This window comes from Achromobacter seleniivolatilans, from assembly GCF_030864005.1.
GTDB lineage: Bacteria > Pseudomonadota > Gammaproteobacteria > Burkholderiales > Burkholderiaceae_B > Achromobacter > Achromobacter seleniivolatilans.
Genome location: NZ_CP132976.1, coordinates 4,690,793 through 4,805,169, shown reverse-complemented (window position 1 = coordinate 4,805,169; position 114,377 = coordinate 4,690,793). Strand labels below are relative to the sequence as shown.

103 protein-coding genes, 3 pseudogenes and 1 riboswitch (3 of these 107 only partly in view) are annotated in these 114,377 nt (G+C 61.9%); of the genes and pseudogenes, 55 read left to right on the top strand and 51 right to left on the bottom strand.

All coding sequences use genetic code 11. The features are described from left to right. Window positions 1-2: a 2-nt sliver of an NAD(P)/FAD-dependent oxidoreductase gene (locus RAS12_RS21620; RefSeq protein ID WP_306940032.1), read on the top strand. 1,171 nt of this gene lie to the left of the window's left edge; a 2-nt sliver of its 1,173-nt coding sequence is all that appears in the window; its start codon lies beyond the left edge, outside the window; its stop codon straddles the left edge of the window (only 2 of its three bases are visible, at window positions 1-2). Beyond that, window positions 1-1,069, top strand: partial view of an ABC transporter substrate-binding protein gene (locus tag RAS12_RS21615; protein WP_306940031.1) — the 3' portion only. Its footprint begins 2 nt before the window's first position; only the last 1,069 of its 1,071 coding nucleotides appear in the window; only part of the start codon is in view: it crosses the left edge, with 1 base visible at window position 1; its stop codon occupies window positions 1,067-1,069. The genes RAS12_RS21620 and RAS12_RS21615 overlap by 4 nt, the downstream gene beginning before the upstream one ends. Window positions 1,070-1,162: 93 nt before the next feature. Then, on the top strand, window positions 1,163-2,098 hold the full coding sequence (locus RAS12_RS21610) for a 2-hydroxyacid dehydrogenase (protein WP_306940030.1): 936 nt from the start codon (window positions 1,163-1,165) through the stop codon (window positions 2,096-2,098). 580 nt (window positions 2,099-2,678) lie between these two features. Continuing rightward, window positions 2,679-3,512 (top strand): AraC family transcriptional regulator, encoded by an 834-nt coding sequence (locus RAS12_RS21605; protein ID WP_306940029.1) that lies wholly within the window; start codon window positions 2,679-2,681, stop codon window positions 3,510-3,512. 6 nt (window positions 3,513-3,518) lie between these two features. On the opposite strand, the gene RAS12_RS21600 is transcribed toward RAS12_RS21605, so the two are convergent. Then, the gene (locus RAS12_RS21600) at window positions 3,519-4,415 is read right to left on the bottom strand and encodes a LysR family transcriptional regulator (protein WP_306940027.1); all 897 of its coding nucleotides are present in this window, start codon (window positions 4,413-4,415) and stop codon (window positions 3,519-3,521) included. Between the two features lie 159 nt (window positions 4,416-4,574). Here RAS12_RS21600 and RAS12_RS21595 point away from each other — a divergent pair, with 159 nt between their 5' ends. The 3 genes from RAS12_RS21595 to RAS12_RS21585 all read left to right on the top strand — a co-directional run bounded on the left by RAS12_RS21595 (window position 4,575) and on the right by RAS12_RS21585 (window position 9,483). Further along, the gene (locus tag RAS12_RS21595; RefSeq protein WP_306940025.1) at window positions 4,575-5,555 is read left to right on the top strand and encodes a Bug family tripartite tricarboxylate transporter substrate binding protein; all 981 of its coding nucleotides are present in this window, start codon (window positions 4,575-4,577) and stop codon (window positions 5,553-5,555) included. A gap of 141 nt (window positions 5,556-5,696) precedes the next feature. Beyond that, window positions 5,697-7,760, top strand: coding sequence for a hydantoinase/oxoprolinase family protein (locus RAS12_RS21590; RefSeq protein WP_306940024.1), 2,064 nt, complete (start codon window positions 5,697-5,699; stop codon window positions 7,758-7,760). Then, entirely contained in the window at window positions 7,747-9,483 is a 1,737-nt protein-coding gene (locus RAS12_RS21585; RefSeq protein ID WP_306940023.1) for a hydantoinase B/oxoprolinase family protein, read from the top strand. Before RAS12_RS21590 ends, RAS12_RS21585 begins: the two co-directional genes overlap by 14 nt. Here RAS12_RS21585 and RAS12_RS21580 read toward each other — a convergent pair. Then, window positions 9,470-10,273 (bottom strand): GntR family transcriptional regulator, encoded by an 804-nt coding sequence (locus tag RAS12_RS21580; RefSeq protein ID WP_306940021.1) that lies wholly within the window; start codon window positions 10,271-10,273, stop codon window positions 9,470-9,472. The two genes, RAS12_RS21585 and RAS12_RS21580, sit on opposite strands and share 14 nt — an antisense overlap. A 230-nt stretch (window positions 10,274-10,503) precedes the next feature. Between RAS12_RS21580 and RAS12_RS21575 the strand changes: the two genes are divergently transcribed. The 9 genes from RAS12_RS21575 to RAS12_RS21535 all read left to right on the top strand — a co-directional run bounded on the left by RAS12_RS21575 (window position 10,504) and on the right by RAS12_RS21535 (window position 18,756). Continuing rightward, the gene (locus RAS12_RS21575; protein ID WP_306940019.1) at window positions 10,504-11,535 is read left to right on the top strand and encodes an ABC transporter substrate-binding protein; all 1,032 of its coding nucleotides are present in this window, start codon (window positions 10,504-10,506) and stop codon (window positions 11,533-11,535) included. Window positions 11,536-11,596: 61 nt separating this feature from the next. After that, window positions 11,597-12,652 carry an ABC transporter ATP-binding protein gene (locus RAS12_RS21570; protein WP_306940018.1) on the top strand — a complete coding sequence of 352 codons (1,056 nt, stop codon included), beginning with the start codon at window positions 11,597-11,599 and terminating at the stop codon, window positions 12,650-12,652. Next, the gene (locus RAS12_RS21565) at window positions 12,649-13,515 is read left to right on the top strand and encodes an ABC transporter permease (RefSeq protein ID WP_306940015.1); all 867 of its coding nucleotides are present in this window, start codon (window positions 12,649-12,651) and stop codon (window positions 13,513-13,515) included. Before RAS12_RS21570 ends, RAS12_RS21565 begins: the two co-directional genes overlap by 4 nt. A gap of 1 nt (window position 13,516) precedes the next feature. Continuing rightward, a complete protein-coding gene (locus RAS12_RS21560) occupies window positions 13,517-14,317 on the top strand; it encodes an ABC transporter permease (RefSeq protein WP_306940013.1) in 801 nt (266 codons plus the stop codon). Further along, entirely contained in the window at window positions 14,317-15,474 is a 1,158-nt protein-coding gene (locus RAS12_RS21555) for an NAD(P)/FAD-dependent oxidoreductase (RefSeq protein ID WP_306940011.1), read from the top strand. Before RAS12_RS21560 ends, RAS12_RS21555 begins: the two co-directional genes overlap by 1 nt. Beyond that, complete coding sequence (locus RAS12_RS21550) at window positions 15,458-15,766, top strand: (2Fe-2S)-binding protein (protein ID WP_306940009.1); 309 nt, start codon at window positions 15,458-15,460, stop codon at window positions 15,764-15,766. The genes RAS12_RS21555 and RAS12_RS21550 overlap by 17 nt, the downstream gene beginning before the upstream one ends. Further along, window positions 15,763-17,205: an FAD/NAD(P)-dependent oxidoreductase gene (locus tag RAS12_RS21545; protein ID WP_306940007.1), complete on the top strand. Its 1,443-nt coding sequence runs from the start codon at window positions 15,763-15,765 to the stop codon at window positions 17,203-17,205. The genes RAS12_RS21550 and RAS12_RS21545 overlap by 4 nt, the downstream gene beginning before the upstream one ends. 4 nt (window positions 17,206-17,209) lie before the next feature. Beyond that, window positions 17,210-18,373, top strand: a complete 1,164-nt coding sequence (locus RAS12_RS21540; protein WP_306940006.1) for an NAD(P)/FAD-dependent oxidoreductase — start codon at window positions 17,210-17,212, stop codon at window positions 18,371-18,373. Next, entirely contained in the window at window positions 18,370-18,756 is a 387-nt protein-coding gene (locus RAS12_RS21535) for a RidA family protein (protein ID WP_306940003.1), read from the top strand. Before RAS12_RS21540 ends, RAS12_RS21535 begins: the two co-directional genes overlap by 4 nt. On the opposite strand, the gene RAS12_RS21530 is transcribed toward RAS12_RS21535, so the two are convergent. From RAS12_RS21530 to RAS12_RS21510, 5 genes are read right to left on the bottom strand one after another with little or no spacing between them, the layout of a single operon-like run. Continuing rightward, complete coding sequence (locus RAS12_RS21530) at window positions 18,731-20,011, bottom strand: amidohydrolase family protein (RefSeq protein WP_306940001.1); 1,281 nt, start codon at window positions 20,009-20,011, stop codon at window positions 18,731-18,733. The genes RAS12_RS21535 and RAS12_RS21530 overlap by 26 nt on opposite strands. A gap of 21 nt (window positions 20,012-20,032) precedes the next feature. Further along, entirely contained in the window at window positions 20,033-20,983 is a 951-nt protein-coding gene (locus RAS12_RS21525) for an ABC transporter permease (RefSeq protein WP_306940000.1), read from the bottom strand. A gap of 10 nt (window positions 20,984-20,993) precedes the next feature. Then, a complete protein-coding gene (locus RAS12_RS21520) occupies window positions 20,994-22,067 on the bottom strand; it encodes an ABC transporter permease (RefSeq protein ID WP_306939999.1) in 1,074 nt (357 codons plus the stop codon). A 49-nt stretch (window positions 22,068-22,116) separates the two neighbouring features. Then, window positions 22,117-23,646 carry an ABC transporter ATP-binding protein gene (locus RAS12_RS21515; RefSeq protein WP_306939998.1) on the bottom strand — a complete coding sequence of 510 codons (1,530 nt, stop codon included), beginning with the start codon at window positions 23,644-23,646 and terminating at the stop codon, window positions 22,117-22,119. After that, window positions 23,643-24,677 carry a BMP family protein gene (locus RAS12_RS21510; RefSeq protein ID WP_306939997.1) on the bottom strand — a complete coding sequence of 345 codons (1,035 nt, stop codon included), beginning with the start codon at window positions 24,675-24,677 and terminating at the stop codon, window positions 23,643-23,645. The genes RAS12_RS21515 and RAS12_RS21510 overlap by 4 nt, the downstream gene beginning before the upstream one ends. 490 nt (window positions 24,678-25,167) lie before the next feature. Between RAS12_RS21510 and RAS12_RS21505 the strand changes: the two genes are divergently transcribed. The 9 genes from RAS12_RS21505 (at window position 25,168) to RAS12_RS21465 (ending at window position 34,852) form a co-directional block, all read left to right on the top strand. Then, window positions 25,168-26,097, top strand: a complete 930-nt coding sequence (locus RAS12_RS21505; protein ID WP_306939995.1) for a DedA family protein/thiosulfate sulfurtransferase GlpE — start codon at window positions 25,168-25,170, stop codon at window positions 26,095-26,097. 104 nt (window positions 26,098-26,201) lie between these two features. Beyond that, window positions 26,202-28,844, top strand: a complete 2,643-nt coding sequence (locus RAS12_RS21500) for a type VI secretion system Vgr family protein (RefSeq protein ID WP_306939993.1) — start codon at window positions 26,202-26,204, stop codon at window positions 28,842-28,844. Then, window positions 28,844-29,707: a VRR-NUC domain-containing protein gene (locus tag RAS12_RS21495; RefSeq protein WP_306939991.1), complete on the top strand. Its 864-nt coding sequence runs from the start codon at window positions 28,844-28,846 to the stop codon at window positions 29,705-29,707. Before RAS12_RS21500 ends, RAS12_RS21495 begins: the two co-directional genes overlap by 1 nt. After that, window positions 29,704-31,272, top strand: coding sequence for a type VI immunity family protein (locus tag RAS12_RS21490; RefSeq protein WP_306939989.1), 1,569 nt, complete (start codon window positions 29,704-29,706; stop codon window positions 31,270-31,272). The genes RAS12_RS21495 and RAS12_RS21490 overlap by 4 nt, the downstream gene beginning before the upstream one ends. 127 nt (window positions 31,273-31,399) lie before the next feature. Next, window positions 31,400-32,326 (top strand): 2-dehydropantoate 2-reductase, encoded by a 927-nt coding sequence (gene panE, locus RAS12_RS21485; RefSeq protein WP_306939987.1) that lies wholly within the window; start codon window positions 31,400-31,402, stop codon window positions 32,324-32,326. 223 nt (window positions 32,327-32,549) lie between these two features. Further along, on the top strand, window positions 32,550-33,161 hold the full coding sequence (locus tag RAS12_RS21480; protein ID WP_306939986.1) for an NAD(P)-dependent oxidoreductase: 612 nt from the start codon (window positions 32,550-32,552) through the stop codon (window positions 33,159-33,161). Between the two features lie 138 nt (window positions 33,162-33,299). Continuing rightward, window positions 33,300-33,758 carry a nuclear transport factor 2 family protein gene (locus RAS12_RS21475; protein WP_306939984.1) on the top strand — a complete coding sequence of 153 codons (459 nt, stop codon included), beginning with the start codon at window positions 33,300-33,302 and terminating at the stop codon, window positions 33,756-33,758. A gap of 9 nt (window positions 33,759-33,767) precedes the next feature. Continuing rightward, a complete protein-coding gene (locus RAS12_RS21470; RefSeq protein ID WP_306939982.1) occupies window positions 33,768-34,337 on the top strand; it encodes a flavin reductase family protein in 570 nt (189 codons plus the stop codon). Window positions 34,338-34,342: 5 nt separating this feature from the next. Beyond that, window positions 34,343-34,852: a nucleoside 2-deoxyribosyltransferase gene (locus RAS12_RS21465; RefSeq protein WP_306939980.1), complete on the top strand. Its 510-nt coding sequence runs from the start codon at window positions 34,343-34,345 to the stop codon at window positions 34,850-34,852. Window positions 34,853-34,884: 32 nt separating this feature from the next. Here the strand turns inward: RAS12_RS21465 and RAS12_RS21460 are convergent, their stop codons facing one another. From RAS12_RS21460 to RAS12_RS21450, 3 genes and pseudogenes are all read right to left on the bottom strand, one after another. Next, window positions 34,885-35,541, bottom strand: a complete 657-nt coding sequence (locus tag RAS12_RS21460) for a TetR/AcrR family transcriptional regulator (RefSeq protein ID WP_306939977.1) — start codon at window positions 35,539-35,541, stop codon at window positions 34,885-34,887. 221 nt (window positions 35,542-35,762) lie between these two features. Beyond that, a complete protein-coding gene (gene ribB / locus RAS12_RS21455) occupies window positions 35,763-36,476 on the bottom strand; it encodes a 3,4-dihydroxy-2-butanone-4-phosphate synthase (RefSeq protein ID WP_306939975.1) in 714 nt (237 codons plus the stop codon). Between the two features lie 112 nt (window positions 36,477-36,588). Further along, window positions 36,589-36,743, bottom strand: a riboswitch (FMN riboswitch). A 476-nt stretch (window positions 36,744-37,219) separates the two neighbouring features. Further along, window positions 37,220-37,720, bottom strand: a pseudogene (locus RAS12_RS21450) (SET domain-containing protein); the annotation flags it as partial. Between the two features lie 117 nt (window positions 37,721-37,837). Between RAS12_RS21450 and RAS12_RS21445 the strand changes: the two are divergent. Then, the gene (locus tag RAS12_RS21445; RefSeq protein ID WP_306939972.1) at window positions 37,838-38,758 is read left to right on the top strand and encodes a bestrophin family protein; all 921 of its coding nucleotides are present in this window, start codon (window positions 37,838-37,840) and stop codon (window positions 38,756-38,758) included. A 7-nt stretch (window positions 38,759-38,765) separates the two neighbouring features. Here the strand turns inward: RAS12_RS21445 and RAS12_RS21440 are convergent, their stop codons facing one another. Further along, window positions 38,766-39,236: an Lrp/AsnC family transcriptional regulator gene (locus RAS12_RS21440; RefSeq protein ID WP_306939971.1), complete on the bottom strand. Its 471-nt coding sequence runs from the start codon at window positions 39,234-39,236 to the stop codon at window positions 38,766-38,768. Window positions 39,237-39,329: 93 nt separating this feature from the next. Here RAS12_RS21440 and ilvB point away from each other — a divergent pair, with 93 nt between their 5' ends. Then, window positions 39,330-41,156, top strand: coding sequence for a biosynthetic-type acetolactate synthase large subunit (ilvB, locus tag RAS12_RS21435; RefSeq protein WP_306951553.1), 1,827 nt, complete (start codon window positions 39,330-39,332; stop codon window positions 41,154-41,156). A gap of 18 nt (window positions 41,157-41,174) precedes the next feature. Here the strand turns inward: ilvB and RAS12_RS21430 are convergent, their stop codons facing one another. The 5 genes from RAS12_RS21430 to RAS12_RS21410 all read right to left on the bottom strand — a co-directional run bounded on the left by RAS12_RS21430 (window position 41,175) and on the right by RAS12_RS21410 (window position 47,536). Further along, the gene (locus RAS12_RS21430; protein WP_306939969.1) at window positions 41,175-41,954 is read right to left on the bottom strand and encodes an SDR family oxidoreductase; all 780 of its coding nucleotides are present in this window, start codon (window positions 41,952-41,954) and stop codon (window positions 41,175-41,177) included. 25 nt (window positions 41,955-41,979) lie between these two features. Then, a complete protein-coding gene (locus RAS12_RS21425; protein WP_306939967.1) occupies window positions 41,980-42,834 on the bottom strand; it encodes an ABC transporter permease in 855 nt (284 codons plus the stop codon). A gap of 13 nt (window positions 42,835-42,847) precedes the next feature. Beyond that, a complete protein-coding gene (locus RAS12_RS21420) occupies window positions 42,848-43,618 on the bottom strand; it encodes an ABC transporter ATP-binding protein (RefSeq protein WP_306939966.1) in 771 nt (256 codons plus the stop codon). Next, window positions 43,618-44,676, bottom strand: coding sequence for an ABC transporter substrate-binding protein (locus tag RAS12_RS21415; RefSeq protein WP_306939964.1), 1,059 nt, complete (start codon window positions 44,674-44,676; stop codon window positions 43,618-43,620). The genes RAS12_RS21420 and RAS12_RS21415 overlap by 1 nt, the downstream gene beginning before the upstream one ends. A gap of 220 nt (window positions 44,677-44,896) precedes the next feature. Further along, window positions 44,897-47,536: a DNA topoisomerase III gene (locus RAS12_RS21410; protein ID WP_306939963.1), complete on the bottom strand. Its 2,640-nt coding sequence runs from the start codon at window positions 47,534-47,536 to the stop codon at window positions 44,897-44,899. 62 nt (window positions 47,537-47,598) lie between these two features. Between RAS12_RS21410 and RAS12_RS21405 the strand changes: the two genes are divergently transcribed. After that, window positions 47,599-50,235, top strand: a complete 2,637-nt coding sequence (locus RAS12_RS21405; protein WP_306939961.1) for a GDYXXLXY domain-containing protein — start codon at window positions 47,599-47,601, stop codon at window positions 50,233-50,235. Between the two features lie 12 nt (window positions 50,236-50,247). Here RAS12_RS21405 and gluQRS read toward each other — a convergent pair whose 3' ends face one another. From gluQRS to RAS12_RS21385, 4 genes are all read right to left on the bottom strand, one after another. Further along, window positions 50,248-51,126, bottom strand: a complete 879-nt coding sequence (gene gluQRS / locus RAS12_RS21400; RefSeq protein WP_306939959.1) for a tRNA glutamyl-Q(34) synthetase GluQRS — start codon at window positions 51,124-51,126, stop codon at window positions 50,248-50,250. A 74-nt stretch (window positions 51,127-51,200) separates the two neighbouring features. Further along, on the bottom strand, window positions 51,201-51,659 hold the full coding sequence (locus tag RAS12_RS21395) for a Smg family protein (RefSeq protein ID WP_306951551.1): 459 nt from the start codon (window positions 51,657-51,659) through the stop codon (window positions 51,201-51,203). 239 nt (window positions 51,660-51,898) lie between these two features. Beyond that, window positions 51,899-53,923 (bottom strand): TRAP transporter permease, encoded by a 2,025-nt coding sequence (locus RAS12_RS21390; RefSeq protein ID WP_306939957.1) that lies wholly within the window; start codon window positions 53,921-53,923, stop codon window positions 51,899-51,901. A 121-nt stretch (window positions 53,924-54,044) separates the two neighbouring features. Next, complete coding sequence (locus RAS12_RS21385) at window positions 54,045-55,004, bottom strand: TAXI family TRAP transporter solute-binding subunit (protein ID WP_306939954.1); 960 nt, start codon at window positions 55,002-55,004, stop codon at window positions 54,045-54,047. Between the two features lie 323 nt (window positions 55,005-55,327). Between RAS12_RS21385 and RAS12_RS21380 the strand changes: the two genes are divergently transcribed. Further along, window positions 55,328-56,467 (top strand): DSD1 family PLP-dependent enzyme, encoded by a 1,140-nt coding sequence (locus RAS12_RS21380; protein ID WP_306939952.1) that lies wholly within the window; start codon window positions 55,328-55,330, stop codon window positions 56,465-56,467. A 30-nt stretch (window positions 56,468-56,497) separates the two neighbouring features. On the opposite strand, the gene RAS12_RS21375 is transcribed toward RAS12_RS21380, so the two are convergent. From RAS12_RS21375 to RAS12_RS21355, 5 genes are all read right to left on the bottom strand, one after another. Continuing rightward, window positions 56,498-57,235, bottom strand: a complete 738-nt coding sequence (locus RAS12_RS21375; protein WP_306939950.1) for an amino acid ABC transporter ATP-binding protein — start codon at window positions 57,233-57,235, stop codon at window positions 56,498-56,500. After that, the gene (locus RAS12_RS21370; protein ID WP_306939948.1) at window positions 57,216-57,872 is read right to left on the bottom strand and encodes an amino acid ABC transporter permease; all 657 of its coding nucleotides are present in this window, start codon (window positions 57,870-57,872) and stop codon (window positions 57,216-57,218) included. Before RAS12_RS21370 ends, RAS12_RS21375 begins: the two co-directional genes overlap by 20 nt. Continuing rightward, window positions 57,869-58,537, bottom strand: coding sequence for an amino acid ABC transporter permease (locus RAS12_RS21365; protein ID WP_306939946.1), 669 nt, complete (start codon window positions 58,535-58,537; stop codon window positions 57,869-57,871). Before RAS12_RS21365 ends, RAS12_RS21370 begins: the two co-directional genes overlap by 4 nt. 18 nt (window positions 58,538-58,555) lie before the next feature. After that, window positions 58,556-59,338, bottom strand: coding sequence for a transporter substrate-binding domain-containing protein (locus RAS12_RS21360; RefSeq protein WP_306939945.1), 783 nt, complete (start codon window positions 59,336-59,338; stop codon window positions 58,556-58,558). A gap of 273 nt (window positions 59,339-59,611) precedes the next feature. After that, a complete protein-coding gene (locus RAS12_RS21355) occupies window positions 59,612-60,577 on the bottom strand; it encodes a Bug family tripartite tricarboxylate transporter substrate binding protein (RefSeq protein WP_306939943.1) in 966 nt (321 codons plus the stop codon). Between the two features lie 217 nt (window positions 60,578-60,794). Between RAS12_RS21355 and RAS12_RS21350 the strand changes: the two genes are divergently transcribed. Continuing rightward, window positions 60,795-61,988 carry an acetylornithine transaminase gene (locus RAS12_RS21350; RefSeq protein ID WP_306939941.1) on the top strand — a complete coding sequence of 398 codons (1,194 nt, stop codon included), beginning with the start codon at window positions 60,795-60,797 and terminating at the stop codon, window positions 61,986-61,988. Window positions 61,989-62,063: 75 nt separating this feature from the next. Here RAS12_RS21350 and RAS12_RS21345 read toward each other — a convergent pair whose 3' ends face one another. Continuing rightward, on the bottom strand, window positions 62,064-63,434 hold the full coding sequence (locus tag RAS12_RS21345) for a Fic family protein (protein WP_306939939.1): 1,371 nt from the start codon (window positions 63,432-63,434) through the stop codon (window positions 62,064-62,066). A 380-nt stretch (window positions 63,435-63,814) separates the two neighbouring features. Between RAS12_RS21345 and RAS12_RS21340 the strand changes: the two genes are divergently transcribed. After that, window positions 63,815-64,750: a Bug family tripartite tricarboxylate transporter substrate binding protein gene (locus tag RAS12_RS21340; RefSeq protein WP_228468369.1), complete on the top strand. Its 936-nt coding sequence runs from the start codon at window positions 63,815-63,817 to the stop codon at window positions 64,748-64,750. Between the two features lie 22 nt (window positions 64,751-64,772). Then, entirely contained in the window at window positions 64,773-65,963 is a 1,191-nt protein-coding gene (locus RAS12_RS21335) for a M24 family metallopeptidase (RefSeq protein WP_188589706.1), read from the top strand. Here RAS12_RS21335 and RAS12_RS21330 read toward each other — a convergent pair. Then, entirely contained in the window at window positions 65,956-66,921 is a 966-nt protein-coding gene (locus tag RAS12_RS21330; RefSeq protein WP_088446514.1) for a LysR substrate-binding domain-containing protein, read from the bottom strand. The two genes, RAS12_RS21335 and RAS12_RS21330, sit on opposite strands and share 8 nt — an antisense overlap. A 44-nt stretch (window positions 66,922-66,965) precedes the next feature. Between RAS12_RS21330 and RAS12_RS21325 the strand changes: the two genes are divergently transcribed. The 3 genes and pseudogenes from RAS12_RS21325 to argD form a co-directional block, all read left to right on the top strand. Further along, on the top strand, window positions 66,966-67,535 hold the full coding sequence (locus tag RAS12_RS21325) for a GAF domain-containing protein (protein WP_306939932.1): 570 nt from the start codon (window positions 66,966-66,968) through the stop codon (window positions 67,533-67,535). A 12-nt stretch (window positions 67,536-67,547) separates the two neighbouring features. Then, window positions 67,548-68,516 carry a Bug family tripartite tricarboxylate transporter substrate binding protein gene (locus RAS12_RS21320; RefSeq protein WP_306939931.1) on the top strand — a complete coding sequence of 323 codons (969 nt, stop codon included), beginning with the start codon at window positions 67,548-67,550 and terminating at the stop codon, window positions 68,514-68,516. A 139-nt stretch (window positions 68,517-68,655) separates the two neighbouring features. Next, window positions 68,656-68,778: pseudogene (gene argD, locus RAS12_RS21315) on the top strand (acetylornithine transaminase); the annotation flags it as partial. A gap of 358 nt (window positions 68,779-69,136) precedes the next feature. On the opposite strand, the gene RAS12_RS21310 reads toward argD, so the two are convergent. The 4 genes from RAS12_RS21310 to RAS12_RS21295 form a co-directional block, all read right to left on the bottom strand. After that, entirely contained in the window at window positions 69,137-69,805 is a 669-nt protein-coding gene (locus RAS12_RS21310; RefSeq protein WP_306939929.1) for a hypothetical protein, read from the bottom strand. Continuing rightward, entirely contained in the window at window positions 69,802-72,954 is a 3,153-nt protein-coding gene (locus tag RAS12_RS21305; protein ID WP_306939928.1) for an HsdM family class I SAM-dependent methyltransferase, read from the bottom strand. The genes RAS12_RS21310 and RAS12_RS21305 overlap by 4 nt, the downstream gene beginning before the upstream one ends. After that, window positions 72,951-73,241 (bottom strand): XRE family transcriptional regulator, encoded by a 291-nt coding sequence (locus RAS12_RS21300; protein WP_306939927.1) that lies wholly within the window; start codon window positions 73,239-73,241, stop codon window positions 72,951-72,953. Before RAS12_RS21300 ends, RAS12_RS21305 begins: the two co-directional genes overlap by 4 nt. A 538-nt stretch (window positions 73,242-73,779) precedes the next feature. Continuing rightward, on the bottom strand, window positions 73,780-74,124 hold the full coding sequence (locus RAS12_RS21295) for a hypothetical protein (RefSeq protein ID WP_306939926.1): 345 nt from the start codon (window positions 74,122-74,124) through the stop codon (window positions 73,780-73,782). A gap of 289 nt (window positions 74,125-74,413) precedes the next feature. On the opposite strand from RAS12_RS21295, the gene RAS12_RS21290 reads away from it, so the two are divergent. From RAS12_RS21290 to RAS12_RS21260, 7 genes and pseudogenes are all read left to right on the top strand, one after another. Continuing rightward, window positions 74,414-75,748 carry an FRG domain-containing protein gene (locus RAS12_RS21290; RefSeq protein WP_306939925.1) on the top strand — a complete coding sequence of 445 codons (1,335 nt, stop codon included), beginning with the start codon at window positions 74,414-74,416 and terminating at the stop codon, window positions 75,746-75,748. 602 nt (window positions 75,749-76,350) lie between these two features. Further along, window positions 76,351-77,289: a DUF2971 domain-containing protein gene (locus RAS12_RS21285; RefSeq protein ID WP_306939924.1), complete on the top strand. Its 939-nt coding sequence runs from the start codon at window positions 76,351-76,353 to the stop codon at window positions 77,287-77,289. A gap of 424 nt (window positions 77,290-77,713) precedes the next feature. Beyond that, the gene (locus RAS12_RS21280) at window positions 77,714-78,046 is read left to right on the top strand and encodes a hypothetical protein (RefSeq protein ID WP_306939923.1); all 333 of its coding nucleotides are present in this window, start codon (window positions 77,714-77,716) and stop codon (window positions 78,044-78,046) included. A 116-nt stretch (window positions 78,047-78,162) separates the two neighbouring features. Further along, on the top strand, window positions 78,163-78,690 hold the full coding sequence (locus RAS12_RS21275; protein WP_125282855.1) for a sigma-70 family RNA polymerase sigma factor: 528 nt from the start codon (window positions 78,163-78,165) through the stop codon (window positions 78,688-78,690). Continuing rightward, complete coding sequence (locus RAS12_RS21270) at window positions 78,680-79,765, top strand: FecR domain-containing protein (protein WP_306939920.1); 1,086 nt, start codon at window positions 78,680-78,682, stop codon at window positions 79,763-79,765. The genes RAS12_RS21275 and RAS12_RS21270 overlap by 11 nt, the downstream gene beginning before the upstream one ends. Before the next feature lie 103 nt (window positions 79,766-79,868). Then, complete coding sequence (locus tag RAS12_RS21265; RefSeq protein ID WP_306939919.1) at window positions 79,869-82,349, top strand: TonB-dependent siderophore receptor; 2,481 nt, start codon at window positions 79,869-79,871, stop codon at window positions 82,347-82,349. A 63-nt stretch (window positions 82,350-82,412) separates the two neighbouring features. Then, window positions 82,413-82,791: pseudogene (locus RAS12_RS21260) on the top strand (YkvA family protein). A 17-nt stretch (window positions 82,792-82,808) separates the two neighbouring features. Here RAS12_RS21260 and RAS12_RS21255 read toward each other — a convergent pair. Further along, window positions 82,809-82,982 carry a hypothetical protein gene (locus RAS12_RS21255; RefSeq protein WP_306939918.1) on the bottom strand — a complete coding sequence of 58 codons (174 nt, stop codon included), beginning with the start codon at window positions 82,980-82,982 and terminating at the stop codon, window positions 82,809-82,811. A gap of 462 nt (window positions 82,983-83,444) precedes the next feature. Between RAS12_RS21255 and RAS12_RS21250 the strand changes: the two genes are divergently transcribed. The 3 genes from RAS12_RS21250 to RAS12_RS21240 all read left to right on the top strand — a co-directional run bounded on the left by RAS12_RS21250 (window position 83,445) and on the right by RAS12_RS21240 (window position 85,234). Then, a complete protein-coding gene (locus RAS12_RS21250; protein WP_306939917.1) occupies window positions 83,445-84,518 on the top strand; it encodes a hypothetical protein in 1,074 nt (357 codons plus the stop codon). Window positions 84,519-84,536: 18 nt separating this feature from the next. Beyond that, window positions 84,537-84,857 carry a hypothetical protein gene (locus tag RAS12_RS21245; protein WP_306939915.1) on the top strand — a complete coding sequence of 107 codons (321 nt, stop codon included), beginning with the start codon at window positions 84,537-84,539 and terminating at the stop codon, window positions 84,855-84,857. Window positions 84,858-84,988: 131 nt separating this feature from the next. Continuing rightward, window positions 84,989-85,234, top strand: coding sequence for a hypothetical protein (locus tag RAS12_RS21240; RefSeq protein WP_306939913.1), 246 nt, complete (start codon window positions 84,989-84,991; stop codon window positions 85,232-85,234). 83 nt (window positions 85,235-85,317) lie between these two features. Here the strand turns inward: RAS12_RS21240 and RAS12_RS21235 are convergent, their stop codons facing one another. Then, a complete protein-coding gene (locus tag RAS12_RS21235) occupies window positions 85,318-85,650 on the bottom strand; it encodes a type VI secretion system amidase immunity protein Tai4 (RefSeq protein WP_306939911.1) in 333 nt (110 codons plus the stop codon). A gap of 56 nt (window positions 85,651-85,706) precedes the next feature. Here RAS12_RS21235 and RAS12_RS21230 point away from each other — a divergent pair, with 56 nt between their 5' ends. The 3 genes from RAS12_RS21230 (at window position 85,707) to RAS12_RS21220 (ending at window position 88,109) form a co-directional block, all read left to right on the top strand. Beyond that, window positions 85,707-86,183: a hypothetical protein gene (locus RAS12_RS21230; RefSeq protein WP_306939909.1), complete on the top strand. Its 477-nt coding sequence runs from the start codon at window positions 85,707-85,709 to the stop codon at window positions 86,181-86,183. A gap of 185 nt (window positions 86,184-86,368) precedes the next feature. Further along, window positions 86,369-86,767 (top strand): cupin domain-containing protein, encoded by a 399-nt coding sequence (locus tag RAS12_RS21225; RefSeq protein WP_306939907.1) that lies wholly within the window; start codon window positions 86,369-86,371, stop codon window positions 86,765-86,767. A gap of 256 nt (window positions 86,768-87,023) precedes the next feature. Next, window positions 87,024-88,109, top strand: a complete 1,086-nt coding sequence (locus tag RAS12_RS21220) for a zinc ribbon domain-containing protein (protein WP_306939905.1) — start codon at window positions 87,024-87,026, stop codon at window positions 88,107-88,109. A 47-nt stretch (window positions 88,110-88,156) separates the two neighbouring features. On the opposite strand, the gene RAS12_RS21215 is transcribed toward RAS12_RS21220, so the two are convergent. The 7 genes from RAS12_RS21215 to RAS12_RS21185 form a co-directional block, all read right to left on the bottom strand. Continuing rightward, window positions 88,157-88,669 carry a hypothetical protein gene (locus RAS12_RS21215; RefSeq protein WP_306939903.1) on the bottom strand — a complete coding sequence of 171 codons (513 nt, stop codon included), beginning with the start codon at window positions 88,667-88,669 and terminating at the stop codon, window positions 88,157-88,159. Window positions 88,670-88,795: 126 nt separating this feature from the next. Continuing rightward, window positions 88,796-90,031 (bottom strand): MFS transporter, encoded by a 1,236-nt coding sequence (locus RAS12_RS21210; RefSeq protein ID WP_306939901.1) that lies wholly within the window; start codon window positions 90,029-90,031, stop codon window positions 88,796-88,798. A 131-nt stretch (window positions 90,032-90,162) separates the two neighbouring features. Continuing rightward, the gene (locus tag RAS12_RS21205; protein WP_306939899.1) at window positions 90,163-92,190 is read right to left on the bottom strand and encodes an acetyl-CoA carboxylase biotin carboxylase subunit; all 2,028 of its coding nucleotides are present in this window, start codon (window positions 92,188-92,190) and stop codon (window positions 90,163-90,165) included. Between the two features lie 62 nt (window positions 92,191-92,252). After that, a complete protein-coding gene (locus RAS12_RS21200) occupies window positions 92,253-93,860 on the bottom strand; it encodes a carboxyl transferase domain-containing protein (protein WP_306939898.1) in 1,608 nt (535 codons plus the stop codon). A 230-nt stretch (window positions 93,861-94,090) separates the two neighbouring features. After that, the gene (locus tag RAS12_RS21195) at window positions 94,091-95,272 is read right to left on the bottom strand and encodes an acetyl-CoA C-acetyltransferase (RefSeq protein WP_306939897.1); all 1,182 of its coding nucleotides are present in this window, start codon (window positions 95,270-95,272) and stop codon (window positions 94,091-94,093) included. Window positions 95,273-95,307: 35 nt separating this feature from the next. Further along, complete coding sequence (gene aceK / locus RAS12_RS21190) at window positions 95,308-97,173, bottom strand: bifunctional isocitrate dehydrogenase kinase/phosphatase (RefSeq protein ID WP_306939896.1); 1,866 nt, start codon at window positions 97,171-97,173, stop codon at window positions 95,308-95,310. A 24-nt stretch (window positions 97,174-97,197) separates the two neighbouring features. Further along, the gene (locus RAS12_RS21185; RefSeq protein WP_306939894.1) at window positions 97,198-98,376 is read right to left on the bottom strand and encodes an isovaleryl-CoA dehydrogenase; all 1,179 of its coding nucleotides are present in this window, start codon (window positions 98,374-98,376) and stop codon (window positions 97,198-97,200) included. A 246-nt stretch (window positions 98,377-98,622) separates the two neighbouring features. Between RAS12_RS21185 and RAS12_RS21180 the strand changes: the two genes are divergently transcribed. Together RAS12_RS21180 and RAS12_RS21175 are read left to right on the top strand one after the other, a co-directional pair. Then, window positions 98,623-99,801, top strand: a complete 1,179-nt coding sequence (locus tag RAS12_RS21180) for a M20 aminoacylase family protein (protein ID WP_306939892.1) — start codon at window positions 98,623-98,625, stop codon at window positions 99,799-99,801. A gap of 75 nt (window positions 99,802-99,876) precedes the next feature. Then, window positions 99,877-100,848: a Bug family tripartite tricarboxylate transporter substrate binding protein gene (locus RAS12_RS21175; protein WP_306939890.1), complete on the top strand. Its 972-nt coding sequence runs from the start codon at window positions 99,877-99,879 to the stop codon at window positions 100,846-100,848. Window positions 100,849-100,961: 113 nt separating this feature from the next. Here the strand turns inward: RAS12_RS21175 and RAS12_RS21170 are convergent, their stop codons facing one another. Continuing rightward, window positions 100,962-101,294 carry a YnfA family protein gene (locus tag RAS12_RS21170; RefSeq protein WP_306939889.1) on the bottom strand — a complete coding sequence of 111 codons (333 nt, stop codon included), beginning with the start codon at window positions 101,292-101,294 and terminating at the stop codon, window positions 100,962-100,964. Window positions 101,295-101,304: 10 nt separating this feature from the next. Next, complete coding sequence (locus RAS12_RS21165; protein ID WP_088589798.1) at window positions 101,305-101,685, bottom strand: MerR family transcriptional regulator; 381 nt, start codon at window positions 101,683-101,685, stop codon at window positions 101,305-101,307. A 73-nt stretch (window positions 101,686-101,758) separates the two neighbouring features. On the opposite strand from RAS12_RS21165, the gene RAS12_RS21160 reads away from it, so the two are divergent. Beyond that, window positions 101,759-102,826 carry an MBL fold metallo-hydrolase gene (locus tag RAS12_RS21160; RefSeq protein ID WP_306939883.1) on the top strand — a complete coding sequence of 356 codons (1,068 nt, stop codon included), beginning with the start codon at window positions 101,759-101,761 and terminating at the stop codon, window positions 102,824-102,826. Window positions 102,827-102,831: 5 nt separating this feature from the next. Here RAS12_RS21160 and RAS12_RS21155 read toward each other — a convergent pair whose 3' ends face one another. Beyond that, window positions 102,832-103,458 carry a LysE family translocator gene (locus RAS12_RS21155; protein WP_306939881.1) on the bottom strand — a complete coding sequence of 209 codons (627 nt, stop codon included), beginning with the start codon at window positions 103,456-103,458 and terminating at the stop codon, window positions 102,832-102,834. Window positions 103,459-103,576: 118 nt separating this feature from the next. Here RAS12_RS21155 and RAS12_RS21150 point away from each other — a divergent pair, with 118 nt between their 5' ends. Together RAS12_RS21150 and metC are read left to right on the top strand one after the other, a co-directional pair. Next, entirely contained in the window at window positions 103,577-104,311 is a 735-nt protein-coding gene (locus tag RAS12_RS21150) for a nitroreductase (protein ID WP_306939879.1), read from the top strand. Window positions 104,312-104,394: 83 nt separating this feature from the next. Continuing rightward, the gene (gene metC / locus RAS12_RS21145) at window positions 104,395-105,588 is read left to right on the top strand and encodes a cystathionine beta-lyase (protein WP_306939878.1); all 1,194 of its coding nucleotides are present in this window, start codon (window positions 104,395-104,397) and stop codon (window positions 105,586-105,588) included. 25 nt (window positions 105,589-105,613) lie between these two features. Here metC and RAS12_RS21140 read toward each other — a convergent pair whose 3' ends face one another. The 5 genes from RAS12_RS21140 to argS form a co-directional block, all read right to left on the bottom strand. Further along, a complete protein-coding gene (locus tag RAS12_RS21140; RefSeq protein ID WP_306939877.1) occupies window positions 105,614-106,579 on the bottom strand; it encodes an alpha/beta hydrolase in 966 nt (321 codons plus the stop codon). Then, entirely contained in the window at window positions 106,558-107,787 is a 1,230-nt protein-coding gene (locus tag RAS12_RS21135; RefSeq protein WP_306939875.1) for an ABC transporter substrate-binding protein, read from the bottom strand. Before RAS12_RS21135 ends, RAS12_RS21140 begins: the two co-directional genes overlap by 22 nt. Before the next feature lie 154 nt (window positions 107,788-107,941). Continuing rightward, window positions 107,942-108,574, bottom strand: coding sequence for a thiol:disulfide interchange protein DsbA/DsbL (locus RAS12_RS21130; protein ID WP_306939874.1), 633 nt, complete (start codon window positions 108,572-108,574; stop codon window positions 107,942-107,944). An 80-nt stretch (window positions 108,575-108,654) separates the two neighbouring features. Continuing rightward, the gene (locus RAS12_RS21125; RefSeq protein WP_306939873.1) at window positions 108,655-109,404 is read right to left on the bottom strand and encodes an SPOR domain-containing protein; all 750 of its coding nucleotides are present in this window, start codon (window positions 109,402-109,404) and stop codon (window positions 108,655-108,657) included. Between the two features lie 9 nt (window positions 109,405-109,413). Beyond that, window positions 109,414-111,111: an arginine--tRNA ligase gene (argS, locus tag RAS12_RS21120; protein ID WP_306939870.1), complete on the bottom strand. Its 1,698-nt coding sequence runs from the start codon at window positions 111,109-111,111 to the stop codon at window positions 109,414-109,416. A 415-nt stretch (window positions 111,112-111,526) separates the two neighbouring features. On the opposite strand from argS, the gene RAS12_RS21115 reads away from it, so the two are divergent. Both RAS12_RS21115 and RAS12_RS21110 read left to right on the top strand, forming a co-directional pair. Then, window positions 111,527-111,868: a DUF1840 domain-containing protein gene (locus RAS12_RS21115; RefSeq protein ID WP_306939868.1), complete on the top strand. Its 342-nt coding sequence runs from the start codon at window positions 111,527-111,529 to the stop codon at window positions 111,866-111,868. A gap of 78 nt (window positions 111,869-111,946) precedes the next feature. After that, window positions 111,947-112,264, top strand: a complete 318-nt coding sequence (locus tag RAS12_RS21110; protein ID WP_306939867.1) for a hypothetical protein — start codon at window positions 111,947-111,949, stop codon at window positions 112,262-112,264. On the opposite strand, the gene RAS12_RS21105 is transcribed toward RAS12_RS21110, so the two are convergent. The 3 genes in view from RAS12_RS21105 to RAS12_RS21095 are tightly spaced (at most 13 nt apart) and all read right to left on the bottom strand, a layout consistent with a single transcriptional unit that may run on beyond the window. Next, window positions 112,265-113,065: a carbohydrate ABC transporter permease gene (locus RAS12_RS21105; protein ID WP_306939866.1), complete on the bottom strand. Its 801-nt coding sequence runs from the start codon at window positions 113,063-113,065 to the stop codon at window positions 112,265-112,267. Next, on the bottom strand, window positions 113,062-113,937 hold the full coding sequence (locus RAS12_RS21100) for a carbohydrate ABC transporter permease (protein ID WP_306939865.1): 876 nt from the start codon (window positions 113,935-113,937) through the stop codon (window positions 113,062-113,064). Before RAS12_RS21100 ends, RAS12_RS21105 begins: the two co-directional genes overlap by 4 nt. 13 nt (window positions 113,938-113,950) lie before the next feature. Beyond that, window positions 113,951-114,377 carry the 3' end of an ABC transporter substrate-binding protein gene (locus tag RAS12_RS21095; RefSeq protein WP_306939863.1) on the bottom strand. The gene runs 869 nt beyond the window's last position, so 427 of the gene's 1,296 nt are visible here — the last part of the coding sequence; the start codon falls outside the window, past its right edge; it ends in the stop codon at window positions 113,951-113,953.

Below are 114,377 nucleotides of genomic sequence, written 5' to 3'. Positions count from 1 at the left end.
GATGGATAAGAAACAGGGCGCGACGCGCCTGACCAAGGGGAAGTGGCTGTTGGGCGCGGCGATGATGACGTTGCTGTCGGCTGGCGCCATGGCGCAGCAAAAGACGCTGTATGTGGGCATGAATGGCGGCGACATGGAGCGCGCATTCACGCAATACGTCTTTCCCGATTTTGAAAAAGCCAACAATGTGAAGATCGTCGTGGTGCCTGGCACCTCGACCGACGTGCTGGCTAAAGCGCAAGCCTATAAAGACAATCCGCAGATGCACGTCATGTTCCTGGATGACGGCATCATGGCGCGCGCGATTTCCATGGGCCTGTGCCAGCAGCTCAACGACGATCCCGTGTTGAAAGAGCTGTATCCGACCGCCGTGATGAAGGACCGCATGGCCGCCGGTATCGATATCGGCATGACGGGCCTGGGCTACAACACGAAGATGTTCGCTGACAAGGGCTGGGCGCCGCCCACGTCCTGGATGGATCTGGCCGACCCGAAGTACAAGGGCAAGGTCGTATTCCAATCGGCATCCGGCAGCACCTTCGGCCTGCATGGTTTCCTGATGTTCAACCGCATCCAGGGCGGCGACGACCAGAACTACGAACCGGGCTTCAAGAAGTGGCCGACAACCATCGGCCCCAATGTGCTGGAGTACATCCCCAACTCGGCCAAGCTGGCCGAGATGATCCAATCCAACGAAGCCGCCATCTTCCCGCTGACCCCCACCGCCATCGCCCGCCTGAAAAAACGCGACATTCCCGTGGAATACGCGCAACCCAAGGAAGGCTCGGTCATTCTGATGGTGGGCGAATGCGTGATCGCCAAGAACAGCGAACCGGAGTTGTCCCAAAAACTGGCGTTGTATCTGTTGTCGGCAGGCGCGCAAGCGAAAGCGCTGGAAATGGGCGGCCATTTCCCGTCCAATAAGAACGTCCAGGCGCCGGCGGATAACGCGGAAGCGCTCAAGCGTTTCCAAGGCTATATGGCCAACGCCAAGATCCTGGACTGGGATCAGATCAACACGGGCCGGCCGGCATTCAATGCCCGCTGGAACCGTACGGTCGAACGTTGACAGCTCGCGCCAGGCGCGCCTGTGGATAAACCACCGGCGCGCCTGGCGCGGCATAGCCCGGGACGCCACGCCCGAAAACAGGAAAGAACCAGCATGCGGCTCATCATCAATTCCGGCGGCGCTCAGGCAATCGACGAATGGCGCGCCAAGTTCCAGGTCTTTGCGCCTGAACTGGACGTGGTGGGCTGGCACGAAGACGCCGACCCCGCCAGCGTCGACTATGCGCTCGTCTGGGCCCCCGACGCAGGCCGCCTGGCTACCTTCCCAAATCTGAAACTCATCATCAGCGCCGGCGCCGGCGTCGACCACATCCTGGCCGACCCGCAACTGCCTCGCCACCTGTCCATCGCGCGCATGGTCACTACGCGCACGCAGACCGAAATGGCTGAGTTCGTGCTGACCTCCGCACTGATGCTCACCCGCGATATCAAACGCGTTGTGGATAACCAGGCGCGCCGTCACTGGGAGATTTTCGACTCCTTGCGCGTTGCCGCCGACATGCGCGTCGGCATCATGGGCTTGGGCCACTTGGGCGTTGCCTCCGCTCAACTGCTGTCCCGCGTAGGCTTCCCCGTCAGCGGCTGGTCGCGCGGCGCCAGCAAACTGGAAGGCCTGCCGTCCTATGCCGGCCAAGCCCAGTTCGCAGAGTTTCTGGCGGCAACCGACATCCTCGTCTGCCTCTTGCCCGCCACCGACGCCACCCGAGGCATCCTCAACGCCGCCACGCTGTCCCAACTACCTCGCGGCGCCTCCCTGATCAACGCCGGCCGCGGCTCGCACATGGTCACGCAAGACATCATCGACGCGTTAGACAGCGGCCACCTGCAACAAGCCGTGCTGGATGTCTTCGAACAAGAACCCCTCCCCCCCGATTCACCGCTGTGGTCACACCCCGCCATCACCATCACGCCCCACTGCGCCGCCATCCCCGACCGCACAGAACGCGCCCGTCACACCGCACTACTGATCGCGGCGAATGAACGCGGCGAAGCCTTACCCAACATCTACGATCCGCTGCGCGGATACTAAGCCCCCAACGGCAAACAAAGACGGCAGCCCCTCCAACGCCAGACACCGCGTAAGCGCCAAAAGGCCGCAGCAGCCTTCAAACGCCAGACACCGCGTAAGCCCCAAAAGGCCGCAGCAGCCTCCAAACGCCAGACACTGCGTAAGCCCCAAAAGGCGGCAGCAGCCTCCAAACGCCAGACACTGCGTAAGCCCCAAAAGGCCGCCCGCGCGGCCGGCCTGGGGCGGGCCCCGCAAGATCTTCCATCCTTATGCCGCCGTTGAAAAAAACCTAAAGAACACAACACGAGCCAGCATCCGGGAAGTTAAATCCACTAGAGCCTGGCGCGGCGGTGGCCTGGGGTGCGCGGGGAGTCGATAAGCCCGAGGGAATCTGAAGGCAGTCGCCGAAGGCGACAACGAAGATGACGAAGGGGCAGTCCGGAGCGAAGGCTCCGGACCGCAATCGTCGACCCGCGCGCCCCAGGCCGCCGCCGTGACGGGCGCCTAAAGAACCAACACCCGTCCAATAGCCCACGTAGGTCAGAAAAACCGCAAAATCTGCAAACACCCAGCCGCTACATTGCTCATCCAAGGAGCAACCATGAAGCCCGAAACCCGATCCCTCTACGCCCACCGTCTAGACCCCGTCCTGCGCTGGCTAGCGTCTCACCCAGACGCCAACCCAGACCTCCACCAGCTAGCCGACCTGGCCTGCCTGTCCCCCTACCATTTCCACCGCGTCTACCGCGCCATGATGGGAGAAACAGTCAACGCCACCGTCCAACGCATCCGCATGCACCGTGCGGCGGTGGCCCTGGCGGGCACGCAGGCGCCGCTTAGAGACGTTGCGCAACGCGCCGGATACGAATCCGACGCCGCGTTCAATCGGGCATTTGGCGCCGTGTTCGGCATCTCGCCAGGACGGTATCGTGCCGCCCGCTCCCTACCCCCAGACCCCCAGGAGCTCGCCATGTATCCCATCGCAATCGAACACTTCCCCGGCGCCACGCTGGCCGTCCTGCCCCACCAAGGCAGCTATCAGGAAATTGGACCCGTCTTCACCCGCGTCTTCATGCTCGCCGCCAGCCAGGGCATCGCCACGCCCGAGACCACGGGTTTTGGTGTCTACCTCGACGACCCGGAGCAGGTGCCTGAACGCGACTTGCGATCCATGGCGGGCATGTCGGTAGCGCCCGATGCGGTGCTGACAGGCGAACTGCAACGCTTTGACATCCCCGAGGGCCGTTGCGCCATCCTGACCTACACCGGTCCCTACAACGAAATGGGCAAAGCCTATAACTGGATGTTCTCCGAATGGCTGCCCGAAAGCGGCAACGTCCCGGCCGACTTCCCCATGTTCGAGCAATACCTGAACGACCCTCGCACCACCCCGCCCGCAGAATTGCAGACCCGCATCTGCATGCCGTTGAAGTAAGTCCGGCTACCCGAGCACGCCGGCCAGATACTGCCGCAGCCAGGCGTGCGCGGGATCATCCTGATAGCGTTCGTGCCAGTACAGCGACACGGCAATCGGCGGCAGCGTCAACGGCACTTTCTGCGTCACGATCCGCGCGCTGCCCGACATGGCTTTTGCAATGCTGACCGGCATCGTTGCAATCAGGTCAGAGCCTTCAACAATGAACGGGCACACCAGATAGCTGGACAAGGTCGCCACGATCTTGCGGCTGCGGTTGTGCCCCATCAAGATTCGGTCAATGGCCGTGCTGAAGTAGCGCGTGTGCGCGGCCAGATCCAGATGGCCATAGCTTAGATAGGCATCCAGGTTCCAGCGTTTGCGCAAACAGGGGTGGCCCTCGCGCACAATGCACACGGCAGGCTCTTGGTACAAAAATCGCGTGCGAAGATCTGGGGCCGGATCGGGAAAATATCCCGCGATCAATTCCACGTGATTCGTGTCCAGCATGCTCAAGCCATGCTGCGGCCGCGCCGGCACGATCTGCAACTGAAAATGCGGCGCGTCCACCGCCAGCCGCGGAATCAACTTGGGCAGCAAAGTGAACTGCACATAGTCTGTCGCGTAGAACGACAGCGTGCGCGCGGAATGCGCGGGGTCGAAGGCCTCCCGGGCGCGGGTAGCGCGTTGCCAGCTTTCCAAGAGCGGCTTGAAATTCTGATGCAACTCCAGCGCCCGCAGCGTCGGTTGCCAGGTCCCGCCCTCGCGTACCAGCAGCGGGTCTCCAAACAGCTGCCGCAGCCGGTTCATCGCCGCGCTCATGGCTGGCTGGCTGATGTTCAGTTGTTCAGCCGCGCGCGATACGTTGCGGCAGGCCATCAGCGCATCAAAATGCAAAAGCAAATTCAGGTCGGGATTTTTCACCGCCGCGCACCTATAAATGGCATTTATACAAATATAAACCTGTAGGACTGCTGTCATTCAATCAGCAGGCCTAGCATGGCCTTGTTGTTGCAGCGAACCAAGGCCGGACACGCATGATCCGGCCACAAGGAAGTTCTATCAACAAGGGGAAACCAAGCCATGACCAAAGGGCTTACACGCAGTTGCTGTCGCATTGCCGCCGGTACCGCGCTGCTTGCGGTTGCCGCATCCGCCAGCGCCGCCTGGCCGGAGAAAGTGATTCGAATTGTGGTCCCGTTCGCCGCAGGCGGGTCAACCGACCTGATTGCGCGCAAAGTCGCTGAAGGACTGGGCCAGCGCCTGTCCGCCAACGTCATTGTGGAAAACCGGCCCGGCGCGGGCGGCACCGTGGGCACGGAATATGTGGCCCGCCAGCCGGCGGATGGCTACACCATTTTGATGGGATCGGTCAGCACGCATGGCAGCGCGCCGTGCGTGTATTCCAAGCTGCCCTACGACGCCATCAAGGACTTCACGCCGCTCACGGTCGTGGCCACGATTCCGAATGTGATGTCGGTGAACCAGTCGGTGCCCGCCAACACCTTGCCGGAATTCGTGGCGCTGTTGAAGAAGGAACCCGAGAAGTACTCCTTCGCATCCAACGGCCAGGGCACGTCCAACCATCTGGCGGCGGAGTTGTTCAAGAGCACTGCGGGCGTCTCGATGGTGCATGTGCCCTATCGCGGTTCTGGTCCGGCATTGATCGATCTGGTGGGCGGCCAGATCAACATGATGATGGACGTGGTGATGACGTCATACCCGTACATCAAGGACGGCAAGATCAAGGCCCTGGCGGTCACGTCGCCGCAGCGTTCAGCCATGTTGCCCAACGTGCCGACGGTGGCGGAATCCGGTTATCCCGGATACGAGGCCATGGTCTGGTTCGGCATGCTGGCGCCCGCTGGTTTGCCCGAACCGTTGCGGAAAACACTGACCGACAACTTGGTGGAAACGCTGCACGCACCCGCCATGAAGACCTATCTGGAACAGCAAGGCGCAGAAGTGTCTGATGTGGCTGGCCCGGCTTTCGGCACGATGATCAAAGACGAAATCAGCAAATGGTGCCAGGTGGTCAAGAAGGCCGACATACACCTGGATTGACCCTCCCGCCGCTCGCCCGCTGCCGATAGCCATTCGTTGCAGCATCTGACTCGCCGGCACGTGCGGCGGCTGGGATAACTGTTGCCGCAAGGATCTCTTCGCGGCAGCGAGAAGACCCCCTTTTTTCAGGGAAAGAACGATATGTATCGCATAGGGATAGACGTCGGAGGCACGTTTACCGATTTCACGATGATCGACGAGGACGCGGGTGTCGTGCACTTTCATAAGGTGCCCTCGACACCGCATGATCCTTCCGAGGCCATCGCTACCGGTATCGGGCAGATGCTGGCCGATCATGGCGTTTCGCCATCGCAGGTGTCGCACGTGGGGCATGGCACAACGGTGGCCACCAATCTGATCATTGAACGCAAGGGTGCGCGTGTCGGCCTGATCACCACGCGCGGTTTTCGCGATGTGCTGGAGATCGGCCGCCAGACGCGGCCGCATCTGTACGATTACAGCGTCGCCAAACCCGTTGTTGCGGTACCGCGCGAGTTCCGTGCAGAAGTCGATGAGCGCGTGAATGCCAATGGCGAGGTATTGACCCGGTTGGACGAGGATCAGGTGCGATCCGCTGCGCGCCACTTCGCGCAAAGCGGTATAGAAGCCGTGACTATCTGCTTCTTGCACGCCTACCGCAACCCGGCGCACGAACGCCGTGCGGCGCAGATCGTGGCCGAAGAAATGCCCGATGTCTATATCAGCCAGTCGTCGGATGTGCTGCCCGAGTTCCGCGAGTACGAACGCCTGTCCACCACCGTGCTCAATGCGGCTGTAGGGCCGAAGATGGCGCGGTATCTTGAGCGATTTTTGCAGCGGGTGCGAGAGCTGGATATCGCTCACGAACCGCACACAATCCATTCCAACGGCGGCCTGATGTCGATCGCCACCGTTCGCCAGTATCCGGTGCGTACGTGCTTGTCCGGACCCGCCGCAGGCGTGGTCGGCGCGGCAGCCGTGGGGCGCGCCATTGGCAGCCTGAATCTGGTGACGTTCGACGTGGGCGGCACCAGTACGGATGTGTCCTTGGTGTGCGATGGGCGTCCCTTGTTTACGTCGCATCGTCATGTGGCGGGTTATCCCGTCAAGACACCGATGGTGGATATACATGTGATTGGCGCGGGCGGCGGCAGCATTGCGTGGCTGGATGATGCCGGTGCGCTGAAGGTCGGCCCGCACAGCGCCGGCGCGGTGCCTGGCCCGGTGGGGTATGGACGTGGCGGACAGGAACCCACGATCACCGACGCGGAGATCGCCTTGCAGCGTTTGAATCCGGTTGCTTTGCTGAACGGCCGCATGCCGGTTCACGCGGATGCGGCGCGCCAGGTTATTGAACAACGCGTGGCGCAACCTTTGGGTCTCGGCCTGGAAGCGGCAGCCGAAGGCATTCTGCGCATAGCGGCAGCCAACATGAGCCGCGCGATCCGCGCAGTGTCCACCGAACGCGGGTATGACCTGTCAGACTTTGCGCTGTACGCCTACGGCGGCGCAGGGCCCTTGCACGCGGTGGAAGTGGCTGAAGAGTGCGGCATCCCCGTCGTGATCATTCCGCAAGAGCCGGGAACCATGTGCGCGCGTGGCATTTTGTTGAGCGACATCTCGTTCGACTTTGTGCGCAGCGAGATCTCGCTGGCTGGTGACGATACGTGGCCCGCGATCTCCGCCATTTTCGACGGCCTGCGTAAACAGGCGGACGACTGGCTTATTGAAGAGCGCGTGGACCCGGCGCTGCGGCTGACGCATAGCGCCATTGACGCACGCTACGAAGGCCAGAACTTCGAGGTGCAGGTCAGCCTGGACGATACCGGCGCCGGTGGTTACACGGAATTTGCGCGCCGATTTGCCGAGGCGCACGAGCGCGAGTACGGCTACACCGTGGATGATCGCAAGGTGCAGATCATCAATTGCCGTATGCAGGCGGTGGGCCAAGTGGTGAAGGCGCCGCTTGCGCCGCGCCATATCGGCGGCGAGCTGGCCGATGCGCAGCTCGGCCAACGCAAGGCTTACTTCGGCCCTGTGCATGGCTGGCTGGAAACACCGGTATACGACCGCGATCGTGTGCCGACCGGCGCACGTTTTACGGGCCCGGCATTGCTTGAGGAAATGAGCTCGACCACCGTGGTGGGCGTGGGCCAGGACGCAAGCGTGGACGACTACGGCAACCTCATCATCCGTTTGCATGGAGGCTCGAATGACCAAGCCTGACAACATCACAGCCAACACGTCCGACATGGCGCCAGTGCTGGCCGACCCGATCGGTATGGAAGTATTCTGCAATCGCCTCTTGTCCATTACCGAGGACATGAACAACACGCTGGTGCGCGCGTCGTTCTCCACCAATATCAAAGAGCGTAAAGACTGCTCGGTCGCCCTGTTCGACGCGGCAGGCCGGCTGGTTGCGCAAGGCACGCAGATTCCGCTGCACCTGGGGTCACTGGATGGTGCGATGGGCGCTATTTTGCGCACCTTTCCGGTCGCTGGCATCCGCGAAGGCGACGTATTCATCTGCAATGATCCCTATCTGGCGGACGGCAGTCATTTGCCCGACATCAACATCGTCACGCCGGTGTTTTGGGAAGGCGTGCTGCGATTTTTTGCCGCCAATATTGCGCACCATTCCGATGTGGGCGGCGCGGTGCCGGGGTCCATCGCAGGCGGCTTGAAGTCCATCTTCGAAGAGGGCATACGCATTCCCGCCTGCCGCATTGCGCGCAATGGCGAAACTGACGAAGACATGCTGCGCCTGATCTGCGCCAACACCCGCGACCCCGAAGAGCGCGTGCTGGACTTGCGCGTGCAGATGGCAACCAACCGCCGCGGCGCGGCCGCAGTTCAGGGCCTGATCCGGCAGATGGGATTGGATGCGGTGTTGCGTTCAGTAGACGATGTGATTGCCTACACGCGCCGCCGTCTGCTCAACCGTATCGCCGAATTGCAGCAAGGCAGCTATACCTTTCGCAGCGATCTGGACGATGACGGCATGGGCGGCGACCCGGTGCCGATTCAGGTCACTTTGACCGTCCGGCACGACAACCTGCACTTTGACTTTGAAGGGTCAGGCAAGCAGGCGCGGGGCGCGATGAACCTGCCGTTCAATGCCTTGCGAGCCTGCGTGTATTACGCCGTCAAAGCGCTGCTGGACCCGGACTTGGCGCCGAACGCCGGCCTGTTCGATCCCATTACGTTGTCCGCGCCGGTGGGAACCATCACCAACCCGGAACACCCGGCGGCGGTGGGCGCGCGTTCCATCACCGCGCAGAAAGTGGCCGGCGCAATCTTCGGTGCCTTCCGGGGTTTGTTGCCGCCGGAAAAGACCATGGCGTCCAGCAATGACTGCTGCCCGGCTATTGTCTTTTCGGGCCGCTGGCGCGAGCGCGCCGGGCACTTTGTGTATTTGGAAACGCTGGGCGGAGGCGCGGGTGCGCGCTTTGACAACGATGGCATGGACGCGGTGCATGTGCACATGACCAATACGTCCAATCTGCCCGTGGAGGCGCTGGAGAACGAGTATCCGCTGTTGATGGATGAGTACGCCATGATTCAGGACTCGGGCGGCGTGGGCCGCACCCGGGGCGGCATGGCGATCGCCAAGCAGATACGCGCGGTGGGACCAGGCATCGTTTTCTCGGCGCGTTCGGATAGCCACACGGTGGGAGTGGCGGCCGGGGTCGATGGCGGCGGAGACGGACGCCGCGCACGTTTGATCCGCAACTTTGGCACGCCCGAAGAAGAGGAGTTGTTCTCGAAGACCGCGAACATCGCGCTGGCGCCGGGCGACAGCGTGCGTATCGAAACGCCGGGCGGTGGCGGCTATGGGGCGCCTGCCCTACGGTCGCGGGCGCGTATCGAACGCGATCTTGCCGATGGCAAGATCAGCGCCGAGGCGGCGCGTGCCGCTTATGGTGAGCCGCCCGTCACCCCACGTTAAGCGTCATCGAGTACTTCATTTTGTCGTGCGGGAAGGTGGTGATGGTGGCCAGCAGCAGCAAGCCGCCCTCGCCGTAATAACGGCGGGTGATGACAAAACCCGCCGTCTTGGGTTCAACCTGGAGTTGGCGGGCAATCGCCGCGTTGATGGGCGTGGCCGAGAACTCCTGGTTGACCTCGGTGATGCGGTCGCCGAAGTGATCTTCGATCAGGCGCAGCAAGGATATCCGTGACTTCACGTCCACGCGCACATCCGAGTGCTCGGGATCGGCGTAGATCAGCGTGCAAGCAGCTGCCGTGTCCTGGTCATCCAGCGTTTTGATGGAGTTGATATGAAGCCAGGATTTGTCTGTGGCGCAGCCCAGGCTCTCGGCCAAGCGCTTGGGTAATTTGATGGTGCGCACGTCCTGCACCAATAGAGCCGCGTTGCGCGCGTACTGAAGCAGGTCTGGAAATTGCGAGATACGTTGCGTAAAACGGGTGCTGGCGCGCGCGGTTTCAACGCGTGTGCCCACGCCAGGCCTGCGCGACACCATGCCGGCCACCGTCAGCATGCGGATGGCTTCGCGGATGGTGTGGCGGCTGGCGCCGAACTGGTCGCACAGTTCATGTTCGGTGGGCAACAGCGTCATGACGGGATACCGGCCCGAGCTGATGTCCTGTGAAAGCGTCTGATAGATGCTCTTGTAGCGCGGGCCGCCCGCGTCGGCGCCTGGCGCTTGTGCGAGGGGCCTGCCGCGTGCTTCCCGGGCTGCGCCGGGTCCGGCCGCGCGCTCGGACGATCGGGTCATGGGTGGCTCCTTATTGGGTTCTATCGGGGTTTGTACGGACAATAACCGATTGACAACAGTATCTCGTCCGATCCATTATTTGTCCGGACATTCATGTACGGACAAAGTGTACGACGGGGTGGTGTTCCAAAGCACCGGAAACCGCGAAATTTTTGCATCGCGCAGTGCCCTCCCGGTCCAGGCAGCATCAGGCAGTTCTTGCAGTTCTCTTCCAATAATCGGGGGTTTTCATGGGCAAGGTACTCGCAGTGCTCGCGGCGGCAACGGTGGCCGCCGGGCTGAGCGCCAACGCGGACGCGCAGCAGAAGTTGGTGGTGGCCGGTTACGGCGGATCGTTTGAAGACATCATGCGCAAGGACATCTTTCCGCCCTTCGCCAAGCAGCACGGCGTGGAACTGGACTATGTGGCTGGCAACTCCACCAACACGGTGGCGCGTCTGCAAGCGCAAAAAAGCAATCAGCAGGTCGACGTCGCGATCATTGACGACGGTCCGATGTATCAGGCGATAGCCTTGGGCTTTTGCGAGCCCATCAAAGGCTTGTCCGCCGACGACATCTACACCACGGCCCGCTACAAAGACGACAAGGCCGTCGCCATCGGTATCGTGGCAACCGGCATCATGTACAACAAAAAGGTTTTCGACGAAAAGAAGTGGGCCGCGCCCACGTCTTGGAAAGACCTGAAAGATCCCAAGTACAAGAAGCAACTGGTCGTGCCCCCGCTGAATAACACCTACGGTCTGCACGCGCTGGTGGAGTACGCCCGTGAGGGCGGCGGCAATGAAAAGAAGATTGACGCCGGCTTTACGACCTTCAAGAACGAAGTGGGTCCGAATGTGCTGGTCTACGAGCCGTCGCCCGGCAAGATGACTGAGCTGTTCTCCAGCGGTCAGGCGGTGATCTCCGTCTGGGGCAGCGGCCGCGCCAAGGCATTCGCCGACACCGGCTTCCCCGTGGGCTTTGTGTATCCGCAGGAAGGCGCCTACGCACTGCTGTCGTCCGTGTGTCCCATCGCCAAAGCCAATCCCAACCCTGCCGCGCAAGCCTTTGTGCAGTATCTGGTCACGCCAGAGGTGCAAGAGAAGCTGGCGTCCGCCTACGGTTACGGTCCGGTCAATAAGAAGGCCAAGGTGGCTGATGACCCGCGCGTGCCGTTGCCGATTGGCAAGCGCGCGTCCGACCTGATCGTGATTGATTGGGACACGGTCAACCAGAATCGCGACGACTGGAACAAGCGCTGGACGCGGGAAATCGAGCGCTGACGCGCGAGCGGGCTGCGGGTAGAAAAACGGGCGGCGCCTGGCGCCGCCAGCGGGAGCATTCATGACCTATTTAGTGTTGAACCGTCTAAGCAAGCGCTACGGTGAAACGACTGCCGTTGAAGACTTGAGCCTGTCCGTGAATCGGGGCGAGTTCATTTCTCTCTTGGGCCCTTCCGGTTGCGGCAAGACGACCACCCTGCAGATGATCGCGGGGTTTGTCGAACCCACGGGCGGCAGCATCGTGCTTGACGGCCGTGACGTCAGCAAGATGCCGGCAAATAAGCGGGGGCTGGGTCTGGTGTTTCAGAACTACGCGTTGTTCCCGCACATGACTGCTGCCGAGAACGTGTCCTTCGGCCTGGAAATGCAGCGCGTGAAGAAAGACGAGCGCGAAGCGCGCGTGGCCGATGCGCTCAAGCTTGTGGGCCTGTCGCATCTGGCCGATCGTCATCCTGCCCGCATGTCGGGCGGACAGCAGCAGCGCGTGGCCTTGGCGCGCGCACTCGTCATCCGGCCCAGCGTGCTGCTGCTGGACGAGCCCTTGTCCAATCTGGATGCCAAGCTGCGCGAGGAAATGCAGCTGGAACTGCGCAGCATCCAGCGCACGGTTGGCACCACCACGATTCTGGTCACGCACGATCAGTCCGAAGCGCTGGCCTTGTCTGACCGCATTGTGGTGATGAACCAGGGCCGCGTGGAGCAGGTTGCCGATCCATTCAACGCGTACGAAGGGCCAGCCAACCAGTTTGTGGGCGGCTTTCTGGGCAAGGCCAATGTGTTTACGCCGCAGTCCGAGCCGTATGGCAACGAAACCCGCGCGCGCATCGGCGAAGCCCACATTTCGATGGATGGCGCACCGGTGCCGCAAGGCGCGGTGATCGTGCGCCCGGAAAAGATTCTGTTTTCCGAACCCGCCGCCTGTGCGTTGCCAGGCCGCATGAAGACGCGGGTGTTCCAAGGCAATCACTGGTTGTGCCAGGTGGAAACCTCGGTGGGCGAGGTCATGGTGATTCGCCAGAATGACGGCATTCCCGTGCCCGCTGAAGGCGAGACCGTGCATTTGCGCTGGCGCGCCCAGGACATGTGTTCCGTCTTGTCGCCGGGCAGGCCAGCATGAGCGCCCGCGCCAACCCCTGGATGCTGAGCGCGCCAGCGTTGGTGGTGTACGCCACCTTCCTGGTGGTGCCAATGGCGCTGGTGTTCTTGATCAGCTTTTTCGACTTCCAGTTCTACGGCGGCATGCAGGCCACGTTTACATGGAAGAACTACATCGAGATCCTGACCGACGGCTACTACTACGAGATCTATGCGCGCACGTTTGGCGTAGCGGCGGCGGTGACGCTGGCTTGCCTGGTATTGGGCACGGCCGAGGCATACGTGCTGTCGCGTATGGCCAATCCGTGGAAGGGCTTGTTTTTGATGGTGGTGCTGGGCCCGCTGCTGATTTCCGTTGTGGTGCGCACCTTGGGCTGGGCGCTGCTGTTCGGTTCGACCGGGCTGATCAACAAAGCGCTGATGGGAATCGGCCTGATATCCACACCGGTAGACCTGATGTACAGCAACCTGGGCGTAGCCATTGCGCTTACGCACGTGCTGGTGCCGTTCATGGTGATTTCGGTGTGGGCATCGTTGCAGCGGATCAATCCATCCACCGAAGCGGCGGCGCTGTCGCTGGGCGCATCGCAATTTACCGTGATCCGCCGGGTGATCGTGCCGCAGGTGATGCCAGGCATTTTGTCGGGCGCGATCATGGTGTTTGCCATGGCCGCCAGTTCTTTTGCCACGCCGGCCATTATTGGCGGACGCCGTCTGAAGAACGTGGCTACCGCCGCCTATGACGAATTCTTGAACACGCTGAATTGGCCGTTGGGCGCGGCGTTGGCTGTGGTGCTGCTGGTGGCGACGGTTGTTGTGCTGCTGTCGGCCAACCGGATCATCGAGCGTAAGTACGGCGCTGTTTTCAATCAGGCCGGAGGCTGACATGCAATTCAAAAACGGTCCCATCGGCATACTGTTTCACACGCTATTTATTCTGTTCATTCTGGCGCCCATCGTCATGGTGTGCGCGGTGGCATTCACGTCCGAAGGCTTTATTTCGCTGCCTACCAATGGCTTGTCCCTGCGATGGTTCCGGGCCATTTTGGACAACCCGAGATTTGTCGAAGCGTTTTGGTTCAGCCTGGGGCTGGGTACCTTGTCGGCCAGCTTGGCGATTGTGCTGGCCGTGCCTAGCGCGCTGGCGCTGGCCCGCAATCGCTTCCGAGGGCGTGAGGCGCTGGTGGCGTTCTTTCTATCGCCGCTGATGATTCCGCATGTGGTGCTGGGCCTGGCCTTCCTGAAGTTTTTTACTACGGTGAATCTGGCTGGCACGTATGTGGGGCTTGTGGTGGCGCACGTGATCCTGGTCATGCCCTATGCACTGCGCCTGGTGCTGGCGTCAGCCACAGGCATCGATCCCGCGCTGGAACGGGCTGCGCAGTCGCTCGGCGCTTCCAACTGGACGGCGTTTCGCCGCGTGGTGTTGCCCTTGCTGCTGCCGGGGGTGGTCAGTGGATGGGTGATTGCGTTCATCACCAGTTTCGATGAACTGACCATGTCGATCTTCATCGCGTCGCCTTCCACGACGACGTTGCCCGTGCGCATCTTTCTGCACATCGAAGACACCATCGACCCGCTCGTGACCGCTGTGTCGGCCGTGCTGATCTACGTGACGATCATCGCCATATTCATCCTTGACCGTGTGGTCGGTCTGGAAAAGTTGTTTGTAGGAAAGGGACGCTAATGACGGACGAGAAAGAACAGGCGACGCGCGCGCCCGTGCATCGCGGCATCTATGACGCTGCGGTAATCGGCGGCGGGCTGGTCGGATCTGCCATTGCCTATGGCCTGCGGCGCGAGCTGGACCACGTGGCCGTGCTGGACGAAGGCGACGTGGCGTATCGCGCGTCACGCGGCAACTTCGGACTGGTGTGGGTGCAGAGCAAGGGAATGGGTTTGCCGCGCTACGGTGTGTGGACCATGACGTCGGCCGCAGGCTGGCCGACACTGGCTGCGCAGCTGCTGGAAGAGACGGGCGTGGACGTGCATCTGGAACAACGCGGTGGCCTGCATGTGCTGTTGAGCGACGAAGAAATGCAGGCCCGCGCCACGTTCATGAAGACCTTGCTGGCCCAGCCCGGCATGGCGCAATACGACTGGAAAATGCTGGACCGCGCCGAGGTCGCGGATCTGGTGCCGGGCATTGGTCCCGAGGTGCGCGGCGCAACGTGGACGCCGGTAGATGGCATTGCCAATCCGCTGAAACTGCTGCGCGCGCTGCACATGAGTTTTGCACAGCGGGTTGTGGATTACTTGCCGCGCCGTCCCGCGCAAAGTATCCGTCAGCGTGATGGCGTGTTCGAGATCGCTACCCCTGCGGGCACGGTGCGCGCACACAAGGTGGTGCTGGCATCGGGCCTGTCGAACAAAGATCTGGGCACGCAGGTGGGCCTGGACGTGCCGGTGCGGCCGCAACGCGGCCAGATCGTGGTGCTGGAACGCACGCGCCGCATGCTGGAAACGCCGCTGTCCACCTTGCGCCAGACCGATGAAGGCACGTGGCTGATCGGTGACTCGCAAGAAGAAGCGGGATATGTGGACAGCCATGTGGGCCTGCCGATTCTGGGCACCCTGGCGGACCGCGCCGTGCGCACCTTGCCTGCGTTGCGGGACGTGCGCGTCGTGCGCAGCTGGGCAGCGCTGCGTGTCATGTCCAAAGACGGTTTTCCGATTTATCAGCAATCCGAAACGTGCCCGGGTGCTTTTGTTGCCACCTGTCATAGCGGCGTGACGTTGGCCGCCGCACATGCGCTCAATCTGGCGCCCATGATTGTTGCAGGCCAGCTGGCCGACGACATGGCGCCTTTCTCGACCCGGAGGTTCCATGTTCAAGCGGCTTGACGAAGCGCAACGGCAGACGCAAAGCGCGCCCGTGCGCGTAACGGTCAACGGGGCTGAATTGCAGTGCCGGCAAGGCGACAGCGTGGCGGCGGCGCTATTTGCCGGCGGCGTGCAGGCCTGTCGCGACACGGCAGTCAATGAGGTGCCGCGCGGGCCCTATTGCATGATGGGTGTCTGCTACGACTGCCTGGTCACCATTGATGGCCAGGCAAACCAGCAGGGCTGCATGACGGCCGTGCGCGAAGGCATGAAGATCGAGCGCCAGCTGGGCGCACGCAAGGTGCAGGCATGATCGATACAACGCAATGCGATTTGCTCGTGGTGGGCGCAGGTCCGGCGGGATTGGCGGCGGCAACGCTGGCCGCAAAACTGGGCGTCGATACGGTTCTGCTGGATGAGCAGGCTGCGCCGGGCGGCCAGATCTATCGCGCCATTACGACAACGCCGGTCACGGACCGCGGCATTCTTGGCGAAGACTATTGGCACGGCGCGTCTTTGGTGGAGCCATTCCAGCAGTCAGGCGCGCGTTATGTGCCCGGCGCGACGGTCTGGGCCGTTGCCGAGCACACCGCGCCTTATCCGGAACAGGGCTTTGAGGTCGCGTACTCGGTGGCGGGCGAAGCGCGCATCGTGCATGCGCGCCGGCTGCTGCTGGCAACCGGTGCGCAGGAACGTCCCTTCCCGATTCCGGGCTGGACCTTGCCTGGGGTCATCACCGCCGGGGCCGCGCAGATTCTGTTGAAGTCCGCAGGCGTGGTGCCCGCTGATCGCACGGTGCTGGCTGGCAGCGGTCCGCTGTTGTATCTGGTGGCCTGGCAATACCTGAACGCGGGCGTCAAGATCGACGCCCTGCTGGAGACCACGCCGCCCGGCCGTCTGAGCCAGGCGCTGCCGAAGATCTGGGGGTTTTTGAGATCACCCTATCTGGGCAAGGGGCTGAAACTGCTGCGTGCGGTGAAGGCGGCAATACCCATTGTGAAAGGGGTGACCGCGCTTGAGGCGCTGGGCGATGGAAAGCTGCAAAGCTTGCGCTACACCGCAGGTGGTGAGACCAAGACCTTACAGGCTGATCAGTTGATGCTGCATCAAGGCGTGGTGCCCAATGTGAACCTGTCGCGCGCCGTGGGCGTGGAGCATCGCTGGAACGATGCGCTGGACTGTTGGGAACCGCAGGTCGATGAATGGGGCCTGACGTCGGTCGAGGGCATAGGCATGGCCGGAGACGGCGCGGGTATTGCTGGCGCGCTGGCGGCGGAGAATCGCGGCCGCCTGGCGGCCTTGCAGGCGGCGCATCTGCTTGGGCGCATCGATGCCGTTAAACGCGATACCGAGGCCGTGGCGCCCCGCGACGCACTGGCCCGCGCCGTACGCGGCCGTGAGTTCTTCGACGCGCTGTACAAGGCGCCAGAGGCCTTCAGGCGCCCGACGGGTGACACCATTGTGTGCCGCTGCGAAGAAGTGACCGCGGCCCAGGTGCGGGATACGGTCAAACTGGGGTGCAGCGGCCCGAACCAGATGAAAGCGTTTCTGCGTTGCGGCATGGGGCCGTGCCAGGGGCGTTTCTGCGGGTTGACGGTGGCGGAGATCATCGCGGAAGAGCGCGGCGTGCCGACGCAGGAAGTCGGCTACTACCGGCTGCGCTTTCCGACCAAGCCGCTGACGTTGGGGGAGCTGGCGTCGCTGCCGCAAACCGACGATTCCCGCCAAGCCGTTGTGCGTCTGAAAAAATAGCGCCATGACCGAAGCATCGCGGTCAGCGGAAGTCATCATCGTCGGCGGCGGGCTGCACGGCAGTTCCGCGGCCTTGCATCTGGCTCGCGCCGGCGTGCGGGCGCTGGTGATCGAAAAGAACTACGTGGGCCGGCATGCGTCCGGCGTCAATGCAGGCGGTGTGCGTACGCTGGCGCGGCACTTGGCCGAGGTGCCGCTGGCGCTCGCCTCGCGTGAACTCTGGTATCGCATCGCCGAGCTGGTCGATGATGATTGCGGCTTTGAGCAGCACGGTCAGGTGCGCGTGGCGGAGAACGAGACCGATGTGGCCGCCTTGCGCACGCGCTTGCAAACCATGACCGATCATGGCTACACGCACGAGCAGTGGATAAGCCGTGAAGACCTGCTGGACATGATTCCCGCACTCGCGCCCACTGTTCAGGGCGGTTTGATTGCACGTGAGGATGCGGCCGCTGATCCCTATCGCACCACACTGGCCTTCCGCATGAAAGCCGCCAGTCTGGGAGCGCGATTTCTAGAGGGCGTGCGGGTGGGCAACGTGACGCATCATGATGGCCAATGGCGAGTGGAGACCGATGCTGGCGTCTACACCGCGCCCAAGATATTGAACTGCGCAGGCGCCTGGGCCGACCGTATCGCGGCGCAGTGGGGCGAACCGGTGCCCTTGACGGCCATCAGCCCCATGATGCTCGTGACCCTGCGCATGGATCATTTCCTGGACGCCGTGGTGTTGGGAACGGGCCGCGCCCTGTCGTTCAAGCAGCGCACGAACGGCACGGTGCTGATCGGCGGCGGACGGCGCGCCTGGGTGGATCGCGATGCGGAATGGACCGAGCTGGATTTCCGTTCACTGGCCGATGGCGCGCGCACAGTCTGTGACCTGTTTCCGCACATGCGCGGAGCAATCGTGAATCGCGGCTGGGCGGGCATTGAAGCCGCCATGCCGGACGAGATACCCGTCATCGGCCGCAGCAGCCGGCACGAGACCGCCTTTCATGCCTTCGGCTTTTCAGCGCATGGTTTTGAACTGGGGCCGATCGTCGGCCGCATCATGGCGGACCTGATTACCACCGGCGCGACCGATATGCCGATCGCGCCCTTTCGGATTGAACGTTTTTCGGATGCCGGACCGGCGTCCAGCCCAACCACAAAGGAGCAAGAACAATGACCGATATCGTGCGCAAAGACACCAACGCGCGCCTGAGCCGCATCGTGATCCATGGCGACACCGTGTATGTGGCGGGCGTGACCTCGGCGGCGGCTGGCGGCATCACCGCGCAGACGCGCGACGCCTTGACGAAGATTGACGGCTATCTGGCTGCGGCGGGCACGGATAAGTCGCGCCTGTTGTCCGTGCAGATCTGGCTGGCGGACATCGACCGCGATTTTGCCGGCATGAACGCCGTGTGGGCCGAGTGGGCGTTGCCCGATGCGATGCCCACCCGCGCTACCTGCGAGGCCAAGCTGGCCGCGCCGGAGCTGCTGGTGGAGATCATTGTGACGGCCGCCAAGCGGCCGGGGTATGTCAGCGGGCCGGTGTCTGAAAGCTGACCTGGCCAGGACGGCCCGGCAGGTTCAAGGTGGCGGTAGCGGGCGGCGTGGTGGCGACCACGTTGCCGGCGCGCAGCACCATCAGGCGGGTGGCGCGCAGACGCAGCGCTTCGACCGGATCACGGGCTTGCAGCAGCACCATGTCGGCGCGCTTGCCAACCGCAAGACCCGTTTCGTCCAGACCCAGGATCTTCGCGGGCGTGACCGTCACGGCTTCAAAACAGGCGCGCATGGCTTCCTGCCCCGTCATCTGGCCCACATGCAGGCCCATGTGCGCCACTTCCAGCATGTCGCCGGAACCCAGGCTGTACCAGGGGTCCATCACGCAGTCATGGCCGAAGGCCACCGGCACGCCGGCCGCCAGCAATTCAGGCACGCGCGTCATGCCGCGGCGCTTCGGATAGGTGTCGTGGCGGCCTTGCAGCGTGATGTTGATCAGCGGATTGGCAATTGCCGACACGCCGGCTTCGCGGATCAGCGGGATCAGCTTGGACACGTAGTAATTGTCCATCGAGTGCATGGACGTCAGGTGCGAACCCGTGACGCGCCCTTGCAGACCCAGGCGTTGCGTGTGATAGGCCAACGTCTCGATATGGCGCGACATCGGGTCATCGCTTTCATCGCAGTGCATGTCCACGCGCAAGCCGCGTTCGGCGGCCAGCTCACACAGAATGCGCACGGATTCGGCGCCGTCCTGCATGGTGCGTTCAAAGTGCGGAATGCCGCCCACCACGTCCACGCCCATATCAAGCGCGCGCTTCAGATTGTCCAGCGCGCCCGGCGCACGCAGCACGCCATCCTGGGGGAACGCCACCAGTTGCAGGTCCAGATACGGTTTGACCTTTTCACGCACATGCAGCAGCGCTTCGGTGGCGAGCAGGCGCGGATCACAGACGTCCACGTGTGAGCGGATCGCAAGCAGACCGCGCGCCACCGCCCAGTCGCAATAGGCCAATGCGCGTTCGACCAGGGCTTCCTGAGTCAACAGCGGCTTGAGTTCGCCCCACAGCGCAATCCCTTCCAGCAAGGTGCCGGATTGGTTCACGCGCGGCAGGCCAAAAGACAGGGTCGAGTCCATGTGGAAGTGCGCATCCACAAAGGGCGAGGTCACGAGCTGTCCGGCGGCGTCCACCGTCTGGCCAGCTTCGGCTTTCAGCGCGGGCTCCATCGCGGTGATGCGGCCTTGGGCCACACCGATGTCGATGTTCTTGCGGCCGTCGGGCAGCGTGCAATTCTTGATGATCAGATCGAGCATGTTCTTAAGCAGCCTTGAAGTTCAACGTTCGCCCTTGCGGTAGGGCTTCATCAGGGCCTGCGGGTAGGCGGCGCGGCGCGCCATCACTACCAGGGCCAGGATGGACAGGATGTAGGGCAGCATCAGGTAAACCTGATATGGCAATTCAGGCAGGCCGGGCAAGGCGACACCGCCTTGCTGCATACGTAGTTGTAGCGCATCGAAGAAGGCGAAGATCAACGCGCCCAGCAACGCCTTGCCGGGCCGCCACGACGCGAACACGACCAGCGCCACGCAGACCCAGCCGCGGCCGTTCACCATATTGAAGAAGAAGGCGTTGAACGCGGCCAGCGTCAGGAAGCTGCCGGCCACGCCCATCAGCGCGGAACCGGCCACGATGGCGCCCATGCGCAGCCACGTGACCGATAATCCCTGCCCTTCCGCTGCGGCTGGGTTTTCGCCCACCATGCGGATGGCCAGACCTACCGGCGTGCGGTTCAGCACCCAGGCCAGAATCGGTACGGCGGCCAGCGCGATCAGCGTCATCGGTGTCTGTCCGGCCAGTACCGGACCGATGATCGGAATACCGTCCAGGAATTTCATCTCGGCAAACGGGGTGATGGTGGGCGGCGTGTTTACGCTGGGAAATGTGACGCGATAGGCGAAGTAAGAGAGGCTGGTCGCAAGCAGGGTTACGCCCAGGCCCGAGACGTGTTGCGACAGGCCCAGCGGCACCGTCAGCACGGCATGCAGCAGACCGAACACGGCGCCGGCCAGCGCTGCGGCCAGCACGCCGACATACAACGGCGCGCCCAGGTAAACGACCAGCCAGCCGGTGAAGGCGCCGGCGGCCATGATGCCTTCGATACCCAGGTTCAGCACACCGGCGCGTTCGCACAGCAGCACGCCTAGCGTGCCCAGAATCAACGGCGTGGCCAGGCGCAGCACAGCCACCCAGAAGGCCGAGGAACTCAGTAGATCCATCCATTCCATGGCGTGCTCCTCAGGCCCGGTTGCGGCGCAGGCGATACTGCGCAAATAGCGTCGCGACCAGCATGGCAAGCAACGAGGTGGCGACAATGACGTCGGCAATGTAGTTAGGCACTGCGATAGCGCGGCTCATGCTGTCCGCGCCGACCAGCATGCCCGCCACGAAGATACTGGCCACGACCACGCCCAGCGGATGCAGGCCGGCCAGCATCGCGACGACGACACCTGTGTAGCCATAGCCGGGTGACATATCCAGTGTGACGTAGCCGGTGCGGCCCGCCACTTCAATAGCGCCAGCCAATCCTGCCAGCGCGCCGGACAGCATGGCAGTGCCCAGCATGACGCGGTTCACCGGCAATCCCAGAAAGCGCGAGGCGTGCGCATTGGCGCCCACGGCGCGCATCTGGAAGCCGAAGACGGTGTAGCGGTTCAAGAGCCACAGGCCCAGCGCCAGGCCGCCCGCCCACAGCAGCCCGGTGTGGGCGCGTGTGCGTTCAATCAGTTTGCCCAGTTCCAGGTCGCCGTTGAGCGCCACCGACTGCGGCCAGCCCATGGCCATCGGGTCTTTCATCGGGCCGTCCAGCATCATGGACACGAATAGCAGCACGATGAAGTTGCCGAGTAAGGTGGTCACGACTTCATCCACGCCCAGACGCGTTTTCAGCAGCGCAGGGATCAGCAACAGCAAGGCGCCCGCCAATGCGGCGGCCAGCATCATGCCGGCGAACAGCACCGGCAAAGGCAGATCGAACCCCGTGCCGTCGTGCAGGCCGCCCACGGCGACGGCGGCAAGCGCGCCCAGGTACAGCTGCCCTTCGGCGCCGATGTTGTAGAAGCGCGCGCGGAACGCCACGGCACAGGCCAGGCCCGTGAGCATCAGCGGCGTGGCGCGGGTCAGTGTTTCGGATAAGGCAAAGCGTGAACCAAAGGCGCCTTCAAATAGCAGCGCGTAAGTGCGGCCCACGGGCGCCCCGGCCCAGGCCACCAGCAAGGTGCACACGGCCAGCGTAAAGAGGATGGCCGCGATCGGGGCCAAGGCCAGTGCCATGCGGCTGGGCTCGGTGCGGCGTTCCAGGATCAGTTTCATGCGAAAGGGTGCTCAATAAATAGGGAAGCGGCGCTCGGCGGCGCGGCCGTCAGGCGCGCGTTCCCGTCATGGCCAGGCCGACCGTGGCGGGCGTCCATTCGGCGACCGGTTTGACCGCGACAAGCTTGCCGCCGCACAACACGGCGATGCGGTCGGCCAGTGCAAAGATCTCTTCCAGGTCTTCAGATACCAGCAGCACACCCGCGCCGCGTGCGCGGGCCGCCAGCAGTTGCTCGCGCACGTAGGCTACGGCGCCAATGTCCAGGCCCCATGTGGGCTGGTCGGCCACGATGAAACGCGGTTCCCGCGCCAAGGTGCGGCCCAGGATCAGCTTCTGCATATTGCCGCCGGACAGGCTGCGCGTGCGTACGTCGAGCGACGCGGCGCGCACGTCGAACTGCTTGGCGAGCGCTGCCGCATAGGCCTTGCCTGCGCGAGCCCGGATCAGGCCGTAGCGGGCGAAGCGTTTGTCCTTCAGGTCTTCGACGATGGCGTTTTCCCACAAGGGGCTGTCGCCAATCACGCCTTCGTGGTGGCGGTCTTCCGGGATGCGGCCAACGTGGGCCGCCGTCCAGCCGGCCGGCGTGGTGGGCGCGGCAGCATGTTCGGCGCCCAGGCGGATCGTGCCGTCGGATGGCTGGCGCAGGCCCGTCAATACCGACACGAGCGCTTGCTGGCCATTACCGGCGACGCCGGCGATGGCGACGATTTCATGTTTGTGGACCACCAGATCCAGACTGTCCAGGCGCGGCGCGCCATCGCGGTGGTCGCGCACGGTCACTTGCGACAGCGTCACGACCGGGGCGGCCTGTTCGGCTGCCGTCACGGCTTCGGCGCGCGGCATGACGACTTTGCGGCCCACCATCAGTTCGGCCAGTTCGGCAGGGCTGGTGCCAGCGGTGTCGCGCTCGGCCACCAATTTGCCCTGGCGCAGCACCGCGACGCGGCGCGATACCGCCATCACTTCGTCCAGCTTGTGCGAAATGAAAATGACGGCCAGGCCTTCATCGACAAAGCCGCGCAGCGTGGCGAACAGGTCTTGCACTTCTTGCGGCGTGAGCACCGCAGTGGGCTCGTCCAGGATCAGGACGCGGGCGCCGCGGTACAGCGCCTTCAGAATTTCGACGCGTTGCTTTTCACCGACCGAAAGTGTGCCGACGCGCGCGTCCGGGTCCACGCCCAGACCGAAGCGCTGGCCCAGTTCCACCAGCCGCCGGCGTGCCTTGCCGCGGCCGGACGCCAGCTTCCAGAGCGGTTCAGTGCCGACCATGATGTTGTCCAGCACGGTCAGGTTGTCGGCCAGCGTGAAGTGCTGGTGCACCATGCCAACGCCCGCCGCCAGCGCCGCATCGGGCCGGCCTGCGGGCAGAGGTTTGCCGAAGACTTCGATACTGCCGGCGTCGGCCACATAGTGGCCGAACAGAATCGACACGAGCGTCGATTTGCCGGCGCCGTTCTCGCCCAGCAAGGCCAACACTTCGCCCTGACCGAGCGTAAGCGAGACATCGTCGTTGGCCGTCAGGCTGCCGAAGCGTTTAGTGATCCCCGTCAGTTGCAGGGCGAGAGGCGCTTGATTCATCGTGCCGAGGACTTGGGTTCTTTGTCGTTGACCTTTACGGTGAAGCTGCCATCCAGAATGGCCTTTTGCTTGGCTTCAACCTTGGCGGTCAGTTCTGCGGGAATCTTCTTTTCGAAGGTGCCCAGCGGGGCGAGTGACGAGCCCTTGAACTTCATCAGCGAGTACTGGCCGAAGTCGTCTGCCTTGAAGGTGCCGGCCTTGACTTGCTTGAGCGCTTCGTCAATGGTGGGTTCCATGCTCCACAGGGCCGATGCCACAACGGTTTCCGGGTACTGCGGCTGCGTGTCGATCACGTTGCCAATGGCCAGCTTGCCGCGTTCCTTCGCCGCATCGGATACGCCGAAACGCTCGGCGTACAGCACGTCAGCGCCCTTGTCGATCATGGCGAACGCGGCTTCCTTGGCCTTCGGGGGATCAAACCAGGAGCCGATGAAGGTCACGGTGAACTCTGCCTTGGGATTGATTTCCTTGGCGCCTTCAATGAAGGCTTGCATCAGACGATTCACTTCCGGAATGGGGTAGCCGCCAACCAGACCGATCTTGCCCGTCTTGCTCATGCCGCCGGCGATCATGCCCGTCAGGTAGGCGGGTTCCTGGATGTAGTTGTCGAACACCGAGAAGTTGGGTTGCTGGGGCTTGCCCGACGAACCCATCAGGAAGGCGGTCTGCGGATAGTCCTTGGCCACCTTGCGGGCGGCGGCTTCCACGGCGAAGGCTTCGCCCACGACCAGCTTGTTGCCCTGTTCGGCGTACTGGCGCATGACGCGTTCGTAGTCGGCGTTGGTGACGTTTTCCGAGAACGTGTATTCGATCTCGCCGCGATCACGGGCGGCGGTCAGCGCCTTGTGGATGCGCGACACCCATTGCTGCTCGACCGGTACCGTATAAATGGCGGCAACCTTGGTTTTGGCGGGGGCCTGGGCTTGCACGGCGCCCGAGAACAGCAGCGCGCCAGCAGCGGCTGCCGCTGCCAGCTTGAGCAGACCGCGGCGGGCAATGCCGCCAGCGGACGGGGTGGACAAGGATTTCATGCGGGTGACTCCTTCGCAGGGATGGAAACGTAACGGAGATGGCGGCGGTGCAACGGCTGGCCGGATATTGCCGGGCAGCGGGCGCGGCCGCGCGTGGGATGGCGGCCTGGCGTTCCATGGTCGCGATCGCCGGCAGGCATGCCGGATCGAGCGGACAGAAACGTAGGCGTGGGATCGGTCATCGGATGGGGAGCGCCGGGAGGCGCGTCCCACCCACATGGTCGGGTTCGCAGCCAGTCCTGGCGAAGCAAGTTGTATGCCATGGGGCCTTCCCGCGACAAGTCGGGGAAACCTGATGGACGGGCAGGATTATAGGCACCCTGGCGGGGAATCGTGGCACCAAACTGGTGCGCGCCGTCCCAAGGGATGGACAGTGCGGGTGTAAAACGGTCTGTTGCAGTGCAAGGCGCGCCTGGAAACTGCCCGCAGGCAGGCTGCAAGCCTAAAATCAGCGCTTAGGCCGCACGCGGTGCGGCAAGCTGGAAATTTCATGCAAGACATTCAATTGCTGCTCGAACAGTACGGCGGGTGGCTGGTGTTCGCCAACGTGCTGGTTGAACAGGCGGGGCTGCCCGTGCCGGCCTACCCCATGCTGATCGCGGCAGGTGCGCTGGGCGGCGCGGCGGGTTGGATCGGGCCTTGGCTGGCCGCCACGGTCGCATGCCTATTGGCCGACACGCTTTGGTATGCCGCAGGCCGGCGCTATGGGTCGCGCCTGTTGGGCGTTGTCTGCAAGCTGTCTTTATCGCAGGATTCCTGCATTCGTCAGACCCAGCGCCTTTACCTGCGCATCGGCGTGCGGGCGCTGCTGGTGTGCAAATTCCTGCCCGGCGCGGGCGCGCTGTCCACCGTGATGGCAGGCCTGACGGGCACGGCCTACCGGCGTTTCCTGCTGTATGACCTGGCGGGCGCCATGATCTGGGCAGGCTCCGGTTTGCTGCTGGGCGGCCTGTTCCACAGCGTGATCAACGACGTGCTGGAAGTGCTGGGCACATACGGCGCGATGGGCCTGGGCGTGTTGGCGGCGATTCTGGCGATCTACATCCTGACGCGCTTTCTGCGCCGCCGGATTCTGCTGCGCAGCCTGCGGGTCATTCCCAGGTTATCCGTGAACGAACTGATGCAATGGCGTCAGGACGGGCGCAATGCGCTGGTCTTCGATGTGCGGCCTGAAGCGCAGCGCGACGCCCAACGCATTCCGGGCGCTATCGCGGTGGATTTGAAGGGCGCCCTTCCCGCGCTGGACAGCCAGGCGCTGGACTCCGACATCGTGGTCTATTGCGCCTGCCCCAACGAGGTGTCGGCCGCCTTGCTCGCCTCGCGGCTGCGGGCGGCAGGTTATCCCAAGACCTGGGCGCTGCGCGGCGGTTACGAGGCATGGGCAGACCTGGAGCATCGGAACGCCAGTGCATCTTCTTGATGCTGCTTGGTTCGGACACGGCAAAATCGGAAACATCCTATAGACGGACCAACCCTCCGTTGCGCAAGATCTCAGCTCCCGTTTGATCTTCCAAGGGGGGAGCCGTGCCGCAGCGCCAGAGCGACCTGCGTTTCACCTTCGAGCCCATTTGCGGCGCAGCGTTTGATGTCATTGAATTCACGCTGGAAGAAGCGCTTTCCGAGTCCTACAGGCTGTGCGTGGAGCTCTCCAGCTTCGACCCCGCCGTAGATTTTGGCGCGCTGCTGGACCAGCCCGCGTTGTTCACCGTGTGGCGCGGGTCGCAGGCGGTACGGTATGTGCACGGCATCGTCTCTGCATTCGAACAGGCCGACACCGGTTTTCGCCGCACACGCTACCGGGTGGTGGTTGAGCCATCCCTAGCCCGCGCTGCGTTGTGTTCGGACTGGCGCATCTTTCAGCACCTGTCCGTGCCAGAGATCATGGCAGACGTGGTCAAGCGTCAAGGCATCACCGACTACGAACAAGTCACCACCCGCGAACATCTGACCCGGGAATACTGCGTTCAGGCTGGCGACACCGACTTACAGTTCCTGGACCGCCTGGCGGCTGAAGAAGGCTATTTTTACCGGTACGAGCACTCGGCAAAAAGCCACCGCCTGATTCACGGTGATCGCATTTACGTCCATGGCGAGATCAGCGGCGGGCCGGTAGTCTACAACCCGATGCCTGGCGGCGATCAGCCCGAACCTGCCTTGTATCGCTTCACTTACGCCGAACGCGTACGCACGGCTATACAAACGCAGCGCGACTACACCTACACCCATCCACAGTACGCGCAGGAACACTCTCCCATCGCAGGCGGCCTGGATCACCAGGATTCCCGCTACGAACGCTACGACTATCCGGGCCGCTACAAGCGCGACGAAGCCGGTAAACCCTACACGCAAAGCCGCTTGCTGGGCCACCGCCGCGATGCGCGTGTCGCATCAGTGGAAGGCGACGATGCGCGCTTGGTCCCGGGCGTGGCTTTCGACTTGACCGGTCACCTCAGAGAAGAGTGGAACCAAGGCTGGCGGCCCGTTCGAATGCGGCACCACGGCGTGCAGCACACCAGCCAGGAAGAAGATGGCGCGGGCGCCGGTCTTGGCACCCATTACCGCTACACCGCGGAAATCGTTCCTGACAAAGTGGATTGGAAACCCGAGCCCTGCCCCAAACCGCGAATCGACGGACCGCAGGTAGCCACCGTCGTGGGTCCGCCCGATGAGGAGATTTTTTGTGATTCGTGGGGTCGCGTCAAAGTGCAGTTTCCGTGGGACCGTCTTGGCCGGCAAGATGAGCACAGCTCGTGCTGGATACGCGTCTCCCAGAACTGGGCCGGCGCGCTGTGGGGGCACATGGCTGTGCCGCGTATCGGTCAGGAAGTCATCGTCAGTTTTCTGGATGGCGATTGCGATCAGCCCGTGATTACCGGACGGACTTACCGCGCCACCAACTTGCCACCCTATGCTCTGCCTCGTCACAACATTCTGAACACGATCAAAAGCAAAGAGCACAAAGGCAATCGCGCCAACGAACTTCGGCTCGACGATACGTCGGAGCAGATCAGCGCGGCATTGATGAGCGAGCATGGCGCCACGGAACTGCATTTGGGATATCTCACCCATCCGCGGCCCGGGGGCGGCGCGCCGCGAGGCGAAGGGTTTGAGTTGCGCACGGATGAACACGGCGTCTTGCGAGCGGCCAAGGGTTTGCTGCTGACGACCGAGGCGCAGTTGCGGGCCAAGGGCGGGCAGCTGGACCGATCAGAAATCACCGGCGTGCTGGAAGCCGCGTTGGCATTGGCCCGAAATCTTGGCGAATACGCGGCGGTGCACGAAGGCGTGGCACATGACGCCCAACCCCAGCACGCATTGACCGAGGCTGTTCGCGACCTGGGTCATGGTGCAAATGATCAGCCGGACGGTCGGGGCCAAGGTGACCGGGCGGCCATGGCGTTCAGCGCACCCGCAGGCATTGCGGTGGGAACGCCCGCCAGTCTTGCGCTAGCGGCAGGCGAACACATCGACAGCATCGCTACGCAGCACCAGCAGATCAGCGCCGGGGAAAAAATCGTCGTCAACGCGGGTGGTGATCTGGGGCTGTTCAGTCAGGGCGGCGACGTGCGCCACATCGCGCATCAAGGAGAGATGCTGCTACAGGCGCAGCACAACCACATCAGGATTCAAGCGGATCAAAGCGCTGAAATCACATCCAGCAAACAACACGTGCTGATCGGCGCTGATAAACACATCACGCTGCTTTGTGGCGGGGCATACATCAAGATGGCTGGCGGCAATATCGAACTTGGGATGCCGGGCACCTTCACGGTCAAAGCCTCCACCCATGAATTCTCTGGCCCGGCTGGCCGAGGCGCCACCTTGCCGGTCTTCAAATCTCCCGACGCGGTCACGGGCGACTACGCCGGAAAATTCCGGCTGCGAAAAACGGACGAGCGGGATTTTGAAGGCTACCGCTATCGCATCATGGCAGGCGGAACGCTGCTGGTAGAAGGCTTGACCGACCAAGCCGGCGAAACGGAATTCATCGAAACGTCGAATGCGCGCAGCGTGCAGACGTACAAGACCATCATGCGCGAAGACCAGCGGATTACCGGGAGTCCTGATGCCCTGGTCGGCGAGTTGGACTCTACCAATCCCCAATTTCCAGAGCCCGGTCCGCATGACGAAGAGTTCCTGGATCAACACATGGAAGGAGGCGGCTGATGGCAGCTCCAGTTATCGCAGCAGGAGGAGCAGCAGCAGTACGAGCGATGCTTGTCTGGGGAAATCGCGCCTTTCGAGCCCACCGCGCCAATGAGGCCGCGCAATTGGCGGTCGAAAGTGCCGAGGTGCTGGCCGAGATCAGTAAACGGAAGAAGGAGGTGGAAACGGTCTTGAAAGACGTCATCAAAGGCCTGAAGGAAGAGATCGATATCAAGAGTTCGACGTTTGTCCGCACCGGCGGCAATGCAACGGTATCCCGAGGCCGCAATGAAAACGTGACGTACAAGCACTACATCGAGCGCAAGATTCCATTTCGTCCCGTGATCAGCACCGTGTGCCAATGGGCGCTCAAGTCACCCATCAAGGTGCCCAGACGGATCCGCAAGAAGATCCCCGGCGAGGTCATCGAAACCACGATTGATGTCTTGCTGAAGCAGACGACGGCATCGTTGGTTTTTGAGGCGGTGGACGATTTGCTGGAGTGGCAAAGCCCTTTGAAGGCGGAGCCGAATTACAACGGTACGACGTACGCGGCCATGTTGGGAGAGCCCTCTACTCGGCCGCAACGGATCAGCGATTACTTCCCGTTCTGGCCTCGGCCCAAGGGGAGCTTGGCCCCTGATCTGGTGATTGTGGAGTATCGCCAGAAGCCGTTCGATGTGAGCAACGTGTTTGCCGCAGTGGAGATCAAGTTTCCAAATGATTGGGTGAAGAAAAAGCAGATGACTGACTACCTCCGGTTGATGAACAAAGACACAGAGAAGGTAGCCCTCCTTCGAGTACCGGAAGATTGCACGGGATACAAATCTGACGCAGATGAAAAGGCGAAAAACGGTCGGCAGACTCCTCGGAGGGGAAAATGAGTACGAGCAGCCCATTGATCGATGATGATGATTTGTTAGGCATGATCGAGGACCTGAAGAAATGGCCCAACACCGCCATTCACAATGGGTCGTTCGAGTTATCCATGTCGCCATTTCTGACGTTCTACTTCACTTACGATCCAGCGCACTTTCTACGGACCACGCTGGACATGATTGATATTCACGAGGCGTTTGAAAAGCTGCTGGGGTATCCCTATACAGTGGCGACGCACCCTGACTCGGAACGGCCTCACCCTTACGGATCGAAACGTCTGGGCGATGTTCGCGAGTGGGCAAGGAAAACTCCATTGGACAAGGCCTTCACCGTCAACTTTACTGACGAGAAAAACCATCAGAGTTCGCCCACCCACTCTGCGTATCTTTGGCGGCAATCAGATTGGGGCAGAGAGGAGGACGATTACTCCTACATCCAGTTCTACTATCGTTGGCAGTGGTGGCTAGACAACAAGGACGCTTGGCGTGAATTTGTTTTGGACACAATCGGGCGGTTGAAACCCGCGCAGGTCTATAGCGGTTTTGCGATGGCCAACCCATTGGAATTCGGCATGCGTTCGGAAGTCAGTGTCTGGGACCGCGCGCTCGCGCCATGCTTCTACGGACTCGACACCGACGACACCTTCGGCATGACCTTGACGCCCCAACTCCCGTCCGGCATCCGCCCACCGACCTGGGGATTCTTCCTCTCGGACACTTGGCGCGAAAAACTTTCGGTGTCACGCGAAGACGTCGTGGCTCATCTCAATGATCCGCGCATCCGCATCGACACGCTCAGTTGCGGGCAATGGATAGAACTGGGTCCGCAACCAGACCTTTATCCGGTCGAGGACGGTGTGCCTGAACTGCCGGTTCTGCTGAATCGATTGGTGCGCCGCATACGCCATCCTCAACTGGATTTGATCGGCTCCGGCGAATGGGACGGCGATCCCAACGAACGCTTCAATCGGCGCGATACACAGCGTTGGCTCGCCCGTTTCGACGACGACAGTGACTGGCCCTCGCCCGAGATCCGAGGTCTTACACCAAGCGATCCGGCCATCGAGCCCACGCCTACGCATGTTGTCGTTGGCGAATTGATCCCCTCGGAAGGCTGGTGGTACACGCTCGCACAGAACCACTCCCGCCGCTATTTCAAAGCGGGCGAACCCGCGCCGCCCATCCCGCAGGGCACGACACGCGGCCGTGTTATCTGGCAACGCGATATTGATCAGCGTGCGCCCGAAGCCGAACGGGCGCATACGGCTACTAGCGGCCAACCGGCACCGCGTGCAGGCCAATGGCGCGCCGACGATCAGGGCGACGTCCTGTGCATCGTCGCCAAGGATGAGGCCTTGCCGGCCTACCAAGGCCTGACCGTCACGTGGCATTGGGTGCAGGACACGGCCGCCAGTGCTGCGCGCGTGCGTTCCGGTGAACCCTGCCCCTACCCTGGCAGTTGGACCTGCGAAGAATTCCCCACGGGTTCGCAGACCTTCATGCATCAGGCGATCATGCCGCAGATAAACGGCCGTGATGTGACGTGGGTGATGGTCAAGTTCTTGAACTAGGCGATGCCGCTATTTTTTCGCCCACACAGCGGGCAGCGGAGCCGTACAGCATGATGTAAGCCATCGGGTCAGGCGCATAATTGCCGTATCAGCCCGCAGCACAGGCGGGTAGCTACTGGAGAGGCAAATGCGGTTGTTGTTCTTGGGTGCTGGCGGCACCGGTGGATATTTTGGCGGACGCGCTGCTCAGGCGGGCGCGGACGTGACCTTCTTGCTGCGCGAAGCGCGCGCGGCACGGATTCGTGAACAGGGTCTGCGTATCCAAAGCCCTTTCGGCGACGCCACGCTGCACCCGCAGGTCGTGACCGAGCAGACCTTGCAAGGCACCTATGACGTGGTTGTGCTCAGTTGCAAGGCCTATGACCTGGCCAGCGCCATCGAGGCCATCCGCCCCGCAGTCGGCCCGGATACGGCGGTGCTGCCCATCATGAACGGCGTGTTGCAGTACGACGTGCTGGACCGCGAGTTCGGGCCGCATCGCGTGCTGGGCGGGCTGTGCCAGATCAATGCCACGCTGGGCGCCGAGGGCGAAGTCGTGCACTTGGGCAAGCATGCGAACATCGTCTTCGGCGAACGCGCCGGCCCGGCGCGCAGCGACCGTGGCGTGGCGCTGGAGCAGGCCCTGGCGGGTGGCGAATACGTGAGCCGCCTGAGCGAAGACATCTACCAGGACATCTGGGAAAAGTACGTCATGCTGACCACGCTGGCGGCTGCCACCTGCCTGATGCGCGGCTCGATCGGGCAGATCGCATCCACCGATGACGGCATCGGTATTTTGTTGAGCTTGTTGCAAGAGTCGCAGGCGGTGGCCGCAGCTTCTGGCCACGCGGTGCGGCCGGAAGCCGATGCCTTTGTGCAAAAGCTGCTTAGCGACCGCAGCCAACCCATGACGGCGTCGATGTTCCGCGATCTACGGCAGGGGCTGCCTGTCGAGGCCGATCACATCGTGGGCGACATGGTTCATCGCGCACGCACGCTGGGCGTGGATGCAACGTATCTGCGGGTTGCCTATTCGCACCTTCAGGTCTATCAGGCGCAGCGCGCCGCAGGCTGATTCTGGCCAACCCCCTAGCTGCGCCCCTGTTCAAACGGGCGCGCCGGGGGCACACTGACCCCATCGGTCTCCGACAGATTGATGCATGGATTGCAAAAAACTCTTCCGTTTTTACGGGTTTTTTGTTCGGAAACGACCGAATAGTATGGCTTGGCCTGAACCGGGGCGTGTTTGCAGCGCATCGTGCGCCGCCCTTCCCGGCTTCCCCCAAAGGAGCAAGACCATGAAAATCGCATTGATCGGAATTACCGGCCGCGTGGGTTCCCGCGTGGCGGATGAATTGCTGCAACGCGGCCATCAAGTGACGGGTATTGCCCGCAACCCGGCCGACGTGAACGCGCAGCCGGGTCTGACCATCCAGCAAGGCGACGCCACCGATCCCGAGACGTTGACCCCCATTCTGACCGGCCATGACGCCGTGATCAGCGCGACGCGCTTTGTGTCGGCTGACGCCCGCCCGCTACTGACGGCGGTGAAAAACGCTGGCGTGCCGCGCTTGCTGGTGGTGGGCGGCGCCGGCAGCTTGCAGGTGGCTCCCGGCAAAATGCTGATCGACACTCCCGAGTTTCCGGATGCCTATAAGCCCGAAGCTCGGGCAGGCGTGGTGTTTTTGGACGTATTGCGTCAGGAAAAGGTGCTGAACTGGACCTTTCTGTCACCGTCCGCGATTTTCGAGCCGGGCGAGCGCACGGGCACGTTCCGCGTGGGCGATGACCATCTGTTGGCCGATGAAGAAGGCAAGAGCTGGATCTCGATGGAAGATTACGCCATTGCACTGGCCGACGAGATTGAGTCTCCCAAGCATTCGCGCCGCCGCTACACCGTCGGCTACTAAGGCTGGCGGTCTCTTCCGCTAGTCGAGGACACAGGGGCCCGTCAAGGGCCCCTCTCAATTGCGCAACAGCGCCGAATGCAACGCCTTTTGTTTGTAAACTGGCAAACCGCCAGTTGGCGTCATCCTGAGTTGTTTTGTATGCGTATGAAGTGGAAATCGTGGGCCGCCTGTGTGCTGGTCGCCTCCAACTGCCTGGCGATCGCGCCGGCGTTTGCGGCTGCGCCTCAGTCGAACAAGGACATTGTGGTGGCGTTCTTTCGCATGATGTTCCAGGACCGCGATATCGACGAGGCCGTGCGCCTGTACGTCAGCCCCAACTACATCCAACACAACCCGTACATGCGTGATGGCGTTGCACCCATGGTGGATTTCTTCCCGCCCTACTTCGACCAGCATCCGCAGGCCATCGTGGAAATAAAGCGCGTGATCGCCGAGGGCGATCTGGTCGTGATCCACAATCTGTGGCGTGATTCGCCGGAAGATCGCGGCCAGGCGGTCGTGGATATCTTCCGCGTGGACAAGGGCAAGATTGTTGAGCATTGGGACGTCAGCCAGGAAATCCCCGAGAACCCCGCCAACCAAAACGGCATGTTCTAAGGGTTATTCATGTCAGACATCGAACCCGTCGAGCTTGCGCGAGCCTACCTGCTTCTGAACCACGGCCCCACGGTGCTGGTGACGAGCGCACACGGTGATGCGCGCAACGTCATGGCCGCGGCCTGGGCCATGCCACTGGATTTCAGTCCGCCCAAGATGCTGGTTGTGGTGGACAAGAATACCTACACGCGTGAGCTGATTGAAGCGTCGGGCGAGTTCGCGCTGTGCATTCCATCGCGCGCGCAGGCTGCCGCAACGATGCTGGTGGGTTCGAATTCCGGCCGCGAAGAAGACAAATTCCAGGCGAGCGGGCTGACCACGTTTGCTGCCAGCAAGATCGGCGCGCCCTTGATCAGCGGCTGTCTGGGATGGCTGGAATGCAAGGTGGTGCCCGAGCCGCACAATCAACAGGCTTATGATCTGTTCATCGGGGAAGTCGTGGCCGCCTGGGCGGCGCCGGACGTGTTCTCGCAGAACCGCTGGCATTTCCCGCAAGACGAGCGCCGTTCCATCCACTACCTGGCGGGCGGCTCATTCTTCGCCACGGGCGAAGCTTTCAACGTATCAGAGTCGGAGTAGCCGCCATGCGCACTGTGTATCTTGCGGGTTTCGATGTATTCCTGCCGGATGCGGTGGCGCACGGCAATCGTCTCAAGGCGCTCTGCGCGACCTACGGTTTCGACGGTCTGTTCCCCCTGGACAACATGGCGCCCAAGGACTTGTCCGGGCTGGCGCTGGCGCAATGGATCTACCGTGAAAACGTGGCGCTGATCCGGCGCGCCGATATGGTCATGGCAAACCTGAATCCGTTTCGGGGCGCGGAACCAGACTCCGGCACGGCCTTCGAAGTGGGCTACGCAATTGCCTGCGGCAAACCAGTGTGGGGCTATACCAGCCTTGAGGGCTCGCTGATTGATCAGGTGGCGGTCGGGGCTGCTGCGGACGAAGGGGCATCGCACATGGTGGATGCCCAGGGGTACACCGTGGAAGACTTTGGCCTGAACCTGAATCTGATGTTGGCTTGCAGCGCCCGCATCGTTGTAGGCAAGGCTTCTGATTGCCTCGCGCGAATGGCGCAGGACGCGAGCCGATAAGCCGCAGGCAGCGTCAGGCCGCGCGCATACCGCTATCGCCCTGCGCCCTTCGCCGGCTTGCGCGGCGCGGCGCGCTTGGGCGCACCCAGGTATCCCATCACCGCATCCACAACGGCTTGTTCCAGTTGCTCAGTTGAAAAGCCCGCAGGCGGTTCCAGCGCGGCGGCATGCACCAGCGACTCCATGATGCGCAACACCACGTAGGTCGCCAGGTCGCGATCCTGTTGGCCGATTTCAGCCTTGTGGTGCTCCAGCAGATGCCGCATCCGGCGGTGGATATCCTGGTCCGCCAGACTGTGGTCGCGCGGCGTGTCGAACAGCGGAAATTCGCGCTCCAGTACGCGGTGCAACGCGGGTTCCAACATATGCGCGTGCAGCATCGCCTGCACAATGGCCGCCACACGCTCTTCAAGCGTGGCGGCAGGATTGCTGTTCAGAACGTCATCGATGACATCCAGCATCTGCATATCGTGACGATTATGCAGAGCGGCGATCAGCGCATTCTTGTTCGGAAAGTACTGATACAGCGAGCCCACGCTGACGCCTGCGGTTTCCGCGATCAGATTGGTGTTGGTGCCCGCGTAGCCGTGCGTGGCCAGAATGCTAGCCGTGGCTTGCAGAATGGTGTCTACGGTCTGCTGGGATCTAAGCTGGCGCGGCGATTTCCGGGGCTGGGGGATGGCTGTCATGGATGTGTTCAAAGGCGAGTATCAAATCTGAGCATTCGCTCATAAAATTTGCAGACAGATCGTTCTGTTCATCTCTGCACCCGCGGATTATGCCATCGCCAATTTGCGCGCGACGGCTTCGGGATGCAACTCAGCCTTTCAAGGAACAACATGTTGAACGCATCGACGCCCAACCTGGCTGGCAGGCAGGGTTGCGCATGGACGCAACCCTGATCCGGTCTTCAGACCGTTGCCGCCATTTCCAGAACTTCGTCGTCGATCTCTTCTGCTTGGCCATCTTTCAGCTTTTGCAGATGGTCGGCCAGTTCGGCGATGGTCAGTGCCACCAGGCCGTGTTCGGCGGCATAGCGCTCAAGCGAGGCGCCGCGCATCATGGTGCCGTCGGCGTTCATCAGTTCACACAGCACACCGGCTGGGCGCAGGCCGGCCAGCGTGGCCAGGTCGACCGAGCCTTCAGTGTGGCCGCGGCGGGTCAGCACGCCGCCCGCTTGCGCGCGCAGCGGAAACACGTGGCCGGGGCTGACGATGTCTTCGCTTTGGGCCGATGGAGAGATGGCGGCGCGGATGGTGGTGACACGGTCCACGGCTGAAACGCCGGTGCTGACGCCTTCGCGGGCTTCGATGGAAACGGTGAACGCGGTGGCAAAGCGGCTTTGGTTGCGCTGGACCATCGGGGGCAGTTCCAGGCGGTCCAGCGTTTCGCCGGGCAGGCACAGGCAGACGATGCCGCTGCCGTCGCGAATCAGCTGGGCCATCACGGGGACAGTCAGCTTGTCGGCGGCGACGATCAGGTCGGCCTCGTTTTCGCGGTCAAAGTCGTCCATCAGGATGACGGGGCGGCCCAGGCGCAGATGATGCAGGGCGCGCTGCAAACGAGCGGCGAAGGGCTGCGAAGCCAGGCTGGGGAGGGACTGCTGGGTATTGAGGTTGGACATTGAAACGCTCTCGCAAATTAAAGGGGGCGAAAAACGTTTCAGGGCTAATCGACAGCCGAACGCAATACGGCTTTCCAGGCGCGATGGCGCCCGGACGACCGGTGTTGTGTCGGCACATCTTCTCTCATCCGGACTATGACCGTCGGCTCTGGCATTTCACCAGATCTGCTGACCCCGGTATCCGTAAAGGACGCCGGGCGCTCGCGGGCTCACCACATTGCATGGCATACCGCCGGTGGGGAATTGCACCCCGCCCTGAAGACGTACTGCATGTCGTGTTAACGACTGTGCGGATTGTACGCCTGTCTATTTTTTGCGGGCGAATATGCTTATTGGGGGTGGGGTTATGCCGTCGGCGTGGGAGCGATGGCGGCTTCGGTGGTATTTGCCGGCGTTGGAGCTTCTGCTGCTTGGGGCGTTTCTGCCGGGGGTGTGGCTGTTACCGGTTTGGCGGCTTTGGTTGGCTTGACAGTGGTGGCCCGCTTGGCAGCCGTTGCCGGTTTGACAACTTTTGGTGTTCGCGCGGGTTTTACGGCCTTTACTGTCTTGGCCGCTTCCTTCGTATTCGCCGCTACTGCCGTCTTTGCTGTTTCCGCAGTCTTAGCCGCTTCCGCAGGCTTTCCAGCCTCTACGGTCTTCGCGGGCTTGGCGGGCTTCGCGGTCTTTACGGGCTTTACGGCTTTGACCGGCTTCACGGTGTCTGCGGTCTTCACCGGTTTTGCGGTTTCAGCGGTGGTCACCGATTCTGCCTTGTCGGCCTTCTTTGTCTTTTTCTTGGGCAGCGCCAACATCGTGCCGCGGCAGGCAGGGGTGCCGCACAGGCAGCGGTAGCCTTCTTTCAGCGCCTTGGTGATGCGGCCGTCCAGAACCAGGCCATAGTCGTAGTTCAGTTCGGTGCCGCGCGGGATGTCTTGGAGGGCAACGATGTAGACGCGTTTGCCGTGCTTGCCTTCCTGGGCTTCGCAATTGGGCTGGCAGGAATGGTTGATCCAGCGGGCGTCGTTGCCTTCGTCGCCGCCATCGATGACGCGGCCAGAGCTGAGCGCAAAGAAGAAAGTGTGGAAGGGGTCGTTCGGATTGGTGGGATGGCGCCGGTCGGCTTCTTTGGCGCTGATGCGCTCACCGCCGTATTCGATGATGCGCGTGCCCGCCGGAATCTTGCGGGTGGCGAAGACGCCGTTGCCGTGCAGCTTGGAGCGGCGGACAACATGCCAGGGCTTGATCGGGGTGTCTGCGGTGGTCATGGAGGCGTGTGATATCGGTTGAATGGCGGTAAGACGAAACAGAATTATATCGGCGCGGTTTTGACAGGATGACAGGCGTATAGTGAGCGCCGCCTTGTCCCTCACTTTCTATTCATCATGATCGTCCGTCCGCGTCCCTCTGCGCTGGCTTTGTTCTTTGTTTTGCGCGGCTCCATCATTCCGCGCATTCTCAGCAGGCTGGTCGTCATAACCCTGTTGTCCTGTGTGGTGGTGTGGATGTACCACCGCCACTGGTTCTCGCCCGCGCATCTGACCGCCGTGCCCTTCTCGCTCTTCGGGCTGGCGTTGTCGGTCTTCATGGGCTTTCGCAATAACGTTTGTTATGACCGCTGGTGGGAAGCCCGCAAGCAATGGGGCGACCTGATCGTGCAGGCGCGCAGCCTGGCGCGCGAAAGTGCGGTGCTGCTGGCGGCCAGTACGGCCAATCCGGTGCAGGAACGTCTGGTGCGCCGCTGCATCGGTTTTGGTTATGGCCTGGCGGCGCGCTTGCGCGGTCAGGATATGGTGGATGCCGTACGCCCCTGGGTGCAGCAGGACGAACTGGAGACGCTGGCTGGCTGCCGGAATGTTCCCGATGCCTTGCTGATGGCGATCAATCGTGATCTGGCGGCGTGTCTGCGGCGCGGTGAACTGACCGACATCCTGTATCAGGGCCTGACCCAACGCGTGGCGCAGTGCGCAGCGATCCAGGCGGCCTGTGAACGCATCAAGTTCACGCCCTGCCCCTTTGCCTATTCCCTGCTGCTGCACCGGACTGCCTGGCTGTTCTGCTTGCTGCTGCCATTCGGTCTGGTAGGCACGCTGGAATACCTGACCCCGCTTGCGGTCATCATCATCGCCTATACCTTTTTCGGTCTGGACGCGTTGGGCGACGAGCTTGAAGACCCCTTCGGTCTGGAAGAAAACGATTTGCCGCTGTCGGCCCTCGCCCGAGTGATCGAAGTCGATCTGCTGGAAGGCCTGGGTGTGCGGCCGCTGCCGGAAGCAGCCGAGCCAGTGGACTACGTGTTGCGCTGACCGGGCATCAGCCCACCGGACCCGTCAGCGGCAGCATGGTTTCCTTCAACCGGCGCAGCACGAAGCAGGATTTGCTGTGCCGGATGCCGGGGATGCGATAGAGCTGTTCGCGCAGCAGCCGCTCGTAATCGCGGGTGTCACGCACGGCGATGCGGATGTAATAGTCGTAGTCGCCCGAAACCAGAAACGCCTCCAGCACTTCCGGAATCGCCGCCAGCGCGCGGCCAAACTCGTACAGCGTCTCTTCGCTGTGGCTTTCCAGCGTGACGTGCACGATCACCGTGTCCATGAAACCCAGGCTGGCGGGATCGATGTCTACCGTGTAACCCCGGATCACCCCGGCAGCTTCCATGCGCTTGATGCGGTTCCAGCACGGCGTAGACGACAAACCCACGGCTGTGCCGATGTCGTTCAGGCTGGCGCGCGCGTTCTCTTGCAGCACCTTCAAAATGGCGAGATCAAACTTGTCCAGGTTCATTTTCTTTGATTCCTTGAATTTGAAGATAAATTTACTCTGAACAGCGTCTATTCGTGGAAAAGAAGATAAAAATTCTTCGCGGCTACGAATAAGATAGATAGCATGAACGATCGCCTGCACCCCACCACCGCCGCCGCGCTTGCCGCCACTGATCGCCCTCCTGAAAACGGGGCAAAGATTCTGCTCGACACGCTGATTGCGTATGGGGTCGACACCGTATTCGGGTATCCGGGCGGCGCTGTGCTGCCCCTGTACGACGCGCTGTACGCCGAGCCGCGTCTGCGCCACGTGCTGGTACGGCACGAACAAGCCGCCGTCCATGCCGCCGAAGGCTACGCCCGCAGCACGGGCCGCACAGGTGTGGTGTTCGTGACTTCCGGCCCGGGCATGGCCAACACGACCTCGGGGCTTTTGGACGCCATGTGCGATTCGATCCCGGTGTTGTGCATCAGCGGTCAGGTGGCCACGGCCGCGATTGGCACGGACGCTTTTCAGGAATGCGATGCCATCGGCATTTCACGGTCGGTCACCAAGTGGAATACCCAAATCCGTGCGGTCGATGATGTGGCGGGTGTGGTGGCGCGGGCTTTCGAATTGACGCGCCAGGGCCGCCCCGGCCCCGTGCTGGTGGATTTTCCCAAGGATGTGCAACTGGCCCAGCCGCGTGACGCCGATGACGATACGCTGGCCGTGCCTTCCCAGCAGAAGTTGGCCGCGCTGCGTGCGCGCCGCCAGTCGGGCAAGCTGGCGCCCAAGTTGCCTCAGTCAGCGGTACGGCGCGCTGCGGCGCTGATTGCGCAAGCCCGCCGCCCCATCTTCTACGGCGGAGGCGGCTTGGTGAACGCTGGCCCCGAGGCCTGCGCCGCCTTCACCGATTTGGTGCGCCACACCGGCGCGCCCTGCACGTTGACGCTGATGGGTCTTGGCGCTTTCCCCGCATCCAGTCCGCAATTTGTCGGCATGCTGGGTATGCACGGTACGGTCGAGGCCAATCTGGCCATGCACAATGCGGACCTGGTCGTGTGCATTGGCGCCCGCTTTGACGACCGCATCACCGGCAAGCTCTCGGAGTTCTGCCCGCACGCGCGCAAGATTCATATCGATATCGACCCCGCGTCGATCAACAAGGTGGTGCGGGTGGATGTTGCGCTGGTGGGCGACTGCCTGCCGCTGGTACGCGCCTTGCGCGACGAGCTGGGCGATGCGCCGATGGACCCCGCGCGCCTGGCGCCCTGGTTCAAGCGCATCGACGCCTGGCGCGCTCAGGACTGCCTGGGCTACACCCCGGCGGCCGACGCGATCCTGCCTCAACACCTGATGTCGCGCTTGAACACCGCGCTGCAGGATCGTGACGCGATTGTTTCTACGGACGTGGGCCAGCACCAGATGTGGGCCGCGCAATATCTGCGATTCGACAAACCGAATCGCTGGCTGACCTCGGGCGGCGCTGGCACGATGGGCTACGGCGTGCCCGCCGCCATTGGCGCGCAGGTGGCGCATCCTGACAAGACCGTGGTCTGCGTCAGCGGCGATGCGTCGGTGCTGATGAACATTCAAGAACTGTCCACGGCCATGCAGCATCAGACGCCCGTCAAGGTCGTGCTGTGCAATAACGGCTACATGGGCATGGTGCGGCAGTGGCAAGAGCTGATCCACGGCGGCCGCTACAGCCACAGCTATAACGCGTCGTTGCCCGATTTCGTGGCGTTGGCGCGCGCTTTCGGCTGGGGCGCGGCTCGGGTGGATGATCCAGCCAAGCTGGACGCCGCGCTGGCGGAATGCCTGGCGCATGACGGCCCGTACTTTCTGGATGTCGCCGTGACTGCGCAGGAAAACTGCTTCCCGATGATGCCGGCGGGCCAAGGGCACCAAAAGATGATGCTGGCTGAAGGCGTCTGGTACCAGGACGAAACGACCTGATCCGAGGCGCCCCAACGCCTAGAACTGAATCGACAGCCCGCCGTCCACCACCAGCACGTGTCCATTCACATAGGACGCTGCTGGCGATGCCAGAAACACGGCGGCGCCAGCGATTTCTTCCGGTTCGCCCCAACGCCCCGTCGGATTGCGCGCGGCGATCCTGGGGCCGACATTGGGGTTGGCGATCATTTCGGCATTGGTTTCCGTGGCGAACGTGCCGGGGGCAATCGCATTGCTGGTGATGTGGCGTCCGCCGAATTCCGCCGCCAACGCGCGCACCATGCCGGTCAGGCCCTGTTTAGCGGCGGGATAGACCGCGTCGCCCGCCCTCGCCAGTTCCCCCACCACTGAGGTAATGGCGATCAAACGTCCACCGCCCTGGCGCACCATGCGCTCGGCCGCAAACTTGGCCAGCAGCATGCCCGCCACGAGATCGGTGTCGATCAGCTCGCGGATCTCTGCGGGCGACGTGTCGGCGAGCGTCTTGCGATTGCGCGCGCCGACATTGTTCACAAGAATATCCAGGCGGCCGTGCTGGTCATCGATGTCCAGAAACGCCTGCTCCATCGCGGCCTGATCGCTGACGTCAAACGGCAGGCCGTGCGCATCCAGACCGCAATCGGTCAGCTCGGCGACGGCTGCCGTTACGGCCTGGGCATTGCGGCCATTGATCAGCACGCGCGCGCCACAGCCCGCCAGCGCCCGGGCGATGCAAAAGCCCAGTCCGCGCGCGGACCCGGTCACCAGCGCAACCTGTCCGGTCAGATCAAAATTGCGCAGATAAGGTAATGTCGTCATCAGTGCTGTCCCGCTTGGTTCGTGGTCATTCCCTGAATTCCGGCGCCCAATGCAGCAGCCGCCGTTCCAGCCAGGTCACACAATAAACCAGAGCGATGCCGACGATCGACAACAACGTCACCGCTGCGAACATATCGGTGGCGTTGAGCGTGGCCAGCGCGGTGATCATCAGGTAGCCCATGCCCGTGGTTGAGCCGACGAATTCGGCCAGCACCACCCCGATCAGCGCAAAGCTGATGGCGTTGGGCAAGGCTGCGAACGTCCACGCCGCCGCAGTCGGAATGCGTACGCGCCACAGAATCTGGCGCGGCGAACCGCCCAGCGTCCGGCAGAAGTCCACCAGTTCGCGTTCCACGCTGCGCCCGCCCTTGTAGGTATTGAAGAACACCAGAAAGAACACCACGAACCACGATGTCACCACTTTGGATGCCAGCCCCAAACCGAAAAACATGGTGATGAGCGGCACAAAGGCAATGCGCGGCATCGAGTTGAACGCCACGATGAACGGGTTGAACACATCGGCCAGAAAGCGGCTGCGGCTGAGTGTCATGCCGACGATGAAGCCGCTGCCCACTCCCACCACCAGCCCGACCATGGTGGCTTGCAACGTCAGCCACAGATGCGGCCAGACCGAACGCGGGCCGGGTTGCAGCCATTCCCACAACCGCACCGCCACGCGTGACGGCTGACTGATGAAGAACGGGTCGAACAAGGTGTTTTTGGTGAACCAGGGAATGCGCGTGAGCGTTTCCCAAGAACCCAGGATGATGGCAAGAATCAGGATTTGCCAGAGCGTGATGCGCACACGGCGCGACACTGCGGCACGGCGGTCCAGCCGCAGCTGGTCCTGCAAGGAATCAGGGGTTTCAGTCGGAGTCATGACGCGGGAATGTTCAGGCAGCGGCGCGGAACTGCTGGCCCAGCACGCTCCAGAGACTTTGCACGTGAGTGACGAACTGCGGCGTTTCGCGCAGCGTGAAGACATCGCGGGGATGCGGGATCTGAATGCGCTCGTCCAGCAGCACCCGGCTGGGCGGGCCGGACAGCACCACTACGCGATCAGACAGCAGGATGGCCTCGTCCAGATCGTGCGTGACCATCACAATGGTCTGGCCCAGCTTGCGCCAGATTTCCATCAGCTCGCGGTGCAAGTGCGTCTTGGTATGGGTGTCCAACGCGCCAAAGGGCTCGTCCAGCAGCAGAATGCGCGGCTCAACGGCCAGGCTCATCAACAGCGCCACGCGCCGCCGCATGCCGCCCGAGAGTTGATGCGGAAAGGCGTCGGCGAACGGGCTCAGGTGGCCCAGTTCCAGCAGCTCTGCTACGCGGCGTTCGATCTTGTCCGCAGCCACGCCCTGAAACTTCAGCCCCAGCGCCACGTTCTTTTTGACGCTGAACCAGGGCAGCAGCGTGTCCTTCTGAAAGATGTAGCCCAGCGCCGGCGGCACTTGCCCGTCGACCACGCGGCCATCCACGCGTATGGTGCCGGCCGTGGGGCGCAGAAAACCGGCAATCATGTTCAGCAGCGTGCTTTTGCCGCAGCCGGAGGGGCCGACGATCGAGACGAATTCACCTTGCTCGATAGTCAGGCTGACCTCGCCCACCGCATGCGTTGTGCCTTGGCGCGATTGGTACGCCTTGCCTACCTTGTCCAGCGTGATCATCAGAGGCCCCGCGCTTTCCGCACGAAGCTCATGTTCACGCACTTGCTGTAGGGCACGGTCTTGATTTCATCGTTAGAGAACTGGCGGCCGTCGCCCATGATGGCCGTCATGCGGTTGTATGCGTCCTCGGTGATGATGTTGTCTTTGAGGAAGACCGTGTCTTTGTAGACGCCCAGGGTTTTTTCGATGGCGGCGCGAGGGAATGCGCTCAGGTAGTCGTCGTAGATCACGTCGGTGATGCCGGCTGCGGTGTTGGCGCTGATGAAGTCTTGCGCCTTGACCATGGCCGTCACAAACGCCTGCACCACTTCGGGGCGTTTCTGAATGGTGTCTTCCAGCGTCAGGGCCGCGATGCCGGGCACGTCGCCGCCCATGAATTCATTCCACGAGCTTTCCGTGGTGGCGTCAAAGATGGGCACGCCCCAGCCTTCCTGGCGGGCCTGCTCCATCATCGACATGGTGGCCATGCTGGCCGATACCGAGCCCGTCTTCAACGCGCCCAGCATGGTGGCCAGATCGCCCAGGGGGCGGATGTCGACCTTGTCGGCCACGCCTGCCTTTTGCATCAGGTAAATCGCCATCAGCCAGGTGCTGGACTGCGGCTGCGTCGCGCCCACGCGCTTGCCCGCCAGGTCTTTCAGAGACTTGATCTTGCCGCTCTCGAAGTCCTCGCGGCGCACGATCACGTTGGCGTAGGTCAGCTTGCGGTCAAAGCCGAACACCAGTGTGGCGGCCTTGCCGGCGATGGTGAGCGCGGGCGCCGCAGTGGCGGCGGTGGCGCCGAATGCGATCTGGCCGGCGGCCAGCAATTGGTTCGTGCGCGGGCCGCTTTGCGAATTCAGGTATTCAACTTCCAGTCCGCCTTCGCCGAAATAACCTTTCTTCAGCGCGACGTAACCGGCGGCGAAGAAGGGGTCGATGCTTCCCTGGCCATAGACGACACGGCCCAGTTTGGGCTGCGCGAACGCGACGCGTCCATTGAGCAGGCTGACGCCGGCCAGTGCCCCGGCAGCGGCCAGCACGCGGCGGCGGGTGGTGAAATCGGCGGGTTGGGTCATGTCATCCTCGGAGTTGATTTTTGGTTGCAGCTGTTTGGCGTAAACAATACTCCAGCGCCTGCGGTCCAACAATGGAAAACGCCCGGATGTCCGGGCGTTATCTGTAAAAGGCGGGCTGCAACGCCGGGGTGGTCAAGAAAGCGGAGTTTCTTTCGCGCCGGCGTTGCTTGATGGATTGCGCGCGTTGGACAGTAGTGGCGTCTTTCGCGCTTCATCCATCCTACGCAGCTGCCTTTTTCACCGCTTTTTTAACGGCGGTTTTCTTGACGGCGGCTTTCTTTACTGCCGTCTTTTTTACCGCGGCCTTCTTGGCGGGCGCCTTTTTGGCTGCGGTCTTCGTTGCAGTCTTGGCCGCTGTCTTGGTCGCCGTTTTTGCCGCCGTCTTGCCTGGCGCGCGGCCAGGTTTTTCAGGACGGGGTTCAAACTCGAAACCGATCTTGCCATCGGGCTGGCGCACCAGGAACGCCTTGAACTTGCGGTTCGTGCGGCTGGACACAAAGCCTTCCAGCAGATCGGTGCGGCCGTTGATCAGCAGCTTGCCCATCTGTTCGGCCGAGATCTCCTGTTGCAGGATGACCTTGCCCGAACGGAAGTCGCAGCTCTTTTCAGGGCCCACGGACTTTTCGCAGACATAGCTCATGCCGTGTTCGAATACCCGCGATTGGCACTTGGGGCACGAACCTACCGGCGTGTGGCCGGAAAAGTCCACGGCTTCGGCGTCGTCTTCGTCGTTCTGGCCAAAATCGAATTCCAGCTTGAACTCATCGCTGATGCGCAAAATGGCGGCAAACGGCCGGCCCATCTTGCTGATGAAACCTTGCAGCGGACCGATCTCGCGCTTGGCCAGCAGCTCTTCTACTTCCGGCAATTCGAAGGTACGGCCGCCCGGGTGCTTGCCAATCGAGAAGTCGCAGCTGGTGCAGGCAAAGCGGCGATAGTTTTCCTTCACCACATTGCCGCACTTGGGGCACGGCGTCTTCAAGGTGGCGTAGTCGCCCGGCACCGTGTCGCGCTCGTATTCCTTGGCGCGCTTGACGATGACCTGCGTCATTTGCGCGATCTCGCGCATGAACGCTTCGCGCCCCAGCCCGCCTTGCTCGATCTGCTTGAGCTTGTGTTCCCATTCACCCGTCAGTTCGGGCGAAGTCAGTTCCGTGACGTCCAGACCAGACAGCAGCGTCATCAGTTGGCGCGCCTTGGCGGTGGGCACCAGGTCACGGCCTTCGCGGCGCAGATAGACCTCGTTGAGCAGACCTTCGATGATGGCAGCGCGGGTGGCCGGCGTGCCCAGTCCGCGCTCGGACATGGCTTCGCGCAACTCTTCGTCGTCCACCAGCTTGCCGGCGCCTTCCATGGCGGACAGCAAGGTGCCTTCGTTAAAGCGCGCCGGCGGCTTGGTCGACAGGCCCACGGCTTCCACGTCCTCGGTGCGCACGGTTTCGCCGTCCGCCACGGGTACCAGGTTGGCGTCTTCGCCCTGAGCTTCCTTGCCGTAAACGGCCAGCCAGCCCGGGGTGACCAGCACCTTGCCGTCCGTGCGGAAGCGATGCCCCTGCACTTCGGTCAGGCGGGTGGTGACGCGGTATTCCGCGGCCGGGAAAAACACTGCCAAAAAGCGCTTGAGCACCAGGTCGTACAGCTTGGCCTCGGCTTCGCTCAGATCATGCGGGATCTGCAGCGTGGGGATGATGGCAAAGTGATCCGACACCTTTTTGTTATCAAAGATGCGGCGATTCGGCTTGACCCATTGCTGGCGGACGACCGTGTCCGCGTGGCGCGACAGGCCGCCAACGGCATTGGAGCCGCCCGTGGCCAGTGCCCGCATGGTTTCCTGCACCGTGGCGATGTAGTCCTCGGGCAGATAGCGCGAATCGGTACGCGGGTAGGTCAGCGCCTTGTGGCGTTCGTACAGGGTCTGAGCCAGCGACAGCGTGGTTTTGGCCGAAAAGCCGAAACGGCCGTTGGCTTCACGTTGCAGGGAGGTCAGGTCGTACAGCGCCGGCGACATCTGGGTCGACGGCTTGGATTCTTCGGTGACATTGCCCGGCTGCTCGCGGCAGGCGGCCACCACGCTTTGCGCGGCGGCTTCCGACCACAGGCGCGATTCGCGCTTTTCCGGGTCACGGTCGTCTTTCTTGAATTGCGGATCGATCCAGCGGCCTTCGTACAGGCCCGCAGCTGCCACAAATGTGGCGCGCACTTCCCAGTAATCACGGGGCACGAAGCGGCGGATGCGCTCTTCGCGCTCGGCCACGATCGCCAGCGTGGGCGTTTGCACCCGGCCGACGGGGGTCTTGAAGAAGCCGCCGTCTTTGCTGTTGAAGGCGGTCATGGCCCGCGTGCCGTTAATGCCCACCAGCCAATCGGCTTCAGCGCGCGAACGGGCAGCGGCTTCCAGCGGTTTGAGCTGCGCGTCGTCGCGCAGGTTGGCAAAAGCATCACGAATTGCGGCCTGCGTCATGGACTGGAGCCACAGACGCTGAATCGGCTTTTTTACGCCCGCATACTGAATGATGTAGCGAAAAATCAGTTCGCCTTCTCGTCCCGCGTCACAGGCATTGATGATGGAGTCCACGTCCTTGCGCTTGGCAAGGCGGACCAGCAACTTCAGGCGTTCGGCGGATTTCTTGTCGGTGGGGCCCAGTTCGAACTCAGGCGGAATCACGGGCAGGTGCGTGAAGCTCCACTTTCCCTTGACCGGATCGTTAGGCGCGACCAAGCTCAGCAAGTGGCCAATGCTGGATGCGAGTACGTAACGTTCGCTTTCAAAATAGTCGCCCTCGCGCGCAAAGCCTCCCAAGGCGCGTGATATATCAAGGGCCACCGAGGGCTTCTCGGCAATAATCAGCGTTTTATTCATGTGTATCCAGTGGCGGTAGTCCCGCCTTAGTAGCGCGGATAATAAGATCGGAGATTCGCCAGATGCAAGTCGGCACTGAAAGACAAGCGGGATCCGAACTGCACGCTTGGCGTCAATTCTTGGCGCGAAGCACCCTGTGGCTAGGCGTTTTGCTGCTCGGCAGCGCTGCAATTTGCTGGGTCGCCGCCAATTGGCAGGACATGACAAAAGTGCAACGCTTTGCCGGTACGCAGGGCCTGCTGGCGCTATCTGCACTGGCTGCGGCCTGGGCCGGACTGCGCCTTCGGGGCACGCCCGGTGTGCGGCGCAGCATCCCTGGCGCGCTCCTGGCTTTGGCCGGCATCTTGCTCGGCGCCCTGCTCGCGTTATTAGGCCAAACTTACCAGACTGGCGCAGATACCTGGGAATTGTTCGCCTGGTGGGCGGTCTTGCTGCTGCCCTGGGCGCTGGCCGCCACCAGTCAGGCCGTCTGGCTTTTGTGGGTGCTGGTGCTGAACGTGGCCGCGGTCTTGTGGCTGGGCGAGCGGGTATTTACCTGGATGGTGGTTTTCGAGGGGCCGACCGTGCCCATGCTGTTCATGGCCACCCTGAACCTGCTTTTATTGCTGGGCTGGGAGTTGGCGGCGCGGCGCTGGAAGGCCAGCACGCTGATCGGGCCGCGCATCCTGGCGGCGATCATCGTCAGCGTGCTGGTGCTGTCCCTGATGTTCTTCGACCTGTTCGAGCGCACGACAAAAGGGGTGAGCGGCATTGCATGGCTGGCCGTCACGCTGGGTTTGGGCTTTTATTATCAGAAGGTCCGGCGCGATCTGGTCATTCTGGCTATTTTGGCCGCCGGCGTCATATGCGTGTCGCTGCGGGTGGTGGGCGAATGGCTGATACGCATGGCGCCCGGTGTCTGGGCCGCTTTGCCTCTGGCGGCGTTGCTGATGGCGGAAGCCGTGTGGGCGGCGCGCTGGCTGCGCAAGCTGGCCGCCGTACCCCAGTCGCCTGTGCCGGCCGCAGACGCCGAACCGGCTGCGGCCTCTGCAGGCAACGCGGTAGAACCGGCTGATTCGGGGGCGCCAGTGGCCCAACTGGCGCCCGTGGCGGCGCCGCAGATTGATCCTCCCTGGTATGTGCAGTGCCTGCTGGGCTTGAGCGCCTGGCTGGCCACCCTGCTGCTGCTGGTGTTCGTGGCGTTCTCCGGCATCGTCAATAGCGAAGAGGCCGCGCTGGTGGCGGGCCTGGTCCTGTGCGCTGCCGGTGTGGCGGTGTTGCGCAGCGACGCCGGTCCGTTCTGGCGGCAATGCGGCACCGCCATGGCGTTCTGCGGCCAGATCCTCATCATTTATGGCTTGTCTGATTCCACATCCGTAGCGCGCGCAAGCGTCTTCGTGCTGCTGATGGCAGCCGTCATCTACGCGCTGGGGCCCGACGTCATCTTGCGTTTCCTGAGCGGCCTGCTGATCGCCGCGGCGGGCGCCAATCTGATCTGGACGGGCCTGTCGCCGGATCTGATGCAAAGAGATCTGCTGGCAACCTGGTTTGGTTTCGATTCCAGCCGATTGCAGTTTCTTTGGTTGCCCATCGCCGTGACGGGCGCTTGGGCCGCCGCCGTGGTGTTGACGTTAAGCCATCGCCTGGGCAGCAAACGGGGTCATACGTTGCGTCCTTTGGCTTGGGCGTTGCTGCTCTCGGTGCAGGGCATGGTGTGGCTGGCAGGCGGCGTGCCGGCGCAGCATCTGCCCGCCATGTGGCAGCTGAATCCTGGCGGTGCCTTGCTGGTGGTGGCGGGCGCGTTGTTGCCTGTCGCCGCGGCAATGGCGGTGCTGTGGCCCAGACGCCATGTCCTGACGGCTGGCGTCACGTGGGGCGTGCCGATCGGTTTGCTGATTCTTGCCTTGTTCTGGCTGCCCAGTCCCGGCGTTGGTTTCGCGTTGGCATGGCTGCTGCTTGGGTTTGGACTGAACCAGCAGCGTGTCGCGATTTTTGGCGTGATCAGCCTGTTGGCTTATCTGGGCGTCTATTACTACCAGCTGGACGTGCCTTTGCTGGATAAAGCCTTGTGGCTGGGAGGCGCCGCGGTCTTGCTGTTTGTGCTGCGAGCCCTGGTGTGGCTGGTGCCGCGCCTGATGCGCACTCAGGCGCCGTCGCGGCGCGGTCCGCTGCCGCCAGTGTCCGGTCCTTTGCGTTGGCGCACGCTGGGTATTCTGGGTGGTCTGGCGCTGGTGCTGATCGTGGCCAACGGCGGCATCTGGCAGCGTGAAAAACTGCTGGCGTCGGGCAAGGTGGTCATTCTGGAGCTGGCGCCGGTAGACCCCCGGTCGCTTATGCAGGGCGACTACATGGCCCTGAACTTTGCGGCCAGCCGCGAAATTACCCGGTTCCGCCTGGGGGCCGAGCGTCCGCAAAACAACGATGACCTGCCTTTCGCGCTGTCAGAACCGGCCGACGGGTATGTGATGTTGGCGGCCGACGGGCGCGGCGTTGCCAAGCCCGTGCGTATCCAGACAGACGCAATGCCCCACGCCGAAGGCGAAGTGCCGTTGCGCTACCGCGTTCGCGACAACCGCGTGCGCATCGTGACCAACGCGTACTTCTTCCCGGAAGGCCAGGCCGAGCGCTATCAGGTCGCCAAATACGGCGAGCTGCGCGTGGCCGAAAACGGTGATGCCCTGCTGGTGCGTATGCTGGGCGAGGATCTGCAGCCGCTCTAGCGTGCCGGCTGTCTAGGGAAAGCGCCGCGCCCAGCGCGCGGTGGCTACGCTCAAGAATGAATCAGGGCTGTCTGCGGCGATGGGGTCAAACCCCAAAGCCCGCCAGGCGCCCTGTAACGCGTCCAGGGGCGCGTCCAGGCTCAGGGCGGGGGCTCCGTTCTGCTTGGACAGCTTGAGGCCGCTGGCGGGGTCCAGGATCAGCGGCACGTGCAGGTAGCGCACGGGGGGAAGCTCAAGCAACCTGCCCAGCACCCGCTGGCGCGCCGTGGAACTGAGCAGGTCCGCGCCGCGCACGACATCGGTCACCCCTTGCTCGGCGTCATCCACAACCACCGCCAACTGATACGCCCACAGACCATCCGCGCGCCGTAAGGCGAAGTCGCCCACGGCGCGGGCCACGTCTTGCTCTTGCGGACCCAGCCACCGGTCTTCAAAGTGTTCGATGCCTTCGGGGATGCGGACGCGCCATGCGCGCGCCTGACGGCCTGGCGGCAGTCCGTGGCGGCAGGTGCCGGGGTAAGGCCGTTCGCCATCGGCGCCGGGCGCAGCCGCGGGGCCGCGCAATGCAGAATCTGCGATTTCCCGGCGCGTGCAGCCGCAGCCGTAGACCAGACCGCGCGCGGCCAGTGAATCACAGGCCGCTTGATAGGCGACGTTGCGCCGGGACTGCCACATGACGTCGCCATCCCAACGCAGGCCCAGCGCAGTCAGCTGCGCCATGATGGTGTCGGCGGCGCCAGCAACGGTGCGCGGCGTGTCGACGTCTTCCATACGCAGCAGCCAGCGCCCGTCATGGGCGCGCGCATCCAGCCAACTGGCCAGAGCGGCCACGAGCGAACCCGCATGCAACGGGCCACTTGGGCTGGGGGCGAATCGGCCGACGTAGTTCACAGCAAAGGCAAAATGCCCGCGCGCAGGGCGCGCGGGCAAAGTGGAAAAGGAGTCAACTCACAGTGCACAAAGGGTTAGTGCAGCAGCCTCACGCCGTCTTCGTCCAGCAACTCTTCCAGGACCAGGTTGTCGATCTCGGCTTCCTGGCTCCAGAGAACCATGAGGGCGATGATCTTGATCTTGGACAGCGGCACGGGCGTTTCCGGCGAAGCCAGGCCCCGGTCGATGACGATTTCCCGCAAGGGCGCGGGCAGCACGCCGGCCGATTCCAGAAAGGCGATAAAGCCGATGGATTCGGTGCCGAGCTGGCTGTATTCGTTGTCGGTGTAGATCCGGGTTCCGGTGTTGGGCGCCTGAGCGAGGTCGACACAACGTTCGGTCGTTTCGGCCAGGCCGTACAGCCAACCGAGGGCGTCGTCGATGTCTTCGTGCTCGAAGCCGGCGGCGGCAAGCCGCTTTGCGAGCACATCGGCCGCAGGACAGGCTTGCGGCGTGTAGTAGTTCTCGAACAGATAAACCAGGATATCGAACATATGGCGCAGTTTTGTGCCTGTTTGCACTGTCGGCCCGCAGATCGGCAGACCAGCAAACATGAATTTTACTTTACGCTGATTTATTTAGCCGGGCAACCGGCGTAAAGGCGGATGTTGTATGTCGTCACCCTGCGGTCAGATGCTTACATTTTGCCGGTATTTTCTGCCAATATTGCAGACTGAATTAAAAAAAGGGGCGGACCTTGCTGGTCCGCCCCTTTTTCTTTCCGTACCGGGAGTCAGGCGGGCCTGGCCGCAGTCTCCAGCTTGAGCTGGGCCAGTTGCCGGACGAAAACCGGGATGCAGATGACCAGCCCGATCAGGCCGCTGGCCAAACCCGGGATGATCGTCAGCAAGGCGCCAACGGTGCACAGCCACCGTTCCCAGCTCTTCATGCCAACCAGCATGTAGCGCGAGAAGGCCGCAGACAGCAGTACCAGCCCGACCATGCAGCCGAATAACGTCACCCAGAAGTCGTACCAGGTAAAGCCTTGCACCGAGATCAGCAGCGATGGCGAAAACACAAAGACAAAGGGCACGATCAGCTTGGTGATGCCCAGCCTGAACGCGGTGTTGCCGGTTTTGAATGGATCGCTGCCCGCCATGCCCGCCGCCGCATAAGCCGCCAGCGCTACCGGTGGCGTGATGTCCGCCAAAATGCCGAAATAGAACACGAAGAAGTGCGCCGCAATCGGTTGAACGCCCAGCTGGACCAGCGTGGGGGCGGCCACCGCCACCATGATCAGGTAGTTTGCAGTGGTGGGCACGCCGCAGCCCATCAGGATGCAGACGATACCCGTCATGATCAGTGCAGCAAGCAGCGTCAGCGTCTGCATGTTGGCCAGCGCGTCAGGAATGACCATGGCCGCGCCGCTTGCCAGCACCTGCGAGGCCGAGATCACGATGTACGAGATCTTGAAACCCACGCCCGTCAACGTCACGACCCCAATCACGATGCCGACCGCGCCCGCTGCCGCACCCACCGCCAGCGCGTATTTGGCGCCGGTTTCGAACGCTTCGTAAAGATCGCGCCAGCGCAACCGCTGATACGGATTCAGCAGCCCCACCAGAATGCAGCCCGAAATGCCCGCAAACGCCGCCAGGTACGGCGTGCGTCCGCTAGCCAGCACCCCAACCAGCAGGAACAGCGGAATCAACGTGGGCCAGCGCATCTTGAACGACTGCTTGAGCTTGGGCATTTCTTCGGCCGTCAGGCCGCGCAGGCCTTCGCGCTTGGCCTCAAAGTGCACCTGCATGAACATGCCGAAGAAATACAGAAACGCCGGGAAGATGCCCGCAATGGCGATCTGCTGGTAGGGAATGCCCAGAAACTCAATCATCAGGAACGCGGCCGCGCCCATGATGGGGGGCGTGATCTGTCCGCCAGTGCTGCTGGCCGCTTCCACGCCTGCGGCAAAGTGGCGCGGATAGCCGACCCGGATCATGGCGGGGATGGTCAGGGAACCCACCGTCACGGCGTTCGCCACTGACGAACCGGACAGCATGCCGAACATCGCGGAGCCAAACACCGACACCTTGGCCGGGCCGCCCGCATAGCGTCCGGCAACAGTAGAGGCCACATCCAGGAACAGCTGGCCCAGACCGATGCGGGTGGCCAGCACGCCGAACAGCACAAAGTGGAACACGTAGGTCGCCACCACGCCGACCGCCACGCCATACACGCCCTGACTGGTCAGGTACATGTGGTTGACGATCTGCGGCCAGGTGTTGCCCGCGTGTTTGAGCAGACCCGGAAAGTACGGCCCGAACATCGCATAAACCATGAAGACAATCGCGATGATGGGCAGCGGCCAGCCCATGGCGCGCCGCGTGGCTTCCAGCAGGCCGATCAGCAGGATCGACCCCATGAAGACATCCATTGGCATCGGATTGCCGACGCGGAACGCCAGGTCTTCAAAAATATAGGGGATGTACAGCACCGACAGCGATAACGCGACGGCGATGATCCAGTCGTATAAAGGGATGCCGCCCGGCGCGTACCAGGTGGACTTGGGCTCGCGCTGGTAGTGCGACTTTGAAAAGCCGAACACCAGAAAGATCAGGCTCAACACAAAGGCCAGATGCACGCCACGGTGCGTGGCTTCGCGCAGCAGGCCAAAACCTGCCGTGTAGTAATGAAACAGCGACAGCGTGACGAGCAGGCCCGACACGATCCAGGTGGCCGTCTTGTCCAGCGGCCGGAAGCGGATTTCGGAATCGTACTTTTCCGCCAGCTTCTGGGTTTTCTCGTGATCTATTTCCATCGCCGTTTTTCTCAGGATGATGCCGCGAACAGGGCCGCTGATAGCGGCCCTGCTCAAGCGCGGCGCAGGTATCTGCGCTGCCTGACTTCTTTGGACGAGGCGCCGCAGGCGCTTCGGTGGCCTACTTCAGCAGGCCGATTTCCTTGTAGAACTTCTCGGCGCCCGGATGGAACGGGATGCCCGCGCCCTTGACGGCGTTGTCGCGGGTAATCAGCTTGCCCTTGGCGTGGCCTGAGTCCAACGTCTTGCGCGTGGCATCGCTGTACAGCGCCTTGGTGACGTCGTAGACGGTTTGCTCGGGGATCTTGGCCGACGTAACCATCTGCGCGTTGACCGAGATGGTCTTCACTTCGGGCAGGTTCTGATACGTATTTGCCGCGATGACGTCAGGCGTGAAGAACTCTTGCTTGGCACGCAACGCGTCGATCTCGGGGCCGACGAGCGACACCAGTTCGATGTTGCCGGTAGAGGCCAGCTCGGCGATAGCGCCGGCCGGCGCGCCGCCCACAAAGAAGAACGCGTCCAGCCCGCCGTCCTTCAGTTTGTCGCCCGCCTGGTTGGGCTTGAGGTATTCCGCCTTGATGTCCTTGTCGGTCATGCCATAGGCGCCCAGGATCAGGCGCACGTCGACCAGCGTGCCGGAGCCCGGCTCATCCATCGATACGCGCTTGCCCTTCAGGTCTGCCACGCTCTTGATGCCCGATCCTTTGCGAGCCACCAGATGGATGCTCTCGGGATACAGGGTGGAGATCAGGCGCAGATCCTGCGCCTTGGGTTTGCCTTCAAAGGTGCCGGTGCCGCTATAGGCCCAGTACGCCACGTCAGATTGCGTGAAACCCGCTTCGAATGAACCGCCGACGATGCCGTTGATGTTGGCGACCGACCCGTTGGATGCCACGGCCGTGGCAATCAGCTTGCCGGGTTGGGACACGGCGTTGCCGATGATGCCGCCGATCGGGTAGTAGGTGCCGGCGGTACCGCCCGTGCCGATGCGGAAGAACTGCTGTGCCTGCGCGGTACCCACGGTGCCAACCGCTGCGACCGCGACGGTCAGGGCGGTAATCCAGTTCTTGAGTTTCATGCGAGCTTCTCCGGGTCTTGTTGATGGGTCTTGTTGACGGGGATTGATATGCAGGAATTCAACAGGTATTGTTCAAAACGCCTTTTGCCGCCGGGCCGTCCCAAGGCAAAAGCGCCCCCTTGGGGGGCAGGAAGCCCGCAAAGCGGGCGCGCCGTGGGGGCCTCTTTTCTATGATGAAATTCTGTCATGTAGGGCGGGCGTAGCCAATGGTTACGGCGCTATCGTTTACCTGGGGGTGAAACCCCTCTTTGGTTATGGTTGGTCGCGCTTTAGTTATGGCGTGCAGTGTTATCCCATGCGGTGCAGATAACGGAGTTTCCAAGATGTCCCAGGAAGTCATACGCGGCATAGCGCTGCCGCCCGCCGCGCAACCCGGCGATCCATTGGCCCGCGTCGACACGCCCAGTCTGGTGCTGGACTTGACGGCATTCGACGCCAATCTGCGCGCGATGCAAGCCTGGGCCGATCGCCACGACGTAGCGCTGCGTCCGCATGCCAAGGCGCACAAGTGTCCGGCAATCGCGCTGCGCCAATTGGAGCTAGGCGCGCGCGGCATCTGTTGCCAGAAAGTCAGTGAAGCCCTGCCCTTCGTGGCGGCGGGCATCAACGACATACACATCAGCAACGAAGTAGTCGGACCCGCAAAACTCGCGTTGCTGGGCCAATTGGCGCGTGTCGCAAAGATGAGCGTGTGCGTGGACAACGCGCACAACCTGGCGCAGCTGTCGCAAGCCATGACGCAGGCGCAAGCGCAGATCGATGTGCTGATCGAAGTGGATGTCGGCCAAGGCCGCTGCGGGGTGTCAGACGACGCGCTGGTGCTGGCTTTGGCGCAGCAAGCGCGTGACCTGCCTGGCGTCAATTTTGTGGGCTTGCAGGCGTATCACGGTTCAGTGCAGCATTTCCGCACGCGCGAGGAGCGCGCTCAGGTTTGCCGTCAGGCCGCGCGCATCGCGGCATCGTATGCGCAACTGCTGCGTGAAAGCGGCATTGCGTGCGATGTCATTACCGGCGGCGGCACGGGCAGCGCGGAATTCGACGCCGCAAGCGGCGTGTACACCGAATTGCAGGCAGGTTCATACGCCTTCATGGATGGCGACTACGGCGCCAATGAATGGAATGGTCCGCTCAAGTTTCAGAACAGCCTGTTCGTGCTGTCCACGGTAATGAGCACGCCCGCAGCGGATCGAGTGATTCTGGATGCCGGCCTGAAATCCACCACCGCTGAATGCGGCCCGCCTGCGATCTACGGCGCGCCCGGACTGACCTATTCGGCCATCAATGACGAGCACGGCGTGGTGCGGGTTGCACCGGATGCGCAAGCGCCAGCGCTGGGCGACGTATTGCGTCTGGTGCCTTCGCACGTGGACCCCACGTTCAACCTGCATGACGGGCTGGTCGTCGTGCAGGACGGGGTGGTGCAGGACGTGTGGGAAATTTCGGCACGCGGATTCTCGCGTTAAGTTTGGCCGGCCGCATCAACCTGCCGCCGCTTAGGGCGCCAGGTTGGTCATCCCCAGGAATTGCCGCAGTTCCGGCGTGGCCGGCGCCGCGAACAATTCCTCGGGGGGACCGATTTCATGCACACGGCCCTGATGCATGAACACCACTCGGTCGCACACTTCTCGCGCAAAGCGCATCTCGTGCGTGACCATCAGCAAGGTCATGCCGTCGGCCGCCAATTCACGCACCACTGACAACACCTCGTTGACCAGTTCCGGGTCCAGCGCCGATGTGATCTCATCGCACAACAAGGCCAGCGGCTGCATGGCCAGCGCGCGCGCAATGGCTACCCGCTGCTGCTGCCCGCCCGACAGCTCTTCGGGCCACGCATCAAATTTATGCGCCAGCCCCACACGGGTCAGCATGGCGCGCGCCATGTCGGCGGCTTCTGCTTCAGGCATGCGCTTGGCCACCATGGGCGACAGCATCACGTTGCGCCCCACGGTCAGGTGCGGGAACAGATTGAACTGCTGAAAGATCATGCCGACTTTAAGCCGCAACGCACGCAGCCGCAGCTCATCGTCGCCCAGTTGCGCATCGGCCACCATGATGGCGCCGCTGTCGATTTGCTCCAGCCCATTCACGCAACGCAATAGCGTGCTCTTACCCGAACCGCTCTTGCCGATGATGGCAATGACCTCACCGGGTTCAACGCGCAGCGTCACTCCCTTCAGGACTTCGTTGTCACCGAATTTCTTGCGTACGTCTTCAAGGGCGATGAGGGGCATGCAACTTCCTTTCCAGCCGGAGGCTGAGGCGCGACAGGGGCCAGCACAGCGCGAAGTAAATGAGCGCGGCGCAGGCATAGACGGTGAATGGGCTGAAGGTGGCGTTCGTGATGACGGTGCTGGCTTTGGACAGCTCCGTGAATCCGATGATGGATGTCAGCGCAGTGCTCTTGACGATCTGCACCGCGAAGCCGACCGTCGGCGCAATGGCAATGCGCAGCGCTTGCGGCATCACCACATAACGCATCTGCTGCATGTACCCCAGCGCCAGGCTGGCCGACGCCTCCCATTGGCCCTTGGGAATGGCTTCCACGCAACCGCGCCAGATCTCGGCCAGGAACGCGCCCGACCATAAGGTGAGCGCAGCGCCCGCAGCCAGCCACGGCGGCACTTCCACACCCAGCAGAGACAAACCAAAGAACGCCAGGAACAGCTGCATCAATAGCGGCGTGCCCTGGAACAGTTCGATATAAGCCCAGCTGACGCGCCGCATCACTGCGACGCGGGAGGTACGCATCATCAGCGCCAGCACGCCCATCAGCGCGCCGCCGGCAAATGCCACCAGCGACAACACTACCGTCCAACGCGCGGCCAGCAGCAGATTGCGGACGATGTCCCAGGTTGAGAATTCAATCATCGCGCCGCCTTGCGGAACAAGCGCCGCCCCGTCATACGCAGCAACTGGCGCAGCAACAGTGCCAGCGCCAGATAGATTCCGGTCGTGATCAGATAGACCTCAAACGCGCGGAAATTGCGCGACTGAATAAAGTTGGCGGCAAAGGTCAGGTCTTCGGCTGCGATCTGCGAGCACACTGCCGACCCCAGCATCACAATGACGATCTGCGATGACAGCGCTGGCCAGATCCGCATCAACGCGGGTTTCAGCACCACGTGCCGGAACACCTGAAAGCGCGTCATCGCCAGGCTGGCTCCCGCTTCGTATTGACCCTTGGGTGTTGCGCTGATGCCAGCGCGGATGATCTCGGTGCTGTAGGCCCCCAGGTTCAAGGCCATGGCCAGGCAGGCCGCCTGCATCTCGCCCAGCTGTATGCCTAGTGACGGCAAGCCGAAAAAAACAAAGAACAGCTGGATCAGGAATGGCGTGTTGCGTATGACCTCGACATAGGCCGAGACCGGCGCGCGCAGCCAGACCGGCCCTTGCGTGCGCACCCAGGCGCAAGCGATGCCAAGCGCCACGCCCGCCACGGCGCCGAACGCGATGAGTTCGACTGTGACGCCGATGCCCTTGATAAGCACCGGTGTGTAGTCGAACACCGAACCAAAGTCGTATTGGTAAGCCATGATGGCCGCCCGCTGGACTTAGAGATCCTTGGGCAGCTCGGCGCCCAGCCATTTCTGCGAAATCGCCGACAGAGAGCCGTCGCGTTTGGCGGCCGCCAGAATATCGTTGACCTTGGCGCGCAGCTTGGGCTCGTCCTTGTTCAAACCGATGTAGCAAGGCGAATTCTTGATCAGGAATTTCGTTTCCGGCTTCTTGGGCGGATTGCGCGCCAGGATGGCGGCCGCGACCACGTTGCCCGTCGCAATCATCGGCACCTGACCCGACAGGAAGGCGGTGATGGTGCCGTTGTTGTCCTCGTAGCGCTTAAGCGTCGCGGATTCGGGGGCAATCTTGGACAGTTCGATGTCTTCTACCGCGCCGCGCGTGACGCCGATGGTCTTGCCAGCCAGGTCGGCAGCAGACGACACCTTCAGGTCCGCCGGGCCGAATACGCCGTTGAAGAACGGCGCATACGCGTCCGAGAAGTCGATGGCTTTTTCGCGTTCAGCGTTCTTGCCCAGGCTGGAAATCACCAGATCCACTTTGCGGGTCTGCAAATACGGCACGCGGTTGGCGCTGGTGACGGGCACCAACTCCAACTTCACCCCCAACTGCTTGGCGATCAACTGCGCGGTGTCAATGTCATAACCCAGCGGCTTCATGTCCGAACCCACCGAGCCGAACGGCGGGAAATCCTGCGGCACGGCAATCTTGATGACGCCCGCTTTGACGATATCGTCCACCGTGTCGGCATGCGTCAGCGGCGCGGCCAGCAGGCTGGCGGCGGTGCAAAGGGACAACAACAGGGTTCTACGGTTCATGAGGAACTCTCCAGGACGCGCATTGCCCGGTCGGGCCAATGCGTTGCACACCAACTCGGTATACAAAATAGTCAAAGCAAGTTCCATGCCATCGGGCGTCCGCGCGGGCGCCCTGGCGTCACCTTCTGGGGCCGCCCTTTGCTGGTGCAACTACGCGCCAGCGCGGCGCGTCAGCCGCACCGAAAATGGGCAGATATCCGTCCCTGAAAAAGAAAACCCGCCCTGGCAGTTATCCAGGGCGGGTTGGGGTAATCAGAGGCCAGCCAGGACCGGTCAGTCCACCTGTGCGCCCGATTGCTTGACGGCGCGGCCCCACTTATCGACTTCGGTGGCGATGAACGCGCCAGTGGCTTCCGGCGTCAACGGCATCGGTTCCGCCCCGCGATCGCGCAGGAATTTCTGCATCTCAGGCGTGTTCAGCGCCTGTCCGATCTGTTTGCTCAGATAAGCGGTAACCGCCGGCGGCGTGTCGCGCGGCGCCAGCACGGCGGCCCAACCAATCGCCTCAAAACCCGGATAACCCGATTCCGCCACCGTCGGCACATCCGGCAATTGCGGCAGGCGCTTGGCGGTAGTCACCGCCAACGCTACGGCCTTCTTGTTCTGCACATGCGGCAGACCGGCAGTCACGGAGTCCACCATCAGCGGCACCTGATGACCCAGGAAATCCGCCTGGGCCGGACCGCTGCCCTTGTACGGAATGTGGCGGATATCAATGTTGGCGGCCGCCTTGAACATCTCAGCGGACAGATGTTGCGTGCCGCCGATGCCTGCGCTGGCGTAGGCCAGTTCACCCGGGTTGGCACGCGCCTGCGTCACCAGCTGCTTGAGCGAGGTGATGCCCGAGGCCGGCGTGGCCAGGAACATCAGCGGCACCGAGAACACGCCCGACACCGGCGCGAAATCTTTGGTCAGGCTGTAATTGATGGTCTTGTACAGCGTCTGGTTGACGGCAGATGCGCTACCGGCGATGACCAGCGTGTAGCCGTCAGGCGTGGCACGAGCAGCCTGCTCCATGCCGATATTGCTGCCAGCGCCCGCGCGGTTTTCCACCACGATGGGCTGCTTGACAGCTGCGCCCAGCTTTTCAGCCAGCGCGCGGGCAAAGATGTCGGTGGCCTGTCCGGGCGGGAACGGCACGATCAGGCGGATGGGGCGTTCGGGGTACTCGGCATGTGCCGGTGCGCCGGCCGCCGCCAGCGCCAGGCCGGCGGCAAGACTGGAAAGAATACGTTTCATGATTGGTCAGTAAAAAGCGACAACGGGCTGCGCGCGGAGGGCGCGCCACTTGCATAAAATAGAGCGCTCGCGCTGGCGGCCCTTTTGAGGCGGCCAGGGGCGGATCGGCGGGGGGTGCGTCACAATAGCATCCCTCTGTCGGTGCTACATTTGCGTTTTCGCGTTTCCCCCTAGAAGTTTCCTTCACCCGCAGTCCTTTTATTCCGCAGGAACCGCCATGGAATTCAGCCAGTTCAACGTCAACACCCTCATGGAGATCACCTCCCGCCCGGACCTCGTGTTCGTCAGCGGCAAGGGGTCCTGGCTGGAGGATCACGCGGGCAAGCGATATCTGGACTTCGTCCAAGGCTGGGCGGTGAACACCCTGGGCCACTCCGCCCCGGAAATGCAGCGCGCGCTGGTCGAACAATCGCAAAAGTTGATGAACCCGTCGCCGGCGTTCTACAACATCCCCTCGATCGAGCTGGCCCAACGCCTGACCGGCGCATCCTGCTTTGACCGCGTCTTCTTCGCCAACAGCGGCGGCGAAGCCAACGAAGGCGCCATCAAGTTGGCGCGCAAATGGGGCCAGGTCAAGAAGAACGGCGCCTACAAGATCATCACGATGAACCACGGCTTCCACGGCCGCACGCTGGCCACGATGTCCGCATCGGGCAAGCCGGGCTGGGACAAGATGTTTGCCCCGCAAGTGGAAGGCTTCCCCAAGGCCGAACTGAACGACCTGGAATCGGTGAAGAAGCTGATCGACGACAAAACCGTCGCCATCATGCTGGAACCGGTGCAAGGCGAAGGCGGCGTGATCCCCGCCACCAAGGAATTCATGCAAGGCCTGCGCCGCCTGGCCGACGAGAACCAGCTGCTGCTGATCGTCGACGAAGTGCAAACCGGCATGGGCCGCACGGGCAAGATGTTCGCCTACCAGCACTCGGACGTCATCCCCGACATCATGACGCTCGCCAAGGGCATCGGCGGCGGCGTGCCGCTGGCCGCGCTGCTGGCGCGCCAGGACGCATGCGTGTTCACGCACGGCGACCAGGGCGGCACGTACAACGGCAACCCGCTAACCACCGCCGTGGGCGTGGCCGTGTTCGATGCGCTGGCCGCTCCGGGCTTCATGGACGCCGTCAACGCGCGTTCCAAGCAACTGTCCGAAGGCCTCTTGGCGCTGTCGGCCAAGTACGGCATGAAGGGCGAACGCGGCCAGGGTCTGCTGCGCGCATTGATCATGGATCGCGACGACGGCCCGGCGATTGTTGAAGCCGCACGTAATCAAAACCCGCAAGGCCTGTTGCTGAACGCACCGCGCCCCAACCTGCTGCGCTTCATGCCTGCGCTGAATGTGACGGCTGAAGAGATCGATTTGATGCTGACGCAACTGGATGCGCTGATTGCGCAGGTGCGTAAGGCTTGATTTGATTCGATCGGTAGTCTGTTGAAAAGAAGCTGCGGTGTGAACCGCAGCTTTTTTTTTATTAATCAGGCGACGCTACTGCGGCCGTCCTGCCTCAAGCCACTCTTGCACTTGTTCCATCGGCAGCCGGTACCGGGCGCAGTTGTACAGATCCAGCAAGAGCAGTTCCTCTGCCAACATCGGACGCAACACATGCGCATCGTCCTCCGATAGGGCCAGCGCCGCTACCGCCGCATCGGCCGTCTGCCGTGCGCGCACCACCCGACTGATCGCTTCGTTCAGTTTTTCCCGGAAGCGCAGGCGAATGGGATCCGGCACACCCGCCGCGTCGAGCTGGATGGTGTACTTTCGGATCGAGCGACGATAGGACCACGCGAACAGGTCCACCGCCAGCGTCACATCGCCGCGTTCGTAGACGCCCATCATGGCGTAGGCATAGTCTTGCGCCTCCACGTCCAGAAATGACAGGGGCGCGCAGTTGTAGAGCATCAGCGGAATGTTGGCCGACAGACGGCTCGCGCGCTTGTTGCCGTCTTCGAATGGCTGCAGATAGGCAATGTTCACCCAGAGAAAGAATGCCGCTTCCACGGGGTTCTTGATCAGCCGCGCTTTCTCCACGATGTGATCGAAAATTTCCTGCAGCAGCGCGGGCGCCTGGATGGGCAGATAGGTCGTGCCGCCGATGTTGATCACGGTCTGGCGGATATGACCCAGGCTTTTGGTGTTGGGCAACAGGTGCTGCATCAGGATCGCGTGGAGGTTGCCGATGACCGCGGGCGTGAGTCCATGCATGGGCACGGCATCAATCATGAACTCGATGGCGGCCTTGTGGTTAAGCAGCATGACCGCGTCCAGATCCGTTCCCGCCGCGCCGCGCTTGAAGAGTTCTTGTGTGGCCAACAGCGAATACCGATTGCCTTCTAACCGCGAAGACGACCAAGACAGATCCAGCAACAGCGGTTCCAGCACGCGGCGCGCGTAAGTGCCGGCAGGTTGCTGGCCTTGCATGCGCCCTTCGTCGGCCAAGGTCTGGGCCAAAGCAGGAGGCAAAAGGGAGCTCTGGTTCGGGACGTAGGTGTCCACGAAGCTGCGCTGATAGCCCACCGGTGCGCGCGATGCTAGCGGTTGCCGAAGTTTGGCCAGCAATTCCGCCCCCTGTTCGGACCAGATCATTGCGCCGATGTCAGGCGTCGGTTCCGCCAGCCGCGTGGCGACGTGGGTCGTGGCGGATGCCCAGGCGGGAGCCTTGTCTGTGACCCGGTAACGCGTTGCCCGGCCTTGCCCTTCGCGCAGCACCAGGCCAGCTTTGCGCAGCGCGTCCAGCTGGCGCTTCACCGTGGACCAGCTGGCACCGGTTCGGTAGGCCAATTCGCTGGAACTCAGCCAGGGCAGATTTTCCTGACATTGGGCGCGGAGCAGCTGAAGGAGGTGATCGCGGGTGGTCATGGGGCGTTGGCGGCGACTGAATCAGCTCAATTTATCAGGAATCAGCTCAATACTGAGCTGATTCCGAAACGGATTGAGCTGAAACGGTCTGATTCTGAGCTGATTTCGGCCTAACCCGCAGGGCGCATCGCCTGATGCCCCATCGGTCGCCTTCAAGCCTGCCATGGTTGCCGCTATGCCGATCACGGTGTCCCATCATGCCAAAACGCTTATGGAAACCTCAGGTTTATTCATTGGGCTGACATGCCCGATCTCCCCATAATCCTCTCGCAGGCTTCAAAAGCCGCCGTCCATTCGCGACGCATTTGATGATTCATGGGGATGACATGTTGAGGACAGTACCGGGACGTACTCGCTGCGTAGCAGCAGGGATCGCGCTCTTGCTTTTCGCAGGCGTCAGTGCAGGCGCCGCCGCCGATTATCCGGACAAGCCCATCAAGCTGGTCGTGCCGCAGGCCGCCGGCGGCGGCACGGATGTGATCGGCCGCTTGTGGGCGGACTACCTTGCACGGCAGCTCAAGACGCCGGTGGTTGTTGAGAACCGGCCGGGCGCCAACGGCATCCTGGCATCCAGCTACGTCGCCAAACAGCCGGCCGACGGGTACACGGTGCTGGTCAGCGGGGTGTCGTACCTGGCCTTCAACCCGCATATGTACAAGAACATGCCGTATGAGCCGGCGCGGGATTTCGACGGCGTCAGCCTCTTGGTGAATACGCCCTTCTTGCTGGTCGCCGGCACGCAGACGGGTATCCGGTCGTTGGACGAACTGGTCGCCCGCGCCAAGGCCGAACCCGAGTCGCTGAATTTCGCGTCGGCGGGCAAGGGCAATTCCACGCATCTGGTCGTGGAGATGCTGGCGCAGAAGACGGGCATGAAGCTCACGCATGTTCCGTACAACGGCGCGGCCGCCGGGCTGACCAGCGTGATGGCCAACCAGACCCAGGTGATGGCCGACGTGCTGAACACGGGCGCCGTGCAGGCCAACGCGGGCAAGGTGGTGCCCTTGGCCGTGGTGGGCAACAAGCGCGCGGCCAGCGTGCCGGACGTGCCCACGCTGGCCGAACTGGGCTTCAAGGATTTTCCGATGCCGGGCTGGTATGCGCTGGTGGCGCCCAAGGGCACGCCGCCGCAGGCCATTGCGCGCCTCAACGCCGAGACCCGGCGCTTCTTCGACGATCCCGCGGTCAAGGCGCGTCTGCAGGAGCTTCAGCTTGAGCCCCTGCCCTCGTCGCCCGAGACCGTAGCTGAATGGACCGCGCGCGATAGCGCCACCTGGGGCCCGCTGATTCGCCAACTGGGCCTGAGCAACGACTGACCACCACGACAAAGGACACACCATGCCCAAACTCACCCAGGCTGTCTGGCAATACCGGTTCGACAAGATGACGTCCATGATGGACGAGCTGGCCGTCGATGCCGTCATCTTCACGTCGGCGGACTTCTTCCAGTTCGCCACCAATTTCCACACCGACGTCTTGCCCTGGGAACGGCCGATCTTTGCCGTCGTGCCCCGCAACGGCACGCCCTTCCTGGTGATGAACGAGCTGTCCACACATCACATGCAGTTCTCGCAGGAACAGGGCAAGGTCTGGATCACCGACATCAGCTACTACGCCGAGCATCCGCGCGTGCAGAACCGGCTGCCGTTGATTACGCAATTGCCCGAGGTGCTGGCGGCCAGGTTGAAGGCGGCAGGCCTGGCGCGGTCGCGCATCGCTGTCGAAGGCGGCAGCCCGGTGCTGGCGCAGTTGGCGCGCTTCTTGCCCGACGTCGTCTTGCGCAACGCCACACCCGAGTGCCGCGCCTTGCGTTGGCAGAAGCACGACGAAGAGCTTGCCGTGATGGCGGCCGCCGCGTCCATCTCCGATTGGATTCAGGACCGCTACCGCGAGAACATCCGGCCCGGCCGGCTGGTGCAGGAACTGGACTTCGCCATGGCGTCGCTGTTCGTGCAAGAGGCCGCCGAGCGCTTTCCGGGCGAGCACTTCGAGGTGATCCGCTGCTGGACCCTGAGCGGCCCCGCGTCGGCCTCGCCGCATGGCGATGGCGCGTCATGCGGCGCGCGAATCCAGGAAGGCGACGTGCTGGTGAACATCGTCATTCCGCGCTTGAACGGCCTGACGATCGAGAACGAGCGCACCTGGTTCTGCGGCACGCCCTCGGCCGAACAGGTGCGGCTGTGGTCCGCGGCCAAGGCGGCCAACGAGGCGGCCATCGCCGCCGCCCGCACGGGCAACCCCGTCTGCGCGATCGACGCGGCCGCGCAGGCCGAGATCGAGAAGGCCGGGTACGCGGACTTCATCCGCCATCGCACCGGGCATGCCGTGGGCATCATTCACCACGAGTACCCGGAAGACATGGCCTTCAACCAACGCCCCTTGCTGGACAACGAGGTGTATTCGGCCGAGCCGGGCATTTACGCTTACGGTATCGGCGGCTTCCGTCTGGACGACACGGTCGTGGTCGGAAGCACGCCACGCGTGCTGACCCACACGCCCAAGACGCTGGAGTACGCGACCGTCAAGTAGCCGCGTCGCTGGCGGCGCTGCCCTGGGAGGTGCGCTGCGCCTCCTGGCGCAGCGTTTCACGCAAGGCCGGCAGCACGATGCTGGGCGAGTCGGCCGCCCACAACATGCCGATGGGGCCGAACTCCAGGCGGGACGGCGCGCGCACGATGCTGATCAGGGCAAGCCGTTCGTACATGTGCGCAACAGAGCTGGCCAAGGTGGCGATGTAGTCGCGGTCTTGCAGCATCGACAACAGCGCAACGAGCGAACTGGTCTCGACGGATGGCTTCGGGGGCGGCATGCCCGCATCCACCACGGCCTGATCCAGCCGCGCGCGCGACAACGTGCCCAGCGGCGGCAAGATCCACGGATAACGCTGGGCGTCCTCCCAGGAGGGCGCATCCAGCTCCGCCAGCGGATGCCCGCGCCGGGCCACCACGCTGAAGGTGTCGGTCATCAGCCATTCGGTGCACAGGCCGGAGCGGCTGGCGCGCACGTCCAGCGGCCCGATGATGAGGTCGATCTCGCGGCGTTCCACGCGTTCAATCAGCGGTTCAAGCAGGCCCTCGACCAGTTCGATCTGCACATTGGGCGAACGCTGGTGCAGCGCGGCGATGGCGCGTGGCAGTAACACCGGCGCCGCGGAAAGAATGGTGCCGATATGCAGATGGCCGGCCACCCCGCCCTTGACCGCTTCGATCTCCTCGCCGGTGCGCGCAGTGTCGCCCAGCACGCGGCACGCGTAGCGCCAAAGCGCCCGCCCGGCTTCCGTCAGTTCAAGCGACCGGCCGCGCAGGAACAGCGGCGTGCCGACCAGGTCTTCCATGTCGCTCAGCCAGTGCGAGAGCGCGGGCTGCGTCATGTGCATGGCTTTGGCGGCGCCGGTAACGCTGCGCGCGGTTTCCAGGGCGGCCAGCACCTGCAAGTGCCGAAGCTTGAGCCGGCGGGTCCAGGGCGGGTCGATCGAGGTGGCGTCCATGCGGAAATGGTAATGGATCTCTCAGGTTTATTCATTAGCCTCGTATGGCCATTGGCAGCCAAAATGCCTTTCCCGATAGACGAGGGCAAGCGGTGACGAACGCAACAGAAAACATGGCCCAGACGCGGGCGATAAGCGACATGGCGCAGGCCCTGGCCACCGCGCCCCAACCCGAATGCGGACTGCAGGCGCTTGCCCGCGCGCTGGCCGCGCGGATCGGCTATCGGCTGTTCACGGTATTGGTGCTGGATCGAGAGGCAGAGCAGAGCCGGCGGTATTTCTCAAGCCAGCCCGAGGCCTACCCGCCAGGCGGCGCCAAGCCCATCCGCGAAAACAGCGAGTTCTACGCCACGGTCGTGCTTGAAGGAAAAGCGCGAATCTGCGTCGACCGCGCGGAATGCGCGCGCGCATTTCCAGACCATGAACTCATCCATTCACTCGGCTGCGAGAGCGCCGTGAACGTGCCGGTCCGATGGGACGGCCAAACGATCGCATCGCTGAACCTGCTGCACGAGGCCGGCTGGTACCGCCAGGACATGCTGCCGGAACTGAGCGGGTACGCCGCGATGGCCATTCCCATCATTCAAAAGATCATTCATACCACCCGCCCGTAGGGAGAGAAAACGATGACACGCCTTTGCTCCGCTATCACCGCATTGCTGCTGTCGGTGGGACTGACGCCGGCTCATGCCGCAGACGCCTACCCCGCCAAACCGATCACGATCATCTACCCCTACGCGCCGGGATCGGCGTCCGACACGATGACCCGCCTGTTGGCAGAAGCCATGTCCAAGCGCCTGGGGCAACCCGTGATCGTCGACGGCAAACCCGGCGCGGGCGGCTCGATCGCCACCGAGCACGTCGTGCGCGCCGCACCCGACGGCTATACGCTGCTGCTCAGCGCAAGCGGCACCATCGCCGTCAATCCGCACATCTACAAGCTGCGCTACAACCCCGTCGAGGACCTGGCGCAGATCTCGATCGCCGTGGAAGTCCCGTTCGTATTTGTCGTGGGCAAGCAGTTTCCGGCGCAGGATTACGCGGCGTTCAAGGCGTTAAGCAGCACGAAACCCGGCGGCCTGAGTTCGGCGAATGCGGGGCTTGGCACCCAGGCGCACCTGACGCAGGCGGCCTTCGCCAAGCTGGCGGGGGTGAACCTGAGCATCCTGGGCTACAAGGGGGCCGCGCCCGCCGTCAATGATATTTTGGGCGGGCACGTGGATTCCATGATGGACAACGCCGCCTCGCAAATCCCGTACGTCACGTCGGGCAAGACGACCGCGTTGTTCGTCACCAGCGATTATCGGTTTGATGGGTATCCGCAAGTGCCTACCGCGAAGGAGCTGGGCATCCCGGGGTTGGTTCCGACCGGATGGTTTGGTCTGGCTGCGCCCAAGGACACACCGCCTGCGGTCGTTGAAAAGATACAGGGGGCGGCGGTTGCGAGCCTTAAGGATGCCGAGATGCAGCGCAAGCTCAAGGAACTGGGCTGGGTGATCGTGGGGAATACGTCGCAGCAGGCCACTGAACGGGCGCGCACGGACTATGAGCTTCTGGGGAAGGTGGCTCGGGATATTGAATTGAAGCCGAATTGAGTGGTCGGGGGCAGCGCCCCGCCTTACGTTCTGATTCGGCCTTGCGAACGCTAACTGGATCGCGATAGGTGACCGTGAGAGTGCCATAATGAAAATTCACCGGCCGATGCTTCGGAATTCTAGTCTGACATCTTATTCGGTGGAAGCTGCGCGGAATCTGGCTCTGGCTGGGTTGCTGCTGAATGCACCTCGGCCGAATTTGCCGCGCTTTATGCCGGCGTTGAATGTGACGGTTGAAGAGATCGTGACGATGCTGGGGTAGTCAGATGGGTTGATTGCGCAGGTGCGTAAGGCGTAATTCGCCTCGGTAGAAAGTAATAAGGGCCGCAGCGGCCTTGTTACAGATCTGGCGTCAGTGCATCTATAGTTCAGGAAGTGAGTAAAGGGGTAAGCGGCCGGCGGCATGGCGCACGTCCGACACGAGTTTCCTGGTCTACCCGTTAACCATCAACGCCAGACTTCGAGCAGGCGCTCGAACCGTTCGGCGCCATGTATGGTGTGAAAAGAGACGAGAACAACCGACCTGCCAGGCGATTGCCAGGATTCCGCACCACGCCGCAGCTGTGACGTTGTCGGCAGTCATGGAGGAGTAGTGCAAACAACTCGGTGACAGTTACGTTCTACTTATGTCGTGCCAGTCCTGGATATTCTAGGACTAGGTGATGGCATCTGAAGTCGCTCGGATAGGCCTTGCCGATGGGCACGCTGCGACGATGACTGGAGAGCCGATGTGGCCTAGAGGGAAACTCGGCAACAGTATCAAGAGCGCAGCCCAGTTTTTTCGCGATATTTGCAAGCGTGTCCAGCGCAGACCCGGATATAAGGTATCCCAACATTGCGCCAGAACTCGAGAATGGTGCATATCGACAGGTCAGATACTCCTCACGAACATCTCTCTCGTATTCAGCCAATGTGCGCGGAGTTTCCAGCACCTTAGCCTCTAGCGGCCACATGATGCGCTCATCTGCTCGAAGTACAAACGCGAGATCGTAAGCGGGCGGTTGAGCAGGTGGCGCCATCATAGTTTCCCTTTCGAAGGAGCCATGTTGCACGTAAAAGGGTTCAAAGCCTGTCATGGAATCCCTAATACGCGGTTCAAGCAACTGCGTAATGCTGCGTTCAAGATCACGACTATCGACGGCCGGTGGATGTGCGAGCATCTCATCATAGGCTGCCCATACGAAGCCGAGTATCCAGTGTGCTGGATTCTGCATCCATGAGCAGGCTAGCGCGATGAACGATGAATCTGGGGCAGTTGGTGGTGAAGGCCAAGGAGTAAGCGTCGTCATTGGAGGGGCGCCTCCTCTGCGGCCGCTTGCTGCCAGCGAAAGAGATCCAATGCCACCTCATCACCGTCACTTAAACCTGCGCTGCGCGTCCAATATCGTGCCATGTCTGGTTTTACGACAAATATTGTTGGAATTCCATTGCTGCTGTCATATATACGCACAACCCGTTCATGGTATATGCCGCGTCGCGCGACACCAGGCTGTAGCGATCCCTTGTCTAACCGTTCGAGCTCATCGAGCAGTGCAGTTGTTCGTACTTGTCTAACATTGATCGTATCATTGGCGGTTCCACCTAGTTCAAATGCCACAAGTCTGTATGGTAACTGGGACTCATGCTCGCATCGAAAAATAGTCGCAGCTATTTTTTTATCGTTCCCAAATCCCGCCTTCAACACACGAACAAAATAGTCACAGTAAGAGTTTAGTTGGACTTCTGATTGGTCATTCGAACCGGACGTTACCTGTCGAGAGGGTGCAGTGTCATCTCCACGAAAATCTTGTAGCGTGTACTGGAACATATCTTCGACCAAAACGCGCTCCGCATCATTTAGATTAAAAGCTTGGAACGCACGTACATCTAGCTGTTCATGCGTTTCAATTCCATCCGCCAATCCAGACTCAGGGTTAGGAATAGGAAGACTCATTAGTTCATGAACCAACGCTTCTGGTCGATATGCGGCTATACGTCCGCTAGTCAATTGTAGATAATAAGTGGCGATAGCACTATTGAAGGATACACAGGCGGCTTCTAGCAATGGTGCTGGAGCGTGAACGCTTACATAGCTCTTGTTGCACAGGGCCCCCTCTCCTCTGCGAGACTTGGCCATGCGTGCATGAAAGCGACCTGATGCCTTCTGCCAGCTCTGCTTGATAATCAATTGTGGAAACGAAAATGCACCAAAATCGGTAGAATCCCGAGAATGGGTTTTTATTTCGCCTGCTAGCGGTAATGCATCGACATCTATATGTAAAAATGATTCGTTTGGAAAAACATCGGCATCAAAGAGGCGTCGTTTGTACAAACGGGGCTCGGATCTAGTCCGATCGCCGAAAATGATCCCCTGCCGACTTTTTACGCCGAGCTCTTCCCGGACAGAAGAAAGGCTTGGGTATGCTTGAAGCTTCTTTAGAAGGACACGATCGCGGGGGCCACCCCACATCAGGGCCGTCCAAACCAGTCTGTCGGAAGCGGCCTCACGTACAGTTAGCCAACGACGGTCTTGCGGTTCTATAATGATGGTGAACTCGTCGACGAGCGGCTTGAGATGCTTAGGGCTTATATAAGCAATGCGGTCATCCAGAGACGGAACACACTTTTTCATCATCACTACACATGCGGGTGAGGTTGACGTTTTTGTGGTATGTGACTTGCGCTTGAAGACCTTAAACCGCAGAGCCGAAAGATTGTAGATCTCTTCGATGCGATGAGCAGAAAAGAGCTCTTTCCTGAATGCAATGGCTTTTGTACTGCCATTGAATAGCAAAGAGTTCGCAGACTGAATCATGGCGACTCGACCAGATTGAGTCACCAAATGTGCAGCCTTTGCCAGAAACAAGCCACCTATATCCTTGTTGGCTACAGTCCAGGACCGCTCAGCGGAAGTTGCCCAATCTAGAGCGGGCGGTGTTACTAGGCTGTCGCCCCATGGCGCATTGCCAATTACAAGATCGTATGAGTTCGCATCTTGGATTGAGTCGAAGCCGTTCCGATTTTCGGAAAAGAAATCCGAACAAACTAGACGTCTTTCTCGCATGGCCGGAAACACAATCTGCGTCCAGTAATGGCGCGGTTCAATTTCGTCGCACATTGCAAGATAAAGACTGAAGCATGCGACACGAACAGCGTGCGGATCTTTGTCCACGCCGAAAATATTGCGCTCCAGGAGATTTCTCAAGGTTTCCGCGCGGATAGATTTATCCGGATTGGCTTGCTTCCACCGATGAACTAGGCGCTGAAACGCCTTGACCAAAAAGATCCCCGAGCCACATGCGGGATCGATAATCTTCAAGTCCCACTCGATACCACTCCACGGCAATACGCGATCCAACACAAAGTCCACCAAATGGGGTGGAGTATAAAAAATGCCATCTTGAGAAGCTCGCTCGGTCACGAACGTCTCATAAATGCTGCTGATGAATTCTAGGGGGATAACATCAAAAGAATATTGCGGCCAAAGGGCTCTCTGCCCCGAAGGCATATTCACGTCGCCACGAATGAAATCGCTCAGTAGGGCAAGGTGTTGCTTACTAACTGCCCGCTTTTCAGCTGCCCAGCCTTGGGCACGCGCAGCTGGGGTGTCGCCCTTGCCAGGAAACAAGTCCCCATTGAAGCGGATGTTTAACCAATCAAAAAGCCTATAGGTATCTTGATAGCTATCAAGGACGCTAGCAAATCCGGTATGTGCACGGCTTAGAATGCCATCCGCATGGAGGCGTGCAAGTTTGGTAGGCGTTAGAGCGGCAGCGCCATCCGAGTCTTTACGATCAAAGAGAAACTGTACGAAGATGATGCGAGCCAGCAAATCATGGCAAATATCATCGTCTTGAAGACCGGCCTCATCCAATTTGGCGCGAATGTATCGCAAATTGCCAAGCAACATTTGGTCGGCCCGTCCGTCGCGATCAAACCGCTCAGCGTGCTGGAAAAAGAACTCCCCAGAAACGAGATTTATCCAGTGCAGCGCACGCGCCGCTCGATTCTCAAGACCGTCAGAGCGAATTTGTGTCAAATCTGACTGCGTGATCTGATGCACTAGGAAATCGCCAACGTTCCTGTCAGGGTCTGGGGCTTCACAACAACTCCAGACACGGAGCAGATTCGGCTCTATCGTCACCAAAACTGGGCTGTGTGAAAAATTCCAAGTCAGGCGATGCAATTCTCGTAGAGTGGCATCCTTCGCGTCACCTTGGAAATCAACAACGACGGCTAAAGGTGGCTCAGTTGCAGTTGCTTGAGAATCAGCCATCAAAACGCCCACCACCGCGCGCTGCGCGTCGTCAAACCGGGTTAGGGCTCGACCGATTTTTTCTCGCGCTAGTGATGCGAAGACAGCCGCACCCGCCCCCTTCGGATGCGTTACAGTCGCCGGGGCTGGCCAGCCTAGGTCTGCGTGCACCTGATTGAGTGAGATCGACAATTCTTCTTTCACGGATCCAACTCCAATTGATTTTGCTTTTCGCCACCGAATCGCCCCGCCTTAGCAGCACCACGTGGGCGCTTTGGCGTCAAGTCGATTCGTGCGAGGACATCGTGGAATGCCAAGCCCTGGACACTCATTTCCGCAAGCAAAGCAGCAATTACAGCCAGATGGCCGGGTACCTCCCCGGCGCCTGCGTAGTTTGAAACGGAATTGCGGTTCATCCCGATCAACTTAGCAAAAGCGCGGACAGTGAGACCAGCTTTTCCCAGCTCTGCCAGAAACTCGGTGTATGTCATCGCCAAACCTCTCGAGCGAATTGGCACATTATTTTATGATAAAAACACATTAAATTGTGTGCGTCAATGCGAATTCATAGCTCATGGGGTGGACGATCTTCTATCTCGCTGTAGATCAGTCACCGCGATCCCGATTCAGACCATCGAGCTCTTTGGACGAAACTTCAGGCGGCACACAGTCGCTGGATGCAGGGCCCGTGGCCGTATTGATGGGTCGAGTGAAAGGCATGTGTGCTCACGTGAGTACTTTGATCGACGCTCTGCTGGGAATTGGCACGAACTTGTACAGATTCCGTCAGCGCCGGCAGCGCTGCGCACGGTGCAGCTGGCTCGATGCAAGGCGGCACAAGTCTGCTGCGATGCACGTCGCGCTCGAGCCGTCTTCTCCCTCGCTCGCCGAAGCTTCATGAGCTCGTCCCTACGATCCCAAGAAATGCTCCCTCAGCGAAATCGCTGATCCAAACCCGTTCTTCATTGTGACCCGCTCCATGGGCAGGTCTGTCGTCTCCAACATCCTCCGGGATAAAAAGGTGTCAGACTACAATTTCGCAGCGTCTGAAGAGCGAAATTGTAGTCTGACACCTTTTATTGAAGTGAATTCAAGGAGAGAGGAAGCTTCGATCAAGCGTTCGTCGATAGCTTGCTCAAGTGGGCGAATGGCCTTGGTGGGAAAATTGATAAGTTGATCGAGCCGCTCTGGAAGCATCACGAGCCTAAAACGCTGAAAGAGAGAGGCCAGTTTCTCTCGCTCGCAAAGGAAATCAACAAGGAACGTAATGACATTGCGCATAGTGGAGTTTTTTACGGAGAGAAGAAAGCCACCACTTTGATCGATAAATGCAAGGTGTGCGTTGAAGGACTCGTACGCCCATACAACAACCACTTTAGCCTGAAAGATCCTAAGGACACGGATTAGACTTTAGAGCTCAAGGGATTGATTTTTATTTTGGCTACGTCAAGTCCTTCTGGACGCGGTGCTGTATGGCTGATTGAATGTACGGCCGAAAGTATTCCTCAATGTAAGACTGCATGTGATCCGTTGCGGCCAGCTTGGGCAATGTTGGTGGGGTGCCATTTGCAGCTCACCGCCGATGATAATTGATCAGCGAAGGACTTGTGAGGGAAAAGAAGAAATGGAAACCCGGCATTGCGATACTGTTGGAGCGCTCAAAATGGCTATCGAGCAATATGGGCCGGGCGTTCTCTATAGAGGACAAACCCAGCACTACCCCACCTCGGGGGGTGTGCCCTCGCTATCAACCTCATTCCAGCGTCAGGGCTGCGTACCTGATCTGATGATCAAATGGTCCTATTACGCGAAAAGAGCTTTACAGCATCTTGTGCGTGGTTGGAAGAACACTGACGACATAGCCACCAACCAAGCGATTCTTCAGCACTATGGGTTTCGCTCATTTTTCCTAGACGCTTCCGGCGATCCGCGCGTCGCGGCTTGGTTTGCAAGCAATAAATTTGAGTCGAAGATCTCCGTCAATCTGGTGGAAGACTGTTTCGAAGACCCAGTCTTCCTTCGCACCCGCAACGCATGGTTCGTACCTGCGGATCGGATGGGGCACGTCTATCTGATATGCCAGAAGGCGCTTCGTCAGTCCGGCATTCAGGCAGTTCATCTTTCCGAAATCGCTACTGCCGAGGGGGCACCACGATATGTGCGACAGGACGCTTACATGGTTGGCCCTTTGATCCCGAGCGGCTTGAGTGGTGACTGCGTCCTTTGTCATATCAGCGCGCCGGCAGAGGTTTTTCGCGACTTCTCGGGAGAGTACAACGCCAGCTGGTTGTTCCCCGAGCCATCGGACGATCCTGTGTATCGCGAGCTACTGGCGATGCCATGGGAAAAGATGCGAAACATCTCCTACGCTGGCTTGGAAGCGTTTGGGCGAGCGCTGGAGCTTCCAGAATATTCGGATCACCTTCGCAAGCACATGCCACCTGCGAGTGCCATGTATCGCCCTTTCTGGACTAGGAATCTTCCGCCTCCGCCAGATTACCCAACTGTGAGCGCCACGCAAATTGTACATATCCTATGCGGTAGCAGCTTGTTCCACGGAGTTGGCGCGCCTCGCGCATTCCTTCCGCACATTAACAAGCTGCTTGAAGCATACGAAGAAATCAACATCGAGCTGGATGGCCTTGTTTACCACGGGATGGGCACGCGCTACGGGAAAGGTGTCGGTATCGTCAAGATGCCGGGTGACATTGTCAGCGTTTTCGAATATGGCGTTGATCATCCCGGTCTTCGCATCATGGCAATGGGACGCTTCAATGGAATTCACTATCGGATCGACGAAAACGGAGGCTGGGAGCGAGTTCTACACAAAGACGACTGCGCGTGCGGTTCCGAGCACGCGGAAAATCTTGAGCTCCTTGGCCGCGTAGACCTTTCGCTGGAAGACGGAGGACTAGAACGCATTGAACTTGGTCTCTACGTGCAGAAAGGTGTCGTACTCACTTCTGATTTGCGAGCTACCTGGGGTGAGTCCTACTAGCAAGCTCGGATGGGCGTTGAGGAATGGGATATTAAGGCAAGTTATCCTGGGGGAGTGGCCACTCCAAGTATGAGGTCAGATTCATTTTTCATCTCATATCAACTGTCGCGCTTCAGGGCGAGGCTACCGATGGTGCGCCGCCCACGAGTAGCTATTTCTGGCCGGAAGATGCCTTTCGGGACCGGCTGCTTTCGACCCAAAGCGGCCTGAATTGGTGGTTAAACCTCTGAAGCTTTTATGAGTTAAGGGGCAAAAAAACCGAGGATTTCTAGGTGTATAGGCCAGCATGGATGTCATTGGTTTACTCATTATTCTTTGCGAAGATGACTCTTCAAGATCGGGATTTTTTTGTCTTCGGGCTCAAGCAATCCGACCAAGAGAAGCATGATGGCAGGAAGCGGGATCGGATTAGGGTGGGATTTTACGAGTCGCCGTTAATGAGCGGATTTTAATGCCTTCATTACGTCATGAATGAAATGCCACCATTACCGAAAGTTCCATGTGAGGTAGAGTATTTGTTAGTTGTGGCTGAGAACCGGGCTGAAAAGCAGGATGTAAAAATCATAGCGCCCACCTTGAGAAATATTTAATAATTAAAGAAAATGAAACTTTATAAATATATGCCGGGCAAGCGCGCTAATGATTTTTTCAACAATCCAATATTGAGATTGGCAAATCCCAACGGACTTAATGACCCTTTCGAATTCTCTATTACACAAGAGCTTTCAAGAGACATTGAAAACATGCATAAGGAGCAAGGAACGAGAGAGGAAGGCTTTAGAGATTACATTGAAAATTTTATGTCATTTGGAGTGATTTCTCTTTCAGAAACTTATGACAACCTTCTGATGTGGAGTCATTATGCTGACGAGCATCGCGGAGCTGTTTTCGAGTTTATTATCGAAGAGGGCAATCCAGGTGCGCTATTTCTCTGCACAAATTCCACGCCAATTTCAGACTCAAAGTACTTTGGAAAAGTGGATTATAGGAAGTTCAGAAGATACCAAGATGTGATTTCATCAGGGATGATTCCTGAAATTCGCAGGCACTATATTTTTACTAAGTCTGACGAATGGATGTACGAAAAAGAACAAAGATTTGCATTGCACTACTCATTCGCAGACATAGTAAAAGTCAATAGAAAAGAATGCGAAAATGCCTTCCATTCTCAAGCGCAAAACTACAGAGAATTCGAATCTGGTAGTGGCGTAGAAGTGGACGGCGAAGATCTATGGATAGATATAAAAAACAGTAAGATCAGTGCTGAAATTCTAAAGATGATGTGGATCATGACAATTCACATGAACTCGTTTTTCTTCAAAATAATTGACTTCGAGCGCGTGACAAAAATTATTATTGGTTGCCGAAATGATAATGAATCTATCGACCAAGCCATTAAAAATACAAAAAATCCAGGAGCAGCCGGAAAGTTCTACTGCGAGGGAGAGTTTATCGACGTTCTAAAGGCGCGCCAAAGTGAAGAGCGCTTTGAACTGGACTTCGAAGAATACAGGGGAAATTTTTTATCTATGTTCACCTAGGGAATATCTGAACAAGCTCCGCAGCCCCTGTCAGGATGTAGTTTATTAAACGAATGCGATCAGGATGTCCCCGGTGAGCCAGTTGCGCTTTTCCGATGCCGAGTTTGCAGGCAAATGGGTGGCAGCGGCGAGGGCGCTGACGGCGTAGCCAATCGGCGCATTGCAGTTGTCGCCGGAGTCAGTGTCGAACGTCAGTTATGGCTGACGACACAACGCTGTGTGTTCGGCGATGGAGCGACCGCTCCGTGGCCGAAAGCAGACAGGTAGTCACAATATGGTCAGCATTCCCCAATGGCAAACTTGTCATTCACCCCACTGAAGGCCACGGGCCTTCTCCCATATACTTCTTCCACTACTGGAACAACGGTAGCCCGGTTTGGAAGCCGGTAAATCGTCGGATTTCCCACATCGTCGGAGGAAGTCCATGCAATCCCACCCCCTCACCCAAAACCCCTGGTCCGTCGACGCCGATCCCGAGTACGGCCTGATCCCCCTATCCCCTCTCTACCAAATCGACCGAGCCCGCTACGCCATCGCGGCCATGGCCCGCATGGTGGGCAATAGCGCGTCCGAGCCCGACGCGACCGGCGGGCAGCCGCTAGACGCGTGGACGGTGGCGGCATTGATGGGCGGGGTGGAAGGCTTGTGCGACCACCTGGGGACCTTGGCCGACGCCATGCTGGAGCAGGCGCGGGCTTGCGGCGCGGACGCGGACCCATGCGGCGTGTTGCACGACGCGCCGGCTTCGTTGCAGTAGTCGACCGACCAAAGCAAAGCCCCGCCCGCGCTGGCGGGCACGGCAGACGAACACCGGGCTAGCACCGGTATTCGTCTGGATATAATGGGAACAATTCCCATTACCAACATACCCCCATGCCCGCCACCCCCAGCGCCAGTCCCGACGCCGGTATCGCGACGCTGTACCGCGATCATCATTCCTGGCTGCACGGCTGGCTGCGGCTGAAGCTGGGCGATGCTCATCGCGCGGCGGATCTGGCGCAGGACACCTTTGTGCGCCTGCTGTCGGCAAACTCCACCTCCCCTTCTGACACCGCGCTGCGCGAGCCGCGAGCCTACTTGCGCACCATCGCTAACCGCTTGCTGGTGGACCATTGGCGGCGGCTGGAGATCGAGCGCAGCTATCTGGCAGTGTTGCAGACGTATCCGCAGAGCCATTGGCCCTCGGAAGAATCGCGGCTGTTGATTCTGGAGTCGCTGGAGCAGGTGGCGCAGATGCTGGGCCGCTTGAAGCCGGAGGTGCGCGAGGTGTTTCTGTTGGCGCAGATGGAGGGGCATACGTGCCCGCAGATTGCGCGGCAGGTGGGGAAGTCGGTGGCGACGGTGGAGCGTTATCTGGCGCAGGCGTTGCAGCACTGCTATCGGCTGGTCTATGGGGTTTGATCGGGCGGGCGTGTCGCCCGGGGCGCCAGGCGCGCGTGCGGAGGACGGCGCGGAGGGCGCGGCGGATCGGGCGGTGTTGGACGAGGCCATCCGTTGGCGCATCAAGCTGCAATACAACACGGCGGACGCGTCGGCGTGGCAGGCGTTCGATGCCTGGCTGCGGGCGCAGCCGGCCCATGCGTTGGTGTGGGAGCGTTTGCAGTCGCTGGGTGCGCGTTTGCAGCGGCCTGCGGCGGAGATGCCGGGCGAGGCGGCGGCGCGGATTCTGCGGCAGACGGAGGCGGCGCAGGTGCGGCGTTCGCGCCGCAAGGCGTTGATGTCGCTGGGTGCGTTGGCGGCGGGCGGTTGGGTGGCTTGGCGGATGGGGGATGTGCCGGTGGTTCGGCACGCGCTGGCCGATGTGTCCACGTCGCGGGGCGAGCGGCGCCGCGTCACGCTGCCGGATGGCGGCACGCTGGTGCTGAATACGGAGACGGCGGTCGACATTGATTATGGCGGGCCGGTGCGGCGCATTCATTTGCTGGCGGGCGAGGTGTATGTGATCTCCGGGCATGACCCGCTGTCGCGGCCGCTGTTCGTGGAGACGCGCGACGGGCGGGCACAGGCGCTGGGCACGCGGTATCGGGTGCGGCAGTGGGACGACGGCAGCGAGGTGGCGGTGGACGAAGGCGCGGTGGCGTTGCTGCCACGCGATGGCGCGGGCGTGGCGGCGGGCGCGACGCTGCGGGCCGGGGAGTCTGCGCGGATGACGCCGCACGGTGTGCGGGCGCTGGCGCCGGTGGAGGGGCGCATGATGGATGGCGGGGCCTGGGTCGAGGGGGCTTTGTCGGTGCGCGATATGCCGCTGGACGCTTTCTTGCAGGAGCTGTCGCGCTATCACGGGGCGATCGAGTGTGACTCGGCGGTGGCGCGGTTGCCGGTGTCAGGCGTGTTCCAGTTGGACGATACGCGCAAGGTGCTGGCGCTGCTGCGCCAGATTCTGCCGGTGGAGCCGCAGGCGGGACGCTTGTGGTGGGGCGGGCGGGTGACGCGGGTTCGGGCACGCGCACGGGCGCCGGTACGGGCGCGGGGCTGAACAAACAAAAAAATCTGAGGGGATGGGCGAATTCGTTCGTCATACCGGTTGTAGCAGTGCGCACTGCCCAGCACCGACCGACCCTCATTGGAGTATCCCTTTCGTGAAGACCCATCGTCTCCGGGCCGCGACGCCGTCGTCCGGCGCGCGGGCTTGCTTGCGCGCTTGCCCCCAACCCTTCTTTACCGTGCTGCTGCCGTTGGCGGCGGCCTTGGCCGCCTTGTCGGCGCCGCCGCCCTCCTACGCCCAGGCCGCGCCGGCCGCGGCGGCGCAGTCTGAGTCAGCCCGCGTGTACGCGATTGCGCCCGGGCCGTTGAATGACGCGCTGGCCGCGTTTGCGCGGCAGGCGGGGATCTCGGTGGGGTATTCCTCGTCGCAGTTGAGCGGGGCGCGTAGCGCGGGCCTGAATGGCCAGTACGGCGTGGCGGATGGTTTGCGCGCGCTGTTGGCGGGCACGGGCTATCGCGCGGTGAATGTGGACGGCGGCATCCGTGTCGAGGCCGAGCCGCCGTCCGCCACCAGCACGCTGGCGCCGGTGCTGGTGACGGGCGCCTATCATGCGCAGACGGAGGGCACGCAGTCCTATGGGTCCAGCATGGCGACTATCGGCAAGACCGAGCAGGCGTTGAAGGACATTCCGCAGTCGGTCACGGTGGTGACGCGCAAGCGTATCGATGACCAGAACCTGTCGACGATCAGCGAGGTGTTGGAGAACACCACGGGCGTGACGATCAGCGAGGTGGCCGACGGCGGGCGCAATTTCTACTCTCGCGGATTCAAGATCACGAATATCCAGTACGACGGCGTGCCGCTGTCGCGCAGTTTCTATGCAGTGGGCAATAGCTTTACCGGCAGCACGGCGTATCTGGACCGGGTGGAGGTGTTCCGCGGCGCGCAGGGCCTGTTCGAAGGCGCGGGGCAGCCGGGCGGTTCGGTGAACCTGGTGCGCAAGCGCCCTACCGCCGAGACGCAGGTGTTGATGGAGGCGCGCGCGGGCTCGTGGGATCACGTGGGCGGCATGCTGGATGCGGGCGGGGCCTTGAACGCGGACGGCAGCCTGCGGGCGCGGGCGGTGCTGGATCTGGATTCCAAGGGTTCGTTCATTGACGTGGTGAAGGAGCGCAACACCAATCTGTACGTCGCGCTGGATTACGACCTGTCGCCCAGCACGACGGTGGGCGCGGGCGTGCTGGTGTCGCGCCTGCGGTCTACGCCGTTCTTCGGCGGCTTGCCGCGTTATAGCGATGGCAGTTCGCTGGGGTTGAAGCGGTCGACCTTTCTGGGCGCGGACTGGAATCAGTGGGACCGGGACGAGACGCAGCTGTTCGCGGACCTGACGCACCGCTTCAACAGCGATTGGCGTGTGAACGTGGCGGCCACCTACGTGAAGGAGAAGAGCCTGACCTCGGCGCTGGACGCGACGGGCGCGGTGGACCCGGTGACCTTGATGGGGCCGATGCGCAACGCGTGGAATTACGACAAGTCGGCGGAGCACATCGGTTTTGATGCGAATGTGAACGGGCGCTTCACGGTGCTGGGCATGGCGCAGGACCTGACGGTGGGCGTGAGCCTGTCGCGGCTGACGTCGACGGATCGCATCGAGTACGCGTCCAACTATCTGCCGCTGGATGTGTTCCATCCCAATCCGCATGTGCCCAAGCCAGACAGCTTTCCGGATTCTCAGCGCACGTCGCGCTATGAGCCGCATGTGCAGAAAGGCATCTATGCGCAGTTGCGCAGCAGCCTGACGGAAGACCTGACTCTTGTGTCGGGCGGGCGCTTCAGTTGGTTCGAAAGCCGCTACACCACGCAGGCCGCGACGTGGGACGACGTCAGCACCGCCAAGGCCAGCGCGGAGTTCACGCCCATGGTGGGGCTGGTCTACGCGTTGACGCCGCAGTGGTCGGCCTACGCCAGCTATGCGGATATCTTCGAGCCGCAAACGGCCACCACGCTGGACGGCAGCATCTTGAAACCCATCGTCGGCGCGAACTACGAAGTGGGCGTGAAGGGCGAGCTGATGGACGGCAAGCTGAACACGTCGTTCGCCCTGTACCGCATCGACCAGAAGAACCGCGCGGTGCAGGACTACGAGGCGGGGCCGGTGTGCAACGGCGGCTACTGCTCGCGCGCCGCGGGCAAGGTGCGCAGCCAGGGCTTTGAGACGGAGATGAGCGGCGAGCTGATGCGGGGCCTGCAAGTGGCGGCGGGCTATACCTTCAACAGCAACAAGTACCTGAGCGATCCGGACCGCGAAGGCCAGACTTTCAGCGAGGAAACGCCGCGGCACCTGTTGCGCCTGTGGAGCGAATACCGCTTGCCCGGCCAGTTGAACCGCCTGAGCGTGGGCGCGGGCGTGAATTGGCAGAGCGCGCTGACCAACAGCATCTCGAAGGTGCGCCGGCCGTCGTACAGCGTGTGGAACACCCGGGTCGCGTATGACGTGACGTCGAATTGGACGGCGGCGTTGAACGTGAACAATCTGTTCGACAAGGTGTATTACGAGTATCCGGGCTATGTCGAGAACCGCAACAACTACGGCGCGCCGCGCAGCGTGACGTTGACGTTGCGCGGGCGGTTCTAGTCGGGCGGCCGTCCGTTCTAGAATTTGTGGATCTTCCCGTACAAGATCCGCTTACCGCGCACCATGAACGTCAGCGACCGCCTAAAAGCCTGGGCCAAGCGCATTAAGCGCGACGGCCTGACGCTATGGTTTGCCGGCAAGCATGCCCACACGCCTTGGTACGCCAAGGCGCTGGGGCTGTTTGTCGTGGCCTACGCGCTCAGTCCCATTGATCTGATTCCCGACTTTATCCCTGTGTTGGGATACCTCGACGATGTGTTGCTATTGCCCGGCCTGATTTGGCTGGCCATCAAGCTGTTGCCGCTGGACGTGCTGAAGGAATGCCTGGATGCAGTCGCAGAGCAAGACGCCGCGCAGTCTGGGCGGGGCGGCGATGATCGTGTTGCTTTGGGCGGGGATAAGTATTGCGGCGGGGTTCTGGCTTGCGCGGTGCTTTCGATAGTGCACTGACCCCTTTCATTAGGGTGCCTTCCTCTCCTCCTCCTTTTCTTGCTTCTCCTTTTTCTCTCCATCGTAGTGAGATTTGATGGCGAGAAACATGCCCGTGCCCAACACGAAGAGTTTGAACGTACCGAAGATTACAGGGACCCAAAAATTCATTATTTCCTCAAAACGCCGCTTCAGCAGCTTCATTTACGACTCATGGCCGGGCAATACGCTCCCAATCGTACCTGCGCTATTCGCCAATCGACCGGATCAGTTTGGCCAAATTTCTAGTGATCAGTCTGTTCGCAGGTACGTTCCTGGTGACAACGCAACTTGCCGCGCCCAGGGCCCAATCGGTCTCAGCATCGCAGGCGGCGTGCGCGCGGTTTCGAAGTGATCGAGGATGCGCGCATCCTTGCAGAAAGGAAGGTTGCGCCTTCGGTCTTTGGTATAGACGAATGTGCCGTGTGAGATTGATGGTCCGGCATCAGCAGGAAGGTCCGGCGTGCGGCGGCGCGACGGTGTGGCTGGCCACGCAGACCGGCAGCTAAGCAAGCGGCGGGGCCGACGCGATATCATGGCCTGGCCTTTCCCCCGCCGGGATATTGCCTGGCTCTGCCTCTTGCAATGCCCCGTTCCTTCCCGCCTCGGACACAGGAACCCAGAACGATGCCGCTTTTCCCCACGCTTGCCCGCGTTAGCCTGCTTGCCCTTCTCGCCCCGGCGCTGGCACTTGCCCAGCCTGTCGAGCCGGATTTCGCCGCGCGCACCGCCGCGTTGGTGGAGCGCCATCGTGTGAATGTGGATGATTTGCTGGGCAACGCACGGCAGGAGGGAATGGCGCTGCTGGTGATTCCAACCCTGAACCTGGACGTCGGACCCCAGCGCGATTTCGAGGATGACGCGACGCGCGATCGCTTTGTGCGTCAGCGCAGCACGTTCGTGCACTGGAACCACCAGTCGGAGAAGGACACCGTGATCAGCGCCGGCGCGGGGGATCACAAGATGAATTCGGGCGACCCCGGGCCGCAATTCCAGACGGTGCGCGGCAAGCTGCTGTATCAGGTAATTCCGGTGTGGCCCGGCGAATACCGGCTCAACCGCATCACCTATCATCAGCCCCGCACCGAGCTGCCCGTAACGGTGCCGCCGCAGAGCGCCATGGAGCGGCTGAAGAAGATTGGCATTGCGACGCTGCATCGCACCGTGGACCGCGAGTTCAAAATGACCGCAGCCCAGCCGCAGTCGGGGCAGGACACCGATGACGGCCTGGGCAAAGGCTGCGAAGTGGTGTTGCGGGCCGGTGGCGGCTGCGACGAGGCGGCGCGGGAGGTGCGCTGGCGGCTCAACGGGGAGATCGCATCCAGTGCGGGATCGGCCGATGCCGTGTCCACGTCCGGCTTCAATGCCGAGCTGGTGTTCTCGCCGATAGCCGCCATCAAACTCGAAGCGGGGGAGGCGGTGCTGACGGATGGTTTCGTGTTGCCGGTGGAGCAGCCGGTCATGACGCCAAATTCGTGCGAGGACACATCCCTCGGCCCCGTTTGCACGATGGACTCACTGACCTTAATGCGCCTGCCCGGCAGCCTGGCAGATTTCCGTCAGGCGCCAAGCGCAAGCAGCTTCAAGCTGCCCCAGCTGGATGCGGCGCTGCGCGACCTGGTGTATCGGGCGCCCACGCTGTACTACCAACCGGAGTCCAAGGCGGCGCCTGACCTGATCCGTGCGGTGGGGACAGACTAGGATTCGAAAAGGAACAGAATGGACGGAAAGGAATTCGTTGCGAACTGGAGTGCGCTAAAGGCTGAGCTGTTGGCGGCCTTCATGGCGCCGGATGCGGCAAGCGCCGTTGCCGCCCAGATCCGGGAAATGGGCTTGTCTGCCGAGCAAACCGTTCAGTTGCGGAACGTTCTAAACACCGTTGTCAGAGACACGATGTACACGCTTCTGTTGGGTCTCGACGGAGAAGCCAGCATCGGGAACAGTCAACAGCAGTTCGCGATATCGGATGAAGACGGCAACGTGATCCAGGGCATAGAGGAAGCAGCGTGGGAGTGCTTCCATGGCGATACTGAAGGCTGACTAGCCGGGCGCGCACAGGCTTGCATCGAGACGGGTTTGCTTCGCTTAGCCTGTTTCGCGTTTCTCAGTAGAAATGCTGCACGCGATAACGCAGGCCGGTACTCTGTGCGGCCTTGAGGAGAAACACAGCGATGGGGATTGAATACAAGATCAAGTTTGCCGTTCCTGCCAACTACGATTCATCCGCGCTATTGAAGAAACTGCCCGATCCAATCGAAGATCCATCACTACCCGATATCTACAGCTACACGATCGAAGATGACGGGTTCTACTTCGTGGATCACCTCGTGAATCAGGCGGTTGCTTCATTTGCACTCAGGCGCTTCATCGATGAGGCGCTGATGTACTCGGAGCGTATCGAGATCGTTGAGCCATGAAGGCTTGAGTTCGGATAGAAGCGAACATTGGCAGTCATACGGAGTTGCGATGGCCGGCCCGCGGGCATCGACAGCGCGTGCAGTTATTTCTTTGCCGCCGGAGGACGATTGTCCTGCCGGTAAGTACGGTCGGGATTGATGACCACGCGCTTTGCCAAGGAATCCAGCTCCTTGCCGTGATAGAGATCCAGGCATTTCAGGAGATCGAACCGTATCCCTTTAATTTCTGCTTCGGCCAATGGGTTGTGATAATTGCGCGCTAGGTAGCGGTCGACTAGCGACTTGACCGCCTCAGGGCTTGCCTCCAGATCGTAGTAAGTCCAGTCCCGTAATGCGCTAACCGTACTTCCCGCATCAACGGCGGCATTCCTGTCATTCGCGTACGCGTCGGCATGTCGACCACGCCCGCTTCGCAAAAAGACTCCGCCCACAGCCCTATAAAATTCAGCAATCGTTTCCAGGCCCTTCCAGCATGGCACTTCCCCCAGAACCCTACCTTCCCCGCCGCATCGCCCCTATCGATACATGGCGAGTCGCCGGCCATGCCATCAAGGTCTATGGCATCCATCGCGATCCAAACCTGGCCGGCCCGATCTTTTCCGATACCGTTGCAACCTCTGTGCGCGCCGCCGTGCAAGACGTACTGGACGAGCATGCTGGTGACGAGCGCAGCCATGGCCTGGGATTCTGCATCGTGCACGTCGGGGAAGAGGCCGTCTGGCTGTTGGTGGATTGGTGGATGTCGGGCGGCATTGTGTGCCAGCGCATGTTGTCGGCGCCGCTGGCGCAGCCGGACAGCTTTTCCCTTGTCAACACACCGGCGCTGGCCTGCGTGTGGGAGCTGGTGATTACGGCGCACGAGCGCAATGCGTGGGTGCGGCACATGCTTACTGCTCATCCCGATGCGAACGCATATCTTGCAGACGTGCTGCCGCCGGGCCAATACTGAAGCTGGCGCTGCATCCTTCCCTTCTTGGAAAGACGCACGCGCCGGAAAATGTCCCTTGGCCGGCCGCTGACCCTTGGCCTCCCGGATACCCGCTACTGACCGGTCGTACCCCAAAAACTCAGCGCTTGTGCCTTGCCGGAATCCGTGTTTTTCTAGTGACGTGTGCCGCCCATTGGGGGATAGTCATGACAGCCGTTTCTCCGCAGAACCAGCGCTTTATGGTCAGTCATCTCAACGAAGATGACTTCGAGACGGGCGGGCTGCGCAGCTACTCGTCCTATCGGGACTTGGGAGTAGCAGCGGCCACCAATGGCATTGCCACCGCGCACGTGATTCGAATGGTCGCGCCGTTCTCAGAGAGCTTCAGCCAGCGGCACCATCACGATGTGCAGTTCCAGCTGATATACGTTCTTAAAGGCTGGTTTAGCAGCGAGTTCGAGGGCCAAGGCGTGCAGACCATGCGTGAAGGCTCGTGCTGGATACAGCCCCCCAATATCCGGCACACCGTCGTGGGATGGTCGGACGACTGTGAATTGCTTGAAGTCATTCTGCCAGCGCAACACGCTACCGTCGTTGACGAGTAGCGCCCTTCCAGAACCAAGTAACGAATCAGAAGCTGCCGGCGCACGGAGGGTAGCCGGATCAGCTGTTGTGGTCGTTAGGCGTTGTACGAGCTGGCTTGGTATTTCGTGCTCAGGAGCGCAAGCCTGCTTCTTTCTCGCAACGTACTCAGCAAATTCTTACCGGCTCATGGCATGCCGCGCGTGATGATCTAAGATCCTGCCAGAGTTTCGAGCCTTCGGCTCGGTGCGCTCAAACATGAAGAGGAAAAGAAGTCTCATGAGCAAGTCATTGCGTTTGTCTGAGAAATGGTTTCAGCGAGGGCTGTGGGTGGTCGCGCTGGTGTTCGCGAGCTTCTTGATCGGGCTTGGCGGAGCCGTGGTCGATGATCTGCCGCAGGTCGAGCGTCAGTTCTCGGTTGAAGACTTTATCGACAAGGCGGCTGTGGCGCCCTTGCGCGCGGAACTGACGCAGGCCGAACAGGCGGGCCGGAAAGCGGAGCGCGACCAAGAGCAGGCAGAGCTGAAGCTGCAAACCGCGAATCAGGCCAACGCGAATGCACGCGAGACTTTCGCCAACTGGCTGGCCACGCGTCATGCGACCAAGCAGCCGGACCAGGATGCTGAACTCATTGCGCGAACCAAGTCGCTGGATGCGCTCAAGACCAGCGTCGACAAGGCGCAGCAGCAGGTCGACGCGCAACAGCAGATCGCGCTGAATGCGCGTCAGGCGCAACAAGAGTTGCATCAGAAGATCGGTGTTTATGAAGAGGCCGCGCGTGAGAAGCTTTACGCGGAATACCGGCGCGTCGAACTTCGGGTGTTCCTGTACCGGCTTGCATTGACGCTGCCATTGCTGGTGGTGGCTGGCTGGCTCTTTGTGAAGAAGCGCAAGAGCACGTACTGGCCGTTTGTGTGGGGCTTTATTTTCTTCGCGTTGTTCGCATTCTTTGTGGAGCTCGTGCCCTATCTGCCCAGCTATGGCGGCTACGTGCGCTACATCGTGGGTATCGTGGTCACGGCATTGATTGGGCGCTACGCTATTCTTGCGCTCAACCGTTATCTTGCGCGGCAGCGGCTTGCCGAGGCGCAGCCTAATCAGGTGCGGCGTGAAGAGTTGAGCTATGACACGGCATTCGCCCGGCTCGCCAAGAATGTGTGCCCCGGTTGCGAGCGGCCTGTGGATCTGAAGGACCCGAAGATTGATTTTTGTTGCCACTGCGGCATCGGCCTGTTCGACCACTGCCGCGCTTGCGGTACGCGCAAGAGCGCGTTCTCGCGCTATTGCCATGCCTGCGGGTCTTCGGCCAAGCCGTCCGAGGATTCATCGGGCCCGGCGGCACCCGCGCAGGTGGTTGTTCAGTGATGTAGATCGCTGGTGGCGACCGATGCTGAGTTCGGTCGCCCTGGCGATCAACTACCCGGCGTCCGCGGAATAAGCCCCGCTTCCTGCAAGCGCCAGCGTGGAATCTGGTATTCATACGAGGCCGCTTCCAGCGTGTCGTATTGTTTGAACCAGGGGGCGACATGCTGGTCGATATCGGCGGGCAGCGTCGCCAGCCACGACGCCAATTCCTCTTGAGACGTCAGGGCGACGGACGCGCCGCTGGCAAAAGTGGGTTCGTCGACCAAGCCCTGCTCAGGCACCAGATAAGCGCGGCGGAACAGACGGCCTTTGTGCCAGACTTCCTGCGGCACATATACCGGCCATTCCCGCTCGTAAGGCACGGACGCGTACAAGGCCAACGAGACCAGCTGCCGGTTCTCAAACGATGCCTGGTAGCGAAGCAACTCTACGCCTTGCTCCACGTCACCCAGCGCACGCCATAGACAACGCTTGCGCTTCTTCTTCCAGCCTGCGAATGCGGGCTGCGGGCGCAACGTTTCCATGAAGCCTTTTTCGATCAGATCGAAATCCAGGGGCATATCGGTGTCCGGTGTTTTGGATGTGCGCCACATTCAACACGGATACGCCAGCCCACAGGTGGCAAATCATGACAAATGCAACGAAATCGGCGGAGCAGGCGGCTCCGCCTAAGACCAGACCAGCGCTCAGGTTGGCGCCGTCTCGTTGCCGTGCAGCGTCCTGAGCTTGCGCAGTTCCGGGAACCATCGCATCCACAGCCCTGCCACGGCGATGGTGCCCATGCCTCCGATCACCACGGCAGGAACCGCGCCAAACAGCTCTGCCGTCAGCCCGGACTCAAATTCTCCCAGCTGATTCGACGCGCCGATGAACAGCGTATTCACGGCGCTGACACGGCCCAGCATGTGATCGGGCGTATTCAGCTGCACCAGCGAAGAGCGCACCACCACGCTGACCGCATCTGCCGCGCCCAACAGCACCAGCGCGGCGACCGAAAGCGGTATGGACTTTGACAGGCCAAACACCGTTGTCGCCAAGCCGAACAGAATCAGCGAGCCGAACAGCAGGCGTCCCACGTGTTCGCCCAGGCTCAACCGGGCCAAGGTCAGCGACATCAGCGCCGCGCCGCAGGCGGGTGCGGCACGCAGGGCGCCCAGCGCCCATGGACCCGCGTCCAGGATGTCTTTGGCAAAGATGGGCAGCAAGGCGGTGGCTCCGCCCAGCAGCACCGCGAACAGGTCCAGCGACAAGGTACCCAGCAGCAAACGCCGCTGGAAGATAAAGGTGATGCCCGCGAACAAGGTGCGCCAGGTTGTGGGTTCTTTGGCGGGCGGTGCGCGCTGAATGACCAGCGTGGCAATCGACGCAAAGGCGGTCAGGTATAGCGCCGCCGCCACGCAATAAATCCACCCTGCTCCCAAGCCATAGCCAATGCCGCCCAGCGCCGGCCCGGCGATCTGCGCGATTTGTCCGCCGGAAGAAGCCAAGGCGGTCGCGCGGGGCAGCCACTCGCGCGGCACGACGGCCGGGATCAGCGTGGACAACGTGGGCGCTTCAAACGCCCGTGCCGAACTCATGATGATGATGGTGGCGTAGATCAAGGTCTTGCCGCCGACACCGTGCAGCGCAGCAATTGCCAGCACCAGCGTGGCCAGCGTTTCCAGCGCCATGCAGATGGCGACGATCTTGCGGCGGTCATAGCGGTCAGCCACGTGGCCCACCACCAGGGTGAGCGCTGCCATGGGCAGGAACTGCGCCAGACCAATCAGCCCCAGATCCATCGCGCTGCCGGACAGCGCGTAGATCTGCCAGCCCACCGCCACGGAGACGATCTGGAAAGCCAGCGACGCGCTGATGCGCGCGAACAGGAAATGCAGGAATGGGGGACTGGTAAGCGGACTGGGGGAGTCGGGGGCGGGCATGGGGGGCGTGCGCGACTGACGCGCGAACGGCGCCGGAATCGGCATTCTAGTAATAGCCAGCTGACGCGAAACTAAAGCGCCAGCTGGCGGTAGGGATTTTGCCGGAAGGCGGCGCGGTTTGGCGGGGTGGCCTAAGCGCCGATCGACACCAGTTCCGCGCCCTCGGTCACCTGGTCGCCCACGCTGTAGAACACCTCTTCGATCTTGCCGTCTGCGGTCGCAGAGATCGTGTGTTCCATCTTCATGGCTTCCATCACCAAGAGCGGCTGGCCTTTTTCCACGGTGTCGCCCGCCTTGACCGAGATCGAGATGATCTTGCCGGGCATCGGCGCTGTCAGGCCGCCGCCGTGCTCGCCCTGGGTGTCCTGGGCGTGCGCCAAGGGGTCGTACAGGTCCAGCACGTGCACGCCGTCGTCACCGAACACGTGGGCGCGGTCGGCATGCAGAACGACCGTGCCGGCGCTCTCATGGCCTTCCAGCGTGATGCGCAGTCCGTAAGCCAGATTCGGATTGGCGCTGGCATGGGCGCGCCACAGGAAGGGTTGCGGACCCGAACCGGAATCCAGCGTCCAGGCGCCGCCCTGGCGGGCGACGGTGACGCGGCGCGTTTCGCCGTTGTCCACCCATTGCAGATGACGATGGTATTGGTTGCCCAGGCGCCAGCCGTCGCGGGCATCCCACGGGTCGGACGGCCCCTTGGCTGGCGCCTGCGCGCCCGGTTGCGCCAGACCCTGGCGCACCAGCACGGCGGCCGAGGCCAGCGCCAGCGTCGCTGCGTTGGCGGCAGCGGGTTCCGGCAGCAGCGTTTCGCGTTGGCGTTCGATCAGACCGGTGTCCAGGTCGGCGGCCGCAAAGGCCGAGTCCTTCATCAGGCGCGACAGGAAGGCCACGTTGGTCTGCACGCCTACGGCCTGGGTTTGAGCCAGCGCTTGCAGCATGCGGGCGCGCGCCTGATCGCGGTCCGCGCCATGCACGATCAGCTTGGCGATCATGGGGTCGTAGAACGGGGTGATGGTGTCGCCCATGCGCACGCCGCCATCCACGCGGATATCGCCGTTGGCAAATGCCGTGTGAGGCGGCAGGCCCAGATAAGCCAAGGTGCCAATGGATGGCAGAAAGCCTTTCTCGGGATTCTCGGCGTAGATGCGCGCTTCGATGGCATGGCCGTTGATGCGCAGATCTTCCTGGCGAGCAGGCAGCGGCTGGCCAGCCGCCACGCGCAACTGCCATTCCACCAGGTCGTGTCCCGTGATCATTTCCGTGACGGGATGCTCGACCTGCAAGCGCGTATTCATTTCCATGAAGTAGAAGCGGCCGTCGGGTTCGGAAATGAACTCAACGGTGCCCGCGCCGACGTATCCCACGGCACGCGCGGCAGCAACTGCCGCTTCGCCCATGGCGCGGCGGCGCTCTTCCGTCATGCCGGGGGCCGGCGCTTCTTCAATGACTTTCTGGTGGCGGCGCTGCACCGAGCAATCGCGTTCGAACAGATAGACGCAGTTGCCATGCGTATCCGTAAACACCTGTATTTCAATGTGGCGCGGCTTTTGCAGATAGCGTTCGATCAGCACGCGGTCGTCGCCAAAGCTGGATGCGGCTTCACGTTGGCAGGACGCCAGGGCATCCAGGAACGCGCCAGACGATTCTACGACACGCATGCCCTTGCCGCCGCCGCCTGCGCTTGCCTTGATCAGCACGGGGTAGCCCATGGCGTCGGCCTGCGTCTTCAGGAATTGCGGGTCTTGGTTGTCGCCGTGGTAGCCGGGAACCAGCGGTACGCCGGCTTTTTCCATCAAGGTCTTGGCGGCTGATTTGCTGCCCATTGCGGCAATGGCGGATGCGGGCGGGCCAACGAAAGCAATACCGGCTTTTTCAGCGGCTTCGGCAAAGGCTTCGTTTTCCGATAGAAAACCGTAGCCGGGATGGATGGCGCCCGCGCCGGTATCCAGCGCGGCTTGCAGGATCGCGTCGCCGCGCAGGTAGCTGGCGCGCGGTTCCGAGCCACCGATGTAGACGGCCTGGTCGCAGGCGGCCACGTGGCGCGCATTGGCGTCCGCGTCCGAATACACCGCAACCGTGCGGATGCCCATCCGGCGGGCGGTAGCGGCAACGCGGCAGGCGATCTCGCCGCGGTTGGCAATCAGCAAAGTGTCGAACATGAATGTCATCCTGGCTGTAATTCTTCTTGATCTGCGGTGCAGCGAATGAAAGAGGGCTTCGCCTACATGCGGAAGACGCCGAACTTCGTGTCTTCGATGGGCGCATTCAGGGCGGCCGACAGCGCCAGGCCCAGCACGCGGCGCGTGTCTGCCGGCGCGATGATGCCGTCGTCCCACAGGCGCGCCGTGGCGTAGTACGGGTGACCTTCATGTTCGTACTGTTCGCGAATCGGCGTCTTGAACGCGTTCTCTTCGTCAGCCGACCACTTGCCGCCGCGGGCTTCGATGCCGTCGCGCTTGACCGTGGCCAAGACGCTGGCGGCTTGTTCGCCGCCCATCACCGAGATGCGGGCGTTGGGCCACATGAAGAGCATGCGCGGCGAATAGGCGCGGCCGCACATGCCGTAGTTGCCCGCGCCGAACGAACCGCCGATCAGCACGGTGAACTTCGGGACAGCGGCGGTGGCGACTGCCGTTACCATCTTGGCGCCGTGGCGCGCGATGCCTTCGTTTTCGTACTTGCGGCCCACCATGAAACCGGTGATGTTTTGTAGAAACACCAGCGGAATCTTGCGCTGCGCGCACAGTTCGATAAAGTGCGCGCCTTTTTGTGCGGACTCGGAAAACAGGATGCCGTTGTTGGCCACAATGCCAACAGGCATGCCTTGGATGTGCGCAAAGCCCGTCACCAGCGTGGGACCGAATCGCGCCTTGAACTCATCGAATTCCGAGCCGTCCACAATGCGCGCGATGACTTCACGCACGTCATAGGGCTTGCGCGTATCGGCGGGAATGATGCCGTTCAATTCGCTGGGATCAAAGCGCGGTTCGCGCACGGGAATCGTGGCCAGCGGCGCGGGCTTTTTGCGGTTCAGGCGTGCGACGGCATTGCGCGCCAATTGCAGCGCGTGCATGTCGTTGGCGGCCAGGTGATCCACCACGCCGGACAAGCGGGTGTGCACGTCGCCGCCGCCCAGATCTTCGGCGCTGACTTCTTCGCCGGTTGCGGCTTTAACGAGCGGCGGGCCGCCCAGAAAGATGGTGCCTTGGTTTTTGACGATGATGGACTCATCGCTCATGGCGGGCACATAGGCGCCGCCGGCGGTGCAGGAACCCATCACTACCGCGATCTGCGAGATACCTTGCGCAGACATCTGCGCCTGGTTGTAGAAGATGCGGCCGAAGTGTTCGCGGTCGGGGAATACTTCGTCTTGCTGCGGCAGGTTGGCGCCGCCCGAATCCACCAGATACACGCAGGGCAAATGGTTCTGCGCCGCGATCTCCTGCGCGCGCAAATGCTTTTTCACGGTCATCGGGTAGTACGTGCCGCCCTTGACCGTGGCGTCGTTGCACACGATGACGCACTCCGTGCCGGACACGCGGCCGATGCCGGTAATGACGCCCGCGCCCGGCGCATCGCCGTCATACATATCGTGTGCCGCCATCGGCGACAGTTCCAGGAACGGGGTGCCCGGATCGATCAGGTTTTCAACGCGGTCACGTGGCAGCAGCTTGCCGCGCGCCACGTGTTTGGCGCGTGCGGCTTCGCTTCCGCCCAGCGCGGTTTGCGCCAGTTTCTGATTCAGGTCATCCAGCTGCGCCTGCATGGCACGCGCATTGTCGGAGTAGTCCTGCGACCGCGGATTGATGCGGGATTCGATGATGGGCATGGGGTTCCACCCGTCCTGCTTGATTGGAAATTGAAGGCGCTCGTTGAGCGGTTTGTCTCGCTGCCCGGTGGGCCGGGCATGCTTGTAGATCTTGCTTGTATTGGTTTTCGTTGCGCCTTTCCTGCATCGCCCGCGGCCGACCCGCCGCAGTCAGTGCCATGCCGAAAAGGCGCAGCGAAAACCAGCTTGGAAGACGGGGGCAAACCCGGCTTCCAAGCCAGCCCCGGCCGTTAGACCATTTCGATTGCCATCGCCACGGCTTCGCCGCCGCCGATGCACAAGGTGGCCACGCCACGCTTGCCGCCGGTCTTGCGCAGCGCGCCAACCAGGGTGGCCATCAAACGAGCGCCGGAAGCGCCGATCGGGTGGCCCAGCGCGGTGGCGCCGCCATGGACGTTGACCTTGTCACGCGGCAACTTGAAGTCGGTCATGGCGGCCATGGTGACCACCGCGAAGGCTTCGTTGATTTCGTACAGGTCGACGTCTTCGGCTTTCCAGCCGGTCTTGGCGAACAGGTTCTTCAGCGCGCCCACGGGGGCGGTCGTGAACCAGCCCGGCTCTTGCGAGTGCTGGCTGTGGGCCACGATGCGGGCCAGCGGCTTCACGCCCAGCTTCTCGGCGGTAGAGGCGCGCATCAGCACCATGGCGGCGGCGCCGTCAGAGATCGACGACGAGTTGGCGGCGGTGATGGTGCCGTCTTTCTTGAACGCGGGTTTCAGCGTCGGGATTTTTTCCGGCATGGCCTTGGTGGGGGCCTCGTCGGTGTCGATCACGGTGTCGCCCTTGCGGCCGGCGACCGTCACAGGGGCGATTTCCCACTTGAAGGAACCGTCTTCGGTGGCGGCGCGGGCGCGGCGCAACGATTCCAGCGAAAACTCGTCTTGCTGCTCGCGGGTGAAGGAGTACTTGGCGGCGCAGTCTTCGGCGAATACGCCCATGGCCTTGCCCTTGTCGTAGGCGTCTTCCAGACCGTCCAACGCCATGTGGTCATACACGGTGTTGTGGCCGAAGCGGTAGCCTTGACGCGCCTTGAGCAGCAGGTACGGCGCGTTGCTCATGCTTTCCTGGCCGCCTGCGACGACGACTTCGGCGCTGCCGGCCATCAGCAGGTCATGGCCGAACATGGCGGCCTTCAGGCCCGAACCGCATACCTTGTGGATCGTGGTGCAAGCCACGCCCAACGGCAGGCCTGCGCCCAGCGCTGCCTGGCGGGCAGGCGCCTGGCCTTGGCCGGCTTGCAGCACGTTGCCCATGATGACTTCATCGACCTGCTCGGCCTTGATGCCGGCGCGTTCGATGGCGGCCTTGATGGCCACCGAGCCCAGCTCGTGCGCGGCCAGGCCGGACAAACTGCCCAGCATGCCGCCCATGGGCGTGCGGGCGACGGAAACGATAACGATGGGATCTGACATGACTAGCTCCTGTGAGGGTCGGGACAGCGTCTGGGTTACGGAACTGCGCGGTTGCCCGAAGGGCGCGCCGGTCGCAGGCGTCTGTCCGTATCGTAAGGGAAAAATTCTTCAATTCGGCCTTGCGCCACATGGGCGCGGCAGGCTTGCCACCAATCCGCGTTCAACAGGTCGGCGTGATGGCGCATGAAGGCGCCGCGCACGCGCGCGTCGCCCAGCAGAAAGCGGCCGAATTCTTCGGGAAAAACATCATTCGGTCCAACGGCGTACCAGGGTTCGGACGCCAATTCCGCTTCTTCATTGGGGGCGGGTGGAATGCGCCGGAAATTCATCTCGGTCATGCGCTGGATTTCGTCGTAGTCATAAAAGACGACCCGGCCCAGGCGCGTTACGCCGAAGTTCTTATAAAGCATGTCGCCGGGGAAAATATTGGCGGCCGCCAATTGGCGGATCGCGTCCCCGTATTCACGTACGGCGGGGTCCAGCAGCGCGTCGGACGCCTGCTGTAGATAGATATTCAGCGGCGTCATCCGGCGTTCGATGTACACGTGGCGGATGACTACGGTATCGCCGGATTCTTCGATCAGGCTGGGCACGAGCCGGCGCAACTCTTCCAGCAGAGCGGGTGCGAACCGGCTGCGCGGCAGCGCCACCTGCGAATACTCCCAGGTATCGGCCATGCGGCCCACGCGGTCATGCAGCTTCACCATTTGGTACTTGCGGCGCACGGTGGCGTGGTCCATGCCGTCTTTGTCGATACGGTCCTTGATCAGCTTGAACACGTAGGGGTAGGACGGCAGGGTAAACACGCACATCACCATGCCCTTGATGCCGGGCGCGATGTCGAAGGCGTCGCGGGAATGCGCCAGATGGTGCAGGAAATCGCGGTAGAACAGCGTCTTGCCCTGCTTTTGCAGGCCGATCATGGTGTAGAGCTCGGCCTTGGGCTTGCGCGGCAACAGCGTCGCCAGGAAGTTCACGACCGCGGCCGGCGTTTCCATGTCGACCAGGAAATAGGCGCGCGTGAAGCTGAACAGCGTGCTCAGGTCGTCCGCACCCAAGAGCAACGCGTCCAGCGTGACCTGCCCCGCCGGATTGCGCGTCAGCGCCACGGCAAAGGGGTAGACGGTGGTCTGGTTGATCAGGCGGCCAACGATGTAGGCGCCCTTGTTGCGAAAGAACAGCGAACCCAGGGCGTGGATCTGGCAATCGCTGGCGATGCGGCGGCCTACGTGGCGCGGCAATAGCGTGCGCAGTTGCTTGACCGCTGCGCGTGCCAACAGGCGCGTATCGCGGGGCAGGTCTTCGTACGGCAGGGCCAGTCCAAAATCCGCCACCATGCGGATCAGGCTTTTTTCCAGCCCGTCGGTCGCGGGGTAGTACACCCGGTACGACGGCGTGCTGCTGTCCAGGTATTCCGTCGCGACGGCGGGCCGGACAAAGAGAAAGTCGTTGTGAAAATAGTCGCGGTGGAGCAGCCGGCACGACACCGAGTTAAAGAAGGTCTCGGCACATTCGGGCTGGCGGTGGTCGCCCAGCAGACCCACGAATTCCTGCTTGATGTGCTGCCAGTAAGTAGTCTGCGCGTCGGTCAGCGATGGCGCCGCAGTCCCATTGGCGCCGGGATTGCCCAGCGCGCCTTCGGGTCGGCCGCGCAGCACATTTTCCAACTGGGTCGCGCATTCGCGCACCCGCATGTCGTAGTACTCGATGCGCTCGCGTGACAGGTGCTGAATACCGTGCCAGTCGCCGGATTCAAACAGCGCCTTGGCGCGCTGCGCGCTGTAGCGGAACAGCGCGTAGTGCCGGTCAAACCCCGCCAGAATCAGCTGCGCGACGGCCAGCGGCGATGGCCCCGGAGCGGGGGCCTGCTCGATATGCTGGACATCAGAGGTGCGGATCATGGCGGCGCGGACCGGATGTGTGGATCAGGCGGTTTCGTTGAACAGTTCGCGGCCGATCAGCATGCGGCGGATTTCGCTGGTGCCGGCGCCAATCTCATACAGCTTGGCGTCGCGCCACAGGCGTCCCACCGGATAGTCGTTGATGTAGCCGTTGCCGCCCAGGATCTGCACGCCCTCGCCCGCCATCCACGTGGCTTTTTCAGCGGTGTACAAAATCAGCGCGGCGCAGTCCTTGCGCACTTGGCGCACGTGGTCGGTGCCCAGTTTGTCCAGGTTCTTGCCCACTTGATAGCAAAAGGACCGGCTGGCTTGCAGGGTGGTGTACAGGTCTGCCACCTTGCCTTGAATCAGCTGGAATTCGCCGATGGCCTGGCCGAATTGCTTGCGGTCGTGGATATAGGGTACGACCACGTCCATCACGGCCTGCATGATGCCCAGTGGTCCGCCCGACAGCACGGCCCGTTCGTAGTCCAGACCGCTCATCAGCACCCTGACGCCGCCGTTGACCTGGCCCAGCACGTTTTCTTCGGGGATCTCGCAGTCCTGGAAGACGAGTTCGCCGGTGTGGCTGCCGCGCATGCCCAGCTTGTCCAGCTTCTGCGCCACCGAAAAGCCCTTGAAGCCCTTTTCCACCAGAAACGCGGTGATGCCGCGCTGGTGCGCTTCGGGGTCGGTCTTGGCGTAGACGACGAGTGTGTCGGCGTCAGGACCATTGGTGATCCACATCTTGGTGCCGTTCAGCACGTAGCGGTCGCCCTTCTTTTCGGCGCGCAGCTTCATGCTGACCACATCGGAACCGGCGCCCGGCTCGCTCATGGCCAAGGCGCCCACGTGTTCGCCGGAAATCAGCTTGGGCAGGTACTTGGCTTTCTGGGCCGCCGTGCCGTTGCGGTTGATCTGGTTCACGCACAGATTGGAGTGCGCGCCGTAGGACAGGCCCACCGAGGCGCTGGCGCGCGAGATCTCTTCCATCACGACCATATGGGCCAGATAACCCATGTTGGCGCCGCCGTATTCCTCATCGGCCGTCATGCCCAGCACGCCAAGCTCGCCGAATTTGCGCCAGAGATCCATGGGGAACTGGTCGCTGCGGTCCACTTCGGCCGCGCGCGGCGCGATTTCAGCCTGCGCAAAATTGCGCACGGCGTCGCGCAGCATGTCCAGGTCTTCGCCTAAGTCGAAGTTGAGGCCGGGAAGATTCATCGATGTCTCCGTGATAGTAGGTACTCACATTCTTATAGGCGCTTGCGATTAACGCTGCGCTGCCACTTGTGGCTCATGATGCGCCGATCAACCATCGCTGCGCAATGATGCACCGCAAATATTACGTTTACGTAAACGTAAATTGGAGTCGGGTTATCCCTAGGGAAATGGTCACTCCCCAGAGAGTAACGATGAGTAATATTCCAGCCGATCCCTGAATCTTGCCTCTGTGCAACGGAGTTTGCCGTGCTTGAACTGACCAATCTGGACGAAATTGTGGCGCTGCGGCGTGACATCCACATGCACCCCGAACTCTGCTACGAAGAGCATCGGACGGCCAAGGTGGTCGCGGACACGCTGCGGGGCTGGGGCATCGAAACGCATACAGGCATCGCCAAGACCGGTGTGGTCGGCGTCATCAAGCGCGGTACGTCTGACCGGGCCATCATGCTGCGCGCCGATATGGATGCCCTGCCCATGCAGGAAGAAAACCAATTCGAGCACCGCTCGCGCCACGACGGCAAGATGCACGGCTGTGGCCACGACGGCCATACCGCCATGCTGCTGGCCGCGGCCCATCATCTGCAAACCGCTGGCGGCTTCGACGGCACCGTGTATCTGTGTTTTCAGCCGGCCGAAGAAGGCGGTGCAGGCGGCCGCGCGATGATTCAGGACGGACTGTTCACGCGTTTTCCTTGTGAAGCGGTTTTCGGGATGCACAACTGGCCGGGTCTGCCGGCCGGCTCCTTTGGCGTTTGCAGCGGCCCGATGATGGCAGCGGCCAATGGCTTCAAGATCACCGTCAAGGGCAAGGGCGGCCACGCCGCCGCGCCGCAGGATTGCAATGACCCGGTGCCTGCGCTGTTTGCCATCGGCCAATCGCTGCAAACCATTCTGACGCGCAGCAAGCGTCCGCTGGATGCCGCCGTGTTGTCGATCACGCAGGTGCAGGCTGGCGGCAGCGTCATCAACGTCATTCCGAATACGGCGTGGCTGGGTGGCTCGGTGCGCGCCTACCGCACGGAAGTGGTGGACCTGATTGAACGCCGCATGAACGAGATCGCCGGCAACATCGCCGCGGCCCACGGCTGCGAAGCCGACGTGTTCTTCGAGCGCCGCTACCCCGCGCTCGTCAACACCGTGGCCGAGACCGAATTCTGCATGGACGTCATGCGCGACGTCGTGGGCGAAGATCGCGCGCTGACGATCGAGCCTGCCATGGCGTCGGAAGACTTCGCCTTCCTGCTGCAAGAAAAACCCGGCTGCTATGTGTTCCTGGGCAATGGCGATGGCGAGCATCGCATGGCGGGCCACGGCCTGGGTCCTTGCATGCTGCACAACGCCAGCTATGACTTCAATGATTCTTTGATTCCGGCGGGCGCGTCGTACTGGGTTCGCCTGGCGCAACGCTACCTTGCGGCCTGATCGCCGCGCTCGCCTGATGTGCTTCACGTTTCACGCTTTACCAAACGCAGTGCTACGCAACATCACTAGGACAATATGAAAAAGAAGACATTGCTGATCAAGGCCGCGGGGGCGGCCCTGGCAATCATGGCAAGCGGCGCGATGGCCCAAAACTGGCCTGCCAAGCCCATCACTTTGGTTGTGCCCTACACCGCCGGCGGCAGCGCCGATGCAATCGGGCGCCGCCTGGGCGACGCGTTGCGCAAGGAAGCCAACGTTACCGTTATCGTTGAAAACAAGCCGGGCGCAGGCGCTTCGGTAGGCACCGATTTCGTGGCCCGCGCGCAGCCGGACGGCACGACTCTGTTGCTGGCTTCCACCAGCCCGCTGACCATCTTCCCGCATCTGGCCAAGACCAATTACGACCCGATGAAAGACCTGACGCCGGTGGCCAGCGTGGCCGTGGCGCCGGTTGCCATCGTTGCGACCAAGGCGCTGCCGGTCAAAGACTTTGCGGGCCTGGTGGAATACGCCAAGGCCAACCCGGACGGCGTGCGTTATGGCACGCCCGGCCAGGGCACCGTTGCCCATATCGGCATGGCCGCTGTGACGACGCAAACCGGCACCAAGATGCTGCACGTGCCTTACCGCGGCAACAGCCAGGCGCTGACCGACGGCCTGGGCGGCGTGATCGAACTGCTGGTGGTCAACAGCGACGTGGTGTTGCCGCATGTGGCAAACGGCGCGCTGCGGCCCCTGGCCGTGATGGCGCCGCAACGTCTGGCCGCGTGGCCGGATGTGCCGACGATGGCCGAGCTGAAGCTGCCGCAAGCGCAGTACTTCTCGAACTTCGGCATCTTCGCGCCCGCCAATTTGCCGCCGGCCGTGTCCCAGCCTTTGCAGGCCGCATTGGCCAAGGCCGTTGCCAGCCCCGAATTCCAGGAACTGCTGGCCAAGTCGTACCTGCAACCGGGTACGGCATCGGGTGATGCGTTTGTGAAGCAGGTTCAGGCCGAATTCACGAATAACGCCCGCATCATCAAAGAAGGCAACATCAAGGCCGAATAAGCCTGTCAGCAATGCGGAGGGTGTTGTGGCTGCGTCTGCTGCAATGCCCTTCCCGCATGACGGGCTTCGCGTGGAGGGGCGGCGTGATGGATGCGCCTTCCTCCGCGCGCATCCTACGTGCCGCGCGGTCCGAACATGATGACCAGCATGCCGGCCAGACACAGGCCCACGCCCAGCCAATCGCTCATGCTTGGCCGAACGCCGTCCACCGCCCACAGCCACAGCAACGCCATCCCGATGTACACGCCGCCATAGGCGGCGTAGACGCGGCCCGATGCGGTGGGATGCAAAGTCAGCAGCCACGCGAAGAGCGCGAGGCTCGCGGCCGCTGGCGCAAGCAGCCAGATGGAATGGCCTTTGCGCAGCCACAGATAAGGCAGATAGCAGCCGATGATTTCGGCCAGCGCCGTCAGGATGAATAACGCGACGGTTTGCAGGGCGCCCACTGGACCCGCCTTAAGGTTTCTGCGCCAGCAGCACGCGGCATTCGCGTTCCTGCTGTGCGATCTCTTGCAAAGTGTCTTCGATGTCGCGGCGTTGCTGTTCCAGCGTGGCGCGATGCTGTTCCAACACGCTCAAATACTGGCGCAACTGCACCTCGGTATCCCCCGGCCCGTCGTACATATCGATCAAGGTCAGGATTTCGGACAATTGCAGCCCTAAGCGCTTGCCGCGCAATGCCAGTTTCAGGCGCGTGCGGTCACGCGGCCCGAAGATGCGGTTGCGGCCCTCGCGCGCCGGGCTGACGATCCCCTGGTCTTCATAGAAGCGGATCGTGCGGGGCGTAACGTCGAACTCGCGGGAGAGTTCAGAGATGGTCCAGGTTGACGAGGGCATGCGGCGTGTGGCAGTTTACGTAAACGTAAATTATGATGACTTGACGTGAACGTCAAGCGTGGAGCGAGAGGCAATGAACCCGAACGAACAGAAGCTGCAATACCCCTGGGCAGATTTCCAGCCCGAAGCCGGCCATGCGCATGTCGTGGCGGACGGGGTGAAATGGATACGGATGCCGTTGCCATTCGCGCTGGATCATATCAACCTCTGGTTGCTGCGCGACAACATCGACGGCCGCGACGGCTGGACCATCGTGGACTGCGGCATCTCGCGCGACGAGGTCAAGACGCTATGGGAAGACGTCTTCAAGAACGAACTTGAAGGGTTGCCGGTTCTGCGCGTGCTGGTCACGCACATGCACCCCGACCACATCGGTCTGGCCTATTGGCTCTGTGAGCGTTGGAATGCCCGGTTGTGGATGACGATGACGGACTTCATGGTGGCATCGCTGTGGTCGTCGCGCCGTAGTCAGACGGGGGGCGGCCCGGGCGGGCAATCGGCGGTCGAGCATTTTGCCCGCCACGGTTTGACCGACCCTGACGCGCAAGAGCAGATCCGCCAGCGCGCCAATTATTTTCCGAACCTCGTACCCGCAGTGCCGGCGCATTACACGCGCATCATGCACGGCGATCAGGTCCGCATCGGCGGGCGCGACTGGCGCGTGATCGTCGGTTACGGCCATGCGCCGGAACACGCGTCCTTGTATTCGCCCGATGTGAACGTGGTGATCTCAGGCGACATGGTGCTGCCGCGCATTTCCACCAACGTCAGCGTGTTCGACTACGAGCCGGACGCCAACCCCCTGCCCTTGTATCTGCGTTCGCTGGACGGCTACGACGGCCTGCCGGACGACACCCTGGTGCTGCCTTCGCATGGCCGGCCGTTCAAGGGTTTGCACGAGCGCATCGCGCAACAGCACGAGCATCACCGCGACCGCCTGGCGGAAGTGCTGGAGGCTTGCGCGGCGGCGCCGCAATCAACCACCGATATCCTGCCCGTGTTGTTCAAGCGGAAGCTGGATTTGCATCAGCTGACATTCGCCATGGGCGAGGCGCTGGCGCATCTGCATGCCCTGTATTTCGATGGCAAATTGACGCGCGCGACGGGTGCGGATGGCATCGTGCGTTTCAGCGCGGCCTGATGCTCCTACCGCGTCGCCGTCGCCAGCTTCACCGCCAGTCCCACAAACACCAGCGCGGCGATGCGGTTCAACCAGCGCTTGGCCGTCACCGAGCGCTGGAGCAGTTCACCAAAGGCGCCTGAGAAGAACGCGATGGCGCCGAACACCAGCAAGGTCGACACCATGAATACCGCGCCCAGCTGCATGGTCTGGATGCCGACCGAACCTAGCGCGGGCGACGTGAACTGCGGCAGAAAGGCGAAGAAGAACAACAGCACTTTCGGGTTGGTCAGATTCATCACGATGCCGCGGCGGTACAGCGCGCTGGCTTTGAGCGGCTCGGGGCGCTTGCCGGTTTCGGACTCGACCGGGGCACGCAAGATCTGCCATGCCAGGTAAGCCAGATACGCGGCCCCTGCCAGTTTGAGCACGGTAAAGGCATGTGGCGACGCCGCGAACACGGCGGCAAGCCCTAGCGCCACGGCAGCGGTGTGGCCCAGCAAACCCGTGCACAGTCCAAGCACCACCAGCATTCCTGCCTTGCGTCCCCAGATTGCCGATTGCATCAGCACGAACAGATTGTCCGGCCCGGGAGTCAAGGCCAGCAGCACGGCAATGCCGAAGAATGCGATCAGGGTGTCAAAGGGCAGCATGGAGTTTGGTCTGGACGGGGCCGCGACAGGCAGCCGGAAATGGCATCATAAGGGCAAAGTCCGCTCGGCCGACGAGCGCTGCGGGCGTCCTGCGCCCACCTCTGGAGACACATAAACCATGGCCCAAGATGCCGCTCACGACCTTCCGCTTGATCAAGGTGCGCCGCAATTGAACGACAGCAAGTCCGACAGCGCATTGGAGTCCTGGCTGCTGGCTCGGCATAGCTGCCGGGCCTTCCTGCCTGAACCCGTGCCACGCGACACGATCGAACGCATTTTGACTCTGGCGGCGCGCACAGCGTCATGGTGCAACTGCCAACCCTGGCAGGTGGCGATTACCGAAGGCGCGGGCACAGAGCGGCTGCGCACTGCGCTGCAAACCCGAGCGGATCAAACCGGCTTCACGCCCGATTTCCCCTTTCCGCGCGAATACCGCAATGAATACCTGGCGCGTCGACGCGAATCAGGTTTCCAGCTGTACGGCGCGGTGGGCGTGGCGCGCGGCGATCGCGAAGCCTATCGCCGCCAGGAAATGCGCAATTTCCAGCTGTTCGACGCGCCGCATGTGGCCATCATTACGACGGACGAAGCGCTGGGCGAATACGGCGCCATGGACTGCGGCGGATATGTCGCCAACTTCCTGCTGGCGGCCCAGGCCAACGGCGTGGCCACCGTCGCGCAGGCTTCGCTGGCCATGTACCCGGAAGTGCTGCGCCAAGTGCTGGGCATTCCGGCAGACCGCCGAATTGTCTGCGGCATTTCGTTTGGATATGCGGATGCCGAACACCCGGCCAACAGCTACCGCACGCGCCGCGCCGAGCTGACTGAAACCGTGACCTGGGTCGGTGACTGAGGACAGCTTGCCCCGCGCCTGATATGGTTCACCCTGTCCGCCCTGGCCACGGCCTTGTTCATACTTAAGCAGTACCACTGAAGATGACCACCAAACACATCGATACGGTTTTGCAGCACGCGGGCACCGCCCCGTTCAATCCCGAAACCGGCACCGCGCCCGTGCCGCTGCCTCCGATGCGCGCCAGCACCGTGCGCTTCGAGAACCTCGCCGCGCTGGAACAGGCGCAACGCAGCAAAGCGGCTGGCGGGCGCGCCACCACCTACGGCCGCATGGGCATGGACACGCATGCCGCGCTGGAAGAAGTCTTCACGCAGCTGGAAGGTGGCACGCATTGCTACCTGGCATCCTCGGGCCTGTCGGCAATGACCATGGTCATGCTGGCCCTCTGCTCGGCAGGCGACCACGCCCTGATTTCAGACTGCGTGTATGGTCCGATGCGCGAGCTGGACGATGCGGTGCTCAGCCGTCTGAACATCGACATCACCTACTTCTCGGCTGACGAAGATCTTGAACCGCTGGTGCGCCCGAACACCAAGCTGCTGTATGTCGAGTCGCCCGGATCGCTGCTGTTCGAGATGCTGGACATGGGCGCCATGGCGGCATTCGCGCAAAGCCACAATCTGGTGCTGGCTACGGACAACACCTGGGGCTCGGGTTATATCTATCGTCCGCTGACGCTGGGCGCGCAAGTGTCGATCATTGCTGGCACCAAATATGTGGGCGGCCATTCCGATCTGATGCTGGGCGCGGTTGTCACCAATGATGAAGCCATCGCCCGCAAGCTGAACCGCACGCAGTATGCAATGGGGTACTCCATCAGCGCCGATGACGCGTGGCTGGCCTTGCGCGGCGTGCGGACCATGCCGATCCGCATGGCCCAACATTCGCGCCATGCTTTGCAAGTGTGTGAGTTTTTGAAGAGCCGTCCTGAAACGGTGCGGCTGTTCCATCCGGCATGGCCGGAAGATCCCGGCCATGCGCTGTGGCAACGTGATTGCACGGGGTCCAATGGCATGTTGTCCGTTGAACTGCGTCTGTCGCCCGCCGCAGCGCGTGAATTTGTCGACGCGCTGGTGCTGTTTGGCATCGGCTTCTCGTGGGGCGGCTACGAAAGCCTGGTGCAGCTGGTGTCGCCCAAGGACTTGTCCAAGCATGCCTATTGGGGCGAAGGCGAGAACGCGCTGGTCCGCCTGCACATCGGCTTGGAATCACCCGACGACATCATTGCCGATCTGACCCAGGCGCTGGATAAGGCGTCGGCGGTCCAAGGCTGATACGGCCTTAACGCGCGCGGCGCCTTCAGCGCGCCGCGCTGCGTATCCAGGCCCCGATGCGCGCAGCGATATCATCGCTGTTGTCGTCCATCATCGGCATATGTGAATTGCCCGCAATACCCATGTCGGCCAGACGCCATGTGTCCACGCGGCCGCCCTGCCGCGCAAGATCCCGGGCATAGTCCGCGCCGTTTGCGCACAGCTTTGTCCAGAGCGGCGTGGCGTCCAGATAATCGCCATAGACAAACAGGAACGGCTTGTCTGCCACGCAGGCGGCCTCGACCTGACTGGAAAAACCCGACGGTTCGATACCGATTACCCCGCGCACCAGATCGGGCCGGGCATGCAGCGCCCGGTAGGCCACTTCGCCGCCGTGGCTGTGGGCAATCACCAGGCACGGTCCAACCCGGTCCAGCACGGCGCAGAAGCCTTGCAAGGCGGCATCGTTGTTGCCCAGCCAGCGCGGCACGGCCAGCCGGATGAAGGTGTCGAATGCTGCGACCGGAAAACGTTGCCCCGCGAACGCGCGACGCGCCTCGAAATCCGCGGCGGCGCCAAACCTGAACAACGACCAGCTTTCTTCGGCGTTGCGGATGATGGGCGGCTCGGGCCAAACCTGCTCGAATGGCGCCCAGCCGGCGCGGCCGCGCTCCACGTTGTCCACGACATACACCGCATGGCCCTGGCGCAAAAAGTGCTGCACCCAGCCCGGCCGCCCATCGGGCGTCTGCTCCCACATCGTGCCCGTCATGCCGCCGCCATGCAGCAACACGATGGGCAGCGGATGCGCCAGCCGGGCCGGTATGAAGTACTGCACATAGGCCTGCTCGAAGTGATACAGGCCATTGGGGTCATAAGACAGCGACGCGCTTTGCGTGAAGGCGATCTCGCGCTTGGGCAGGCCGTCTATACGAACTGGCCTGCCCCCTGCATAGAAGCTGCCAAAGTCGGCCAGCGTCAATGCATTGCTCATTGCTTGACCAGCGGGCATTGGCTTTCCGACAGCGGCCAGACCAGCGTGTCGCCAGGAATGGTGCGCACGATGTTGTAGTAGTCCCAAGGCGCCTTGGATTGTTCCGGCGTCTTGACCTGCGCCAGCATCATGTCGCGCACGACCAGACCATCCGCGCGGATATGCGCATTCAGGCTGAAGGGATCATCGATAGGCAGCGACTTCATCTTGGCCATGACAGCGTCGGCATCCACCGTGCCCGCAGCCTTCACCGCTTGCAGATAGTGGCGCACAGAACTGTAGACGCCGGCTTGCAGGAAGGTGGGCGGACGTCCGACGCGGGCTTCGAACTTCTTGGTGAAGGCGCGCGTGCCGTCGTTCATGTCCCAATACGATGGCACGGTCAGATAGGTTTTCTGAGCAGCTTGCAGCCCAAGGCTGTGCACGTCGGTGATCAGCAACAGCATGGCCGCCAACTGCTGCGAGCCGCCTATGCCGAATTCCGCTGCCTGCTTGATGGCCGAGATAGTGTCGCCGCCTGCATTCGCAATGGCGATGATCTGCGCTTTGGACCCCTGCGCCTGCAATAAGAATGAGGCAAAGTCCGATGCGTTCAGCGGGTGAAACACGGTGCCGACCACTTCACCGCCGTTCGCGCGCACAACCGTTTCGGTGTCTGCCGCCAGTTGTTTGCCGAAGGCGTAATCGGACGCCAGAATGAACCAGCGTTTGTTGCCCTCATTGACGACGGCGGTGGCCGTGCCGCGCGACAACGCATACGTGGTGTAGGTCCACTGCACGCCATAAGGTGAGCATTGCGCCTGCGACAGCGCAGTCGTGCCGGGGCTGGAGAACAGCACCAGCTTCTTCTTTTCCCGTGCAATGCCTTGCACGGCGAGCGCGACCGACGAATTCGGCACGTCCACCACGACGTCCACGCCGTCAGTGTCATACCACTTGCGGACCATGCTGCTGCCGATGTCGGGACGATGCTGGTGGTCGCCTGACACGAGCGAGATCGGCTTGCCCAGCAGGGTGCCGCCCATTTCTTCGATAGCAAGCTTGGCGGCTTCCACCGATCCTTTGCCCGTGGCGTCGGCAGTGACGCCCGCCATGTCCGTCAGCACGCCGATCTTGACGCCGTCCGCCGAGTTGGCGTGGGAAGTGATGGCGCTGAACGCGAGGCATAGGCCCAGACCCAGGCCGACGCTCAACGCCGCGCGGCTGCGCAGGAATTGCTGTTTCATTTGTCTTCCACCCGTTTGATGCCGTCGATGCGGCGAATTCTTGTGGGGAAAGTGTAGCGTGGGCACCCTTAAAACGGCCCTAAATTTCAGCACCCATAAAGCACAACGCCCCGGCCAATGGCTCGGGGCGTTGTGCGGCGATGGCCGGCGCGGATTACTTGTTGCGTGCCATCGGAATCAATTGATTCACTTCTTTCAGTGCGCCTTCGTAGCTGTTGCCCGCCATGACCGGGGAGGTCATGAACTTGCCGCCAACGGCAAACGACGGCGTGCCGTCGATGCGGTAGGCCTCGGCCAGTTGAGTGGCGCGCTGCACTTGGGTTTGCACGCTGAACGAATCGAAGATCGAGTCGAACTTGGCGCGGTCCACGCCTTGCGACGCGGCCCACTCACCCATGGCCTTCTTGTCGAACAGGCGCTTGTGCTCGCCGTGGATGGCGGTGAAGAACTTGGCGTGCAGGTCCGGGCGCTCCAGCGCCAGGAACGTGTAGTACACCTGCTGCAACGGCTTCATGCCGGCGTTGAAGGCGATCGGCACTTGCTTCAACACAACGTCGGACGGGGCGGTCTTGACCCAGTCTTCAACCATGGGTTCCATGGCGGCGCAATGCGGGCAGGTGTAGGCAAAGAATTCCAGCACTTCCACTTTGCCCGGGGTATCCGACGGCAGCGGCGGGTTGATGGACACGTAGGCGGGCGCGCCTTGAGCGTGGCTCACGGGGGTGAAGAACGCCGTGGCGGTCAGTGCGGCCGCGGCCATGATGCGGATAATCTTGGGGGACAGCATGGATGAGAGGTTCCTGAGTAAAAAGTTACAGACAGGCTCGGGGCCGGATAAGTTCAAAAGTCATACGCCGCCAGCGCGTCTTATTGGCGTACGACGGCGGTTTCAATCTTGTTTTCGCCCAAGCGGCCGCGGGCGCGGTTCATGTCATCCAGCCGCGCGAACGGGCCGACCCTGACCCGATTGATGGGTTTTCCATTCACTTCGGCTTTGTGCACGGCAACCGGCAGCCCCAGCAGAATGATGCGTGCTTTCAACGATTCGGCATCATTTTCACCGCGGAAGGCCCCGGCTTGCAGGTAGTACGTACCTGTAGCTGCCGACGCAGTGGCGGTTGCAGCTTTAGGGGACGGAGCAGGGGTCGCAGCGGGAGCAGCTTTGGAGATGGGCGTTGGCGCCTGGCTGGGCGCGATGGCAACCTGCGCAGGCGCGGGCGCGGCTGCCGGCGCTTTGGATGTGGGCAAGGTGGCAATCAGCGCGCCCAGGTCATCCAGTTTGGCGGGCGTTTCGTCCGGCTTGGCGCTGGCTGTGCCCGTACCCGTGCCCGGCAACGGCGCGGGCGCCGTGGCCGTCGGGCCGGTGGGCGGCGCGCCTGCCGCCCCGTCGCGGCCGTACAGGCCCGCGTTGGGGTCTGGCGCCTGGCGCGGATCAGGCAGCTTGCCCGAGTCGTTGCCGCGGCTGGCGCGGTCCACGAAGGGCACGGGCGCCTTGGTGACATAAAACGCCACGGCAGCGGCCACGATCAGACCAATAAGCAGGCCGGCCAGCGCCCCGTACAGGGTGCTGCCGCTTTCGCCAGAGGAACGGCGGGTAGGTTTACGCTTGGTTGCCATGAACCGATGTTACATCCGCTCGGGCGCGGACACGCCCATCAGCTCCAGCCCGTTGGCCAGCACCTGACGCGTGGTTGCAGCCAGACGCAGGCGGGCCAGCTTCAGGGCCACGTCGTCGACCAGCACGCGTTCGTTGCCGTACCAGGCATGGAAGTCTGCGGCGCAGTCGCGCAGCCAGAACGCGATGTGGTGCGGCGACAGGTCTTGCGCAGCCAGCGCGACGACGTTGGGGAATTCAGCCAGGCGCTGCATCAGCGCGAATTCCGACGGGGCCGTCAGCAGCGCGGCATCGGCCTGTGCCACGTCGGCGGCAGGCATGGCGGCGTTGTTGATCACCGAGCAGATGCGCGCGTGGGCGTACTGGATGTAGTAAACCGGGTTCTCGTCGCTCTTGGACAGCGCCAGGTCCACGTCAAACACGAATTCCGTGTCGGCGCGCCGTTGAATCAGGAAGAAGCGGACGGCGTCGCGGCCCACCCAGTCGATCAGGTCGCGCATGGTCACGTAGCTGCCAGCGCGCTTGGAGATCTTGACCTCTTCGCCGCCGCGCATCACCTTGACCATCTTGTGCAGCACGTAGGACGGGTAGTCCTTGGGGATGCCCTCGCCCAGCGCTTGCAGGCCGGCGCGCACGCGGGCCACGGTGCCGTGGTGGTCGCTGCCCTGGATGTTCACCGCGCGATGGAAACCGCGCTCCCATTTGGCCTTGTGGTAGGCCACGTCCGGCACAAAATAGGTGTAGCCGCCTTCGCTTTTGCGCATGACGCGGTCTTTGTCGTCGCCCGTGCCCAGTTCGGTCGTGCGCAGCCACAGGGCGCCGCCTTCCTCGTAGGTGTGGCCGCCATCCACCAGCGCCTTGACGGTCGCTTCGACGCGGCCAGACGTATACAGCGAGCTTTCCAGGTAATAGTTGTCAAACGCCAGGCCAAAGGCTTGCAAGTCCAGGTCTTGTTCGCGGCGCAGGTAGGCCACGGCAAAGACGCGGATGTCGTCCAGGCTGTCGACGTTGCCGGTCGCGGTGACGGGGGCGCTGGCGCCAGCGCCTTCGGAAGCCGGGATGGTCTTGCCGTCCAGGAAGTCGCGCGCGATATCGGCGATGTAGTCGCCCTTGTAGCCGTCAGCCGGCCAATCGGGCGAGTCGGTCGTCAGGCCGCGGGCGCGGGCTTGCACGCTGATGGCCAGGTTTTCAATCTGGTTGCCCGCGTCGTTGTAGTAGTACTCGCGGGTCACGTCCCAGCCGCTGGCGTCATACAGGCGGCACAGCGCGTCGCCCAGCGCAGCTTGGCGGGCGTGGCCCACGTGTAGCGGGCCGGTCGGGTTGGCCGACACGAATTCGACCAGAATCTTCTCGCCATTGCGGGCGGCGCGGCCAAAAGCGGCGCCTTGTTCGGCCACGGTGGCGATGACGGCCTGGCGGGCTGCCGAGGTCACACGCAGATTGATAAAGCCGGGGCCGGCAATTTCAGCGCTCTCGACCAGATCGCGCGCGCCGGGCAACGCCAGCAGCGCGTCCACAATGGCCTGGGCCAGTTCGCGCGGGTTGCGGCCGGCCGGCTTGGCCAGTTGCATGGCCACGTTGGTGGCGACGTCGCCGTGCGCGGCAACCTTGGGACGCTCCAGAAGCACATTGGCTTGGGCGTCGGGAAGGCTCTGCGCAACGGCGGCCTGGATCAGGGAGATAAGCTGTTTTTGTTGCTCGGGGAGCATGGGCGTCTGGAGAGGTTCTGAGTGAGTGACGAAAGTGGTGATCAGCGGGCGCAGGCCGGGCCGGTCAATCCGCGTTGCGTGTCCGCAAACCGAAGCGAATCTGAAACCGCGCATGGCGCGGCGCTCGATCGGGCGCGATCAGCAACTGAACAGCGCTTTTGCCGGATTCCTGGCCGCCACAGATCCTGCTGTCACGGGAATCTTCAGAATGATAGTTGATTTGGCGGCCGGATCGGCAGGCGCGTTGCTCTCGCCGGTATGGGATGGGGCTGCCCGTCCCCGTAGCAGCGGGGCGGGGATCAGCAATAAAATCAGACAATTAGCCCCAACTGCCCCGGGCGCTCCGGCGCCAGTTGGCATCCCCGGAGCGTTGCGGTAGTGTGTATGTAACGTATTCATCGAAGGAGACCGCAATATGCTGATTACCTTTCACTCCAAGGTCGTGGCCGAGGTTCTGATGCTTTCCGACCACGCAGCGGGCATTTTGCAGGCGGCAGGCAAGTCTGTCGGAGACAAAATTCCGGAACGCGGCGTTTTCACGGTGGAACAGCTGGGACCGGCCATAAGCGGCATCGAGCGCGCGATCGAAAACGCCCTGCATCCCGCCGACGATGATGACGATGATGACAAAGGTCCTGTAGCGCCGATGGCGCGGGCGGTCGGCTTGAAGGAACGCGCGTTCCCGCTGCTGGACATGATGCGTCAGTCCAAGGATGCGGGCGTCGAGGTCACCTGGGAAGCTTCGCGCGGCTGGTAGCCAATGTCGCCAGGCAGACAATCTGCCCGGCGTTTTTTGCCTACCCTTTGCGCCTAACGCCCTTACAAGGAATTACCTATGCGCTGCGACATCACTATTGTTTTCGACACCCGGCGTTCGCTGGACCTGACCGCCACCGTGGAAACGACTCCGCAGCGCCAAAGCCAGGCGCGCGACTGGTTCGACGGCGCCTGGGAAACCCTGGGCTGCGAACCGTTGCGCCCCAGCGGCAAGGTGCTGCTGCTGGACAAGGTGCTGGGGGTGGCCGACGCCCTGGGTTACGACACCCTCTCCACCGACGAAAAAGAAGCGCGGGAATTCGCGGAAAACCTGGCGCTGGCGCTGGAACGCCCGCGCATCACCGTGGATCTGCCCGGGCTTACCGTCGGCTACTGATTACCGTATCCCTGCTCGCATAAACGACTGCACGAATTGGCGTTGGAACAGTAGGAACGCAATCAGCAACGGCGCCGCCGACATCAAGGTGGCGGCGGTAATCACCGACCAATCAATCCCTTGATCGGTCGATGAAAACACCTGCAAACCCACGGTCAGCGGACGTGACTCGACCGAGTTCGTGATGATCAGCGGCCACAGGAAGTTATTCCAGTGGTGGCTGACCGACACCAGTCCGTATGCAACATAGATCGGCTTGGCCAGCGGCACATACACCTTCCACAGAATCTGCATGGCGTTCGCGCCTTCCATGCGCGCGGCTTCTTCAAGCTCGCGCGGCACCGTCTTGAAGGTCTGGCGCAACAAGAAGATGCCGAACGCCGACGCAAAATACGGCAGACCGATAGCGAACACCGTGTCGCGGATACCCAGCTGGCTCATCGAACGGTAGTTCTCCACCAGCAGCACATCCGGCATGATCATCAGCTGCAACAGCACCAGCATGAACATGAAATCGCGGCCGCGGAATTCGAAACGCGCGAACGCATAACCCGCCAGCGTCGACAGCACCAACTGCGCGGCCAGCACCATCGTGACCAGCAGGAAGGTGTTCAGGAAGTAGCGCGGGAATGGCGCTGCCTGCCAGGCGCGGGCAAAGTTATCCAGCGTCAGCGGCGCAAACAGGTCAAAGCGCGTTGCATAGGCGGGCGGATGAAACGCCGCCCACATTGCATAGGCCAGCGGCAGTATCCACAGCAGACCAAGCGCCCACGCGCCCAGGGTATCGAGCTTATCTTTCATTGATAGTGCGTCCTGCGGTCCAGCCAGCGGAACTTGAACAGCGCGGTCAGCGCCAGCACCACCAGCAACACAACGGTCAGCGTCGCGGCGTATGCCGTGTCCCAGAAACTGAAGCCCACTTGGTAGATGTAGTACAGCAGCAAGGTGCTGGCGTTATCCGGTCCGCCGCGCGTCATGACGACAACGTGGTCCACCAGCCGGAACGCGTTGATCAACGCATTGATCAGCACAAAGAGCGTGGTGGGCATCAAGAGCGGCCACAGAATGCGGCGAAAGTACTGCCAGCGCGAGGCGCCTTCCAGCATCGCCGCTTCGCGCAGCGATGGCGACACCGTCTGCAAGGCCGCCAGGTAGAAGATCATGAAGAAGCCTGACTCTTTCCACACCGTTACCAGCATCAGCGCGGGCAGCGCGGTCTCGCGGTTGCCCAGCCAATTGGGGCCGGGCGAGCCGAACCAACCCATCACCTGCGCAATCAACCCGTACTGCGGCGTATAGAAGAACAGCCAGATGTTGGCAACCGCCACCATCGGCAGCACGGTCGGCGTGAAATAGGCCATGCGCAAAAAGCCGCGCCCGCGCAAGTTGCGGTTCACCCACAGCGCCATGATCAGCGCTATGCCGATTGAGGTTGGGATCGTGCCCAGCGCAAACCACAGGTTGTTCCACAACGACTGCCAGAACACCGGGTCATCACGCATCACCGCATAATTTTCCAGGCCCACGAAACGCGCGGGCCGCGCGCCCTTGGGCGTGGAAAAAAAGCTGTGCCACAGCGTCGCCACTGCCGGGTAATGCGTGAACGCGGCGAGCAGCACGATGGCTGGCAGCAAGAGCAGCCAGCCATAAAGCGCGTGTAAAGAGCGGCTCATCGTGCTTGTCGGTTTACTTGTAGGAACGCAGGATGCGGTCAGCCTCAAGCTGTGCGCCGGTCAGCGCTTGCTGCGGCGTCTTCGAGCCCGTCAACGCCGCTTGCAACGCGTCGTTCAGGGTCTTGGTAACGCGCTGGTTCTCATGCGTGGAGAATTCCGCCACGCTCACTTCCAACTGGTCGCGGGCAACTGCGGCGGCGGGCACTTCCTGCGCGTACTTCTTCATCTTCTCGGTCTGCCAGGCGGCCGGCGTGACGGCCACATAACCCGTGGCGATGCTCCAGTCCGCTGCGCGTTCCGGGGTCGTGGCCCATTGCGCGAACTTCAGCGCGGCTTGCTGTTGTTCCGGCGTGCCGCTCTTGAAGATGTAGAAGTTGCCGCCGCCCGTGGGGCTGCCGCCGCGCTTTTGCTGCGGCATCATGGCCACGCCAAACGGGAAG

Coding starts and splice junctions, on each gene's coding strand:
- RAS12_RS21275 (WP_125282855.1), top strand. CDS start 78,163: ATGCCCGCCACCCCCAGCGCCAGTCCCGACGCCGGTATCGCGACGCTG.
- RAS12_RS21480 (WP_306939986.1), top strand. CDS start 32,550: ATGAAAATCGCATTGATCGGAATTACCGGCCGCGTGGGTTCCCGCGTG.
- RAS12_RS21525 (WP_306940000.1), bottom strand. CDS start 20,983: ATGGAATGGATGGATCTACTGAGTTCCTCGGCCTTCTGGGTGGCTGTG.
- RAS12_RS21605 (WP_306940029.1), top strand. CDS start 2,679: ATGAAGCCCGAAACCCGATCCCTCTACGCCCACCGTCTAGACCCCGTC.
- ribB (WP_306939975.1), bottom strand. CDS start 36,476: ATGTCCAACCTCAATACCCAGCAGTCCCTCCCCAGCCTGGCTTCGCAG.
- RAS12_RS21220 (WP_306939905.1), top strand. CDS start 87,024: ATGAGCAAGTCATTGCGTTTGTCTGAGAAATGGTTTCAGCGAGGGCTG.
- RAS12_RS21570 (WP_306940018.1), top strand. CDS start 11,597: ATGACCTATTTAGTGTTGAACCGTCTAAGCAAGCGCTACGGTGAAACG.
- RAS12_RS21470 (WP_306939982.1), top strand. CDS start 33,768: ATGTCAGACATCGAACCCGTCGAGCTTGCGCGAGCCTACCTGCTTCTG.
- RAS12_RS21420 (WP_306939966.1), bottom strand. CDS start 43,618: ATGATCACGCTGGACAAGGTAGGCAAGGCGTACCAATCGCGCCAAGGC.
- RAS12_RS21210 (WP_306939901.1), bottom strand. CDS start 90,031: ATGCCCGCCCCCGACTCCCCCAGTCCGCTTACCAGTCCCCCATTCCTG.
- RAS12_RS21540 (WP_306940006.1), top strand. CDS start 17,210: ATGACCGAAGCATCGCGGTCAGCGGAAGTCATCATCGTCGGCGGCGGG.
- RAS12_RS21195 (WP_306939897.1), bottom strand. CDS start 95,272: ATGTCAGATCCCATCGTTATCGTTTCCGTCGCCCGCACGCCCATGGGC.
- RAS12_RS21445 (WP_306939972.1), top strand. CDS start 37,838: ATGATCGTCCGTCCGCGTCCCTCTGCGCTGGCTTTGTTCTTTGTTTTG.
- RAS12_RS21325 (WP_306939932.1), top strand. CDS start 66,966: ATGGCCATTGGCAGCCAAAATGCCTTTCCCGATAGACGAGGGCAAGCG.
- RAS12_RS21490 (WP_306939989.1), top strand. CDS start 29,704: ATGAGTACGAGCAGCCCATTGATCGATGATGATGATTTGTTAGGCATG.
- RAS12_RS21240 (WP_306939913.1), top strand. CDS start 84,989: ATGGGGATTGAATACAAGATCAAGTTTGCCGTTCCTGCCAACTACGAT.
- RAS12_RS21125 (WP_306939873.1), bottom strand. CDS start 109,404: ATGGCAACCAAGCGTAAACCTACCCGCCGTTCCTCTGGCGAAAGCGGC.
- RAS12_RS21290 (WP_306939925.1), top strand. CDS start 74,414: ATGGCTATCGAGCAATATGGGCCGGGCGTTCTCTATAGAGGACAAACC.
- RAS12_RS21115 (WP_306939868.1), top strand. CDS start 111,527: ATGCTGATTACCTTTCACTCCAAGGTCGTGGCCGAGGTTCTGATGCTT.
- RAS12_RS21380 (WP_306939952.1), top strand. CDS start 55,328: ATGTCCCAGGAAGTCATACGCGGCATAGCGCTGCCGCCCGCCGCGCAA.
- RAS12_RS21495 (WP_306939991.1), top strand. CDS start 28,844: ATGGCAGCTCCAGTTATCGCAGCAGGAGGAGCAGCAGCAGTACGAGCG.
- RAS12_RS21370 (WP_306939948.1), bottom strand. CDS start 57,872: ATGATTGAATTCTCAACCTGGGACATCGTCCGCAATCTGCTGCTGGCC.
- RAS12_RS21550 (WP_306940009.1), top strand. CDS start 15,458: ATGTTCAAGCGGCTTGACGAAGCGCAACGGCAGACGCAAAGCGCGCCC.
- RAS12_RS21395 (WP_306951551.1), bottom strand. CDS start 51,659: ATGTTCGATATCCTGGTTTATCTGTTCGAGAACTACTACACGCCGCAA.
- RAS12_RS21610 (WP_306940030.1), top strand. CDS start 1,163: ATGCGGCTCATCATCAATTCCGGCGGCGCTCAGGCAATCGACGAATGG.
- RAS12_RS21355 (WP_306939943.1), bottom strand. CDS start 60,577: ATGAAACGTATTCTTTCCAGTCTTGCCGCCGGCCTGGCGCTGGCGGCG.
- RAS12_RS21300 (WP_306939927.1), bottom strand. CDS start 73,241: ATGACATACACCGAGTTTCTGGCAGAGCTGGGAAAAGCTGGTCTCACT.
- RAS12_RS21545 (WP_306940007.1), top strand. CDS start 15,763: ATGATCGATACAACGCAATGCGATTTGCTCGTGGTGGGCGCAGGTCCG.
- RAS12_RS21350 (WP_306939941.1), top strand. CDS start 60,795: ATGGAATTCAGCCAGTTCAACGTCAACACCCTCATGGAGATCACCTCC.
- panE (WP_306939987.1), top strand. CDS start 31,400: ATGCGGTTGTTGTTCTTGGGTGCTGGCGGCACCGGTGGATATTTTGGC.
- RAS12_RS21255 (WP_306939918.1), bottom strand. CDS start 82,982: ATGAAGCTGCTGAAGCGGCGTTTTGAGGAAATAATGAATTTTTGGGTC.
- RAS12_RS21560 (WP_306940013.1), top strand. CDS start 13,517: ATGCAATTCAAAAACGGTCCCATCGGCATACTGTTTCACACGCTATTT.
- RAS12_RS21510 (WP_306939997.1), bottom strand. CDS start 24,677: ATGAAATCCTTGTCCACCCCGTCCGCTGGCGGCATTGCCCGCCGCGGT.
- RAS12_RS21165 (WP_088589798.1), bottom strand. CDS start 101,685: ATGCCCTCGTCAACCTGGACCATCTCTGAACTCTCCCGCGAGTTCGAC.
- metC (WP_306939878.1), top strand. CDS start 104,395: ATGACCACCAAACACATCGATACGGTTTTGCAGCACGCGGGCACCGCC.
- RAS12_RS21335 (WP_188589706.1), top strand. CDS start 64,773: ATGCCCAAACTCACCCAGGCTGTCTGGCAATACCGGTTCGACAAGATG.
- RAS12_RS21520 (WP_306939999.1), bottom strand. CDS start 22,067: ATGAAACTGATCCTGGAACGCCGCACCGAGCCCAGCCGCATGGCACTG.
- RAS12_RS21585 (WP_306940023.1), top strand. CDS start 7,747: ATGACCAAGCCTGACAACATCACAGCCAACACGTCCGACATGGCGCCA.
- RAS12_RS21465 (WP_306939980.1), top strand. CDS start 34,343: ATGCGCACTGTGTATCTTGCGGGTTTCGATGTATTCCTGCCGGATGCG.
- RAS12_RS21590 (WP_306940024.1), top strand. CDS start 5,697: ATGTATCGCATAGGGATAGACGTCGGAGGCACGTTTACCGATTTCACG.
- RAS12_RS21140 (WP_306939877.1), bottom strand. CDS start 106,579: ATGCCCGCTGGTCAAGCAATGAGCAATGCATTGACGCTGGCCGACTTT.
- RAS12_RS21375 (WP_306939950.1), bottom strand. CDS start 57,235: ATGCCCCTCATCGCCCTTGAAGACGTACGCAAGAAATTCGGTGACAAC.
- RAS12_RS21565 (WP_306940015.1), top strand. CDS start 12,649: ATGAGCGCCCGCGCCAACCCCTGGATGCTGAGCGCGCCAGCGTTGGTG.
- RAS12_RS21505 (WP_306939995.1), top strand. CDS start 25,168: ATGCAAGACATTCAATTGCTGCTCGAACAGTACGGCGGGTGGCTGGTG.
- RAS12_RS21130 (WP_306939874.1), bottom strand. CDS start 108,574: ATGCTGTCCCCCAAGATTATCCGCATCATGGCCGCGGCCGCACTGACC.
- RAS12_RS21245 (WP_306939915.1), top strand. CDS start 84,537: ATGGACGGAAAGGAATTCGTTGCGAACTGGAGTGCGCTAAAGGCTGAG.
- RAS12_RS21160 (WP_306939883.1), top strand. CDS start 101,759: ATGAACCCGAACGAACAGAAGCTGCAATACCCCTGGGCAGATTTCCAG.
- RAS12_RS21415 (WP_306939964.1), bottom strand. CDS start 44,676: ATGACCCAACCCGCCGATTTCACCACCCGCCGCCGCGTGCTGGCCGCT.
- RAS12_RS21100 (WP_306939865.1), bottom strand. CDS start 113,937: ATGAGCCGCTCTTTACACGCGCTTTATGGCTGGCTGCTCTTGCTGCCA.
- aceK (WP_306939896.1), bottom strand. CDS start 97,173: ATGATCCGCACCTCTGATGTCCAGCATATCGAGCAGGCCCCCGCTCCG.
- RAS12_RS21205 (WP_306939899.1), bottom strand. CDS start 92,190: ATGTTCGACACTTTGCTGATTGCCAACCGCGGCGAGATCGCCTGCCGC.
- RAS12_RS21150 (WP_306939879.1), top strand. CDS start 103,577: ATGGCCCAAGATGCCGCTCACGACCTTCCGCTTGATCAAGGTGCGCCG.
- RAS12_RS21430 (WP_306939969.1), bottom strand. CDS start 41,954: ATGACGACATTACCTTATCTGCGCAATTTTGATCTGACCGGACAGGTT.
- RAS12_RS21250 (WP_306939917.1), top strand. CDS start 83,445: ATGCCGCTTTTCCCCACGCTTGCCCGCGTTAGCCTGCTTGCCCTTCTC.
- RAS12_RS21425 (WP_306939967.1), bottom strand. CDS start 42,834: ATGACTCCGACTGAAACCCCTGATTCCTTGCAGGACCAGCTGCGGCTG.
- RAS12_RS21280 (WP_306939923.1), top strand. CDS start 77,714: ATGCAATCCCACCCCCTCACCCAAAACCCCTGGTCCGTCGACGCCGAT.
- RAS12_RS21320 (WP_306939931.1), top strand. CDS start 67,548: ATGACACGCCTTTGCTCCGCTATCACCGCATTGCTGCTGTCGGTGGGA.
- RAS12_RS21110 (WP_306939867.1), top strand. CDS start 111,947: ATGCGCTGCGACATCACTATTGTTTTCGACACCCGGCGTTCGCTGGAC.
- RAS12_RS21580 (WP_306940021.1), bottom strand. CDS start 10,273: ATGACCCGATCGTCCGAGCGCGCGGCCGGACCCGGCGCAGCCCGGGAA.
- RAS12_RS21175 (WP_306939890.1), top strand. CDS start 99,877: ATGAAAAAGAAGACATTGCTGATCAAGGCCGCGGGGGCGGCCCTGGCA.
- RAS12_RS21185 (WP_306939894.1), bottom strand. CDS start 98,376: ATGAATCTTCCCGGCCTCAACTTCGACTTAGGCGAAGACCTGGACATG.
- RAS12_RS21365 (WP_306939946.1), bottom strand. CDS start 58,537: ATGGCTTACCAATACGACTTTGGTTCGGTGTTCGACTACACACCGGTG.
- RAS12_RS21595 (WP_306940025.1), top strand. CDS start 4,575: ATGACCAAAGGGCTTACACGCAGTTGCTGTCGCATTGCCGCCGGTACC.
- RAS12_RS21310 (WP_306939929.1), bottom strand. CDS start 69,805: ATGACGACGCTTACTCCTTGGCCTTCACCACCAACTGCCCCAGATTCA.
- RAS12_RS21105 (WP_306939866.1), bottom strand. CDS start 113,065: ATGAAAGATAAGCTCGATACCCTGGGCGCGTGGGCGCTTGGTCTGCTG.
- RAS12_RS21215 (WP_306939903.1), bottom strand. CDS start 88,669: ATGCCCCTGGATTTCGATCTGATCGAAAAAGGCTTCATGGAAACGTTG.
- argS (WP_306939870.1), bottom strand. CDS start 111,111: ATGCTCCCCGAGCAACAAAAACAGCTTATCTCCCTGATCCAGGCCGCC.
- RAS12_RS21575 (WP_306940019.1), top strand. CDS start 10,504: ATGGGCAAGGTACTCGCAGTGCTCGCGGCGGCAACGGTGGCCGCCGGG.
- RAS12_RS21410 (WP_306939963.1), bottom strand. CDS start 47,536: ATGAATAAAACGCTGATTATTGCCGAGAAGCCCTCGGTGGCCCTTGAT.
- RAS12_RS21390 (WP_306939957.1), bottom strand. CDS start 53,923: ATGGAAATAGATCACGAGAAAACCCAGAAGCTGGCGGAAAAGTACGAT.
- RAS12_RS21385 (WP_306939954.1), bottom strand. CDS start 55,004: ATGAAACTCAAGAACTGGATTACCGCCCTGACCGTCGCGGTCGCAGCG.
- RAS12_RS21460 (WP_306939977.1), bottom strand. CDS start 35,541: ATGACAGCCATCCCCCAGCCCCGGAAATCGCCGCGCCAGCTTAGATCC.
- RAS12_RS21225 (WP_306939907.1), top strand. CDS start 86,369: ATGACAGCCGTTTCTCCGCAGAACCAGCGCTTTATGGTCAGTCATCTC.
- RAS12_RS21440 (WP_306939971.1), bottom strand. CDS start 39,236: ATGAACCTGGACAAGTTTGATCTCGCCATTTTGAAGGTGCTGCAAGAG.
- RAS12_RS21555 (WP_306940011.1), top strand. CDS start 14,317: ATGACGGACGAGAAAGAACAGGCGACGCGCGCGCCCGTGCATCGCGGC.
- RAS12_RS21515 (WP_306939998.1), bottom strand. CDS start 23,646: ATGAATCAAGCGCCTCTCGCCCTGCAACTGACGGGGATCACTAAACGC.
- RAS12_RS21535 (WP_306940003.1), top strand. CDS start 18,370: ATGACCGATATCGTGCGCAAAGACACCAACGCGCGCCTGAGCCGCATC.
- RAS12_RS21530 (WP_306940001.1), bottom strand. CDS start 20,011: ATGCTCGATCTGATCATCAAGAATTGCACGCTGCCCGACGGCCGCAAG.
- RAS12_RS21475 (WP_306939984.1), top strand. CDS start 33,300: ATGCGTATGAAGTGGAAATCGTGGGCCGCCTGTGTGCTGGTCGCCTCC.
- RAS12_RS21200 (WP_306939898.1), bottom strand. CDS start 93,860: ATGCCCATCATCGAATCCCGCATCAATCCGCGGTCGCAGGACTACTCC.
- RAS12_RS21155 (WP_306939881.1), bottom strand. CDS start 103,458: ATGCTGCCCTTTGACACCCTGATCGCATTCTTCGGCATTGCCGTGCTG.
- RAS12_RS21360 (WP_306939945.1), bottom strand. CDS start 59,338: ATGAACCGTAGAACCCTGTTGTTGTCCCTTTGCACCGCCGCCAGCCTG.
- RAS12_RS21330 (WP_088446514.1), bottom strand. CDS start 66,921: ATGGACGCCACCTCGATCGACCCGCCCTGGACCCGCCGGCTCAAGCTT.
- RAS12_RS21270 (WP_306939920.1), top strand. CDS start 78,680: ATGGGGTTTGATCGGGCGGGCGTGTCGCCCGGGGCGCCAGGCGCGCGT.
- RAS12_RS21135 (WP_306939875.1), bottom strand. CDS start 107,787: ATGAAACAGCAATTCCTGCGCAGCCGCGCGGCGTTGAGCGTCGGCCTG.
- RAS12_RS21405 (WP_306939961.1), top strand. CDS start 47,599: ATGCAAGTCGGCACTGAAAGACAAGCGGGATCCGAACTGCACGCTTGG.
- RAS12_RS21230 (WP_306939909.1), top strand. CDS start 85,707: ATGGCACTTCCCCCAGAACCCTACCTTCCCCGCCGCATCGCCCCTATC.
- RAS12_RS21345 (WP_306939939.1), bottom strand. CDS start 63,434: ATGACCACCCGCGATCACCTCCTTCAGCTGCTCCGCGCCCAATGTCAG.
- RAS12_RS21285 (WP_306939924.1), top strand. CDS start 76,351: ATGAAACTTTATAAATATATGCCGGGCAAGCGCGCTAATGATTTTTTC.